This is a genomic window from Variovorax sp. GrIS 2.14, assembly GCF_046115955.1.
Classification (GTDB): domain Bacteria; phylum Pseudomonadota; class Gammaproteobacteria; order Burkholderiales; family Burkholderiaceae_C; genus Variovorax.
This window is the reverse complement of sequence record NZ_JBJXIA010000006.1, coordinates 169,588-282,851: the sequence shown is the minus strand read 5'-3', so window position 1 is coordinate 282,851 and position 113,264 is coordinate 169,588. Positions and strand designations below refer to the sequence as shown.

Below are 113,264 nucleotides of genomic sequence, written 5' to 3'. Positions count from 1 at the left end.
CAAGCTCAAGTCCAATGCGACCACGTCCGGTTCGAGCGCACGCCATTGCTCCAGCGCCTGTGCGCCATCGCCGCAGACGCGAACGTCGATCTGCCGGCGCGCGAGGGCGCGCTGCAGCGTGGTCTGCATCGTGGGATCGTCTTCGACGAGCAGCAGTTTCATGCCTCGGGGTTTGGTGTTTTCCCCAATGTGACGGACAGCCAACTGACAGCGGGGCGCCGCATGATAGCGGTGTTCAGCCTTTACTCAGCTTCTGTTCAGGTTCTATTCGGGTTCATTGTCGAAGGAGACATCAACATGCGTCGCGATACCTTTCTGAAATCCCTGGCCGCACTGGCCGCTTCCAGCGCCTTGCCGATGTCGGCCTGGGCGGCGGCAGCCAACGTCAAGATGATGATCCCGGCCAACCCGGGTGGCGGCTGGGACACCACCGGCCGCGCACTGGGCAAGGCGCTGACCGACGCCAAGGTTGCCGACACGGTGACCTACGACAACAAGGGAGGCGCCGCAGGTGCACTGGGCCTCGCGCAGTTCGTCAACGGCTCCAAGGGCGACCCGAACGCGCTGATGGTGATGGGTGCCGTCATGCTGGGCGGCATCATCACCGGCAAGCCACCGGTCAAGCTCGAATCGGCCACGCCCATCGCGCGCATCAGCAGCGAATACAACGTGTTCGTGCTACCGGCCAATTCGCCGCTCAAGACCATGAAGGACGTGGTCGACCAGCTCAAGAAAGACCCGGGCAGCGTCAAGTGGGGCGGCGGCTCGCGCGGCGCTACCGAGCACATCGCCGCGGCCATGATTGCGCAGAAGGTCGGCGCCGATCCGTCCAAGATCAACTACGTCGCGTTCCGCGGCGGCGGTGAAGCGACTGCGGCCATCCTGGGCGGCAACGTCACGGTCGGTGGAAGCGGCTACAGCGAATTCGCCGAGTACATCAACGCCGGCAAGATGAAGGCGATTGCCGTCACCTCGGCCCAGCGCCTGCCGGGCGTCAACGTGCCGACGCTGAAAGAGCAGGGCATCGATGTCGAGATCGGCAACTGGCGCGGCGTGTACGGCGCTCCAGGCATCACGCCGGACCAGAAGAAGGCGCTGACCGACATGGTGCTGGCCGCGCTCAAGTCCGCCGCTTGGGCCGAGGCCCTCAAAAAGAACGATTGGACGCCGTCCGTACTGTCGGGTGATGCGTTCGCCAAGTTCGTCGACGACGACTTCGCGAGCCTTCGGGCGATCATGGCCAAGTCCGGAATGATCTAAAGGCCTTAGCTCGCCCCCAGGTCGCTGCGCACTTCGTGTCGCGACTCCCACCCCCTGACTGGGGGCGACACCAGCAGTCCGGTAAAGCCGGTCCTGCGGTGTCTCTGGAAGGGAGCGCTTGCGCCTTTGGCGCTTTGGCGCTCTCGGTTGAAACCTTGAGACGAATATGACAACAACAGAGCCTTCGGCCTTTACTCCCCTTGATGCCGAACCGCCGCGTGGGCCGGTCGCCGTATGGCCGCAAACCTTGGTCGGTATTGGCGTTTTGTTGACCGGACTGGCGCTCGGGTTCGGGGCCATCGGCATTTCTTCGGAAGCGGGGTACGGCGGGGTCGGGCCCAACTTCTTGCCTTGGCTGGTGTCTATCGTGCTCACGATTTGCGGGGGCTGGATCTTGTGGGAGGCACGCCGTGGCGGCTTTCGTGAGCTCGATGCGCCTTCCGGTGCGGAGCACGCTTACTGGGCCGGGTTCGTCTGGGTCTCGGCGGGGTTGCTGCTCAACGCGGCGCTCATCACCACGCTGGGGTTCATCGTAAGTTGCACGCTGTGCTACGTGCTGGCAGTACAGGGCTTGCGGCGCGCCAGCGGAGTGGCTTCGAGCTCACCGCGCACCTGGGCGCTGGACGTCGTCACGGGTGTGCTCATCGCCGCGCCCGTGTTCTGGACCTTCACGCAATTCCTGGCGATCAATCTGCCGGGCCTCACTTCGACCGGGTGGCTCTGATATGGAAATCTTCAACGCCCTGATGCATGGGTTCGCGCTCGCGATCACCCCTGTCAATCTGCTCTGGTGCCTGGTCGGCTGTGCGCTCGGCACGGCGGTTGGTGTGCTGCCCGGCATCGGCCCTGCAGTCGCGGTGGCGATGCTGCTGCCCATCACGTCGAAGGTCGACGTCACCGCCTCGATGATCTTTTTCTCGGGCATCTATTACGGCGCCATGTACGGCGGCTCAACCACCTCCATCCTGCTGAACACGCCGGGCGAAACCGCCAGCATGGTGACGGCCATGGAAGGCAACAAGATGGCCAAGAGCGGCAGGGCAGGCGCAGCGCTCGCGACCTCGGCCATCGGCTCTTTCGTGGCGGGCACCATCGCGACCGTGATCGTCACGCTGTTCGCGCCGTTCGTCGCGGAGTTCGCGGTCAAGCTCGGTCCGCCCGAATATTTCCTGCTGATGTTGCTGGCCTTCACCACCGTGAGCGCGGTGCTCGGCAAGAGCACGCTGCGCGGCATGACGGCGCTCTTCATCGGGTTGGCGGCAGGTTGCGTCGGCCTCGACCAGATCTCAGGCCAGGGGCGTTACACCGGCGGTGTGCCCGAGTTGCTCGACGGCATCGAGATCGTGCTGGTCGCGGTCGGCTTGTTCGCCGTGGCAGAAGTCTTGTATGCGGCGCTGTATGAAGGCAGGGTCGTCGAAGCGCAGAACAAACTCAGCCGCGTGCACATGAGCAAGAGCGACTGGAAGCGGTCGATTCCTGCGTGGCTGCGCGGCACCGCCATCGGCGCGCCGTTCGGTTGCATTCCGGCAGGCGGCACCGAGATACCAACCTTCCTGAGCTATGCCGTCGAAAAGAAGATGGCCAAAGGCGAGGTCAGGAAGGAGTTCGGGACACGCGGTGCCATCGAAGGCGTGGCTGGTCCTGAAGCGGCCAACAACGCGACGGTGACCACCGCGCTGATCCCCTTGCTCACGCTCGGCATCCCGACCAGCAACACGACCGCCATCCTGCTCGGCGCGTTTCAAAACTACGGCATCCAGCCGGGCCCGCAACTGTTCACCACGTCGGCTGCGCTGGTCTGGGCGCTGATTGCCTCTCTCTATATCGGCAACGTGATGCTGCTGGTGCTCAACCTGCCGATGGTCGGCCTGTGGGTCAAGCTGCTGAAGATCCCCAAGCCGCAGCTCTACGCCGGCATCCTGATCTTCGCGACGGTCGGTGCTTACGGCATGCGCCAAAGCGCGTTCGACCTGTTCCTGCTCTACGCCATCGGCATCCTCGGCGTGCTGATGCGTCGCTTCGACTTCCCCACCGCGCCGGTGGTGGTCGGGATGATCCTGGGCCCGCTCGCAGAAGCGCAGTTACGCAACGCGATGTCGATCGGCGAAGGCAGTGCGGCGGTGTTCTTCCAGCGTCCGATGTCGATCGCGCTGATCGTCGTCGTGGTCGCGGTTCTGGTGTTGCCGCGCCTGGCCAAGCGCATGAGCCAGCGCAAGGCGCGGGCGCTGGCCTAACGCCGCACGTACCAGGCCAGCGCCGCGACAACGGCCACGATCGCGATCCAGAGCGACCAGCTCGACAGCACACCGCCGCCAGCGCGGTGCGACTGATAGTTCTCGAGCCGCGCTGGAAGCGTGCGCACCTCGTCGAGCGACCTGTTCGGAAGCAGCCGGTCGTCGCGGTCGATTGCGATCAGCAACGGCTCCAGCAGCAGTCGCTCGCGATCGCCGTCCAGCGACAAGTGGTCGGTGTTGCCATTGGCGGTGCGCTGCGCCAGCAACTGCCCTGCGGGCGTCAGGCCGATGTTTTCGCCAAGGATCGAAAGAGCGCCGTGCTCGATGAGCGCATCTAATCCGCGCCGAACCGCCGGCCGTTCGGCGACCGGCACGGTCAACTGCAGTCCGGTGCGCGAAGTTTTTGAGGAATGAGCTTCACCGCATCGCTCCATCACTATGCCGATCAGCACGCCCGCGAAAGCTTCGCGCTCCGTCAACATTTTTTGCATCGTGGCAGTCCTCTTCCTGAAACCCAATTGGAAAACTAGCGCGGCGTGGCGGTGCCGTCCGATGGCGCAACGATGGTGGCGCGCCCGTCGCGCGACGTGGTCGTGTCGTCGTCATTCGGTGGCGTCGAGCCGACAGGCGCTACCACCGTAGCCCGGCCGTCGGGGGTGGTGGTCGGCATATTGACCGGTGGCCCGCCGTTCGTGCGGTCCAGTTGCCGGCCCGCCATGCGCACACAGCCGTTGCGCTCCGGCGCTGGCAAGCTGCCGTCGTTGCACACCGCGAGAGCTCGTTGGTAGCGCTCTTGCGCTACGGCGTCGGTCGATTGGGCCCAGGCGCCCGACGCAGCGAGCGAGCCCAACATGACGATGCCACATAGGGCGTTGCGCAGTTGCTGGCGATTCATGGATGGCCCCGCTTCCAGTTTTCAAAAGCTGGACAGTGCACGATGATCCGCCCCAGCGGAGTGCGAAGGCGCTGCGTTCGCGAGTAGGCAAAGTGCGCGCGTTTACGCTGGATCGGGCGGGTGCCCGCGCAGGCGGCGCGCGGTTCGCTTCAGCCAATGCTCGATGTCGTCGATGTAGGTGAAAACGGCAGGCACCACGAGCAAGCTGAGCACAGTCGAGGTGATGAGGCCGCCGATCACCGCGATCGCCATGGGCGAACGAAAGCTCGAGTCGGCCGCACCGAAGCCGACTGCGATCGGCAGCATACCGGCGCCCATCGCGATGGTGGTCATGATGATCGGCCGCGCCCGCTTGTGGCATGCATCGCGCAGCGCGTCCCAGCGGCTCATGCCGGCAACGGCTGGCCGGCCGTCGCATCCGTCATGACCACGTCGCGCGACGATGGCGTACTCCACCAGCAGGATCGAGTTCTTCGTCGCCACGCCCATCAGCATGATCAAGCCGATCAACGACGGCATCGACAACGCCTTTTGCCCGATGAGCAAGCCGACGAAGGCGCCACCGAGTGCCAGCGGCAGAGCGCACAAGATCGTCACCGGATGCAGGAAGTCCTTGAACAGCAGCACCAGCACGATGTAGATGCACAGCACGCCGGTCAGCATCGCCAAGCCGAAGCTCGCGAACAACTCGGTCATGACCTCGGCGTCGCCAACTTCGGTCACGCGCACGCCGGGCGGCAAGTTGCGAATCGACGGCAGCTTCATCGTCGCTTCTTTCGCATCGCCCAGGCCGACGCCCGACAGTTCGATCTCGAAGTTGACGTTGCGTGAGCGGTCGTAGCGGTCGATGACGGCAGGGCCGCCTTCCACCGTCAGGTTGGCGACCTGGCCGAGCATCACCGGTCCGCGCGCGCTCGGCACCGACAGGCGTTCGAGCAGAGCGAGGTTCTGCCGCGCGGAATCTTCGAGCTTGACCACGATCGGCACCTGACGCTGCGCCAGGTTGAGCTTGGGCAGCGACACGTCGTAGTCGCCGAGCGTTGCCACGCGCAGCGTCTCGCCCATCGCCGCGCTGGTCACGCCGAGGTCGGCGGCGCGGGCGAAATCGGGCCGCACCGAAATCTCGGGGCGGATCAGGCTCGCCGTCGAGGTGATGTTGCCGAGGCCCGGGATGGTACGGAGGTCGCGCTCCACCGCGCGCGCTGCGGTCGTCAGCGCGGCCGGATCGTCGCCGCTCAACGCCAGGATGTACTTCTCGCCCGAGCCGCCGAGCCCGACCGTGCTGCGCACACCGGGCAGCGTTTCGAGCGCGTTGCGAATCTGGTTCTCGATGACCTGCTTGCGCGGCCGGTCGCCGCGTTCGTCGAGCTTGATCGTCAGCGTCGCCTTGCGCGTTTCGGGTGTTCCGAAGCTGGCGAACGGGTCGCCGCCCGCGCTGCCGCCACCGATGGTGGTGTAGACACTCTTCACATGCTTGATCGCCATCACGCGGCGCCGTGTTTCTTCGGCCATCACAGTGGTCGTTGCCAGCGTGGCGCCAGGAGCGAGCGAGATATACACCTGCGTCTGCGAGTTGTCGTCCGGCGGAATGAAGCCGGTCTTGAGCAGCGGAATCATCGCGATCGAGCCGAAGAAGAAGAGCGTTGCCAGCGCCATCGTCTTGAAGCGGTTCTTCATGCACCACTCGGCGGTGCGCATGTAGATCGTGAGCCAGCGCGCTTCTTTTTCTGCCGTCACGATCGGCTTGAGCAAGTAGGCCGCCATCATGGGCGTCAGTACGCGCGCGACGACCAACGATGCGAAGACGGCGAGCGATGCGGTCCACCCGAACTGCTTGAAGAACTTGCCTGCGACACCGCTCATGAAAGCGGTCGGCAAAAACACCGCGATGAGCGTGAAGGTGGTGGCGATCACGGCAAGCCCGATCTCGTCGGCCGCCTCCATTGCAGCGTCGTACGGGCTCTTGCCCATGCGCAGATGCCGCACGATGTTCTCGACCTCGACGATGGCGTCGTCGACCAGGATGCCGATCACCAGCGACAGCGCCAGCAGCGAGATCACGTTGACCGAAAAGCCCAGCAGGTGCATGCCGATGAACGCCGGAATCACCGACATCGGCAGGGCGACGGCGGACACGAAAGTGGCGCGCCAGTCGCGCAAGAAGAGCCACACCACGATCACGGCCAGGATGGCACCTTCGTACAGCAGGTGCAGCGAGCCTTCGTACTCATCCTTGACCGGCTCGACGAAGTTGAAGGCTTCGTTGAGCTGGATGTCGGGGTGTTGCGTGCGCAGCTCGGTCAGCGATTTTTGGACCTCGGCGCCGACGTCCACTTCGCTGGCGCCGCGGCTGCGCGCCACCTCGAATCCGACCACCGGCTTGCCGTCCAGCAGCGCGGCAGCGCGCGGCTCGGCGATGCCGTCGATCACGCGCGCGACCTGGTCGAGCCGGATGCGACGACCGTCGGACAGCGCGATCTGCAGGCTGCCCAGCTCGCTCGCGCTCTGCACCGTGGCCAGTGTGCGCACCGGTTGCTCGCTGCCGCCCAGGTCGGTACGGCCACCGGCGCTTTCTGTCTGCACCTGGCGCAACTGGCGCGAGATTTCGGCCGCACTGGCGCCGAGCGCCTGCAGCTTGGCAGGATCGAGGTCGACGTTGACCTGCCGCGTCACGCCGCCCACGCGATTGACCGCACCGACGCCCGGCAGGGCCAGCAACTTCTTCGTCACGTCGTTGTCGACGAACCAGCTCAATGCTTCGGGGTCGAGCTTGCTCGATGCGATCGTGAAGGCCAGCACCGGTTGCCCGGCCAGGTCGAGCTTGGTGACGACCGGATCGCGCACGTCGGCGGGCAGGTCGGCGCGCACGCGCTGCACGGCAGAGCGCACATCGTCGACGGCTTCCTGCACGGGCTTTTCAAGGCGGAACTCGACGATGAGCGTGGCCGCGCCGTCCTGCACCTTGGTCGTGATGTGCTTCAGGCCGGTGATCGTCGCGATCGAGTTTTCCAGCTTGCGCGCGACGTCGGTTTCGAGCTGCGACGGCGATGCGCCCGGCAACGCTGCCGACACGGTGACGGTCGGCAGATCGATGTCGGGAAAGTTCTGCACCTTCATCGCGTTGAAGGACAGCAGGCCGCCGAAGGTGAGCAGCACGAACAGCATCACCGCGGGAATCGGGTTGCGGATGGACCAGGCCGAAACGTTCATGGTGGTCGTTCCTTATTTGGCCGCAACCGGTGTCGCATCCACCACGCGCACCAGATCGCCGTCGTTCAAGAAACCCGCGCCCTGCACGACGACCTTGGCATCGGGCGGCAGCTTGGTCGTGATCTCGACCCGATCACCGACGCGGCGACCGGTCTCTATCTTCAGCTGCGACACCCGGTTGTCCGGCTGCAGCAGCAGCAGGTAGTTGAACCCGTCGCGCGGCACGATGGACGCCTGCGGCACGGTCGTTGCGCTGCTTTGCCCCAGCAGGAAGTCGCCGCGCGCGAACATCCCCGCCTTGATGCCGGTGTTCTGCAGCACGTTGGGGATGTCGACGTAGACCAGCGCGTTGCGCGTTTGCGGATCGACCGTCGGCGCCACCGCGCGCACCTTGCCCGGCACCTGCGCGCCGCTCGCGCTGACGACTGTGACCGGCGTGCCGACCGCGATGCGGCCCAGCTCAGCGGAAGTAACTTCGGCGCGCCACTCGAGCCGCCCTTGCCGGATCATCTTGAAGAGCTCGGCGCCGGCGGACACCACGCCGCCGACCGTTGCCGTACGCGCGGAAATCACGCCGTCGTCGGGCGCCAGCACCTGCGTGTTGCCCTTGCGAACCTGTTGCACCGCGAGCGCTGCTTCAGCCGCTTCGACCTTGGCCCTGGCGGTCTCGGCCGTGGTGCGGTACTGGTTGATCTGCTGCTGGCTGAGCGCGCCGGTTTGCTCCAGCGTGCGGGCGCGTGCGGCATTGCCGGCCGCGTCGGCGGCGGTGGCGCGCGCTTCGGCCAATGCTGCACGAGACTGCGCCACGTCGGCATTGACTGTCTCTGGCGAGAAGGTCGCCAGCACCTGGCCCTTCTTGACGATGTCGCCCACGTTCACTCGCACTTCGGCAAGCCGCAATCCGTTCGACTCGGAGCCGACGCTGGCCTCTTGCCATGCGGCGACACTGCCGTTGGCGGCCAGCGTCATCGTGAGTTCGCTCGATTCAGGCTGCGCGACCGTCACGCTCAACGACGGCTTGGGCGCAGCCGTTTTGCTCTTCGCTTCCGTGCCGGCCTTGCTACGCGTGAGCATGAAGGCGGCACCGCCAACGAGCACGAGGGCCGCGACGACGAGGGTGATGAGGGTCGAGCGTTTCATTGTTTTTCTCGTGGCGACGCCGCCGTTGCATTGGAGGGTGAAGCCGAAGTCGATGCGGCGCTTGAAATGGTTGTCGAGGCGCGCGTCCAGCCACCGCCGAGCGAGCGGTAGAGCGACACCCAGGCGTCGGTCCGCTCGCGCTGCAGAGACACGCGTGCTGTCTGCGCAGTGAACAAGGTGCGACGCGAATCTTCGAGTTCGAACAGGCTGGCCAGGCCACTGTCGTAGCGCGCCTGCGTTGCGTTGAACGAGGCCTGGTAGTTCTGCACCGCGCTGTCGGCGTCGCCGGTGCGCGCGCTGGTCGCGTCGAGGTTGACCAGTGCTTCTTCGACCTCGCGCACGGCCGTCCGCACGTTGGCGCGGTATTGCGAGACCGCCTCGGCGTAGCGCGCACGTGCGGCATCGGCATTGGCCACGCGTGCGCCACCGTCCAGCAGTGGAAAGGTGAGCGTGGCAGGGCCCAAGGTCCAGGTGTTCAAGGCTTCGCTGAAACCCGACGTGGCGTAGCGCACGCGGCCGATCGAGCCCGACAGCGTGAGTTTGGGATAACGCTCGGCCTCGGCCGAACCGACATCCGCACTCGCAGCTGCGACGGCCAGCTCCGACGCATACACGTCGGGCCGCTGCGCCAGTGCCTCGGCCGGCACGCTGGCGACCGGCTGGATCGCGGGCAGCGCGAGTTGCACCGGCGCTGCGGCCAGACGCGGTTCGAGCGCGCGCTCGTCGATGCCGCTGAGCGCTACCAACGCCTTGCGTTGCACGGCGCACGTCGCGCGTTGTTGCGTGAGCCGCGCCGAACTGTCGGACGCGCTGGCGCGGGCCAGTGCCGCATCCGCCGGCGCAGTGAAGCCTGCGCGCGCCGACAGGTCGGTGAGCCGCGCTGTTTCGCTGCGCGAGCGGGTGTCGTTCTCGGCGACCGCCAACTGCAGCCTGCAAGCGCGCTCCGCGAAATAGGCGTTGGCCGTTTCAGCCGCGACCGATACGCGTGCGTCGTGCCATTTGGCCGTCGCGCTTTCGTCGCGCTGCACCGCGGCGTCACGGTCGGCACGCAGGCGGCCGAACAGGTCGACCTCCCAGCGCGACTGCAGGCTCGCTTGCAGCGTGGTGATTGCGGGGCTCGCACCGGAAGCGCCGGGCGCGGAGCTGGTCGCCGCGCCCGTCGTCCCGGTTGTCGCCGTGCTGCCAGCGGCGCCGGTCGTGCCGACACCGCTGCTGCCGAATGCGCTGTTGCTTCGGGTGCCGGTCAGGCTGCCGTCCAGGCTCGGCAGCAACACGGCACCGGCGGCGATGCGCGTCGACCGCGCCTCTGCCACGCGTGCTCCCGCACTCGCGAGGTTGGGGCTGGCGGCCTCGGCGGCTTCGATCAGCTCGACCAGCAGCGGATCGTCGAGTTGGCGCCACCAGTCGGCGAGGGCGATGGTCGACCCGCCGTGCGGCATGGGCGCATTCCACTGCGCGGGCGTGGGAGCGGCAACTTGCGCAGGCGGGCGCATGAGGCCGCAGCCTGTCAGCGTCAGCAGCAGAGTCAGGGACAGAGCGGGCAGACCCATTGGCAGGCTTGCGGCCGCGCTACCTGGCGTATCGGGTCGAGTGTTCGGTCTCATCGGGCAGGCTGTGGTTTGAGCGCGATGCGCTTGGATGGCGTCCGCTTTTTCAAATGGGAGGGTGCTTGCGCGGGAGGGTGCGCAAGAGATTCGGCACGACGCGCATCCGTGCGTCGCTGCGTCTCGGCGTCGACCATCGCGATGGCGAAAGTGACCAGCCTGTCGGACCATGTGTCGATGTGTTGCGGCGTGTCGAGCAGCGAGGGTGCGAGCGCATCGATGATGTCCTGCATCACGAAGAGCTGCATCGCGAGGCCGCTCACCGCCAGCGCGAGCCGGTGTACGTCGTCGTCTGGCTGCGTGAGCTGCAGATGACGGCCCAGCACGCGTACCAACGCGTCATGCGGTCCCTTGATGTCGCGGTCGAACTCGGTCGGCCACTGCGTGGTCGGTTCGATCATTTCGCGCAGGTGCAGTCGCATGCACTGCCGCACGATCTCGCCGTGTTTGAGTGGTTCGACGTACGCGGTCATGAAGATGCGCAATGTCTGCTCTATCGGTAAGCCGGGCACGTCGATCAGCGTGATCAGGTCGCCAGCATTGCCACCCATCGGCTCGGTGAAGGTGGCCGAATAGAGGCCTGCCTTGTCGCCGAAGTAGTAGCTGATGGCGGCGATGTTGGCGCCGGCCGCGAGGGCGATCTCGCGGGTCGAGGTCTTGGCGAACCCCTTGGCAGCGAAGAGCGCGAGGGCCGCGTAGAGGATGCGCGCGCGGGCTTCGGCGCCGTCACTGCGCTGGACGCGGGCGGAAAGGGCTTGGTGGGTGGGGGCGCTCATGAACGCCGGGTTTTAACATATAGATCAATCGATTGATTTATCTATGTGCAAAAGGCGCGCTTGCCCGTAGCAGGCTGCTGAATGTTGTTTTCGAATCGAAACTTTGACCCAATAAAGGGTGGTCGACGCCCCGGCTGTGTCGGAAAAACGGCTTGTAGTCGGTTCCCGAGACACGGCTTTGCTCCTTCGAAGATGCAATCACGAACCGCCAGCAAAGGCCGGCAATGCCAGCGCATCGGCCGGAGAAACGATAGTGACATTAGCGGGTGCCATGTCTTGCGCCAGTACCAGCAGGTCTTTGTCGCCGGTCACCAGCCAAGCAGGCTGGGCAGCCAGTGCTGCGTGAAGAAACTTGTCGTCGTCGACATCGCGACATAAGGCCTCTGCGGCGATCTCGGGCTTGACTTTTACCCATTGCGCCACTGCGTCCAGATCGGCCAGCAAGGCGCGGCGCTGGTCCATCGAAATGTAGCGATCGAACTTCGGTCGCCACAGGCGGTCTTTGAGTTCGTCGAAAGTTGCTTCTGAAAACACCGGCTGACAGTGGCGGATGACCTTGCGAGTGATTTGAGCAGGGGCGCCCGCCAAACTGATCAGGCCACTGATCCAGACATTGGTGTCGATCACAACGCTGATGCCCGGCGTTCGCACCCCGGTTAGCTCTTGGCGGCCAGCAGTTTCGCCAGCGTTTCTGGCGTCAGCCCCGCGCGCTCCGCCGCGACGGCGGCTTCGTCCATTGTGCGCAGCAGGCGGTCGGCATAAAACGCTCGCATGGCCTCGAAATCCTGCACGCTGACCATCACGCCCACCATGCGGTCGTGCTTGAGCACACCCACAGGCGCACGCTGCGCGCGATCGAGGAATTCCCCGAATCGAGTCTTGGCTTCGTTGGCGGTAAAGGTTTGCATGGGGCGCTCTTAGCGTGACGTCGAGCAGGATAATTTAGTTGGATCGTTCGATTTGGTCAAATCATTCGATATTCGGCTTTTGATACCCGCATGAACTTCAGGCGTAGCGCAGCCACTGTCTCGCTACGATCCCGCCATGCCCGCCCCTCCAGCCCCTGCCGCTTCAGCCACGCCACCCGCGCTGCCCCTCGACGCCAACGCCATCCTCGCCCTGGCAGCCCGGTCGATGTTCCACCTCTTCTCCAGCATCAGCCAGGGCATGTTCCTGGTCGACCGGAGCGGGCGCATCGTTTGGGTGAACGAGGGCTACAAGCGCTTTCTGCCGGCGCTCGGCTTCGCGTCGGTCGACCAGTTTCTCGGGCAGATGGTCGAAGACGTCATCCCCAACACGCAGATGCGGCAGGTGTTGGAAACCGGGCAGCCCATCCTCATCGACCTCCTGACCAACAAGGCGGGCACTTTCGTCGTCAGCCGCATACCGCTGCACGAAGAGCGCGAGGGCGACGCGGGTTATGTCCTGGGCGATGTGATCGGCGCCATCGGCATCGTGCTGTTCGACCAGCCGGAGACGACGCTGCAGCCGCTCATCAGCAAGTTCGCCTTGCTGCAGCGCGACCTCGACGACGCGCGGCGCGAGCTGGCGACGCAGCGCAACCATCCGCTGTGGAAGCAGGCCGGTACCGATGGCCAGCGTCGCGCCAAGCACACGTTCGCGAGCTTCATCGGCAGCAGTCCGGCAGCTGTTGACATCAAGCGGCATGCGCGGCGCGCGGCGCAGTCGTCGAGCCCGGTGCTGCTGCTCGGCGAGACGGGCACCGGCAAGGAGTTGCTGGCGCACGCCATCCACGCGGCGTCGGCGCGGGCGCAAGGGCCGTTCGTCAGCCTCAACATCGCGGCCGTGCCCGACACGCTGCTGGAAGCGGAGTTCTTCGGCTTTGCGCCCGGCGCGTTCACCGGCGCTGACCGCAAGGGGCGCGAGGGCAAGTTCAAGCTGTCCGACGGCGGCACGCTGTTCCTCGACGAGATCGGCGATATGCCGCTCGGCCTGCAGGCCAAGCTGTTGCGCGCGCTGCAAGAAGGCGAGATCGAACCGCTGGGTTCCAACAAGCTGATCGCTTTCGATGCGCGGGTGATCGCCGCCACCTCGCGCGACCTGGCTGCGCTGGTGCGAGAGGGGCGCTTTCGCGAAGACCTTTACTACCGCCTCAACGTCTTGCCGTTGCGCGTGCCGCCGCTGCGTGACAGGCGCGCAGACATCCCGGCGCTGGTCGAAGCACTGGGCGACGACATGGCGCAGCGAAGTGGCGAGGCGCCTCCCGAACTGCTGCCCGATGCGCTGGCGCTGCTGGCCGCGCAGCACTGGCGCGGCAATATCCGCGAGCTGCGCAATGTGCTGGAACAGGTCGCTATGCGCAGCGATTCGACGCGCATCGACGCGGCCGAGATCAAGCGCGTGCTGGCCGAAACGGGTGTTGAAAAGATAGCGGCGCCTGAGGTGCCATTGCAGGCTGAAGACGATGTCGACGGCACGCGCTTGTTGCGGCCGCTGTCGGAACAGATCGCCGAACTCGAGCAACGCGCGATCGCGGCGGCGATGGCGAGCACCGGCGGCAACAAGCTGGCGGCGTCGCGGTTGCTCGGCATCTCGCGCGCCACGCTGTACGACCGCATGACGGTCATGGTCGACGTACGCTGATCGTTCGAACGCCGGGCGAGCCATGCGGCCGCCCGCTGGAAAACCCTGACTGCCGATCGGACAACTGCATGAAATGCAGGCGTTTTGGCTGTCTGTTGCACGAACGAAAGCGTCAGCTTTCAAATGAATGACCCGTGTAAACAAGCGTTTCCGCGCTGGCATGAACTGTGCAATATTCAGCCATCATTCCACGGAGACAAAAGATGAATCGTCGCAACACCGTCGCGCTCGCGGCCGCCTTTGGCGCCATCGGCACGCTCGCCATGCTGGGTCAGACGCCGGCCTTCGCGCAGTCCGGCAAGGACATCCGCATTGCCCACATCTACAGCAACACCGGCCCGCTCGAAGCCTATGGCAAGCAGACCGCGATCGGCTTCAACCTGGGCCTTGAATACGCGACCGGCGGCACGATGATGGTCAACGGCCGCAAGCTGGTCGTGATGGAAAAAGACGACCAGGGCAAGCCCGACGTCGCCAAGTCTTTGCTCGCCACGGCGTACAGCGACGACAAGGCTGACCTCGCCGTCGGCACCTCGTCGTCAGGCGCTGCGCTGGCGATGCTGCCTGTCGCGGAGGAGTACAAAAAGATTCTCGTGGTCGAGCCCGCTGTGGCCGATTCGATCACCGGCGACAAGTGGAACAAGTACATCTTTCGCACCGCGCGCAACAGCTCGCAGGACGCCATCAGCAACGCGGTCGCGCAAGACAAGGAAGGCACGTCGATCGTGCTGATGGCGCAAGACAACGCGTTCGGGCGCGATGGCCAGACAGCCTTCAAGGAAGCCATCAAGAAGGCCAAGATCGTGGGCGAGGAATACCTGCCGCCGGCGACCACCGACTTCACCGCGGCTGCGCAACGCGTGCTTGAAAAATTCAAGGGCGTGTCGGGCCGCAAGGTGGTCTACATCGTGTGGGCCGGCGCGGCCAATTCGTTCAAGGTGTCGGACCTCGGCTTGAAGAGCGCCGGCATCGAGATCGCGGGCGGCGGCAACATTCTGCCGGCGCTGGTCAACTACAAGCCGTTCCCGGGCATGGAAGGCTCGATCTACTACTACTTCGGGATCCCGAAGAACGCGACCAATGAATGGCTGGTCGCCAACCACTACAAAAAGTACAAGGCACCGCCTGACTTCTTCACCGCAGGCGGCTTCGCGGCGGCCACGGCCATCGTCACCGCGCTCAAGAAAACGGGTGGCGACACCGGCACCAACAAGCTCATCACCACCATGGAAGGCATGAGCTTCGATACGCCCAAGGGCACGATGACTTTCCGCAAGGAAGACCATCAGGCAATGCAGTCGATGTACCACTTCAAGATCAAGATCGACCCGGCATTCGCATGGGGCGTGCCGGAGCTGGTGCACGAAATCAAGCCTGAAGAGATGAACATCCCCATCAAGAACAAGCGCTGAGTCGGCTCTTGCTCGAAACGAAAAATCTGACCATCCGCTTCGGCGGTCACGTGGCGGTCAACGCGGTCTCGTGCGCTTTCGCGCCGGGCACGTTGACGGCCATCGTCGGCCCCAACGGTGCGGGCAAGACCACCTACTTCAACCTGATCTCCGGGCAGCTCAAAGCGAGCGCCGGCACGGTCTCGCTCGATGGCCGCGTGCTGTCGGGACTGTCGCCTTCCGAGCGCACGCGTGCCGGTCTCGGCAGGGCGTTTCAGTTGACCAATCTGTTTCCCAACCTGAGCGTGCTCGAAAACGTCCGGATCGCGGTGCAGGCTGCACGCGAAGGCGCGCATCGGCGCGGCTTCAATCTGTGGAGCATCTGGAGCGATCACAAGGCGCTGACCGATCGCGCCGACCAGATCTTGGCCGACGTGTCGCTCAAGGCCAAGGAATACGCGGTGGTGTCCAGCCTGCCGCACGGTGATCAGCGCAAGCTCGAAGTCGCGTTGCTGATGGCACTCGAACCCAAGGTCTTCATGTTCGACGAACCCACTGCCGGCATGAACGCGGCCGAAGCGCCGGTCATCCTGGATCTGATCCGCAAGCTCAAGCAGGACAAGCGCAAGACCATCCTGCTGGTCGAACACAAGATGGACGTGGTGCGCGAGCTGGCCGACCGCATCATCGTGCTGCACAACGGCACGCTGGTGGCGGACGGCGAACCGGCTGAAGTGATCGCATCGCCGATCGTGCAGGAGGCGTACCTTGGTGTTGCTGCAGGTTCGGCCGCCGTGAAGGAAGCCGCATGACCAATCTGCTCGAACTGAAGGGCGTGCACACGCATATCGGCGCGTACCACATCCTCCACGGCGTCGACCTCGTGGTGCCGCGCGGCCAGCTCACGATGCTGCTCGGCCGCAATGGTGCGGGCAAGACGACGACGCTGCGAACCATCATGGGACTGTGGCAGGCCTCGCAAGGTACCGTGCGCTTTGGCGCGGGGCAGGGCGATGGTCAAGACATCACGCACCTGTCGACACCTCAAATCGCCGAGCTTGGCATCGCCTACGTTCCTGAAACGATGGGCATCTTCTCGGACCTGACGGTGAAAGAAAACATGGTGCTCGCGGCACGCAGCGCAAAGCGCGCATCGGACATCGACACGGTCCGGCTCGAATGGATCTTCAAGCTGTTCCCAGCGGTCGAGAAGTTCTGGAATCACCCCGCCGGCAAGCTGTCGGGCGGCCAAAAGCAGATGCTCGCGGTATCGCGCGCCATCGTCGAGCCGCGTGAACTTCTCATCGTGGACGAGCCGAGCAAGGGACTCGCGCCGGCCATCATCAACAACATGATCGACGCCTTCGCGCAGCTCAAGGCGAGCGGCGTGACGGTGCTGCTGGTCGAGCAGAACATCCACTTCGCTCAGCGCCTGGGCGACAGCGTGGCGGTGATGGACGACGGCCGTGTGGTGCACGCGGGATCGATGGCCGAGTTCTCTGCAGACACTGCTTTGCAGCAGTCGCTGCTGGGATTGGCACTGTGAAGTCCATCGCTGTGAAATTCGAACTGGATTTCGACTGGAAGCCGCTGTTGCTCGTGCCGGTGTTGGCGCTCGTCGCCTTGCCTCTCGTCGGCACTCCATCGACATGGCTCACGCTCACCATCGCCGGCCTTGCGATGGGGATGATCATCTTCATCATCGCGTCGGGGCTCACGCTGGTGTTCGGGCTGATGGACGTGCTCAACTTCGGTCACGGCGTGTTCATCGCGCTCGGTGCCTATGTCGCGACCACCGTACTCGGCGGCATGCAGGACTGGACCAGTGTCGACTCGCTCGGCCGCAATCTCGTCGCGCTGCTGCCGGCGTTGCTGCTCGCCATGCTGGCGGCCGGTGCGCTGGGCGTGGTGTTCGAGCGCTTCATCGTGCGGCCGGTGTACGGCCAGCATCTAAAGCAGATCCTCATCACCATGGGCGGCATGATCATCGGCGAAGAGCTGATCAAGGTGATGTGGGGGCCGCAGCAGATTCCGTTGCTGCCACCCGCAGCGTTGCAGGGCACGGTGTTCTGGCTCGGCGCTTCGATCGAAAAATACCGGCTGCTGGCGGTTGCAATCGGTCTGGTCGTTTTCCTCGCGCTGGCCTGGACGCTGTCGCGCACCAAGATCGGTCTCTTGATCCGCGCCGGCGTGCAAGACCGCGAGATGGTCGAGTCGCTGGGCTACCGGATCCGGCGCCTCTTCATCGGCGTGTTCGTCGTCGGCAGCGCGCTCGCGGGCCTGGGCGGCGTGATGTGGGGCATGTTCCAGCAGAGCGTGGTTCCGCAGATCGGCGCGCAGGTCAACGTGCTCATCTTCATCGTGATCATCATCGGCGGGCTGGGCTCGACCGGTGGTGCGCTCATCGGTGCGTTGATGGTTGGGCTGATGGCCAACTACAGCGGATTTCTGGCGCCGAAGGTGGCGCTGTTCTCCAACATCCTGCTGATGGTCGGCGTGTTGTTATGGCGGCCGCAGGGCGTCTATCCGGTAGCGAATCGATGAGGCCGGCAATGTTGAAACGCCTTCTCTCCAATGACATGCCGCGCAGCCGCGTGCTGGCGGTGCTGCTGGTTGCGCTGTTGCTCGGCCTGGCCTTCGCGCCCTTCATCTTCCCCGGTGTCAAGGCGCTGAGCGTGGCGGCCAAGGTGCTTGTGTTCATCGTGTTGGTGGCGAGCTTCGACCTGCTGCTGGGCTACACCGGCATCGTGAGCTTCGCGCACACGATGTTCTTCGGCATCGGGGCGTATGGCATCTCGATCGCGGCGACGCGGCTCGGTGCCAACTGGGGCGCAGTAGCGGTCGGGCTCGGCGCTTCGCTTGCGGTGTCGCTGGTGTTGGCACTGGCCGTCGGCTTGTTTTCGCTGCGCGTCCGGGCGATCTTTTTCGCGATGATCACGCTCGCGGTGGCATCGGCTTTCCAGACGCTGGCGTCGCAGTTGTCGGACTTCACCGGCGGCGAAGACGGCCTCACGTTCAAGCTGCCCGCGCTGATCTCGCCGAGCTTCGAATTTGCCGACGAGCCGTTCTTGGGTGTCTCGCTCGACGGCCGCTTGCTCTGCTACTACCTGCTGTTCGTGGTCGCGGTCGTGCTGGTGCTGGCGTTGCTGCGCATCGTCAACTCACCGTTCGGTCGAGTGCTGCAGGCGATTCGCGAGAACGAGTTTCGGGCCGAGGCTATCGGCTACCGCGTGGTCGTGTATCGCACCACGGCTGCCGTGCTGTCGGCGCTGTTCGCGACGCTCGCGGGCGCGATGCTGGCGATTTGGCTGCGCTACAACGGGCCGGACACTTCGCTCAGTTTCGAGATCATGGTCGACGTGCTGTTGATCGTCGTCATCGGCGGCATGGGCAGCATCTACGGGGCGGTGATCGGTGCGGCGTTGTTCGTCATGGCACAGAGCTATCTGCAGGACTTGCTCAAGCTCGGCAGCGATGCGGCGAGCGGCTTGCCGTGGCTGTCCGCGCTGCTGTCGCCCGACCGCTGGCTGCTGTGGATGGGCGTGCTGTTCGTGTTGTCGGTGTATTACTTTCCGACCGGCATCGTCGGCCGTTTGCGCGCGAGGGCCTTGCGATGACCCCGCCGTCTTCCTGCTACGTCAAGATACTGGGGCGCGAAATCCACTGGATGGATTGGGGTCCGCAAGACGGACCGGTCGTCGTCGCATGGCACGGCTTGGCACGGACCGGCCGCGACATGGATGAGCTCGCTGCACACTTTGCCGCCAAGGGATTCCGGGTGGTGTGCCCCGACACCATCGGCCGTGGCCTGAGCCAGTGGAGCCCGGCGCCCGACGATGAGTACCAGCTCTCGTTCTATGCCCGGCTTGCAGAAGCGTTTTGCGATGCACTGAAGCTCGATCGCATCCACTGGGTCGGCACGTCGATGGGCGGCGCCATCGGCACCGTGTGCGCGTCGGGCCTGACCGTGCCACGCATGAAGTCGCGCATCGCGAGCCTCACGTTGAACGACAACGCCCCACAGCTTGCGCAGTCGGCCATCGACCGCATTCGCGCCTATGCCGGCAACCCGCCGGCCTTCGACACCGTCGCCGAACTCGAAGCGTTTTTTCGCACGGTTTACAAACCTTATGGATGGCTCAGCGATGCGCAGTGGCTGCGTCTGACCGAGACTTCGACGCGCCGCCTGCCCGACGGCCGAGTGACGCCGCACTACGACCCGTCGATGGTGCGGCAGTTCACGGCGCATGAAAACGACTACCTCATCTGGCCGCACTGGGATGCGATCGCGGCACCCGTGCTGTTGCTGCGTGGTGTCGACTCCGATCTGGTACGCCCCGCGGTCATCGATGAGATGCGCGGCCGTGGCCCGGGCGCCGCCGGGCGATTGCAAGTGATCGAAGTGCCCGGTTGCGGCCATGCGCCGGCGCTGAATGTGGATTCGCATCTGGCGCCGATCGAGGCCTTCGTGCGCTCAGCAGGAATCTGAGCGCGCGGTCACAATCGCGGCCCGAGTCACGAGCAAGCTGTCGCGACTCATCCCCACGCACTCAGTGCGCCAATATCGCAAAAGCGACTCCAGGAGATTCCCATGGCCCTCACGATGTATGACGCATCCGTTACCGTTTTCATGCACAACCTCAAGCAGCTGTCGCACCTGCTCGACAAGGGCGCTGCGCATGCCGAGTCCACTGGCATCGACCCGGCGACGCTGGTGCAGGCCAAGCTGGCCGAAGATATGCGCCCGCTGTCGTTCCAGATCCAGAGCGCGAGCGATGCCAGCAAGCTGGCCGTGGTGCGTTTGAGCGGCGTCGCGGCACCGAGCTTTCCCGATACCGAAACGACTTTCGACGAGCTGCGCGCACGCGTCGCCAACACACGCGACTACCTAGAGACCGTCTCGCGCCAAGCCTTCGAGGGCAGCGAGGAACGCGTCGTCACGATGAAGGCGGGCACGGTCGAGCTTGAATTCACCGGCCAGTCGTACCTGCTGCACTTTGCGCTGCCGAACTTCTTCTTCCACGTGACGACCGCGTACGACATCCTGCGTCACAACGGCGTGCCGGTCGGCAAGCGCGACTTTCTCGGTCGCCTGTAACTGGCACTGAGCTTGGGACGCTGGTCAGGCCGTCGACTCTCTGAGTCCGGGCAACGAAAAGACTTGTCACGGCGTGATTGGCAGATACCCGGATTTCTCGAAATCGACCAAGGTGCCCATCCCGGAGACGACCACACGGGCGTACGGCAACAAGTCTTGAGCCGAGTAGCCTTTCAGTCGCATGGCGACGCTACATTCGTACAGCTTTGCGCCCTGTTTGACCATCTCGTCGAGCAGGGCCCGATTCGGATTGCCTGCCGGATGCGGTGTTTTGACTTTGCTGTCGTAGGCATCGTCAGTCAATAGAAATTGCGCGCCGTCAGCCCTGAAGACCACGGCAATGTCGTAGTCCTTGCCAGGCTGCATGCCAAGCGCTGCGTAATGGTCGAACAAGTTTTTCGCTGCCAGCACCTGTTTGGCAATGCCATTGGGAACAGTGTCTGCGTAGTTAATCTGAATGACGACCTTCAGCCCGGTCTGTGCCGCGATCTGCAATGGCGGCTTGGTGTTTTCGGCGGCCGGGACTGTCGTTTGAGCCGACGCAATAGACGTTCCGCACTGCAACGACAGGGCGAGAAGAACTGTCGTGACGATTGACAATAAGTTGATTGGTTTTTTCATCTGTTTTCCTTGGTTTGTGGTCCTATGCGGATCGCGGTAGCTGGCTGCAGCGATACCTATCAAACCCCCGCCCGCCAAAGCCGGCCAGGGCGTGAACATATTCCAGGCACTCGTCATCATTGTTCCTTCGGGCAGTACAGGCGATAGAGAACCTCGAGGATCTGCAGAAGGTTCGGATCGGTCACGCTGTAGTAGATGTTCTTGCCCTCGCGGCGTGTGGCGACCACGCCCTCGTTGCGCAGCACGCCCAGTTGTTGCGACAGCGTCGGCTGGCGGATGTCGAGGTGTGTTTCCAGATCGCCCACGCACATCTCGCCTTGCGACAACTGACACAGCAACAACAGTCGCTCGACGTTGGCCAGTAACTTGAGCGCACCGACGGCCTGATCGGCAGCCCGGCGCAGCGTTTCAGTGTCGAAGGCGATGGCTGCGGATTTCATGAAGGGGAATCGATTTCAAAGGCTTGCTTTCATTATGCGTATCAATATAATATAAATCAATGTAATTTTGCTGGCAAAAGCACGCCCCGCTTTAAGTGCTGGCCTGCCATACCGCCCGACCCAGGAGAACTTCGATGATCTTTCGCCAACTGTTCGAGCCGTTGTCGAGTACCTACAGCTACTTGTTGGGTTGCCAGAACACAGGCAGGGCTATCCTGGTCGATCCGGTGATCGTCACCATGGAGCGCGATCTGGCAGAAGTCGGCCGCCTTGGCCTGACGCTGGCGTTCACCGTGGAGACGCATATCCATGCCGACCACATCACGGCCGCCCTCGAACTCAAGAACAAGGTCGGCAGCAGGATCGTGGCACCGGCATTCGATCGGCTGGCCTGCGTCGATGTCGGCATCGAAGAAGGAACGCCGTTCACGATGGGAAGCATCGAGTTGCAGCCGCTGCACACGCCGGGTCACACGGCCGGGCACTTTGCTTACCTGCTTGGCGACAGGCTGTTGACCGGCGACGCGTTGCTGATCGAAGGCTGCGGCCGTACGGACTTCCAGAATGGTGATGCCGATGCCTTGTACAAAAGCGTCACTGAAAAACTGTTTTCATTGCCGGATGACACGCTGGTTTATCCGGCCCACGACTATCAGGACCGGCGCGTTTCAACCATTGCGCAGGAAAAGAAACGCAACCCTCGCCTCGGCCAGCAGCAAACCCTGGAGCAGTTCCGGGACACGATGGCCAAGCTGAAACTGCCATATCCGAAGTTCATCGATTACGCCGTGCCCGGCAACCGGCAGTGCGGTGTCTGTCCGGACCATCTTCCCGAAAACCTGGCGCAATACTGCGACCACATGACCGAAAGCCTCCAGGGCTGATCTCATTTTCAAGGAGCCAAAGCATGACCTCGTTCACCCGCATCGACGACCAAATTTTTATGGGGCCCCAACCTACCGAACAGGATCTCGATGCTGCCAGGCAGCAAGGCATCAGAACGGTGATCGATTTCCGGTTGCCATCAGAGACTGTGGCATCCAACCAGAGTTTGACGAAGACTCACGGGATGGCCTACATCAACATTCCGGTCAACAAAGCCGCGCTGTCGGCGGACCAGATAGGGGTCTTGGACAATGCAATGAAAGAACACGAAGGCCCGTTTCTGTTGCACTGCGCCACCGGCGCGCGCGCAGCGCTGCTCCTGTCGCTGAGCAAGGCGGGACAGGAAGGTTGGAATAGCAGTCAAACATTTGCCGAAGCGAAACGATTCGGCTTCGATCTGGAAACGTCACCGGAATTTGTGAAATTTGTGAAGCAGATTCACGGTTGATAAGACGCGGACAGATCAGTCAACTCAAGTATTCAAATGTGCGTCCTTGCTGGAACGGACCGGTTCTGTCGCTTCAGAGTGCCCGCCCGGGCCACCCACCGTGTTGGTTCCCCGACCGCTGTTGAATTCGGCGTTGCGCAATTTGATCGACAACTCGCTGCGCCATGGGGGAGGCAGTGCCGGTCTTATTCGTGTGGAATGTGCGGATTCAGGGCACATGCAGTGGAGCGATTCTGGCGGCGTGGCGCCAGCGACTTCAATGGCTCCGGAAAAATCACGAGCCTAACGATTCCGCATTGCGGCAGTCCCGCGTTCTCCGGGAATCTGTGCGGCTAACCCTGCAGGGTCGGCCAGCCAGCGAGGTTGCGCTCGGTGATGTCGGCCAGCGCGGTGATCCACGCCGGGCTGTCGTTAAGGCACGGAATAAAGTGGAACTCGCCGCCGCCTTCATGCACGAAAGCCTCACGGCCTTCCATCGCGATTTCTTCCAGCGTCTCGAGGCAGTCCGCCGGAAAGCCGGGGCACATCACATCGACGCGACGGGTACCGGCTGCGCCCAGTTCCCGCAGGGTCGGCTCGGTGTAGGGCTCCAGCCACTTCGCGCGACCGAAGCGCGACTGGAAGGTCACGCGATGCTGCGCCGGCGAGAGCTGCAGTCGCGCCACCAGCAGGCGCGCGGTTTCGAGGCACTGCTCCTGGTAAGGATCACCCAGCGCGATGTTGCGTGCCGGGATGCCGTGAAAGCTCATGAGCAGCACATCGCCCCGGCCATTGAGCTGCCAGTAGCGCTCGACACCTTGGGCCAGCGCATCGATGTAGCCGGCGTCGTCGTGGTAACGGTTGACGAAGCGAAACTCCGGCATGCGGCGCTGCCGCTTGGTCCACGCCTGCACCGCATCGATTACGCTGGCCGTCGTGGTCGCCGAATACTGCGGGTAGGCCTGCATTACCAGTACGCGGGTCACGCCCTCGGCCTGCAGCGCATCGAGCTGCGAGGCGATCGACGGATTGGCATAGCGCATCGCGTCGCGCACCGTGACGCGATGGCCGCGTTCGCCGAGCCAGCCGGCCAGCATGACGGCCTGCTTTTTCGTCCACACCTTGAGCGGTGACCCTTCGGGCAGCCAGATGCTGGCGTATTTGGCAGCCGACTTGGCGGGCCGCACGCGCAGGATGATCCCGTGCAGGATCAGGCACCAGATGGCACGCGGAATTTCCACCACGCGGTAGTCATGCAGGAACTGCGAAAGGTAGCGCCGCACCGCCGGCGCGGTGGGCTCGTCGGGCGAGCCGAGGTTGCACCAGAGCACGGCGGTGCGCTCGTTGGCAGGAGATGTAGCAGGGGAGACCGGGCTCGGCGCAGGGCTGGAAGGCATGCGATATTCTCTCGCATGACCTCAGAAGCTGCAGTCCCGGTCGCTCCCGCCCCACTCGATGTAAAGCGCATTTCAGCGATTTCCCTCGACCTCGACGACACCCTCTGGCCCGTGTGGCCCGCCATCGAGCGCGCCGAGCGCGTGCTCCATGCATGGCTCGTCAAGGAGGCGCCGAAGACTGCGGAGCTGCTGGTCACACCCGGCATCCTGCGCGAGCTGCGCGAAGCCACCGCCAAGGAGCGATCGGACCTGGCGCATGACCTCAGCGCACTGCGCCGCGAGTCGATTCGCACCGCGCTACGGCGCGCCGGTGAAGACCCGGCCCTGGCCGACCCGGCCTTCGATGCCTTCTTCGCGCAGCGTCAGCGCGTGGAGCTCTACGACGATGCGCTGCCGGCCCTCAAGTGGCTGAGCGAGCGCTACCCGCTGGTCGCGATTTCGAACGGCAATGCAGACATCCACCTCACCGGCGTCGGACGCTGGTTTCGCACCGCCTTCAATGCGCGCGCGTTCGGCAGCGGCAAGCCGCATGCGCCGATCTTTCGCGCGGCTGCCGCTTCCATCGGCCTGTTGCCGCGCGACGTGCTGCATGTGGGCGACGACGCCGCGCTGGACGTGGTCGGCGCGCTCAACGCCGGCATGCAGGCGGCCTGGCTGGTTCGCGACGAGCGACCTTGGGAGCACGATGCGAGGCCGCAGCTGATCGTGCCGAACTTGCACGCGCTGTGCGTGGCGCTGGAAGCAGGCTAGCCGCGCAGTCCGAGCGACCGGCTTCAGTCGAGTGCAAATTGTTCCCGAACCGCTTCGCAAAAACTTGCCGTGCCGCTGATCGAGACGACGAAGGTGCGCCGCGCTGCGCCTTCGTCGGGTTCCTGCAGATCGAAGTCCCAGTCGGCGCCAGCGCTCAACTCGCCGCGTCCAAGGGGGAACAGGGCATTAGCCCATGCAAGCACCTGCGCGATTTCAGCCTCGACCTGAGCGGCCTCGGCTTGCGTGGTCGACGCCATCGCTTCGAAAGTGCCGATGCCTTCCGTGTCTTCCGTGAAGTCGAAGACGAGGTACTGCAGTGTCATGGCGAGGGCATTTTTTTTGCCGCTGCGGCCAGTCCGCTCATGACCGCACCTTCGAGCGTGGCGGGATAAGGGCCTTCGATGTAGTCGCCGCAAGCGTCGAGGCCGGGCGCTATCGACATCGGAGGGCGCGCGAGGCCGGGCGTGCAGGCGAAGGTCGCGCGCTTTTCGACCACGGTCAGCACGACTCTGGGATCGGCGCAACCCAGTTGCTCGCGGGCCTGGGCAACGACTTGCGACTCGAGCATCGCGCGCTCGGTCGAACTCGCGCTCACGACCATGGCCCATAAGCCGTCCGGACCACCGGTCGGTGCGCGATCGAAGACGAACTGGGCGGGTGCGTCGGCCGTCGAGCGCAGTGCCAGCATCGGCTCGGGCAGCCTATGGCCGCCTTCGAGATAGACCGTCGTGATGGCTTCGAATCGCAAGGCGCGTGCGTTGGCGGACCAGCTTCTGGCTTGCACAACGCCGCTCGATTCGACCAGCCGTGCCGCCTCGCCGGGAGGGCATGCGAGCACGACGTGATCGAACTCGCCGTTGGCATACTCGACGCCGGCCTTGCCTTTGTCGCCGTCTCCGACGATCCGCCAGCCACTCGCTGCGGGGACGATCGCCTGCACGCGGCAGCCCGGCGCGATGCGGCCGCCATGCGCTGCCACCCAGCGTGCCGCTGCTTCCGGAAACAGCGCACCCAGATCGACACGCGGCAGCAAGAGATTCGATCCGCCGCTCACCCCGAACATCGCATCACGCAGCACGCGCAAGAACACCTGGCCGCTGGCCGCGTCTGCTGCCGTGTTCAGCGCCGAGACGCACAGTGGATCGATCATCTCGGCCCGTACGCGGTGCGTGAGTTCACCGCACAAATCGGCGACCGTGCGGTCTGCCTCGCACTCGAACTTCGTGCGTTGCCATCCCGCGGCGACGCGCAGCAGCGACAGCTTGTCGCGCCACGACCAGCCGCGTGCGCTCACGATGCCTATCAGCGCGTCGAGCGGTGCCGGCAGCTTGGGAAAGCGCAAGCCCATGCCGTCAGGAAAGACCATCGTCAGCGGCGTGCGCAGAAGTGCGGTGTCGACATCGATGCCGACCTGTCGCATCAAGCGCAAGGTCTGGGTGTAGGCGCCGATGAGGATGTGCTGGCCGTTGTCGAGGGTTATGTTTTGGCCGTCGGCCAGGGTGGCCTGGACGGCGCGGGCGCGGCCGCCGAGGGTGCGGGCGGCTTCGAAGATGGTGACATCGTGGCCGGCTTGGGTGGCGGCCACTGCGGCGGAGAGGCCCGACCAACCTGCGCCGACGATGGCGACGGCAGTTGCCCTCATGGGGAGGGAGCAATGCGGCGCCGTCGCGTCATACGCGACCCAAAGCCTGGACACGCCACGCGAGCCAAAGCTTGCGCACCGGCGTCAGGCTCACGCGCTGGTTCAGCACTTGGAAGTCGTCGCTCTCGATCTCGCGCAGCAGCGTGCGGTAGATGCTCGCCATCATCAGGCCGGGCTTCTGCGTACGTCGGTCGGCAGCGGGCAGCAGCGTCAGCGCTTCGTCGTAGGCGGCATGGGCACGCGCGGCCTGAAACTTCATCAGCGCGACGAATTGCTCGGAGTGGACGCGGTTGAGCACCTCGTGCGCCTTGACGTCGAACTGCTGCAACTCGTTCACGGGCAGGTAGATGCGGCCGCGCAATGCGTCTTCGCCTACATCGCGAATGATGTTGGTGAGCTGCAGAGCGAGGCCGAGCTTGTGGGCGTACTGCGTGGTTGCGTCCTCAGTCTGTCCAAAGATGCGTGCCGCGACTTCGCCGACAACGCCGGCCACGCGGTGGCAGTAAAGGCGCAGGGCAGGGAAGTCGAGGTACCGCGTCTGGTCTAGGTCCATCTGGCAACCGTCGATGACTTCGTGCAGCTGCCGCGCCTCGATGCCGTAGGCGCCCGCATGCGGCATGAGCGCCTTCATGACCGGGTGCCGCGGTTGGCCGGCAAAAGACTGGGCGACCTCGGTGCGCCACCAGGCGAGCTTGGTGGCGGCGACGCCGGGGTCGGTCACTTCGTCGACCACGTCGTCGACCTCGCGGCAGAACGAATAGAACGCAGTGATGGCGGCGCGACGCGGCTTCGGCAGAAAGAGGAAGGCGTAATAAAAGCTGCTGCCCGATGCAGCCGCCTTGTCCTGGACGTACTGTTCGGGCGTCATCGCGGGGATGCTTCTTCTTTTTTCATCGGTTGCGATTGTCTCCGCATCCACAGGGTTCGCCAGGCCAGCAGCGGCGCATCGCTTTTGCCGATGGTCGGACGCTCTGAAAAAGTGTCGAAGCCGATGGCCTCGATCTTGTCGAGGATGCGCAGGCCGCCCTGCACGACGAGGCGCAGTTCCCAACCGGCGCGGCCGGACAGTCGGTGCACGAGCGGTGCGCCTTGCTGCATCAGCTCGCGTGCCCATGCGGTTTCTTGTGCCATCAGCGCGATGGCCTGCCGTGGTGGCTTGGCCGAAGTCATCGGCCTGAAAGAGTCGAAGCTTTCGCGCGCCAGCCCGTGCGCCGCACAATCCGCCAGGGGAAGATAGAAGCGTCCGCGCGGCAGATCGACGCTCGGGTCTTGCCAGAAATTAATGAGCTGCAGTGCGCTGCAGATGGCGTCGCTCCGGCGCAGAGATTCCGATTCGGCGATGCCGTAAAGATGCAGCAGCAGCCGGCCCACCGGATTGGCCGATCGGCGGCAGTAGTCGAGCAGCTCGGCGCGGTCGGCATAGGCGCCGCCGTCGCGCGTTTTCTCGATGTCCTGCATAAAAGCAGAGAGCAGATCGGCCAGCAGCGATTCGGGCAATTCGAACTGGGCCATGGCAGCCGCGAGCGGTCCGAACACGCCGGGCCAGCGCGACGAGGCAGCGTGCCCAGATGCAATGGCGGTCAGGTCGGCGCGGAATGCCCTCAGGTCGGCGAGCCGCTCATCGGCAGACGCATCGCCCTCGTCGGCGATGTCGTCGGCGGTGCGGGCGAACCCATAGATGGCCGCAATCGGTGGGCGCAGGCGCGGCGGGCATAACCACGACGCGACCGGAAAATTTTCGTAGTGGTCAGGCACGTCGGCGATTGTCGGCGAGTCGCCACACGTCGGTCGCAGTCTGTCCCGCCCGGCCCTATGCTCGTCGTACCGTCACGCTCGAACCACCGTATGAACTCTCCCCCCAAGACGCTGCAGGACGCGGCCAAGACGCCACCGGGCGCAGGCCTGATGATCGCCGCGCTCGGTGTGGTGTTCGGTGACATCGGTACCTCGCCGCTGTATGCGTTCAAGGAAACGTTGAACCCGGACCATGGCGTGCCTTTTTCGCCGGACGCGGTGCTCGGCATGCTGTCGCTGATCTTCTGGGGCCTGATGTTCGTGGTCACGCTCAAGTACGTGGTGTTCGTGCTGCGCGCCGACCACGATGGCGAAGGTGGCATCCTGGCCTTGCAGGCGCTGGCGCGCCGGGCAATGGAAGGTCCGGGAACGCCGGTCTGGGCCTGGCAACTGCTTGGCATGCTGGGCCTGGTCGGCGCGGCGATGTTCTACGGCGACAGCCTCATCACCCCGGCCATCTCGGTGCTGTCCGCGGTCGAGGGGCTGGAGGTGCTGCAACCAGGGCTGGAACGCTTCGTGATCCCGATCACCATCGTCATCCTGATTGGTTTGTTCATGGTGCAGCGCAAGGGCACGGCGGTGGTCGGCAAGGTCTTCGGGCCGGTCATGCTGCTGTGGTTCTTCCTTCTGGCGGTGGGTGGGGCATGGCAGATCTGGCAGCAGCCGCAGGTGCTGGCAGCGCTCGATCCGCGCCATGCTTTCAGCTTCTTGTTCACGCATCGGGCGCAGGCGCTGCCCGTACTCGGCGCTGTGTTCCTGGCGTTCACCGGTGGCGAGGCGCTGTATGCCGATATGGGGCATTTCGGCGCGCGGCCGATTCGGCTGGCGTGGGCGTTTGTCGCGCTACCCGGCCTGGTGCTCAATTACTTCGGCCAGGGCGCTTTGGTGCTTGGCAATCCGGCAGCCATCGACAACCCGTTTTTCCGACTCTTCCCGGCATGGAGCGTATTGCCGATGGTGGTGCTCGCGGCCATGGCCACGGTCATCGCTTCGCAAGCAGTGATCTCCGGCGCCTTTTCCCTGACAGCGCAGGCGATGCGCATGGGCTACCTGCCGCGCATGCGTGTGGTGCAGACCTCGCGCGATGCCATCGGGCAGATCTATGTGCCGGCAATCAACTGGATGCTGATGGTCGGCGTGCTGTTGCTGGTGCTGGGCTTTCGGAGTTCGAGCGCGCTCTCCGCCGCCTACGGCATCGCGGTGTCGATCACCATGGTCACGACGACGCTGCTGGCGGGCGTGGTGGCTTATGGGCTCTGGCGCTGGAACCGCGTTGCGGTGGTCGTCGGCGTGGTGCTCTTCGCGATCGTCGACCTGACCTTCGTTTTTGCCAACAGCCTGAAAGTGGCGCAGGGCGGCTGGCTCACGCTCGCGGTCGCCGCGGTGGTCATGGTGATATTCACCACCTGGGCGAAGGGGCGGCGCATCGGCCTCGAAGTCGCGGCCGCCGAGCGCCTGCCGCTCAAACCGTTCATCGAATCGCTCGCCATCAACCTGCCGCATCGGGTGCGTGGCACGGCGGTGTTTCCCAGCGTCGATGTCGACTCGGTGCCGTATGCGCTGCTGCACAACCTGAAGCACAACCAGGTGCTGCACGACCAGGTCATCGTGCTGCTGGTCCGGCCCTGCGACACGCCGCGTGTGGACGCGGCCCAGCGCATCGAGTCTGAGTCGCTGGGCCACGGCGTCTGGACGGTGACCGCGCGGCACGGCTTCATGGAACCGCCGGACGTGCCGAATTTCATTCGCATCTTCGCGTACCAGCAGGGTATCGGCTGCGACTCTATGACGACCTCGTACTTCACCTCGCGGGCGTCGATCTCGGCCAATTTGCCGGGCATGAACCCGCTGCGCGTGGCGCTGTTCAGTTGGATGCAGCGAAATGCGGGGCGCGCTTCGGACTACTTTCATCTGCCGGGCAACCGGCTGGTGGAGCTTGGGCAACGGACCTGACCGGCCAATTGACACGCTTTCGCGTTTACCCTAGATTACTAACCGCCCGGTCAGTAATGACTGCCGTTTCGTTTTCTCAAGGTAGGTCCTATGCCCGCGTTGCCCCTCGTTCGCGCTGTTTTTGCTCGCCGCGGTTCCCTGGTCACTTCAGCAGTCGCGGCAGCATTTGCCGCATTGGCGATTGCCGGCTGCTCGCATCCCGCCGCGCCAGAGGAGCCGTTGCGCGCGGTCAAGATCACGACGGTCGGTGTCTCCACTTTTGACACCGAGCCCGAGTTTTCCGCCGAGGTGCGGGCCCGCGTGGAATCGCGCATCGGCTTTCGGGTCGGCGGCAAGATCACCAAACGCCAGGTCGATATGGGCCAGCATGTGAATGCCGGCCAGGTGCTCGCGCAACTCGATCCGCAGGATTTCAAGCTCGCGACAGATGCGGCGCGTGCCCAGCTGGCCGCAGCGACGACCAATCGCGACATCGCAGCGAGTGACCTCAAGCGCTACCAGGGGTTGCGCGACCAGAACTTCATCAGTGGGGCCGATCTCGAGCGCCGCGAGACCACCTACAAATCGGCGCAGGCGCAGTTCGAGCAGGCACAGGCGCAGTTGTCGTCGCAGGGCAATCAGGCCAACTACACGACGCTGGTGGCCGACGTGCCGGGCATCGTCACCGCCATCGAGGCCGAGCCGGGCCAGGTGGTGACTTCCGGCACGCCGGTGGTTCGCATCGCGCAGGACGGCGCACGCGACGTGGTGTTCGCGGTGCCGGAAGACCGTGCTGCGCTCATCAAGCCGGGTGCGCCGGTGACAGTGCGCGGCTGGGCTGGCGGTGCTGAACTCGAAGGCAAGGTGCGCGAAGTCGCGGCCAGTGCGGATGCGGTGACGCGCACCTACACCGTCAAGGTCGCCATCGATGCGGCGACCGCGCCTGCGCTCGGTGCCACCGTCTATGCCCGCCCGCAGAGCCTGTCGCGCAGCGGCACCGCGGTGATCAAGTTGCCGACCAGCGCGCTGCGTCAGGAGGGCCAGGGCAGCGCTGTCTGGGTGCTCGACAAGGACACCATGACGGTGCGTTTGCAAGCCGTGCAGGTCGCGACGGCCGACGGCAACGCGGCGGTGATCTCCGGTGGCATCACGCCCGGGATGATGGTCGTTGTGGCCGGCGTGCACGTACTGCAGCCGGGCCAGAAGGTGTCGATCTATCAGGATAAGAACGCCATCGCAGCGGCGCCTTCCCCTGCGCCCGCCGCCGCTGTCGTGCCCACCGCAGCGGGTGCCAAACAATGACGTCGCCGGTCGACGCCAAGCCCGCCGGGTTCAATCTCTCCAAATGGGCGCTCGACCACGGGGCGCTCACACGCTACCTGATGCTGGTGCTCATGGTGCTGGGGTTCACTTCGTACTTTCAGCTCGGGCAGGACGAAGACCCGCCGTTCACCTTCCGGGTGATGGTCGTGCAGACGTTCTGGCCCGGGGCCACTGCGCAGCAGGTGGCCGAGCAGGTCACCGACAAGATCGAGCGCACGCTGCAAGAGGTGCCGTACGCCGACAAAATCCGCAGTTACTCGAAGCCGGGTGAGTCGCAGATCATTTTCGAGATCAAGGATTCGTCCAGGGCCAGTGAGGTACCTAACGTCTGGTACACGGTGCGCAAGAAGATCGCCGACATGCGCGGAAACTTGCCCGGCGGCATCCAGGGCCCGTTCTTCAACGACGAATTCGGCGATGTCTTCGGCGTGATCTACGCACTCGAAAGCGAAGGCTTCAGCCAGTCCGAGCTCAAGACCTTTGCCGACGATGTGCGCCAGCGCCTCTTGCGCGTCAAAGACGTTTCCAAGGTGCAGCAATTCGGTCTGCAGGACGAAAAAGTCTTCATCGAGGTTTCGCAGAAGCGCGTGGCGCAACTGGGGCTCGACTTCAACGCGGTGCTGGCGCAGATCGGCTCGCAGAACGCAGTCGAGCCTGCCGGCACGATCCAGTCGCCTTTGGATGTGGTGCAGGTGCGCGTGGCAGGGCAGTTCACCAGCGTCGAACAGTTGCGCGACATGCCCATTCGCGGCAGTTCGGGCAACCAGCTGCGCCTCGGCGACATCGCCGACATTCACCGTGGCTACGTCGATCCGCCGACCGTCAAGGTGCATTACCAGGGCAAGGAAGTGGTGGCACTCGGCATCTCGATGGCCAAGGGCGGCGACATCATCGCGTTGGGCAAGGCGCTGAAGGTCGCGACCAAAGAGATCGACAGGCAGTTGCCGGCCGGCGTCAAGCTGGCGCAGATCCAGGACCAGCCGGTGGCGGTGGCCGACTCCGTCAGCGAGTTCATCGACGTACTGGTCGAGGCCGTGGCCATCGTGCTGGCAGTGAGCTTCATCGCGCTCGGGCTTCACAAGGGCGGGCGCTTCGGCTGGTATGTCGACATCCGGCCGGGGCTGGTGGTGGCGATCACCATTCCGCTGGTGCTGGCGCTGACTTTCCTGGCGATGAACTACTTCGGCATCGGGCTGCACAAGATTTCGCTCGGCTCGCTGATCATCGCGCTCGGCCTCTTGGTCGACGACGCGATCATCGCGGTCGAGATGATGGTGCGGAAGATGGAAGAGGGCTACGACAAGGTGCGTGCCGCGACCTACGCCTACGACGTGACCGCCAAGCCGATGCTGACTGGCACCTTGATCACCGCGGCTGGCTTCCTGCCTATCGGCATCGCGAAGTCTGTGACGGGCGAGTACACCTTCGCGATCTTCGCGGTGACCGTGATCGCCCTGCTGTTGAGCTGGATCGTGTCGGTGTATTTCGTGCCGTATCTCGGCACGGTGCTGCTCAAGGTGAAGCCGCACGACCCTGACGCGCCACCGCACGAGCTGTTCGACTCGCCCTTCTACAACACGTTCCGCCGCACGGTGAACTGGTGCGTGGAGTACCGCTGGATCACCATCGGTGCGACTGTTGCGATTTTTGCGTTGGGTATCGTCGGCATGGGCAAGGTCCAGCAGCAGTTCTTTCCCGATTCGAGTCGACCTGAAATCCTGGTTGAACTGTGGTCGCCCGAAGGCACCTCGTTCGCAGCGTCTGAAGCCATTGCCCGACGTGCCGAGAAACGGTTCATGCAGGAGTCCGGCGTGGCCACGGTGGCGACCTGGATCGGCACCGGCGTGCCTCGCTTCTATCTGCCACTCGACCAGGTGTTCCCGCAAACCAACGTGTCGCAGATGATCGTGCTGACGAAAGATCTGCATCAGCGAGAGTTGCTTCGCGTGAAACTGCCGGCCATCCTGGCGCAGGAATTCCCCGAGGTGCGGGGCCGCGTCAAGCTGCTGCCCAACGGCCCGCCTGTCGCATACCCGGTGCAGTTTCGCGTGATCGGCACGGATCCGGCGACGCTGCGCATCAAGGCCGACGAGGTCAAGGCCGTGATGCGCGACAACGCCAACATGCGCGGCGTCAACGACAACTGGAACGAGTCGGTCAAGGTGATCCGGCTCGAGATCGATCAATCGAAGGCACGCGCCTTGGGCGTGACGAGCCAGGCGATCGCGCAAGCGTCCAAGACGATGTTCAGCGGCACCAACGTGGGCCAATACCGCGAAAACGACCGGCTCATCGACATTGTCTTGCGCCAGTCACCGGACGAGCGCCAGGCGATCTCGGACATCGGCAACGCCTACATCCCGACGACATCGGGCCATTCGATTCCGTTGACACAGATCGCCCGGCCGGTATTCACATGGGAGCCGGGCGTGATCTGGCGCCAGAACCGTGACTACACGATCACCGTGCAGGGCGACATCGTCGAGGGGCTGCAAGGCGCGACCGTGACCAGCCAGTTGCTGCCGAAGCTGCGCGAGATCGAGGCGAAGTGGCGGGCCGACGGGCAGGGCGCCTATCGCATCGAAGTGGCGGGCGCCGTGGAGGAGAGCAGCAAGGGTTCGTCGTCGATCGTGGTCGGCGTGCCGATCATGCTTTTCCTGGTGTTCACGTTGCTGATGCTGCAGTTGCATAGCTTCAGCCGGTCGTTGCTCGTGTTCATTACCGGGCCGCTGGGTATTGCGGGTGTGTCGGCGGCATTGCTGCTGTTGAACCGGCCGTTCGGCTTTGTCGCGTTGCTCGGCGTGATCGCGTTGATGGGCATGATCCAGCGCAACTCGGTAATCCTGATCGACCAGATCGAGAGCGATCGGGCAGCGGGCGTGCCTGCCTGGGATGCGATCGTCGAATCGGCTGTGCGGCGGCTGCGGCCGATCGTGCTGACCGCGGCGGCTGCGGTGCTGGCGATGATTCCGCTGTCGCGCAGTGTCTTCTGGGGGCCGATGGCGGTCGCCATCATGGGCGGGCTGATCGTGGCAACCGTGCTGACCCTGTTGGCCTTGCCTGCAATGTATGCCGCGGCGTTCAGGGTCAAGCGCGAACCTGTCGAAGGTTCGCAAGAGGTGCTGAAACACGTCCCCGTTAGCGTTTAAAATGCGCGGTTGACCGATTTCGACGGGTGGTCTGCTTTTCAGAGGCCGCCCGTTTTCGCATCCATTTCACCTGATCGCGCGGGTGGCGAAATTGGTAGACGCACCAGGTTTAGGTCCTGACGTTCGCAAGAACGTGCCGGTTCGAGTCCGGCCCCGCGCACCAGAAACCCCATCAAAAGGAAGAGTCCGATGACCGTGAACGTTGAAACCCTCGAAAAGCTCGAACGCAAGATCACGCTGACCTTGCCGGCCAGCACCATCCAGTCCGAAGTCGACTCGCGCCTGAAGAAGCTGGCCCGTACCGTCAAGATGGACGGCTTTCGTCCCGGCAAGGTGCCGATGAACGTCGTGGCCCAGCGCTACGGCTATTCGGTTCACTATGAAGTGATGAACGACAAGGTCGGCGAGGCTTTTTCGCAAGCCGCCAACGAAGCCAAACTCCGTGTTGCCGGCCAGCCGCGCATCACCGAGAAGGAAGAGTCGCCTGAAGGCGAACTGGCTTTCGACGCGATTTTCGAGGTGTTTCCTGAAGTCAAGATCAAGGACCTGGCCGGTGCTGAAGTCGAACGCATCACCGCCGAAGTCGGCGACGACTCGATCGACAAGACTCTCGACATCCTGCGCAAGCAGCGCCGCACCTTCGCGCAACGCGCCATCGACGCTGCAGCGCAAGACGACGACCGCGTGACAGTCGACTTCGAAGGCAAGATCGAAGGCGAGACCTTCCAGGGCGGCAAGGCCGAAGACTTCCAGTTCATCATCGGCGAAGGCCAGATGCTGAAGGAATTCGAAGACGCGGTGCGTGGTTTGAAGTCCGGCGACAGCCGCACCTTCCCGCTCTCTTTTCCGGCCGACTATCACGGCAAGGATGTGGCCGGCAAGCAGGCCGACTTCATGGTCACCGTGAAGAAGATCGAATCGACGCACCTGCCAGAAGTCAACGAACAACTCGCCAAGTCGCTCGGCATCGCCGAAGCCACCGTCGAAGGCCTCCGTGCCGATATCAAGCGCAACCTCGAACGTGAAGTGAAGTTCCGTTTGCTGGCGCGCAACAAGAACGCCGTGATGGACGCGCTGATCACCAATGCCGAACTCGACCTGCCCAACTCGAGCGTGCAGGCCGAAGTCGACCGCATGGTCGAAGGCGCCCGTGCCGAGCTCAAGCAGCGCGGTATCAAGGACGCCGACAAGGCACCGATTCCCGACGACGTGTTCCGTCCGCAAGCCGAGCGCCGCGTGCGTTTGGGCCTGGTCGTCGCCGAGCTGGTGCGTGCCAACGAACTGCAAGCCAAGCCGGAGCAGATCAAAGCCCATATCGACGAGCTGGCCGCAAGCTACGAAAAGCCGGCCGACGTGGTGCGCTGGTACTTCAGCGACAACCGCCGTCTGGCCGAAGTCGAAGCTGTCGTGATTGAGAACAACGTGACGGATTTCGTGCTCGGCAAGGCCAAGGTCGCCGACAAGTCGGTGTCGTTCGACGAGCTGATGGCGCAGCAAAACTGATAGCTGCTGGAGAGCTGCCGTCTCTGCATGAGCGGGGACGGAAATGGGGCTTGTGCTTTGCGGTACGAGCCCCATTTCACTGAGGCGTACAGTCAGTGGCAGTCAATGACGAATTACGAACGAACCCCTTATTCGGAGAGCAAATTCATGAGCGCACAAGAAATTCAAGGCCTCGGCATGGTTCCGATGGTCATCGAGCAGTCGGGCCGCGGCGAGCGGTCTTACGACATCTATTCGCGCTTGCTGAAAGAGCGCGTGATTTTCCTGGTGGGCGAGGTCAACGACCAGACCGCCAATCTGGTGGTTGCGCAGTTGCTGTTCCTCGAGAGCGAGAACCCGGACAAGGACATTTCGTTCTACATCAACTCGCCGGGCGGCAGCGTGAGCGCCGGCATGGCGATCTACGACACGATGCAGTTCATCAAGCCCGACGTGTCCACCCTGTGCATCGGCTTTGCCGCCAGCATGGGCGCGTTTTTGTTGGCAGCCGGCGAAAAGGGCAAGCGCTTCTCGTTGCCCAATTCCAAGATCATGATTCACCAGGTGCTGGGCGGCGCACGCGGTCAGGCAACCGATATCGAGATTCATGCACGCGACATCCTGAAGACGCGTGAGCAGATGAACCGCATCCTTGCGGAGCGCACCGGTCAACCGCTCGAAAAGATCCAGCGCGACACCGAACGCGACTATTTCTTGACGGCCGACGAGTCCAAGGAATATGGCTTGGTCGACCAGGTTATTTCCAAACGCGGTGTGTAACCGTTCGCGGCGCTGACGCGCCACGGCAACGAACGGCGTTTCCCACACGGGGAACGCCGTTTTTGTTTCGCTATCATTGATAAATCCCAGTTACGAGGCACCTGCATGGCCGACAAAAAAGGCTCTTCCAGCGAAAAAACGCTTTACTGCTCGTTCTGCGGAAAGAGCCAGCACGAGGTCAAGAAGCTGATCGCAGGGCCATCGGTCTTCATCTGCGACGAGTGCATCGACCTCTGCAACGAAATCATCCGCGACGAGTTGCCCGCCGGTGAAGAAGCACGCGACGCCCGCAACGATCTGCCGACACCGCTCGAGATCAAGACCAACCTCGACAACTACGTGATCGGCCAGGAGCCGGCGAAGCGCATGTTGTCGGTGGCTGTGTACAACCACTACAAACGTCTGCGTCACAAGGAAAAGTCCAAGGGCGAAGAGGTCGAACTCAGCAAGAGCAACATCCTGTTGATCGGCCCGACCGGTTCGGGCAAGACGCTGCTGGCGCAAACGCTGGCGCGCATGCTCGACGTGCCTTTCGTGATGGCCGATGCCACCACGCTGACCGAAGCCGGCTACGTCGGCGAAGACGTAGAGAACATCATCCAGAAGCTCCTGCAAAGCTGCAACTACGAAGTAGAGCGGGCGCAGCGCGGCATCGTCTACATCGATGAAATCGACAAGATCTCGCGCAAGTCGGACAACCCGTCCATCACGCGCGACGTGTCGGGCGAGGGCGTGCAGCAGGCGCTGCTGAAGCTCATCGAAGGCACGATGGCCAGCGTGCCGCCCCAAGGCGGACGCAAGCACCCGAACCAGGACTTTCTGCAGATCGACACGACCAACATCCTGTTCATCTGCGGCGGTGCTTTCTCCGGACTTGAAAAGGTCATCGAGAACCGCACCGAGGCGTCGGGCATCGGCTTCGGCGCCTCGGTGCGCAGCAAGAAGGAACGCAGCCTGACCGATGTGTTCCGCGAAGTCGAACCCGAAGACCTGATCAAGTTCGGCCTGATTCCCGAACTCGTCGGTCGCATGCCGGTGATTGCTTCGCTGGCCGAACTCAGCGAAGACGCGCTGGTACAGATCCTGACCGAACCCAAGAACGCGGTGGTCAAGCAGTTCACCAAGCTGCTGCAAATGGAAGGCGTCGACCTGGAGATTCGTCCGGCGGCGTTGAAGGCGATTGCACGCAAAGCGCTGGCACGAAAGACCGGCGCCCGCGGATTGCGCTCGATCCTTGAACAGTCGTTGATCGACACCATGTTCGAACTGCCTAACGCGATCAATGTCGACAAGGTGGTGGTCGAGGAATCGACCATCGATGAAAACAAGCCCCCGCTGCTCGTGTACCGCGAAGCAGCGAAAAAGGCCTAAAAGGATTTCCATGTCCGGTCATATCCCCTTGCCATCCGATGCCCTCGACCTGCCGCTGCTCCCGCTGCGCGATGTCGTGGTGTTTCCTCACATGGTCATCCCGCTTTTCGTGGGCCGACCCAAAAGTATCAAGGCGCTCGAACTCGCGATGGAATCCGAGCGCCGCATCATGCTGGTGGCGCAGAAGGCCGCGGCCAAGGACGAGCCTTCTGTCGAAGACATGTTCGAGGTCGGCTGCGTCTCGACCATCCTGCAGATGCTCAAGCTGCCAGACGGCACCGTGAAGGTGCTGGTGGAAGGCCAGCAACGCGCACGCGTGAACCGCATCGACGACAGCGAGACCCACTTCTCGGCCAACGTGAGCCCGATCGAAGCGGTCGAAGGCGCCGCCAAGGGCACCGAAGTCGAAGCATTGCGCCGCGCGGTCATGCAGCAGTTCGACCAGTACGTGAAGCTCAACAAGAAGATCCCGCCCGAGATCCTCACGTCGATCTCCAGCATCGACGATCCGGGTCGCCTCGCCGACACGATCGCCGCACACCTGCCGCTGAAGCTCGACAACAAGCAGGCTGTGCTCGACCTCGACGACATCAAGGCGCGCCTGGAAAACCTGTATGGTCAACTCGAGCGCGAAGTCGACATCCTGAACGTCGACAAGAAGATTCGTGGCCGCGTGAAGCGCCAGATGGAGAAGAACCAGCGCGACTTCTACCTGAACGAGCAAGTCAAGGCGATCCAGAAAGAGCTGGGCGAAGGTGAAGACGGCGCCGACATCGAGGAGATCGAGAAAAAGATCAAGCTCGCCAAGATGCCGAAAGAGGCGCTGAAAAAGGCCGAGAGCGAACTCAAGAAGCTCAAGCTGATGTCGCCGATGTCAGCCGAGGCGACAGTGGTGCGCAACTACATCGACGTGCTGGTCGGCCTGCCGTGGAGCAAGAAGACCAAGATCAAACACGACCTGGCCAATGCCGAGGCGGTGCTCAACGAAGACCACTACGGGCTCGACAAGGTCAAGGACCGCATCCTGGAATACCTCGCGGTGCAACAACGCGTGGACAAGGTAAAGGCGCCGATCCTGTGTCTGGTCGGCCCTCCAGGTGTCGGCAAGACTTCGCTCGGCCAGTCGATCGCGAAAGCGACCGGCCGCAAGTACACGCGCATGGCCCTGGGCGGCATGCGTGACGAGGCTGAGATTCGCGGGCATCGCCGCACGTACATCGGCGCGCTGCCGGGCAAGGTGCTGCAGGGCCTGAACAAGATCGGGACGCGCAATCCGCTTTTCCTGCTCGACGAAATCGACAAGCTGGGCACCGACTTCCGTGGCGACCCGTCGAGCGCTCTGCTCGAAGTGCTCGACCCCGAGCAGAACCACACCTTCGGCGACCACTATGTCGAGGTCGATTTCGATTTGTCCGACGTGATGTTCGTGGCGACTTCGAACTCAATGAACATCCCGCCGGCACTGCTCGACCGGATGGAGGTCATTCGTCTCTCGGGCTATACCGAAGACGAGAAGACTCACATCGCGCTGAAGTACCTTCTGCCCAAGCAGTTGAAGAACAACGGCGTGAAGGACGAAGAGCTCCTCATCACCGAAGAAGCGGTGCGCGACATCGTGCGCTACTACACGCGTGAAGCCGGCGTGCGCTCTCTCGAGCGGGAACTGTCGAAGATCTGTCGCAAGGTCGTCAAGGGCCTGCTGCTCAAGAAGATGACGCCGAAGGTGACCGTTGACGGCAGCAACCTGAACGACTTTCTGGGCGTGCGCAAGTACAGCTTCGGTCTGGCTGAAAAGCAGAACCAGGTCGGCCAGGTCGTCGGTCTTGCATGGACCGAAGTGGGCGGCGATCTGCTCACGATCGAAGCGGTGACGATGCCTGGCAAGGGCGTCATCACACGCACCGGTTCGCTCGGCGACGTGATGAAGGAATCGGTCGAGGCCGCACGCACGGTGGTGCGCAGCCGGGCGCGCCGCCTTGGCATCAAGGACGAGATGTTCGAGAAGCGCGACATCCACATCCACGTGCCCGATGGCGCGACGCCGAAAGACGGCCCGAGCGCCGGCGCCGCGATGACGACGGCTTTCGTATCGGCGTTGACGGGCATTCCGGTGCGTGGCGATGTCGCGATGACCGGCGAGATCACCTTGCGCGGCGAAGTGACTGCCATCGGCGGCTTGAAGGAAAAGTTGCTTGCTGCCTTGCGTGGCGGAATCAAGACGGTGCTCATCCCGGAAGAAAACGCCAAGGACTTGCAGGACATTCCCGAGAACGTGAAGAACGGGCTCGAGATCGTGCCGGTGAAGTGGATCGACAAGGTGCTCGAGATCGCTCTCGAGAGAATGCCGACGCCGCTGTCCGATGAAGAAGTCGCTGCCTCTGCTGCAGCGGTCGCCGAGTTGGCAAAGCAGCGTTCTGCGCAGCCGGCTCCAGCTCCCACGGAAGGCTCGATCAAACATTGATCGAGCCTTGCCAGAGAGCCAAAAGTTGTTGTATAATCTGAGGCTCGAAACGCGGGATTAGCTCAGTTGGTAGAGCGCAACCTTGCCAAGGTTGAGGTCGAGAGTTCGAGTCTCTTATCCCGCTCCAAGTTTTGAAAAAGGGAAGCTACATGCTTCCCTTTTTTTCGCAGGTTGTTTTCGAACAGTTCTTTTTGGCGCGATAGCAAAGCGGTTATGCAACGGATTGCAAATCCGTGTAGCCCGGTTCGACTCCGGGTCGCGCCTCCATTAGACCCTCATGAACAGTGTGTTTGTTGCTACAAAAAAAATAGCATCTACACGCTCTCTAACAGTAGCAACATTAGATTGCTACTGATTTTTCGGGGCTTGCTACCAGTTTTTGGGCAAACAGTCCGTCTATTCGAGTACGGTAAGTTTGGCCATAAGCTCAAAAATTGCATCCGGGGCTCGACTGTTGTCCGGCGCCCCCTGGGGTTTCGCCAAAGCCTCCATCTGAGACTGCGCCGCTGCTGCTCTGTACAAAACCGGCGCCCACACATTCAGCTGAACGGAAGCTGAGGCGACTACGAAGGTGAACTGTTCGACGTCGAATTTAATTCCGCCCTGAAGCATTTGGCGGGGAAGATGTCGGGGTTGCGGCGCAAGCAGCAACGGCGAAACGGCAGAGAAAGCAGGAAGCTCAAAAGCCAAAACGATCAGGGCACAATGCTCGGCCATGAACTTTAGCGCCCACGCCCAACCAGTCCAAATTGCGCCAACGCCTCCGGCAGCTCCCTCGATTGCACTTGGCACGCCCATCGTGGCATTTCCGATTGCCCCAGCTGTCCAATCAATTACTGTTGAGCTAAGGCCAGCAGAGAAAGCGAATGGCTGGCTGGACCCTGCGGCAATCATCCCCGCCTTGGCGATCGTAGGTACTCTGGTGGCGACCATGGTGCAGCTCAGCTTCGGACGCAAAAATCTTGAGCGGCAGTTGAGCGAAGCCAAGATGGCTGCCAGAGCCGAGCGAGAGCATTCATTCCAGAAGGAAGTTGAGACGCGACTCGCCGAGGCGAGAACAAAAGTTTTTACAGAGTTGATCGAGGCTTTCAAGAAGGCGCTTCTGCTGATTGGCGGCCTAGGCGCGCTAAACCCAATTAAAGAGAAGGAGTTGAGCCTGCCGATTGCTAACCTAACGGCCAGTGCAAATAAGGTTTGGCTCTTTGCTAGTACGGAGACGGTACTACAGACGCGTGAACTTTTGGCAAAAACCACGGAGACGTTCTTCGACGGGATGGCGGAGTGCATGCCCATCTATAAGAATCTAAACCTGCTCCAAAAGATTGAAGAGGCTACTTTCTCCCTTCTGCAGGATGAGAAGGACGCATTCCTTCGCTTGCAAGAGTTCAAACGCGCCGAGCACCTAAGTACAGAGGCGCCGGCGGCGTTAGCAGCGCGGGAAAAGAAGATGATTGAATCGCTCAATCGAGCAGTTGAAAGCGTTAGCAAATGCCGTGCGGATCGGCAGCTTGTCTTGGACAACAACTTCGTCCTGCTGAAGCACTACGCCGTGTGGCTGATTCCTAGGCAAGTCGATCTGATGAACTGTTTGAGCACGGTGCTCAAGCTGGCGCGCGTTGAGCTGAAGGTGCCGGGCGAGATGGAGAGAATCGACATCCAGACGGTCGATTTGCTTCGCCGCCTTCAGCAGGCAATAGAAAAGATCACGGCCCTGTAATGCGTGTACTGGGTTGAGGCTTAGTGCTGTTCCTTGACTGAACCTGATGCTGAATACTGTGCGGGGTACGCAAGGGCGAAGCGCCTGATCTGAAACGGAATGGCCCGGACGATGTGAGATTGGTCCCAGAGATGCCGGTGGGGCTATTCGCGGCGACATTTAAGGTCGCATGAGAGGTAGCATCTACGGTAGCAAAGACTGGCGGCTCTGCAAGTTGTTGATGTCGTTGAAGATTTTAGGCTGCGTACTGATTGCAAATCCGTGTAGCCCGGTTCGACTCCGGGTCGCGCCTCAAAAAAAAAACGCTGATGCAGCGAATCAAAGCCCGGAGCATTCCGGGCTTTTCTTTTTTCGCGCTTTTTCTTTGGCGTCGCTACGACCCATGTTGTCCCAGGTCAAAACCCCTGCGGCGAGGCATGCATAGCCTTGACGGTTTCAACGAAAGGAAACCGAATGGCTGCCTTGAACTGGTCGGATTCGCTTGTGCTGGACCTGCCTTTTATGGACCGTGAACACCAGGCGTTCGTGGACCTGATCGAGCGCGTGGACGTGGCCGACGATGCGCAGCTTGCATTGGCGTGGAGCGATCTCGTGGCCTGTACGACCAACCATTTCGCGCGTGAAGATCTCTGGATGCAATCCAGCGGTTTTGCTTCGAGGAAAGATCACATCGTGCAGCATCGCGTTGTGCTCGAGGTCATGCGCGAAGGTCTAGTCCATGCGCGCGAAAGACGGTTCCTGCAAGTGCGCGAGATGGCGCGACAGCTCAGGAGTTGGTACGTCAAACACGTGCAGACGATGGACGCGGCTCTGGCGCTTCATCTGCGTGGCAGGCGCTTCGATCCGGCGACTTCAGCGACTTCACCGGCTTGCGCAGCTTTCACCGTACTGGAACCGACAGGCCACTGAACGCCAGTCGGTGTCGATGCGTGCGGCCTAGCGTGCGATTGTGGAGAGCGTGGATTGGCAGACGACGCATCGAACAGCGGCCGGCTGGATCAGAAGTCGCTCACGCGCAATAACCTGTTCGCAATCCACGCAAAGGGCGTATCGGCCGATCGAGATTCGCTGCAGTGCCTGCTCGATGTCGGCCAGCGTCGGACGTCGGACCTTGACCGCCGCGCAGGCAGCGGTCTTCGCATCGTCGGCATGCGCCGCGTCGTTTTCGTGGTCCAGCTGCGCAGCCAGCTTCCTGCGGTCGTGCGCGACGGCCCATCGTCGAAGAATGTCCAGGCGTTCGACGAAGGCCCGCATGTCTTCGGGACTCATATGGCTCGTGGTGACTCCGTCTTTTGGCGTGCCCGCAAAAGGCACCGGCGCAGTATCACCAGACGGCCATGGCATCGGCTTGATCCAAATCAAGCGGCGCGGCGTCGCCGCTACAGCGTGAGTGTCACCAATCGAAAACCTGGATCATCGGCAAACCGCTTGACCGCGAAGCCGAGCCTCTTGATCAGCTTCAGCATCTCCGCGTTCTCCGCCAGCACCAGCCCTTCAATCTCTGCGAGCCCCTTGTCTCGCGCCGCATCGATGATGCTTTCCATCAACCGTGAACCGAGTCCCTTGCCGCTGAAGTCGTCGGCCACCACCAGCGAGAACTCGCAGCTCGTCTGATCCGGGTTGGTGATGTAGCGCGACACGCCGACGATGCGTTCAGTTTCGGTCGCGAGGCCGGCGGTATCGACCGTGCGTTCGCGAACCACGGCCACCAGCGCCATCTCGCGGTCGTAATCGATCAGCGTGAATCGCGACAGCATCGACGCCGGCAGTTCGCGGAAGTGCGACACGTAGCGGAACCACCGACTCTCGGGCGACAGATGCTGCACCAGGTTTTGCAGCATCTGCGCGTCGTCGGGGTGCACCGGTCGCACCGTGTAGACACCGCCGGCAACGCCACTGCTGCCACCCGCACCCCCAGGCAAGGACCACTCGCGCCGATATCGTGCCGGGTAGGGAAGGATGGCCAGGTGGTTGTAGCTGATGCCATGCGGCCCCGTCGCTTGCGAATTCATGTGACCGATGACGATACGCGCGTCGACCGCCACCGCACCCGACGCGTCCACGATGATCGGATTGATGTCCATCTCGCGCAGCTCGGGGAGCTCGCACACCATTTCGGAGACACGCAGCAAGACCTGCTCCAGCGCCTCCATGTCTGCGGCCGGCGCACCGCGCCACTCACCCAGCGTCTCGGCCACCCGCGAACGTTCGATCAGGCGCCGCGCGAGGAACTGGTTGAGTGGCGGCAGCTCCATTGCGCGGTCGTCGAGGAGCTCGATCATGGTGCCGCCGGCACCGAAGACGATGACCGGCCCGAAAGGCTCGTCGGTGACCAGGCCGATGTAGATCTCGCGCCCGCGCCGAGCCCGCGCCATCTTCTGCACGGTCACGCCGTTGATGCGTGCGTCGGGTGCGAGACGCGCCACGCGCTCCATCATGTCGGTGTACGTATCGCGCGCGCCGGCGCCGTTCATCACGTCGAGCGCCACACCCTCGACATCCGACTTGTGGCTGATGTCGGGCGAATCGATCTTGAGCGCTACCGGAAATCCGAGCTGCGTCGCGATCATCATGGCTTCGTTGGCGCTGCGTGCCAGCAGGGTGCGCGTGATCGGAATGTGGAAGGCCGACAGCAGCGTTTTCGACTCCATTTCTGTCAGCACCTTCCGCCGTTCTGCGAGCACGCTTTCGATCATCAGCCGCGCACCTTCGATGTCGGGCTTGGCCAGCGCCGACAACGGCGGTGGCGTCTGCTGGAGCATCAACTGGTTTTCATAGAACGATGCGATGTTGCCGAACGCGCCGACCGCCGCTTCGGGCGTGCGAAAGGTTGGGATCGTCGCTTCGGAAAGCACCTCACGCGCGGGCCCTACGGTGGCATCGCCCATCCAGCACGACAACAGCGGCTTGCTCATCGGCCGCGGAATGTCGGCGAGCACGCGCGCGACCGCAGCGGCATCGGCACCCGGCTTGGGCGAGAAGATGGCGAGCACGCCGTCGATCTGGCGGTCGGCGGCAGCGGCTTCGATGGCAGCCTTGTAATGCGCGGGCTCGGCCTCCTCGGAAAGGTCGATGAGGTCGGTCAATGACGCCAGTGCCGGCAGATGGGGCTGCAGCTTCTGCGCCGATTCGGCCGAAAGCTTGCCCAGTTGCAGACCGATCTCGTTGACCCAGTCGGCCGCCAGCACGCCCGGGCCGCCGCCGTTGGTGACGATGGCCAGCCGCTTGCCCACGGGCCGGTAGCGCGAGGCCAGGCACTTGGCAGCCGAGAACAGTTCGACGAAGGAGCGCACACGGACCGCGCCGGCGCGGCGCAAGGCGGCGTCGAACACATCGTCGCTGCCGACGATCGACGCACTGTGCGTCTGCGCCGCCTCGTTGCCGGCAGGCTTGCGGCCGGCCTTCAACACCACCACGGGCTTCACATGCGAGGCAGAGCGCAGCGCACTCATGAAGCGGCGCGCGTTGGAGATGCCCTCCATGTACACGATGATGCTGTGCGTGCTGCCGTCGTGCGCGAAGAAGTCGAGCACCTCGGCCAGATCGACCGAGGTGTGCGGGCCGAGCGAAACGACGTTCGAGAAGCCGACCGAGTTCTTGCGCGCCCAGTCGAGCATCGACGCGGTGAGCGCGCCGGACTGCGACACCAGTGCGAGCGGCCCGGCCTTGGCCAGCGGCCCGGCTGTGCTCGCGTTCAAATGCAGTTGCGGCCGCTGGAAGCCCAGCGAATTCGGCCCGAGAAGATGCACCCCCTCGTGCCGCGCCACCTTCGCCAGTTCCGCCGCTTGCTCGGCGCCGATGCCGGTCGACAGCACGAGCGCGGTGCGGCATCCGATGCGCGCCGCGATTTCGAGCGCCGCTCCGATCTCGCTCGGCGCCAGGGCGATGATCGCCAGGTCGGCGCGCGTCTGCGCAAGATCTTTCAGGGTGCCGCTGGTGTGGATGTCGACGAAGTGCAGCGTGCCGGTGAAGCGGTCGGCGTCGAGCGCCTGACGCAGCATCCTGGCCTGCGGCGACTGACCTTCGGCAGCGTCGGTCCGGCCCGCGAAAACGACCACCGAGCCTGGCGTGAAGAGGGGTGCGAGGTAATGCTTGTCCATGCGATCAGTCTGCACCATCGGAGCCCCGATGTGGGTGCCACTGCACTTGGCACCGCTGCATCCTGGCCTGTCAGCGAACCGTCGGCACGGTCGGCCGGATGCCCCCCAACAGCCACCGCATGAGTTCCCCGACAGGCCGGATCTCGCCCCCGAACGGCAAGCGCCCCGCGCCTCTGAAGAACAAGCCTTGATCGGTATGCCCCTTCAACGCGTGGCCCAGCGTCTTGTCGATGCAGAACTGGCCCCATGTCGCGGTGCCGTCACGCAGGCCGCAATGCGCCAGGCAATCGAAGCGCATCGTGCAATGCTCTTTCTTGTGCGCCTTGTCTTTAAGCCGCGGCTCCAGCCGCAAATACTTCTCCAGCCACGGCGTCCGCACCGCGCGCGCGGGCAGCCCGGCCGTGCTGATGAACTCCACGATGTCTTCGGGCCCTGCATCGGCCAGCACGCGCTTGAATGCGATGTTCGCGTCGCACTCGGTGGTCACGGCGAAGGCGGTGCCCAGCTGCACCGCTGAAGCGCCCAGGCCCTGCAGGCGTCGGATGTCTTCCAGGCTGCCTATGCCGCCCGCGACGATCAGCGGAATGCGGCCTTCGATGCCGGCGCTCTTGAGAAACGCCAGCACCTGCGGCAGCACCACGTCGAAGTCGAAGCGCGGATCGGTCAGGTCGGCGATCTTCGCGGCGCCGAGGTGGCCGCCCGCCAGACGCGGATGCTCGATCACGATGGCATCGGGCAAGCGGCCTTTCTTCTCCCACTTGCGCACCACGAGTTGAACGCCGCGCGCGTCGGAAAGAATCGGGATCAGCGCGACGTCGGGATGCTCGCGCGCGATCTCCGGCAGGTCGAGTGGCAGGCCGGCGCCCACCACGAGCGCATCGACGCCACAGGCCATCGCATGCCGAAGCAGGGCCTCGTAGGAGGTCAGCGCCTTCATCACGTTCACCGCGATGAGGCCGCGACCGCCGGAAATCGTGCGTGCCTTGGCGATCTCGCGGCCCAGCGCTTCCAGGTTGGCGGCGTCGATGCACGCGCCCGCATCGACCTCGGCTTCCCGGTCGACCGTGCGCGCCATCAGGTCGGGATGCAGGCGGCGCAGGTCGACGGACGAGATCGTGCCCATGCCGCCCAGCCCGGCCACGGTGCCTGCAAGGCCGCCAGCGGACACGCCGACACCCATGCCGCCCTGCACGACCGGGATGAGTTCGCGGCCCTTCAGGTGCCAATTGCGCAGGCCCGAGGCGGCGGCAAGGCTGGCGAGCATGTCGGCGCTGCACGTCGCACCGGATTCTGAAGCGGGCACATCGAGCCGGAATACCGGCGTTGTTTCCAAAAATTGGGTCATCGTCTTTTCAAAGGTGCCCGGTCGTCGTCAGATGATCCGGGAGAACCGCGCGCGCTTGCGGTCGGTTTGCAGGTAGCGGTCGAACACCATCGCCACCGCGCGCACGAAGAACCAGCCCTTGTCGGTCACGGTCAGATCGTGGTCGGTGACCTGCACCAGCCCGTCGGCCGCGAGCTGTCCGAGAGCGGCCAGCTCCGTGGCGAAGTGGTTCGGAAAATTGATGAGATGCGCAATGCCGATCGACTCGAAGTCGACATGACCCTGGCACATGATCGCCATGATCACCGCGCGCCGCAGCACGTCGTCGCGCGACAGTCCGAGGCCTCGCACGACTGGCAGACGGCCCTGGTCGAGGTGGTCGTAGTACTCCTCCAGCGTCTTCGCGTTCTGGCTGTAGGTGCCGCCCACATGTCCGATGGCGGAGACGCCCAGCGCGATGAGGTCGCAGTCGGGCTGCGTGCTGTAGCCCTGAAAGTTGCGGTGCAGCCGACCCTGGCGCTTGGCTACGGCCAGCGCATCGTCAGGGCGCGCGAAGTGGTCCATGCCGATGTAGACGTAGCCCGCTTCGGTGAGTGCGGCGATCGAGCGTGCGAGCATGTCGATCTTGACCGCGGCGTACGGCAGGTCGCTCGTCGCGATGCGGCGCTGTGGCTTGAATCGATCGGGCAGATGTGCGTAGGCATAGAGCGCGATGCGGTCGGGTTGCAACTCGCATACCTGCGCCAGCGTGCGGTCGAACGAGGCCACGCTCTGCCGCGGTAGCCCATAGATCAAGTCGACATTGATCGACTGGAACGAAAGCTGCCGTGCCGCTGCGACCAGGTCGAACACCTGTTTCGCGGGCTGAATCCGATGCACCGCCTGCTGCACGGTTGGATCGAAATCCTGCACGCCGAAGCTCAGCCGGTTGAAGCCCAGGCGCGCGAGGTGGGCAAGTCGGCCGGCGTCGACGGTGCGCGGGTCGATCTCGATCGCGTACTCGCCGGATGCCGAAAAGGAGAACGCCTCGCGCAGCATCCGCATGAGATCGGCCAGGTCTTCGTCGCTCAGAAACGTCGGCGTGCCGCCGCCCAGATGCAGCTGGCTTACAGGCGTTCCGGGGCCGAGCCGCGCCACATGCAAATCGATTTCCTTGCTCAGGTAACGCAGGTATTCGCGACCGCGCGATGCGTGGCGCGTGACGATCTTGTTGCAGGCGCAGTAGTAGCAGAGCGATGCGCAAAAAGGAATGTGCACATAGAGCGAAATGGGACTGCGTGCGCTTGCGCCCAGACGTCGCTGTCTTGCAGCCGCGCCGTAGTCATCGGCACCGAAAGCTTCGACGAAACGGTCGGCCGTCGGGTACGAGGTGTAGCGCGGGCCGGCAATGTCGAAGCGCGCCAGCATCTCGGCCGAGACGCTGTGCGCTGAAGTTTGAAGGTCCGGTGCCAGGGCGATGGAAGTCATTGCGGAAGGGCTTGAGGTTGCAAGGCGCGAAAGGAGGCGGGACTTTCAATGTGCCTCGGTCGCCTCGGGAAAATCTTGACCCTCGTCAAGCTTCGCCTCCGTGACGCCACGCCTTGATGCAGATCAACAGGTCGATCGGCACACGGCGCTAGCCTCGTCGCATGCAAGCTGTACTCCCTTCGGGCCCGATGGGCGCCGCTGTCGCCATGGCCCGAATGAACGCGGACGCAAGCGACTTGTCGGTGCTGGACGACCCGGCCGAATGGCCCGCGTTCGGCCAGTCGCTCGACGGCGCACTGTGGGAGTCGCGCGTGGTGGTGCAGGGCATGCACTGCGCGGCGTGTGCGTTCGCGGTCGAGTCGGCGTTGTCGCGCGTGAGCGGCGTGCACGAGGTGCAGGTCAACGCCGCGACCGGACGCGCGCGCATCGTCTGGTCGCCTGCGAGCGTGCTGCCATCGCACTGGTTCGAGGCCTCCGCAGCAGCCGGCTATCCGCTGGTGCCGGCCGGCGACATCGCTGCGCGTGGCGAGCGTGCACGCAGTGCCCGAAAAGCGCTCTGGCGCTGGCTGGTCGCGGGGTTTTGCATGATGCAAGTGATGATGTACGCCTACCCCGGCTACATCGCAAAAGCCGGCGACATCGCACCGGATTCGATGCAGCTTTTGCGCTGGGCCTCCTGGGTACTGTCGCTGCCCGTGCTGCTCTTTTCTTGCAGCCCGTTCTTCGCCAACGCATGGCAAGACCTGCGCTTGCGACGTGTCGGCATGGACCTGCCGGTGGCGCTCGGCATGCTGATCACCTTTGCGGTGAGCACGGCGGCCACCTTCGATGCCACCGGTCCGCTCGGGCACGAGGTCTACTTCGACTCGTTCACCATGTTCGTCTTCTTTCTGTTGACCGGCCGCTGGCTCGAGGCCCGGCTGCGCGACCGCACCGCGGGTGCGCTGGAGGCGCTGATGAACCGGCTGCCGGACAGCATCGAGCGGCGCGATGCCCACGGCGACTTCGTGCGCATCGCGGTGCGCCGTCTGGCAGTCGGCGACGTCGTGCGGGTGCTGCCCGGCGAGGCGTTTCCCGGCGATGGCATGGTGCTGGCGGGCGACACATCGGTCGATGAGGCACTGCTGACCGGCGAGTCGCGACCGATGCCGCGCGCCAGCGGTGCGCAGGTTCTGGCGGGCAGCCACAACCTGGATGCGCCGGTGCAGGTGCGCATCGACGCGCTGGGGTCGAGCACGCGCTTTGCGCAGATCGTCGCCTTGATGGAAAGCGCTTCGGTGGACAAGCCGCGGCTGGCCCGGCTCGCCGACCGGATCGCCCGACCCTTTCTGCTGCTGGTGCTGGCGGCTGCCGCCGGTGCGCTGGTTTTCTGGTGGCCCGTCGACCATGGCAAGGCGCTGATGGCTGCGGTCGCGGTGCTCATCGTTACCTGCCCCTGCGCGCTGTCGCTGGCGACGCCGGCCGCGATGCTCGCGAGTGCCGGTTCACTTGCCCGCGGCGGCGTGCTGTCGAGCCGGCTGCAGGCGCTCGAAGCGCTCGCCACCGTCGACACGGTCGTCTTCGACAAGACCGGCACGCTGACCGACGACACGCCGCGGCTCGACCGTGTCTATTGCCGGCAAGGCCTGCAGCCGGGCGACGCGGTGGAGACCGCGGCGGCACTCGGCATGCAGTCGCTGCACCCGGCTTCGCGCGCGCTGGTGGCGGCCTGGCAAGAGCGCTTTCGCATGGCGCCGGCTTGGGACATCGTGCAACTCCACGAGCACGGCGGGCAAGGGCTCGAAGCGCGCATGCGCCGCACCGACGGTCACGGTCAACCTACGCGCTCCGTGCGCTTCGGCTCGGCCGTTTTTTGCAACGTCGCTGCCTTGCATGTCGATAGCGCCCAGGTCCATCTGAGCGACGACGAAGGCTGGCTCGCCAGCTTCGTTCTGGCCGAAAACTTGCGTAGCGATGCGATCGGCGCCATCGCTACGCTGGCGGCGCAGGGCATCGCGGTGCAGTTGCTCTCCGGCGACCGCGCCACCGCGGTTCGCAGCCTGGCGGAGCGTGCCGGCATCCAGACGGCGCAGGGCGACTGCCGGCCTGAAGACAAGCTCGACGTGCTGCGCATCTTGCAGGGCCGAGGTCACCGCGTGGCCATGGTGGGGGACGGCCTCAACGATGGTCCGGTGCTGGCCCGCGCCGATGCCTCCTTCGCCTTCGGCAGGGCGGTACCACTCGCTCAGGCGCGGGCCGACTTCATCGTCATGGGCGGCGCCTTGCAGTCGATTCCCGATGCCATCGCCCAGGCGCGGCGCACGATGCGCGTGGTGCGGCAGAACCTGTGGTGGGCCGCTGGCTACAACGCGCTGTGCGTGCCGCTGGCGCTGGCCGGTTTCATGCCGGCCTGGCTGGCGGGCGTCGGCATGGCGGTCAGCTCGCTGGTAGTGGTCGGCAATGCTTCGCGCCTTGCCGCAAGGCCTGCCGGACGTCTTGCCGCACGTCCTGCGACGGCACCCAAAGTCAGCCGCTGATGGACATCCTTTTCCTGCTCATCCCGTTTTCGGTGGTGCTCGCACTGGTCATCCTCTTCGGCCTTTGGTGGGCCGTCGACAGTGGTCAATTCGACGACGTGGAGCGCGAAGGGCAGCGGATTCTTCGCGACGATTGATCTGCATCAACGTGCTTGCGGCTGCACTTGGGAACACTCGGTCAGTCCAATGAACGAGGCAGTCCGAATGCAAGCAACCCACACCCCGGAGGTGACCTACTCCGATACGGTCATCCGCCAGTTCGCCTTGATGTCAGTGGTCTGGGGCGTGGTCGGCATGCTGGTCGGCGTGATCATCGCGTCGCAGCTCGCATGGCCCGAGTTGAACCTGGGCGTGCCATGGCTCAGCTACGGCCGCCTGCGACCGCTGCACACCAACGCGGTGATCTTCGCCTTTGGCGGCTGCGCCTTGATGGCGACCAGCTTTCATGTGGTGCAGCGCACTTGTCAGGTTCGCCTCTTCGCACCGAAGCTCGCGTCGTTCGTCTTCTGGGGCTGGCAGGCGGTGATCGTCTCGGCCGCCATCAGCCTGCCGATGGGCTTCACGCGCGGCAAGGAATACGCGGAACTCGAATGGCCGATCACGATCGCCATCGCGGTCATCTGGGTCGCGTATGCCATCGTCTTCTTCGGCACCATCGGCCGCCGCAAGGTGCGCCACATCTACGTGGCCAACTGGTTCTACGGTGCCTTCATCATCGCGGTCGCGCTGCTGCACATCGTCAACGGCGCGTCGATGCCGGCGGGCTGGATGAAGAGCTATTCGGTCTACGCCGGCGTGCAGGATGCGATGGTGCAGTGGTGGTACGGCCACAACGCGGTCGGCTTTCTCCTGACCGCCGGATTCCTCGGGATGATGTATTACTACATCCCCAAGCAGGCCGAGCGCCCGGTGTACTCGTACCGCCTGTCGATCGTGCACTTCTGGGCGCTGATCTTCACCTACATGTGGGCCGGCCCGCACCACCTGCACTACACCGCCTTGCCCGACTGGACGCAGTCGCTCGGCATGGTCTTCTCGCTCATCCTGCTGGCGCCGAGCTGGGGCGGAATGATCAATGGCGTGATGACGCTGTCGGGTGCATGGCACAAGCTGCGCGACGACCCGATCCTGCGCTTCCTCATCGTGGCGCTGTCCTTCTACGGCATGGCGACTTTCGAAGGTCCGATGATGTCCGTCAAGAGCGTCAACGCGCTCAGCCACTACACCGATTGGGGCATCGCCCACGTGCACTCGGGTGCGCTCGGCTGGGTCGGCTTCATCTCGATGGGCTCGCTCTACTACCTGATCCCCCGGATGTACGGCCGCACGACGATGTACAGCGTCAACGCCATCGAGGTGCACTTCTGGACCGCCACCATCGGCGTGGTGCTCTACATCGCCGCCATGTGGATCGCCGGCGTGATGCAGGGCCTGATGTGGCGCGCCATCAACGCCGACGGCACGCTGACATACACCTTTGTCGAGAGCGTCAAGGCGACCTATCCCTTCTACGTGGTGCGCCTCATCGGCGGGCTGTTGTACCTGGGCGGCATGTTGGTGATGGCCTGGAACGTCTGGATGACGGTGGGATCGGGCCGCTCGGTTCGCGTTGCGATTCCGCCAATTGCCCTGGCGCATGCGTGAAGCACACAAAGAAAAATCATGTCTTCCAAACCCACCCTCCGGCCCGCCCTCAAAACCGGCTTCACCCATGAAAAGGTGGAGACCAACAACCTGCTGATGATCGTGCTGATCCTGGTCACCATCGCCATCGGCGGGTTGGTCGAGATCGTGCCGCTCTTCTTTCAGAAGTCGACGACGGAGCCGATCGTCGGGCTGAAGCCGTACACCGCGCTGCAACTGGCCGGCCGCGACATCTACCAGCGCGAGGGTTGCTACAACTGCCACTCGCAGATGATCCGACCCTTTCGCTCCGAGACGCTGCGCTACGGGCACTACTCTGTCGCAGGCGAGTTCGTCTACGACCATCCGTTTCAGTGGGGCAGCAAGCGCACCGGGCCCGACCTGCACCGCGTGGGCGGCAAGTACAGCGACGAGTGGCATCGCATTCATCTGAACAACCCGCGCGACCTGGTGCCGGAGTCGAACATGCCGGCCTATTCGTGGCTCGCAACCAACCAGGTCGATGCGGAGGCGATGCCTGCTCACATGCGCGCCTTGCGCCGTGTCGGCGTGCCCTACACCGACGCGGAAATCGCATCGGCCACCGCAGACACCCAGGGCAAGACGGAGCTCGAGGCAACCATCGCCTACCTCCAGTCACTGGGCCTCGCGCTCAAGTAAAGGAGCAGACCATGGACATCACCACCCTGCGCGTTTTTGCGACCGTCGCCTGCTTCGTGCTCTTCATCGGCATCGTCGTGTGGACCTATTCGAGCCGCAACAAACGCCGCTTCGAAGAGGCCGCACAGCTGCCTTTCGAGCAGGACTGAAAGACACGCCATGAACGATTTCATCAGTAGCTTCTGGGCCAACTATGTCGCCGTCGCGGCCGTCGTCAGCATCGTGGCTTGCGGTCTGCTGCTGTGGGTCACGGCACGCGGGCGCATCGCGCCGACCGACGACAACACCACCGGCCACGTCTGGGACGAAGACCTGCGCGAGGCCAACAATCCGTTGCCGATGTGGTGGGTCGGGCTGTTCGTCATCACGATCATCTTTGCCTTCGTCTATCTGGCCTTTTTTCCGGGGCTGGGCAGCTTCAACGGCAAGCTCGGATGGAGTGCCGTTGGCCAGTACGAGGCCGAGGTTGCCCAGGCCGACAAGGATCTCGTTCCCGTTTATGCGGCATTCCAGACGATGCCGGTCGAGCGGATTGCCGGCGATCCCAAGGCGATGGCCATCGGCGAGCGGCTCTTCATGAACAACTGCTCGCAGTGCCACGGGTCCGATGCACGCGGCAGCAAGGGCTTCCCGAATCTGACGGACGTCGACTGGCTGCATGGCGGCACGCCGGACAAGATCATCGAAACCGTCACCAAAGGCCGCATCGGCGAGATGCCGCCCATGGCGGCCGCGGTCGGCACGCCGGACGACGTCAAGAACGTCGCGCAGTACGTGCTCAGCCTGTCGGGCCGCTCGACCGACTCGGTGCGCGCCGGGCTGGGCAAGTCGAAGTTCACCGCCTGTGCGGCCTGTCACGGCATCGGTGGCGTCGGCAACCAGGGCATCGGAGCACCGCGCCTGAACGACGAGATATGGCTGCACGGCTTCGGCGAGAACGCCATCGTCGCGATGATCAACGGCGGCAAACACAACGTCATGCCCGGCCAGGAAGGTCGCCTGACCGAGGCGCAGATCAAGGTGGTGGCCTCGTACGTGTGGGGGCTGTCGAACAAGGCCGTTGCATTGCCTGTCGTACTGCCATGACCGTACCTGCCCCAGCCCGCAAGATCATTCCGATCGTGCCCGTGGCGGAGGAGGCCGGCGGGCTCTATGAAGCGACCAAGAAGATCTATCCGCGCAGCGTGCGCGGCAAGTTCGCGCGCTGGCGCTGGGCGATGGTGTTCGTCACCCAGCTGTTTTTCTACGCCACGCCCTGGTTGCAGTGGGGCGACCGCCAGACCCTGCTGTTCGATCTGGTCGCGCGGCGCTTCTACGTCTTCGGGCTGGTGTTGTATCCGCAAGACCTGATCTACCTGTCGGGGCTGCTGGTGCTGTCGGCGCTGTCGTTGTTTTTGTTCACCGCGGTGGCCGGGCGGCTCTGGTGCGGGTACGCGTGCCCGCAGACGGTCTACACCGAGATGTTCATGTGGATCGAGCAACGGATCGAGGGCAGCCGCATCGCCCGCATGCGGCTCGACGGCGAATCGTTCTCGGCCGAGAAGCTGGTCAAGAAGTGGTTCAAGCATTTCATCTGGCTCGGCATCGCGATGTGGACGGGCTTTACCTTCGTCGGCTACTTCACGCCCATCCGCGAGCTGGGCATGGAGTTCCTGCAGACGCGCATGGGTTCGTGGGAAGTCTTCTGGGTCTTCTTCTACGGTCTGGCCACCTACGGTAACGCCGGCTTCATGCGCGAGCAGGTCTGCAAGTACATGTGCCCGTATGCACGCTTTCAGAGCGCGATGTTCGACAAGGACACGCTGATCGTCAGCTACGACTTGCCGCGTGGTGAACCGCGTGGCGTGCACGCCAGGGCACAGGACGCACGCACCCAGGGCCTGGGCGACTGCATCGATTGCGGCCTGTGCGTGCAGGTGTGCCCGACCGGTATCGACATCCGCGAGGGTCTGCAGTACGAGTGCATCGGCTGCGGCCTGTGCGTCGACGCCTGCAACACGGTGATGGACCGCATGGCGCAGCCGCACGGGTTGATCCGCTACGCCACGCAAAACGGGCTGGCCGGTGGCTGGAGCGCGGTGCAGGTGCTGCGGCGTGTTTTTCGCCCGCGCGTGCTGATCTATGGCGCCGTGCTGTTGGCCTTGTGCGTTGGCTTGCTCGCGAGCCTGGTGGTGCGCGTGCCGCTCAAGGTCGACGTGGTGCGCGACCGTACCTCGCTTGCACGTATCGCCGATGGCGGCAAGCTCGAGAACGTCTATCGGCTGCAGATCATGAACGCGACCGAGCGCTCGCAGCGTTACCGCATCGATGCCAGCGGACTGAAGGGTCTTGCCGTGGCGACGCCCAGCCAGGCGGTCGATGTCGGGCCGGCCGAGTCGCGCTGGGTGGCGGTGCGGCTGCAAGTGCCTGCAGAAGATGCACCACCCGGATCGCACACCGTTTTCTTCAACGTGCGGTCCGCCGACGGTGCCTCGCAGGTCTCTGAAAAGGCCGTGTTCCTCATTCCCCGATAACCGACTGGAGACTTGAAAATGAGCGCGCTTCCCCCTGCTTCCAAAGGTTCCGGACCGTGGTGGAAATTCCCGCTGGTCTGGCTCGTGCTGGGCCTGCCCGCCGTGGTGGTGGTCGGCAGCCTGACGTCGGCCTGGATCGCGATCAGCACGGCAGACCCGGTGGTCGAAGAAAACTACTACCAGAAGGGCCTGGAGATCAATCGGACGCTGGCGGGCAAGTCGGCTGGGCCGGTGGCCGACAAGGCGCTGGTGCCGGCCGAAAAGGGCCGCAACCACACCACGACGCCGGTGCAGGATATGCCGTCGCCGCCGCCGCGCTAGCGCCTCACACCGTCGGGTTGATCATCCTGCGCAAAGCATCGGCGTCGAGGATCCGAACATGCCGCATGTCGACTTCGACGATGCGGTCGTCCACGAACTTGGACAAGGTGCGGCTCACCGTCTCCAGCTTGAGCCCGAGGTAACTGCCGATTTCTTCGCGCGTCATGCGCAGCATCAGCTCGGACTTCGAGAAGCCGCGCGCATGCAGGCGTTCCACGAGGTTGAGCAGAAAAGCGGCCAACCGCTCGTCGGCACGCATGCTGCCCAGCAGCAGCATCACGCCGTGCTCGCGCACGATCTCGCGGCTCATGATCTGGTGCACATGGCGCTGCAGTGAAGTGACCTCGCGCGACAGCTCCTCGATGCGGTCGAACGGCATCACGCAGACCTCGGCGTCTTCGAGTGCCACCGCGTCGCAGGTGTGATGGTCGTTCACGATGCCATCGAGTCCGATGATCTCGCCGGCCATCTGGAAGCCCGTGACCTGATCGCGACCGTCTTCCGATGCCACCCGTGTCTTGAACACGCCAGTCCGAATCGCATAGAGCGAGGTGAACCGCTCGCCATTGCGAAAGAGGGTTTCGCGGCGCTTCACCTTGCGACGCGTCGCCACCAGGTCGTCGATGCGCGCAAGCTCTTCCGGGTTGAGGCCGACCGGCATGCACAGTTCGCGCAGGTTGCAGTTGGAGCATGCGACTTTGATGGTTTGAGGTGTCATGGCGGCTGTCTCTTTGCGGCTGTCTCTTTGCGGCAGGTGGTGCGGTGAAATGTGCAGCGTGGCAAAGCAAGCGAAAGCGCCGCGCTGCTGCGCTCGATTCTCCGTTCGGCTTTTGTGTCCGCGTTGATGCAGATCAAGTGGCGTTCGAATGATCGAACGCAAAGTCGCAGCACCATGAACCGCTGTCGCCGACCATCGCTGCTCACGCTCTTTCGGCAGCGCTATTGATCATGCAAACCGCACTGGCCGCATCCGCGCTGTTGATGGGACTGGCGGGTGGTCCGCATTGCGTGGCCATGTGCGGTGCGGCGTGCGCGGGTGTCGTGCGTGGGGTGGGAGTTCGACCCGGCCATGGCGTCATCGCGATCACGCCCGCTGCTTTGCCGATGGCGCCGTTGCTGCTCCAAGCTGGCCGGATGGCGGGCTATGCGGCAGCAGGCGCACTGGCCGCTGCCACCGTGCAAAGCCTGACATGGGCCAGCGTGAATGTCTCCGCGCTTCGCGGCCTTTGGATGCTGTTCCACGTGGTCGTGATGGCCTGGGGCGCGGTGCTGGCCGTGACCGGGCGTCAGCCGCTGTGGTCGCAACGGGTCGGCCGTCTCCTCGCAGAGCGATTGCGCGCCTTGACGGGCTCTGCCGCCAGCGTGTTCGCGACCGGTCTTGCATGGGTCGCCATGCCGTGCGGCCTGCTGTATTCCGCGCTCATGCTGGCGAGCCTGGCCAACGGTCCGCTGCAGGGCGCTTTCATCATGGTGCTGTTCGCGGCCGGCAGCGGTGCGTCGTTGCTCGTCGCGCCCTGGCTGTGGCACCGCTTTGCCATCGGCTTGGGCGCATGGCGCCAGCAATGGGGAACCCGGCTCGCCGGCGTCGCTTTGCTGGTCATCTCCGTGCAGGCGGTCTGGATCGATCTTGCCCACCAGATCGATGTGTGGTGCCGCTGAAATACGTGGTGTCTCTTTCGTACCTCGACAACTCAGGAATTTGCAATGACAACCCCTAAATCGATTCTGGTTCACCTCGACAGTTCAGCCCGCACCGCCACGCGCGTCGAGCTTGCCCGCCAGCTGGCAGAGACCTTCGGCGCCCAGGTCACCGGCATGCCGTGCACGCTCTCTGCGCTGGTGCGCTACCCCTCCGCCCTCGAAGGTGCGGCCGAAGCCATGGCAATCATGCTGGCGCTCGACAAGCAGTCGCGCGACAAGGCGTACGCCACCTTCATGGCTGCCGGTGGCGACTCGCCGCACATGCATTGGGCCGAGCCGATGAGCGATGCGCCCTGGGGCTTCGGCCGCCGCGCGCTCTATGCCGACCTTTTGATACTCGGTCAGCGCGATGGCGACAACGCTTACGACGGCGAGCTGCCTGCCGAGTTCGTGTCCACCGTGCTGGTCGAAAGCGGCCGGCCCGCGCTGGTGTTGCCTTACATCACGACAGGGCCGGTCGGCCCGGTCGGGCGCAAGGTGCTGGTGGCATGGAAAGAGACTCGCGAAGCTGCCCGTGCGGTGTCTGCCGCGCTGCCCTGGCTGCAAGGCGCGGCGCGCGTGCATGCGGTCTGCTACGGCGACGAGGCAGAGTCGCAACTGCGCTCGCTGCAGGACTATCTGAATTCGCATGGCGTGACCGCGACGATGCAGGCTGGCGTGCAAGGTGAAGGCGACGCCGGTGCGCAGCTGTTGTCGCTGGCCGCGGATGTCGGTGCCGATCTGCTGGTGATGGGCTGCTACGGACACAGCCGCGCACGCGAGTGGGTGCTCGGTGGCGTCACGCGGACGATCCTGCAATCCATGACGTTGCCTGTGCTCATGTCGCATTGATTCGTCGCATTGATCGGTGCGTTCAGGAGTCCCTTCATGGAGATTTTCCGTTCTGGTTGGCGTGCGCCCGAGTATCCGCAGCCACCCCCGGGCCGCTCTTGATCTGCGTCAATGCAGGCGACGGCGCTCAGACGACGTAGTTCAGGATCGCCACGAAGTGGCAGGCGCTGCCTGCCATGACGAACAGGTGCCAGACGCCGTGGCCATGGCGCAGCCGATCGTCTGTTGCGTAGAAGGCAATGCCTACCGTGTAGCACAGGCCGCCGGCGGCCAGCCAGGCGAAGCCTGCCGGCCCCAGCGCCTGCCACAACGGATGAATGGCCACCAGCGCCAGCCAGCCCATCAGCACATACAGGACCAGAGACAGCCATCGGTGCCCGCGCGCCCACCAGATTTCCTGCGCGATGCCGAGGGCGCCAAGGCCCCAGACGGTGCCGAGCAGCGACCAGCCCCAAGGGCCCTTCAGTGAAACCAGCGCAAACGGCGTGTACGTGCCGGCGATGAGCAGGTAGATGCTGCAATGGTCGGCCTTGCGCAGTACCGTCTTGGCGCGCCCGCGCAGGCTGTGATAAAGCGTCGAGGACAGGTAAAGGGCCAGCAACATCGCCGCGTAGATGGCCGCGCCCGTGGTCTTGCGCGCGTCGCCTTCCAGGCCGGCACGCACCACGAGCCATGTGCCGCCGAGGGTCGCCAGGCCGGCACCGACCAGGTGGCTGATGCTGTTGAAACGCTCGCCTCGGTGCATCGGATCATTGTCGACAGACGGAGGCGCCTCGCATTGACCCAGCGCAAACAACCGCGCAGCGCACCGAGGCGGCGGCTGTGAAGTTCGCACTTTAGAGAGCGGGGGCTTGATCTGCATCAAGCCCCGAGCCGCGCCACGCTTCAGACTGCGATGAGCGCATGGCGGCACGGATAGCCATCCACAAGCGGCGCTCTTCAGCCAACCGATCGAGGAACCCTCCGGATGACGCCCGAACGCAATTCGATCCAGACCCACGGAGAGTCCCGCGCCCGATACCTCGGCGACCTGGCGACTCACCTTCAGCGCATCCGCGAGCAGGAGCGCGCGCTGCTCGCCCGCGAACTGCACGACGAACTGGGTGCCATCCTGACAGCAGCCAAGCTCGACGTGGCTTGCCTTAAGTCACGTCTCGACCATGCGTCGCCCGAGATCGATCGGCGCCTTCAGCATCTGGCTGAAATGCTCGGTCGCGGTATCGCATTGAAGAGCCGGGTGGTCGAGGGACTGTGTCCGTCGTCGCTGGCCAACCTGGGCCTGGCGTCGTCGTTGACCATCCTGTGTCGGGACTTCAGCCTGAGTTCGACGATTGCAGTGACGACTGCGATCGAAGAGGCCCGCGGCGACGATGCGAGTGAGCTGGCCATCTATCGTCTGGTGCAGGAGTGCTTGACCAACATCGGAAAGTACGCCTGCGCCAGTACGGTTTCGGTCACCCTGGTCGATGCGGGAAAGAACATCCTGGTCGAGGTGCTGGACAACGGCATCGGGTTCGACATCGAACAGGTGGCTTCGTCGCGCTTCGGCCTGGCCGGAATGCGCCACCGGGTTCAGGCCTGCGGCGGCCGCCTCACGGTCACGTCGGCTCAGGGGCAAGGTACGCACGTCATGGCGATGTTGCCGAAGGTGGTGGTCGAGAGCGCGAAAGTGATCGCATGACTCCGGCTCTGGCATGCCTTACGCGACGGCGCTTTGCGACCGTGGGCGCTGTGCTCCTGAACGCCTGCTCCTTCGATGGCCGTGAGGCGAGCTATGCCGATGCGGTGCGAAGCACATGGCACCGGGATGCGACCGAGGCGACCAGTGGCCGGCCGCTCTTCGAAGAACTGGTCCGCTGTGCCACGTTGGCACCGTCGAGCCACAACTCGCAATGCTGGAAGTTCGCGATACAGCCGCAGTCCATCTCGATTCTTCCGGATCTGTCGCGCAGATGCCCGGCCGTCGATCCCGACGATCACCATCTGTTCGTCTCGCTCGGCTGTGCCGCGGAGAACCTGGTGCAGGCGGCGTCGGCGCATGGCCTGCAAGCCGATGTCCTCTTCGATGCAGGCATGGAGGGCGACGCGCTGCGCGTTCGGCTCGAGCCGACCCGGGCGATCCAGTCCGACCTCTATGCGGCGATGTTCGACAGGCAGTGCACGCGCGCCGACTACGACGGCCGGGCGCTGACGGTCGACGAACTTGAATTGCTGGAACGCGCGGGCACACGCAACGGCGTTCAGATGCTGATCCTCAGCGACAAAGCCGCGACAGAAAAAATGCTGGCGTACATCGTGGACGCCAACACGCGGCAGATCGACGACCCGGCTTTCGTCGCTGAGCTCAAACAATGGCTTCGCTTCGGCGACACGGAAGCCGTCCGGTCCGGCGACGGACTGTTCTCCGGTGCGTCCGGCAATCCGACGGTGCCGCGATGGCTCGGCGAAATGCTCTTCGCCCGCTTCTTCACGCCTGCGCGCGAGAACGACAAGTACGCGAGCCAGGTGCGCAGTTCCGCCGGCATCGCCGTCTTCGTCTCCGAGAAGAACGACAAGAGGCACTGGATCGAAGCAGGGCGCTGCTACGAGCGATTTGCCTTGCAGGCGACCGCCCTGGGGATTCGTAATGCGATGCTGAATCAGCCGGTCGAGGTCGCGAGCGTGCGGCCCGGGCTCGCGCGCGCCTTTGGATGGGGCGACCGACGGCCCGACCTCGTCGTGCGCTTCGGTCGCGGACCCGCGATGCCTCGGTCCTTGCGGCGCCCGCTCGAAGCGGTGTTGGCATGACCACCGCAGTCGAGGCGCAAGTGATCCCGGCAGCGATTGCGCCCGCCGTCGCGCCAGGCAGCGATGTCGTCAAGCGCGCCGGGCTGGTCGCCGCCTTCATCGCGCTCGTTGCGATCGTCTCGCTGCCAGCCGCGACGGGCCTTCCTGCCGCGGGTCAGATGATGCTGGGCATCCTCGCCTTCGCGGTGATCGTCTGGATGACCGAGGCGCTCGACTACGCGGTGAGCGCGGTCGTCATCGGCGCGCTGATGGTGTTCTTGCTGGCCTTCACGCCGGATGCGGCCAAGCCCGTGACGGCGGCCACGGCGGCAACGGCGGCAATGGGCACGGGCGCGGCACTCAACCTCGCCTTGTCCGGCTTCTCGAACAGCGCGGTGGCACTGGTCGCTGCAGCCTGCTTCATCGCCGCGGCCATGACGGCCACGGGGCTCGATCGGCGCATCGCGCTGGTGGTGTTGTCGCGGGTGGATGCACGCACCAATCACATCGTCATCGGTGCGATGGGTGTGGGCTTTTTACTGTCTTTCATCGTGCCCAGCACCACTGCACGCGTCGCATGTCTGGTGCCGATCATGATGGGCTTCATCTTGGCCTTCAAGGTCGAGAAGCGAAGCCGCTTCGCCGGCCTGCTGGTCATTACCGCTGCGCAGACGGCGAGCATCTGGAACATCGGCATCAAGACGGCGGCCGCGCAGAACATGGTGGCGGCAGGCTTTATCCAGAAGCAGTTTCAGACCACCATCAGCTGGACCGAATGGTTTGTTGCCGGTGCACCGTTTTCGGCGCTGCTGACCATTGCGCTCTACTTCATCATGACGCGGATGATGCGGCCGGAGATGTCGGAGATCGCCGGCGGCAAGGAGACGATTCGCCGGCAGCTCGAAGCCATCGGCAAGATGACTGCGAACGAGTGGAAGCTGCTGGCCATCGTGCTGACGCTCCTCGGGTTCTGGGCGTCTGAAAAAGCGCTGCACGACTTCGATACCGCTTCCACCACCATCGCCGCCATCGCATTGATGCTGCTGCCGCGCGTGGGCGTGATGAACTGGAAGACCTCGCAGAAGGGCTTCCCGTGGGGCACCGTGGTGCTCTTCGCCATCGGCATCAGCGTGGGAACGGCACTGCTGCAAACGCGCGCCGCCGGCTGGCTCGCTAACCTGATCGTGCAGCACCTCGGCTTGCAGAACGCCAGTGCCTTCGCCATCCTGATGCTGTTGTCGTTGTTCCTCATCGTCATCCATCTCGGCTTTGCGAGCGCCACGGCGCTGGCGTCCACCATGATCCCGATCGTGATCAGCGTGCTGGGCGCGGTGCAGACGCCGGGCATCAACGTCATCGGCATGACGATGCTGCTGCAGTTCGTCGTGAGCTTCGGCTTCATCCTGCCGGTGAACGCACCGCAGAACATGATCGCCTACGGCACGGATACCTTCGAGGCACGCGACTTCATTCGCACCGGGTTGATGGTCACTCTGGCGGCTGCGGTGCTGCTGGTGACTTTCTCGCTCACCTACTGGCCTTGGATGGGGTACATGACGCTGTCGAGCCCGCAATGAGTGCGCCAAAAGCCCTTGGTCTTGGCGATCCGTCGGTACTGGCAATCGGGCAAGTGCTGCAGGCGCTCGGCGCCGACGCGACGCACGGGCTGAGCTCGCAAGAGGCGGAACGGCGGCTCGCCGAGCACGGCCCGAATGAACTGCGCGGCGTGCCGCCCGTGGCGACATGGCGTCGCGTGCTGGCGCAGTTTCAAGACCCGCTGGTCTACCTGTTGCTCGCCGCCATCACCATCGCTCTGGGTGCCTGGGCCATCGAAGGTTTCGAAGGCTGGCCGCTGGATGCGCTGGTGATCGCGGCTGTCGTGTTGGTCAACGGCTTGCTGGGCTATGCGCAGCAGGCCAGGGCGGCGGATGCGGTGGCGGCGCTGGCGCGGATGACCGCCGTGACATCGGCCGTCGTGCGTGACGGCCAGACCCTGCGCGTGCCCAGTGCCGAGCTGGTTCCCGGTGACCTGTTGGCGCTGGGTGAGGGCGATGCCGTGGGCGCGGACGCCCGTCTGTTGCAGGCGGCGTCGCTGCGGGTGCTGGAGGCGTCGCTGACCGGCGAGAGCGAAGCCGTGCTGAAAGGCGTGGCGCAGCTGGCTGGCACATCGGCGCTCGGCGATCGGCTCGACATGGTTTTCAAGGGCACGGCTGTCGCCCAGGGCACCGGCCATGCAATCGTAACCGCCACCGGCATGCAGACCGAGATGGGCGCCATCGCCGAGATGCTCGAAGCGACCGTCGAGGCCCCGACGCCGTTGAGCGTCGAGGTGGCGCGCATCGGAGGCATGCTGGGCATCGCGGTCGTGCTCATCGCCGCGGTCGTGGTGACGACGATCTTGTCGATCTCCGAGATCCGCAGCGCCGCCGATGTCATCGCCGTGCTGCTGCTCGGCGTATCGCTCGCGGTAGCGGCGGTGCCTGAAGGCCTGCCTGCGATTTTGTCGGTGGTGCTGGCAATGGGCGTGCAGCGCATGGCCCGGCAAAACGCCATCGTCAAGAACTTGTCGTCGGTCGAAACGCTGGGCGCCGCATCGGTCATCTGCACCGACAAGACCGGCACGCTCACCCGCGCGGAAATGACGATCGAGCGCGTGATGACCGCGTCCGGCAGCGCCCGCATCACCGGCGAGGGCTATGCGCCGCTGGGTCGCGTCGAGCACGAGGGCGCTGCGGTAACGGCCGGCCCGTTGCGTGACGAGCTCACCGTGGTGCTTTCTGGCGGCAGTCTTGCCGGCGACGCACGGCTGCATCAGGATGCCGGCGGCACCTGGTCGATTCATGGCGACCCCACCGAAGCGGCGTTCCTGGTGGCCGAACGCAAGATGGGGCTGACGGAGCTGCGGCGACAGCGCTTCGCGCGCATCGGCGAAATTCCGTTCACTTCCGAGCGCAAGATGATGTCGACCATCGAGCGCGACCACGCGCACGATGACCAGATCGTGGTGATCACCAAGGGCGCACCGGACGTGTTGCTCGGCCATTGCAGCCGGGCGCGAGTGGGCATGGAAGTGGTCGCGCTCGACAAGGCACTTCGCGCCGGCATCCTGGCCGACGTCGAATCGCTTTCCGACGCCGCCTTGCGCACGCTGGCGGTGGCTTACCGTCCGCTGACCGCGAAGGAAGATCCTTCGGCAACGCCGTCGCATGAACGGCTGGAGCGCGACCTCATCTACGTCGGCACGGTGGGCATCATCGATCCACCGCGCGCCGGGGCGGCAGAGGCGATCGGGCAGGCACTGCGCGCGGGCATCCGCGTGATCATGATCACCGGCGACCATCCGCGCACTGCCAGCCGGATCGCGGCGGACCTCGGCATCGTTGGGCCTGGTGCGACCGCACTCACCGGTCTCGAATTGGACGCGCTGGACGACGCCGCCTTCGCTGCAGCGTTGCGCCGCACATCGGTCTTCGCACGCGTGGCGCCGGCCCACAAGCTGCGCATCGTCGCCGCGCTGCAAGCCGATGGCAGCGTCGTCGCCATGACCGGAGACGGCGTCAACGACGCGCCCGCACTGAAGGCGGCGGATATCGGCATCGCCATGGGCGTGACCGGCACCGAGGTCACCAAAGAGGCTGCGCGGATGATCCTGGTCGACGACAACTTCGCGACCATCGTCGCGGCGGTGCGCGAAGGGCGCGGCATCTTCGACAGCATCCGCAAGGCATTGCGCTACCTGCTCTCGTCCAACATGGGCGAGGTGCTCACCGTGTTCCTGGGCGTGGTCGGTGCCGGCATGCTGGGGTTGGTTGGAAGTGGCGGCGGTGGTGCTGGTGATGGCGGCACGGTCGTGTTGCCGTTGCTGGCCACGCAGATTCTCTGGATCAACCTCATCACCGACTCGGGTCCCGCGCTGGCGATGGGCGTCGACCCGCCGACCGACGACGTCATGGCTCGCAAGCCGCGTGGCCGCGCGGAGCGCGTGATCGATGCGCGGATGTGGTCGGGCGTGGTCCAGATCGGCCTGGTGATGGCGCTGACAACCCTGCTGACCATCGACCTTTTCCTGCCCGGTGGCATGGTCGAAGGAAGCGATGACCTCGCGACCGCCCGCACCGCCGGCTTCACCGTGCTCGTGCTGGCGCAGCTCTTCAACTGCTTCAACGCGCGCTCCGACAGCAAGAGCGCCTTCTCGCATCTCTTCGTGAATCGCTGGCTGTGGGGCGCAGTCGCGCTGTCTGCCTTGTTGCAGGTGGCGGTGGTCCACCTCGGCTTTCTCAACCTGGCCTTCGGCACCGCGCCGCTCTCCTTCGACGAGTGGCTCGTGTGCATCGCGATGGCGAGCGCGGTGCTCTGGTACAGCGAGCTTCGCAAGCTGGTGGTTCGTTTCTTGGGGCGCTTCGTGCGCCGTCCGCTGCGTGCATCGATCGACGCCCCTCAACCTGTTCAACGCTGAAAGAAGAAAATGAAAATTCTCGTCGCCATCGATGGCTCCAAGCACGCGCTGCGCGCAGTGAAGTACGCCGCCAAACTGGTAGGCCTCCTGAAGGCCCACAGCGTCGTGACGCTGGTCAGCGTGCATGACGACACCGGACTGCGCCATGCCAAAGCACTGGTCGGCAGCGAGCAGGTTGCCGACTACCTGCGTGAACTGAGTGATGCCGAGTTGAAGCCCGCGAGAAGTTTGCTCGACAAGGCCGGCATCAGGCACGACGCGGTGATTCGCACGGGCTCGGTGGCGCAGGAGATCGTCGACTGCGCGAACTCCGGCAAGTTCGATCTGCTCGTGCTGGGCGCCAAGGGGCGAGGCGCCTTCGTCGACCTGCTGGTCGGTTCGGTGGCGCAGCGTGTGATGTCGCTGGCAAAGCAGCCAGTCGTCCTCGTGAAGTAGCAGCGTTGCGCACCATGCGCGTGACGCGCAGCCGCTGGCAAAGGCTCATGCCACGTCTGAAATTCGCATCACGACGCGGCCCTGGATTTCACCTGCACGCATCTGGTCCATCACCTGGTTGACGCGCTCCAGCCTGTCTTCGGTGAACACGGTGTGCACCTTGCCTTCGCCTGCGAACGCCAGCGCTTCCTGCAAGTCTTTGCGGGTGCCGACGATCGAGCCGCGCACCGTCTTGGCATTGAGAACGACGTCGAAGATCGGCAAGGCGAAGTCACCCGGCGGCAGGCCGACGAGGGCCATCGTTCCGCGCTTGTGCAGCATGCCAAGGGCTTGCGAGAAGGCACTGCGGGACACGGCAGTGACCAGCACGCCATGCACGCCGCGCAAAGCCGTCTGCAGTTCCTTGACCGGGTCTTGCAGCGCAGCGTTGATCACCATGTCGGCGCCCAATTCCTTGGCGAGCTGGAGTTGGCCTTCGTGGATGTCGACGGCCACTACATGAAACCCCATCGCCTTGGCGTACTGCACCGCAAGATGGCCGAGCCCGCCCACGCCGGAGATGGCGACCCAGTCGCCCGGCTTGCATTCGAGAACCTTCAGGCCCTTGTAGACGGTGACACCGGCGCAGAGCACCGGCGCAATTTCGCTGAAGCCCACATTGGCCGGCAATTGCCCGATGTAGCCGGGGTCGGCCAGCACGTATTCGGCATAGGCGCCGTTGACGGTGTAGCCCGTCATCTGCTGTCCGTCGCAGAGGGTCTCCCATCCGGTGATGCAGTGCTCGCAATGTCCGCAGGCGGTGTGCAGCCACGGCACGCCGACGCGGTCGCCTTCCTTGATTCCTTTGACGCCAGCACCCAGGGCCGCCACGAAGCCGACACCCTCATGGCCCGGAATGAAGGGAAGGGTGGGCTTGACCGGCCAGTCGCCATCGGCGGCATGCAGGTCGGTGTGGCAGACACCCGATGCAACCACTTTCACCAGCACCTGACCCGGCGTGACCTCGGGAATGGCGACTTCCTCGATGTACAGGGGCTTGCCGAACTCGCGGACGACAGCGGCTTTCATGGTTTGCATGGGTAGCTTTCAGAACGAATGGGTAAGAAGCCTTCACTTTAAAAAGCGGCTTGGCGAGCGGTGTTGCGCTGGATCAAAAAAGCACGCCATCGCCGCGGCCATTGATGCGCATCAACGCCGTGAGACGGTGGGTGCGTCACAGTGGCTGATGCGCCACTCCGCGACCCTGTCGAATGTTCCGGCCGACCGCGCTTCACGCGAGGTCGAACTCAAGCTCCTGTTGTCGCCCTCGGACGTCGACACGTTCCGGACGGCCGTGACCACCCGATTGGCGCCGCATAAGCCGCTGCCCGGCGTCTCCCGCCTTCACACCACCTACTTCGACACGCCCGACCTGTTCCTGCGCCGACAAGGGCTGGAACTGCGCGTTAGAAAGCAGGGCGGGCGATGGACCGAAACCATCAAGACGATCGAATCGCCCGGCCGTGGTTTCGGACTGCACGACCGCGGCGAATGGGAGGCCCACATCGACAGCGCGGAGCCCGATCTCGCGGCGTTGCGCATGCACATCGAGCCGGATGCGAGGCCGGCTCTGATCCTGGCGGAACCGGGTCTGGCGCAGCGGCTGGTGCCGGTGTTCGATGTCGTCGTGCGCCGCTCACTCTGGCAATTGTCTCCGCCGGAAGGCACTCGCATCGAACTGACGCTCGACGAAGGCGAGTTGCGCTGCGGCGCTGCGCGCGAGCCGATTTGCGAGGTCGAGTTCGAGCTGAAGGCGGGCGCGCCCGCGGAGCTGTTCGACGCGGCCCTGCTGCTGCAGGACGACGTGCCCTTGCGCATCGGTCGTCTTGGCAAAGCAGACCGGGGATATGCGCTGCTGGCGGGTCGGACCCATGGGTCGCGCGCAACGACGACGACGACGACGACGACGGCGGCGGCGACGGTTGCCGCCGCACAGCCGGTGCTGTTCGCGCGCGGCGTGACCGTCGAACAGGGCTTGCAGGCCATCATCGAAAATTGCTCCGCGCACGCATTCGGCAACGAGGCGGGCGTCATGCGAGGGACCGACCCCGAGAGCGTGCACCAGATGCGCGTGGGCATTCGGCGACTGCGTTCCGCGTTGCGCCTCTTCTCCACCATCATCCCCACTCCGGCGCTGCTCGGTGGCGAGCTGCGATGGCTTTCGGCGGCGCTGGGCGCGGCACGCGACGCCGAGGTACTCGCGGGCGAGACCCTGCCGGCACTGACCGCCGATTCGGACTTGGACTCGGATTCCGATTCCGATCGCACTGCTGCAGTGCAATGGACCTCTCTTTTGCAGACGGCTTCGCTTTCTGCCGACACGTATCGCAGCCGCGCCGCCCAAGCGCTCGCATCGCCTCGCTATGCGCGTCTGACGTTGGAGTTGGCTGCGTGGCTCGGATCCGAGTCCTGGCAGTCGTCGTCGGGCAAGCGTGCGCGCAAGGCATTGCGGCAACCGTTGCACGCGCTGGCACGGGGCGCCGTCATGCGGCTCCATCGCAAGCTGCGCGACACCGGCAAGCGCTTGGCGCGCGCCACGCCCGAGCAGCGCCACCGGGTGCGCATTGCGGCCAAGCGCCTGCGCTACGCCATCGATTCTTTTCAGTCGCTGTATCCAAGCAAAGCGACGCATCGCTATGTCAGGCGCCTAGGCAAGTTGCAGGACGCGCTCGGCCAACTCAACGATGCGCAAGTGGCCGGGCGACTGCTGCATGACTTCGTGCAAAAGGAGCAGGAGCTGGAGCACTCCGTGCAATCGGCGGTGAGGCAACTCGACCGCCGCAGCGATCTTGCGGAGCCTGAACTGCTGCGTTGCTGGAAGGCCTTCAGGCGGGCTGAACTGCCGTAGAGCGGTTCCTGATGCGCGAGTAGAAGAAGCGCTTGGCCACCTCGACTGTCACGAGATACGCCATCACCATGCCGGCCAGCCAGCCGAAGAAAACCAGCGGTGGCGGCGCCAAGTGGAAGAGTGCGCCGAGCGGCGTGAACGGCAGTGCGAGCGCCACCGCCACCGTGCCCAGCGAGGCGATCGTCAGCACACCGCTCGGACGGCTTGCCCACGGCCGGCCGCGCGTCCGAATGACGAAGATCACCAGCACCTGAGTCACCAGCGACTCGACGAACCAGCCGGTGCGAAACAGCGTTTCGTTGGCCTCCAGCACGTGGAACAGAAGCCAGAAAGTGAGCGCATCGAAGAGCGAGCTGATCGAACCGAAGAGCCACATGAAGCGCTGGATGAAGCCGATGTCCAGCGTATGCGGCTGGCGCAAATCCTCGGCATCGACCGTGTCCAGGGGAATTGCAGCCTCCGATAAGTCGTACAGGACGTTGTTCAGCAGGATCTGCGTCGGAAGCATCGGCAGGAAGGGCAGGAACAACGAAGCCACCGCCATGCTGAGCATGTTTCCAAAGTTGGAACTGGTGCCCATCATGATGTACTTCATGACGTTGCCGAAGGTGCGCCGGCCTTCGAGCACGCCTTCGTGGAGTACGGCCAGGTCGTGGTCGAGCATCACCAGGTCGGCCATTTCACGGGCCACGTCGACGGCGCTGTCGACCGTGATGCCGACGTCGGCCGAGCGCAGCGGCGGGGCATCGTTGACGCCGTCACCCAGGTAGCCGACCACGTGGCCGCGCGCCTTGAGCGCCAGCACGATGCGGTTCTTCTGCGCCGGGTTGACGCGGCAAAAGAGCGTGGTCTGGCCGGCCCTGGTTCGCAGGGTCGTCTCGTCCATCTGCGCCAGTTCGCTGCCTGTCAGGACACCACGTACCGGAAGCTTCAGGAGAGCGCACAGGTGCTGTGTGACGAGCTCGCTGTCGCCGCTGACGATCTTCACTTCGACACCGCTGCGCGCCAGCGCAGCCAGGGCTTCGGCAGCACCAGGCTTGGGTGGGTCGATGAACGCAGCGAAGCCGGCGAAGGCCATTCCGCTTTCGTCGCCGACGACCACGTGACTCTGCGTGCTCTGCATGTCGCGCGATGCGACGCCGAGCACGCGCAGGCCTTCGCGCTCCAGCGCCCGGCAATCGTCGTGGAGCCGCTCGCGTGTCGCGTCGTCCAGCACCACGCGCGCCTGGCCGCCCGAAATCTCGTAGTGACTGCAAAGCTTCAGAACGTCGTCGGGTGCGCCCTTGACCACCAGGCAGCGCTGCCCGGCACGCTCCAGCAGCACCGACACTCGCCGGCGCTCGAAGTCGAAGGGCACTTCATCCACTTTGGTCCATCCACCGTCGTCCGTGCCGCACGCCAGGACCGCATCGTCCAGCGGGCTCTTCAAGCCGCTCTCGAAGCGGCTGTTCAGGTGCGCGAGGGTCAGCACGCGACCGGTATCACGATGCTCCGCATCCACACAGTGGTCGAGCCGGATGTTGGCCTCGGTCAGCGTGCCTGTCTTGTCGGTGCACAGGACATCCATCGCGCCCAGGTTCTGGATGGCCGGTAGCCGCTTCACGATGACGCGCAGCGTCGCCATCCGCATGGCGCCGCGCGAGAGCGTCACCGAAATGACCATCGGCAGCAGCTCCGGCGTCAGCCCGACCGCCAGTGCGACGGCAAAGAGAAAGGAGTCGATGAGCGGCCGATCGAGCCACACATTGACCAGCAGCACGAACAGCACCAGCAGCAAGGTGAGCCGCATGATCATGCTGCCGAAACGCTGGGTGCCGATCTCGAACGCGGTCGGTGGCGGGTCGGCGAGGATGCTGTGCGCCACGGCACCGAGTGCGGTGCGCCGACCCGTCAGGCGCACCAGTACGCGCGCGCTGCCGCTGACCACCGTACTCCCCATGAAGACCGCATTGCCCGCTTCGTGCGCACTGTCGATGCCCGGTCGCTTTTCGACCGGGTAAGACTCGCCGGTGAGCAGCGCCTGATTGACGAAGAAGTCCCGTGCGTCGAGCAGCACGCCGTCGGCGGGCACACGGTCGCCCGCGGACAGCCGGACGATGTCGCCCGGCACGACATCGGCGACCGCGACCGCCTGCGCCTTGCCATCGCGTTCGACCTGGGTGCGCAGCGCGACCGAGTCGCGCAGCTGGTCGGCGGCGCGTCCGGCGCGGTGCTCCTGAAAGAAGTCCATTGCCACGCTCAACACGACCATCGTGATGATGATGGCGAAGTTCGACAGGTCGCCGGTCATGGCCGAAACGGCGCTGGCGACCAGCAGGATCAGGACGAGCGGATTGCGAAAGCGTGCTGCGAACTGCACCAGCAACGGCTTGGCCTGTCGGGACTCGAAGCGGTTCGCACCGTACTGTGCGAGGGCGGCTTCGGCTTGCGTTTGCGTCAGGCCGCTCGTGGCCGACGGTGCTTCGAGCCACCATTGGGCGGGCGCATCCAGAGGCTGTGCTTCGACCATGGCGCGACGGAGATCAAAGACCGGTCAGCTCCCGGCTACGTCTTGTGCCGTGCGGCTTCGACCGTTCGCTCGACGGCTTCCTTGGCCGAGCGTGCAGCGGCGCCCGTTGCGGTCACTGCCGTGTTCAGTGCGTCGCGTGTGGCTTGCGCTGCTTTTTCTGCTTCTTCTTTGCTGGTTTGCGTCGCGCGCTGCAGCGAGTCCTCGGCCTTGGCCAGCGCCGCTCTGGTGGCGGCGGTAGCTTTTTTGCTTTCTGCCTCCGTGGCCCGAGCGGCCTCCCGGGTTCCTTCTAGCGCCCGGCCTGACGAAGCGGAGGCCTTGGCCTCGAGACGAGTGGCGGCTTCGGCTGCCTTTTGCGCTGCGCGACGTACCCCTTCGGCAATCGACCTGGACACCTTGCCCGTTGTCGCCTGGCCCTGGCGTGCGGCAAGTCGCGCCGCATTGGCGGCTTCACGCGCTGCGCTTTCCGCTTCGTGCGCTGCCTTGATGGCTAAGCTTTTGGCGCTCGACGCCACGCCCGGCGGCGCGCTCGACTGGCTCGGTGCCGCAGCATCGGCGGCCATCGCGGGCGTGCTGAGCAACATCACGATGGCGGCGGCGACAGCCGCAGCAGCGACTGCGGCGGCAGTGAGCGCGATGAGTCTCGGAAGTCGTGGGGTCGGTTTCATGGTGGCGTCCTTGTTCGGTGCGGCGATTCTTCGGGTGGCGCGTCCGGCGTGGCTTGCGCCAGATCAAGGCGGGACGCTGCGGCACGTGATGAACTGAAGCATTACTGCACCCTGCGAGACAACACATTGCGATCCCCAAGCCCTAAGGAGCACCTGAACCTCATGAGCGGTGGGCCGCTCGCCGCGCCAGCACCGGCTCCCCCCGTCGGGTTGAAAGAGGCCGAAGCACGACGCCGACTGGTGCGTGACGGCGCGAACGAGTTGCCGGTTTCCCGCCCACGCAGCATGTTGCGGCTGGCGCGCGAGGTGGCGTTCGAGCCGATGTTCCTGTTGCTGGTGGCGTGCGGCGCCCTCTACCTGGCCCTGGGCGACCTGCAGGAGGCGCTGATGCTGCTGGGCTTCGTCTTCGTCGTGATGGCCATCAGCTTCGTCCAGCAGCGGCGCAGCGAACGCTCGCTCGATGCCTTGCGCGACCTGTCGAGTCCTCAGGCTCGCGTCGTCCGCGATGGAAAGGAGCGCACCGTCGCAGCCCGCGATCTGGTGGTGAGCGACATCGTGATGCTGGCCGAGGGCGATCGCGTGCCGGCCGATCTGTTGCTCATCGTTTGCGCCAATCTTGCGGTCGACGAGTCCTTGCTGACCGGGGAGTCGGTGCCTGTCGCCAAGCAGGCGGCGTCGCTCGCAGGTGCGGTGTTTGCCGGTACCCTGGTCACGCGCGGCACGGCGCAAGGCCGGGTCACTGCCACGGGCGTGCACAGCGCGCTGGGCCGCATCGGCCAGTCGCTTGCTGCGATCAAGACCGAGGCCACCCCGATCCAGCAGGAGACGCGGCGTGTGGTCACGCGCGTTGCCATCGTCGGCCTGGTGTTGGCGGCTGCACTGGCCATTGTTTTCGGCTTGCTGCGTGGCGACTGGTTGCAAGGGCTGCTCGCCGGCCTGACGCTGGCAATAGCGTTGTTGCCGGAAGAGCTGCCGATGGTGCTGACGCTGTTTCTGGGCCTCGGTGCATGGCGCCTTTCCCGCGAGAAGGTGTTGGCCCGCAGCATCCCCGCGGTCGAACTGCTCGGCGCCACGACCGTGCTGTGCGTGGACAAGACCGGCACGCTGACGGCCAACCGCATGACGGTCAGGCGCCTGTGGTCCGAAGCGGCGGTGCACGACATGGAGCGCGACACGGTACGCGACAGCGCGAAGGCGGATGCCACGCCGCTGCAGGAGGAACTCCATGGGGTGCTGGAGTACGCGGTGCTTGCCAGCCACCGTCGCGCTTTCGATCCGATGGAATCGGCCATCGGCGAGGCCGGTCAACACCTGCTGGCGCACACCGAACACCTGCACACCGACTGGACCTTGATCGACGACTACCCCCTGTCGCCCGAGATGCTGGCGATGTCGCGGGTCTGGCAATCGCCGGATCTGCGGGCGCTCCTCATCGCGGCGAAGGGCGCCCCCGAGGCCATCGTCGATCTATGCCATCTGGACGCCCGTCGCAGTGCCTCGGTCGCCGAGCAGGTCGTTGCGATGGCGGCAGACGGATTGCGCGTGCTGGGCGTGGCCCAGGCGACCTTCGCTGCCGGTGCGCTGCCCGGTCTGCAGCACGACTTCGACTTCCAGTTTCTCGGGCTGGTCGGACTCGAAGACCCGGTGCGCCCGGACGTGCCGCAGGCCATCGCCGAATGCCGGGCCGCCGGCATCCGCGTGGTGATGATGACCGGCGACCATCCGGCCACGGCGCTGTCGGTGGCCAAGCAGGCAGGCCTGGGCACCGATGCACCGGTCATCACCGGCACCGAGCTTTCCATGCTGAGCGATGCCGAACTCGATGCGCGACTGCCCGCGACGCACATCTTCTGTCGCGTGCAGCCCGAGCAGAAGCTGCGGCTCGTGCGCGCCTTTCGTGCGCGCGGCGACGTGGTCGCGATGACCGGCGACGGTGTCAACGACGCGCCTGCGCTCAAGGCGGCCGATATCGGCGTGGCCATGGGTGCGCGCGGCACCGAGGTGGCGCGCCAGGCTGCGGCGCTGGTCTTGCTGAACGACGACTTCGCATCGCTCGTGACCGCGGTTCGCTACGGTCGGCGCGTGTTCGCCAACCTGCGCAAGGCCATCGTCTTCGTGGTGGCGGTGCACGTGCCGATCATCGGCCTGTCGATCCTTCCGGTGCTGTTCGGCTGGCCGATGTTGCTGATGCCGGTGCACATCGTGTTCTTGCAACTGATCATCGACCCGGCCTGCTCGATCGTGTTCGAGGCCGAGCCGCTGGAGCCGGATGCGATGACCGTGCCGCCGCGCCGGCCCGACCAGCGCCTGTTCGACAGCGTGGTGCTGATGCGTGGTTTGTGGCAGGGCCTGGGCTTGCTGCTGCTGCTGCTGGCAACCTATGCCGGGGCCCGGCTCATGGCGCCGTCGGATGCGGGCCGGGACGACATGGCGCGGGCGCTCACCTTCGTCGTGCTGGTGCTGGCCAATCTCGCGTTGATCCACACCAACCGATCGTGGAGCCGCACTGTCTGGTGGGGCCGTGCGGTGACGGGAGGTCAGTTCGGCTGGATCGTTCTGGCAACGCTGGCCATGTTGGGGGTGGTGCTGAGCGTGCCCGTGGTTGGTCGGCTGTTCGCCTTCACGATGCCGCCGCCATTCATGCTGCTGTGTGGACTCGGCGTGGCGGCCTTGAGCCTGCTTTGGTTCGAAGGCGTGAAATGGCGCATCCGTGTGCGGAGCCACCATGTCGACTGATCGATCGGCTCAGAGACTTTGTTCCGCAGCGGTCTGGCATGCAGCGCAGCGCACGGCGGTCGGCATTGCCGTCAAACGCTGCAGCGCGATGTCGCAGCCGCAGTCGATGCACTTGCCGTAACGGCCTTCGGCGATCAGTTTTTCGGCGAACTCGATCTCGGCCAGCCGGGTCTGGTCGATCTCGATCTCTTCGACCCGAACGTTTTGCGCCTGCAGCGTTTCGGCGTCGTCGCTGAAGTTGTGAACCTCGCTTGCGCCAGCCTGCCGTGCCGTCCTGAGGTCGTCGTTGGCAAGACGTATTTCGGCTTGTGCGCTTTGTTTCATCGCATGAAGTTGCCGCGAGAGAGCCTGAATGTCCTGGGCAGTGAGTTGGGTCATGAAGCGAATCCTTGAGGAAAGGGAAGTGAAGGGCCGACGGGGTCTGCGCGACCCAGAAAGGATTCACTCTAGAAGCCTGTCGTGAAGGAGGTGTTGCGCTGGATCAAGGCGCAGCATCCGCACCTGACTGAAGATGGGCTCTCTATGCGCGTGCTGATCATCAACGGACATCCCGACCCGAAAGCTTCGCACCTTTGCGACGCGCTGGCCGATGCCTATGCCGACGGTGCGCGTGCCGCAGGTCACGAGGTCGCGCGCATCGATGTGCGTGCACTCGATTTCCCGCTGCTGCGAAGCCGGCACGAATGGGAGTCGGAGCCACTGCCGCCCTCGCTGCAGGCGGCGCAAAACGCCATCGGGCATGCACAGCATCTCATGGTCGTTTTTCCGCTGTGGCTCGGCGACATGCCGGCGCTCTTCAAGGGATTTCTGGAACAGGTGATGCGTCCCGGTTTCGCGGTCCCGAAAGCGGAGAGCTTCAAGTTGAAGCCGCTGGCGGGCCGCACCGCGCGCATTGTGGTCACCATGGGCATGCCGGCGTTTCTCTATCGCCTGTACTACCGGGCTCACAGCCTGCGGCTCCTCAGGCGCAATGTCTTCGGGCTCGTCGGCATCAAGACCGTGGGCGATGCCGTGGTCGGTTCGGTCGAGACCTTGACCGAGTCGCAGCGCGCACGCTGGCTTGCTCGCATGCACCACTGGGGGCGTCGACTGGGTTGATGCAGGTCAAGCTCGCGGGGCGACTCTGCGTCCGACAGCGGCGCCCGCGCCAAGGTAGACCGGTACACCGGCTGATCGACGCCTCAGCGTGACGAGTGATCGAGCAGGTCTCGCGCCAGTCGCGCCTTGCGGGCTTCGACCCACCAGCCAGGCGTCGTGCCCGTCAGCGTTTCGGTCACCGATGTGAATGGGTGGAAGTCTCGCAAGAAGGTCGCCACGAGATGACCGTCCCGCAGATCCACTTCCGCCGATGCGCCCAGCCAGTTCCGGGGTAACGGATGGATAGCGCGTGGGTTGTGAACCAGCAATGTGCCTTCGTTCCAGCACTCGTGCTCGGCGCCGCGCGAACCGACTTCGTAGGCAAAGCAGGTGGCGCTGCCGGCAGCTCGATGGTGCGGGCGGCAGCGGCCGTGACGCAGGATTCGCACGGCGTCGCTGTGGTGCGCGCCTTCCTGGCCCATGCGGTTGAATTTGGAAACCATGGCGCCGTCGCTGCACAGCAAGACGGCGGCGATGTTCTCGGCGCCGGGTTGTGCAAAGAAGCCGGCTGGGAACATGCAGTCGATTTCTCTGGACTGTGCGGCGGACCCATGAATCTCCAAGTGGCTCTCGAAGTCGACATAGTCGTGATGCCGCGAACCGAAAAGGAAGTGGAGCAATGCCATGGGCAGCTTGTTGCCCGAGGCTTCGCCCCTGTGCAGATCGTGGATCGCCATGACCAGCGGCTTGTCGGCAACGCTTGGCGAGCGCCATGGCGCCTGCAGCAGTTTGCGAATGAGGGCGCCACCTGACCCGATGGAAACGTCGTGCGGGATGCGTGTCGAAAGGACTCGACGACGACTGCCTGCGTCGAGTGCGGTGGTCGCCTCCACAGCGACAACGATGCCGTCACGGCGCAGCAAGAAGTTAGGGCTGTGACGGCTCACGTCGACGGTGTGGCCGGCGTCGCGAAACATGGCGAGCAGGTAGATGTCACACATCGCAGTGTCGAATCCGCTGGTCTGGAAGTAATCCTGAAAGTCGCGACTCTCCTGGTGACACAGCACATGCAGATCGCGGAGCATGTCGCGCGCAGGCGCGAGTAAGGGCGAGTCGCGAAGCGCCAGAAACTGGGGGTGCAACTGCGCGTCGGGCCTCCCGGTCGCAGCGAACAGGTCGGTTTCGATATCGTTCATCGGAGGTCGCTCCTGGCCGCACGCTCGGGCAGCCGAACCGGTATGTAGGCAAGCCCCTTGTCGCGCCGCACCAGCAAGGCGGCAGTGCGCCCGGCCGGCAGGCGCGAGAGGATGTGGACGTAGGCATCGACCCGATCGACGGCGGTCTCGTTGATGGCGACGATGACATCGCCGGTCCGAACCCCTTCACTGCGCGCAGCGCCGGCCGCTTCGCGTACCAGCAATCCGTTCACCTCGCCGAGTCGGATCCGTTGCGCAGGCGACAGCTCGACGAGCCGCAGTCCGAGCCCGTCGTTCCACGCCGGTGGCGTCAACGCTGCCGCGTCCTTGCCGGCGATCCCGTTACCCGCCGTGGGCTCCTCCGCCAGCGTGACCCCGACGGTCATCGAGCGACCGCCGCGCCACAGTTCGAGCCGCACTCTAGAGCCAGGCGGGCGTTGCGCGAGATTGCGGCGCAGGTCGGTGTAGTGCGGCATGCGCATACCGTCGACTGCGCGCACGATATCGCCACGCAACAGGCCTGCGGTGGCCGCTGGGCCGGTGGCCTCGACCCGAATCACCACCGCGCCCGCCGCTTCTTCGAGGCCGAAAGAACCGGCTAACCCCGAAGTGACTTCCTGAAAATCCGCGCCCATCCGGGCGCGCCGTACCGAGCCGTGGTCGCGCAATTGCACCGCCACTTCGAGCGCCAGGTTGATGGGCACTGCAAAAGACAAGCCCATGTAGCCGCCGCTGTCGCTCAGGATCATCGAGTTGATGGCGACGACTTCACCCCGCGCGTTGAACAACGGGCTGCCTGAACTGCCTGGGTTGATGGCGACATCTGTCTGCACGAAAGGCAGATCGTTCGCACCCGGCAGGTAGCGCCCGGTGGCGCTCACCACCCCCGCGGTCACCGTGTTGTGAAAGCCGAAAGGCGAGCCGATGGCGGCGACCCAGTCGCCCACGGCCAGTGCCGACGAATCGCCGAACACTGCGACGGGCAGGTCGGTGGCGTCGATGCGCAGCAAGCCGGTGTCGGTGGCCTTGTCGACGCCGAGCACGCGCCCGACGAAGCGGCGGCCGTCGCTCAGGTAGACCTGTACTTCATCGATGCCGGTGATGACGTGCGCACTGGTCAGGATCAGGCCATTGCGGTCCATCACGACACCTGTTGCGGTGTCTCGAAAGCCACCGGCAGGCAAGCTCGCAGGAAGTGGCCTGGGCAGGCGGTCGGCAAATTCGCTGCCGGGTTCGACTTCGAGTTCGCCGTCGTCGGTGGCCGAGTTACTGGCAAAGCTCAGCGTTGTGATGTCGACCACCGCTGCGCTTCGCGTTGCGAAGACTGCGGCGAATGAGGGTGGCGAGCCGGCAACGGGACTTGCCGCGACAGGTGGCGCCATCGGCTGCGCGCCGATGGCGATGCACGCACTCGACATTGCAATGCAGGTCAAAGCCTGTATCGCGTGGCGAGCGGTTGCAGCAAGCCGCGACTTAGGGAGAGCGGAGCGGAACATCGTTTTGTGCGTTTTGCAGACCTGACGGGAAGCCCAAGGCTAGAGGAGCTTGGGCACCCGGGACTTGCGCCAGATCAAGTGCTTCTTCGTGCATTCAGAGGATGCTGTGCGCTTCAGGAGCTGCTCCTCAACCGGCGATGTCTTGGGGCACCGCACTCAATAAAAAGGCAAATCCATGTCGCTTTTTCATGCCGTCGTCTGGGTCGACCATCACACCGCGCAAGTCCTGCAGTTCGACGCTGCGCAAGTGCTCGAAAAGCAGGTCAAGGCTCACGAGCACTACACGCGCCAGCATGGCAGCGAGGTCCGTAGCGAGCATGAGTTCTTCGGTGCCGTGTGCGATGCGATGCAGGGCATCACCGAGGTGCTGATCGCCGGCTCCCACACCGCGCAGGCGGACTTCCGCCACTACGTCGAAAAGCACCGCCCCGAGGTGGCGCATCACATCGTCGGATGGGAGACAACCGGCAACTTGACCACCCACGAACTCGTCGCCCTCGCACGGCGCTACTTCACGACGCATGCGGGAATGGCCAAGCCAATGAAGTCTTGATGGGCGCGCTGGGCTCGCGCCCGCTGTCTGCCGGCGTTTCCGTGCAGGCCCTGCGCGCCTGGCTGGCCGATGCCACCGGTCAAAACGTCGACATGGTGGAGACGCACATCTCGTGGGTTCTGCTGACGCCCCGGCTGGCTTTCAAGCTAAAGAAGCCGGTGCGGCTGTCGTTCGTCGACTTCAGTACGCTGCAGGCACGAAAGCACTTTTGCGACGAGGAGCTGCGGCTCAACAAGCGCCTGGCGCCCTCCTTGTATCTGCGGGTTCTCTCGGTTCGCGGCACGCCTTCACAACCTCGTATCGGAGGCGGAGGAGAGCCGATCGATCACGTCGTGTGCATGCGGCGCTTTCCTGATTCGGCGCTGCTGCGCGATCTCGTGGTGAACGATGTCGTGGTCGGAGCTGCGGGAATGCTCGACAGCTTCGCCCGACGACTCGCGTCGTTCCACGCCCGTGCCGAGCGCGCTTCAGCGGACTCTGCCTTCGGCGAGCCTGCGCAGATCATGCGAGCCATGCACGAGGTCCTAAGCGCATTGCCGACCGATGCTGAAGGCGCAATCGCAGCTCGGCTTGCAAAGCTCCGAGCCTGGACGCAGGACCGCGCGCAGGCGTTGCAGCCGGCGTGGCAAGCGCGCCGACTCGCCGGTGCCGTACGCGAATGCCATGGCGACCTTCATCTGGCCAACATCGTGCGGCTCGACGGCGCGCTCACCGCGTTCGATTGCATCGAGTTCGATCCGGCCCTGCGCTGGATCGACGTGATGAGCGACGTGGCCTTCCTGACGATGGACCTGGCAGCGCACCATCGGCCGCGGCTTGCCTTCCGCTTCCTGGACGCATGGCTGCAGCACAGTGGCGACTACGCCGGCATGGCCGTGTTTCGTTTCTACGAGGTGTATCGGTCGCTGGTACGGGCGCTCGCGTCTTCGCCCGCTGCAGGGCATGGCGGCATGCAAGATGTGCCCGACTACATCGCCACGGCGGAACGCTTGACGCAATCCGCGCAGGGTGGCCCACGCCTGCTCATCACTTATGGCTTCTCGGGCTCCGGCAAGTCGAGCGTCGCCTTGCGCTTGTTGCAGGGAGCGGGCGCCATACGCATCCGGTCCGACGTCGAACGCAAGCGCCTGTTCGGCCTGGATGCGCTCGCGCGTTCGTCCAGGCACGGCATCGACCTCTACGCCGACGAAGTGACGCGCCGCACCTTCGACCATCTGCAGTCGAGTGCCGCGGCGGTGCTGCGAGCGGGGTACCCGGTGATCGTCGATGCGGCATTTCTCGGGGGCGAACAGAGGCGTGCGTTTCGTGCGCTGGCCTCGTCGCTCGGCGTGCCATTCGCGATCCTGCATTGCCGCGCGGCTGAAGCGACATTGCGGCAGCGCGTCGCACGCCGGACCGCACTGGACAACGATGCGTCCGATGCAGACCTCGACGTGCTGGAGCGCCAGCTCGCGACCCACGAGCCGCTGAGTGCCGAAGAACGTGCACTGACGTTCGATGTTTGCACCGACATCGACATCGACATCGACATCGACATCGACGCCGATATCGCAGCCCTCTGCGCGCGCTGGCAAGACCAACATTCGCCGGCGGATCAATGGTCGTCCGTGAGGAAGTAGCCAGAAAACCGCGTTCGCTTGATCTTGCGCAATCGTCCGATGGACCTCGGAAGTTTGAATGTGATCTCCGCCGGGTGTCCGGCGCAGCCGGAACTTTCAATGAAGCTGCCCTCAACTCTGCGCGACATGCTCGATGGCCTCGGTGAGCGTGCGGCGACATCGTTCGCCGTGCGGCTGCCAGACGGCACCGCCTTCCATGTCGGTGGCGCCAACCCTGCGTTCACGGTCGTCTTCCATACCGACGCCGCACTCTTCTCGACAGCCACCCGTGGCCACATGGGGCTGATGGAAGCGTACTTCGATCAGACGGTCGACGTGGAGGGTGATTTCGGTGCGGCGTTGGCCGCCGGCATGGCATCCGGTTTCGACCGGAAGTCCGGTGCGGTCAACGGCATGGAGAACGAACTGCTCGAATTGCGTCATTCGAACCGCGACCCGTCCAAAGCCAAGCGCAATGCACGCGCGCACTACGGACTCGGGATCGACTTCTACCGGCTCTGGCTGGATGAGCCGTTGCTGATGTACACCTGCGGCTACTGGCCCGCAGGTACGGAGACGCTGGAGCAGGCACAGCGCAACAAGATCGATCATGTCTGCCGAAAGATCCGTCTGCAGCGCGACGACAGCTTCGTCGACATCGGCTGCGGATTCGGCGGTTTCATGTTTCGCGCGCACGAAACGACCGGCGCGTCGGGCGTGGGCGTGAACACGACCACCGAGCAAGTGGTGTGGCTGCGCGACGAGATCACCCGGCGCGGCCTGGCCGACGCGCTGAGCGTGCGCGAAGCGGACTTTCGGGAGGTCGACCAGCAGTACGACAAGGTGGTCTCCATCGGCACGCTCGAGCACGCAGGGCGCGACCAGTTGCCCGAGGTCATTCGCGCGCACGCCGCCTTTCTGAAGCCCGGCGGGATCGGCATCCTTCACTTCATCGGGCATGTGGGGCACTACGAAACCGAGCTGTTCATTCGCAAGCATGTCTTCCCGGGTGGCTGGATTCCAAGTCTTGCGGACGTGATCGTCGAGATGGAGCGCAACGGACTCGAGGTGCTCGACATAGAGAATCTGCGGCGTCACTATGCGCCCACGCTCGATGCCTGGGCCGAACGTTTCGAGCAGCGCTGGCCCGCTGTCCATGAGCTCGACCCGGATCGGTTCGATGAACGATTCCGACGTGTCTGGCGCACGTATCTCACTGGCTGCGCGGAGATGTTTCGCTCACCCGGCGGATACACCCACCTCTTTCAGATTGTCTTCAGCAAGGGCAACGTGACAGCCAACAGCTATCCGATGGGTAGGGAGCATGTGTATGAGCGCTGAAGCGGCGAGCTATGGCGAACGTCGGCAACGGCTGCTCAGGGAATTGCACAGCGATCCCGTGCCGGAAGGCGCTCGCATCGGTCTGAGCAAGCAGACCTCCAATCTTTTCCGGACTCGCCGGGAAGGTGCCAAACATCGCTTGGACCTCAGTGGCTTCAATCATGTCCTGGGCGTCGACCGCATGGCAGGCACGGTGCAGGTCGAAGGCCTGGCGACCTACGAAGACATCGTCGCAGGCACATTGCCCTATGGCGCAATGCCTGCCGTGGTGCCGCAGCTCAAGACGATCACGGCAGGCGGCGCTGTGGCGGGCGTTGGCATCGAAGCGACATCGTTCAGGCAGGGGCTGGTTCATCACACGCTGGTCGAGTTCGACGTGTTGTTGCCGGGTGGCGAGATCGTCACGTGCACGCCCACCAATGCGTACCAGGATCTGTTCTTCGGCTTTCCGAACTCCTATGGATCGCTGGGCTACGCACTGCGCCTCGTACTTCGAATCCTGCCGGTTAAACCGTGCGTGAGGGTGGAGCACATTCCGTTTGAATCCGCGACTGGCTTCTTCGCCGCGCTCTCCGAGGCGTGCGAGGGAGACGCGGATTTCGTCGATGGCGTGGTGTTCAGTCCGTCGACATTCGTGCTGAACGTCGCACGATTCGAAGAGGTCGGAGGACCACTCAGCCGTTATGACTTCGAGAAGATCTATTACCGGTCCCTGCTCGAAAAGCCGGTCGATCATCTGAGTGTTCAGGACTATCTCTGGCGCTGGGACACTGACTGGTTCTGGTGCTCCAAGAACTTTGGCGCACAGAACCCGGTAGTGCGCCGCCTGTTCGGCCGGTCGCACCTGAATTCAAAGACCTACGCGCGCCTGATGCGGATGGGTGCACGGGTGGGATTGACCCAGCGCCTCGCGCGTTTGAGAGGCATGTTTGCCGAGTCCGTGATTCAGGATGTCGATATCCCCATTGCATCGGCGGGTGACTTTCTGGACTTCCTGCAGCGCGAGATCGGTATTCATCCCGTATGGATTTGCCCGGTGCATGCGCCCGACCCCAGCGCAAGCTTCTCGCTGTATCCGCTTCGGGCCGGGCAGCTGTATGTCAACTTTGGGTTTTGGGATGTGGTGAAAACACGCCAGGTGCACGAGCCCGGGTATTTCAACCGCCTGATCGAGCAGGAAGTGCTGCGGCTCGGCGGCATCAAGTCTCTGTACTCCGATTGCTACTTCACCCGTGACGAATTCGGGCACGCCTACGGCATGCCGCGGTACGAGGCGCTGAAGCAGCGATACGACCCAAAGCGTCTGGCGCCGCATCTGTACGACAAATGCGTGATGGGTCGTTGACGTTCAACGAGTTGATCGACCGCAATTTCGCTTATTGCCATTTGCACGAGGCTATTCGAATGAAAAACGTTTCTTCAAAAGTCGCTGTAAGGCGACTGCGCTTCGCCGGATTCCTGGTTGTCGGCGTGCTGTCCTTGTACGAGGTTGCAGCGAGTCAGCCACGCGGCGAGTTGCTTTATTCGACCAATTGCATCGCGTGTCACAGCACTCAAGTGCATTGGCGCGACAAGAAGCTGGCGACCGATTGGGGCTCACTGCGAGAACAGGTGCGACGTTGGCAGGACGTCGCATCGCTCGGCTGGCGCGACGACGACATCATCGAAGTGACGCGCTATTTAAATGACCTGTACTACAACTATCCGGCGTCGAACGCGGTCGGCAGCCGACCGCCAGAGTCATCGACCGCCAGCAGTTCGCATTGAGTTTTGTCGCTCACCAACAGGCAGAACATTTGATCTGCGACAAACGCCTCGTCCGCTGAACGAGTGATCCTTTCGGCTTGCAACGAAAGAAGCGCATGCCACATCTCGCCGCCCGAATCATTCGCCAGGAACACGCAGCACTTGCTGCCATGTTGCGCTCTGCGGTCATGCTGCTGGCGCAGCACCGCCGCAAGGGCACGCTGCCCGACTTTGCAGTGCTGCGCGCGATGCTGTTCTACGTCGACGAGTTTCCAGAGCAGCGCCATCACCGCAAGGAGACGGAGTTGCTGTTTCCCAGATTACGCGCCAGGACGCCGATGTCGCGCGAATTGCTGGACCGGCTCGACGACGACCACGCGCGTGGCGAAAGAAAGATCCGCAACGTGGAGCATGCATTGCTCGGCTTCGAGATGATGGGCGAGTCGCGCCGGATGGACTTCGAGTCCGCGCTGGAGCGGTATACCGATTTCTATCTGGAACACATGGCACTCGAAGAGCGCGAGATCCTGCCGTTGGCCGAAAGGGTGCTCACGCCGGAAGACTGGCGCGAGCTCGACGCGGCCTTCAGCGCCAATCGCGATCCGCTCACCGGTTGCACGCCCGACGCACCGTACCAGGCGCTCTTCACTCGCATCGTCAACATGGTGCCGGCGCCGATCGGCCTTGGGGCGGAGGTGTGAGCGGAGGGCTTAGCGGCCGTGCTTGAATCCGGAGCGGTTTTTGTTTCGGGTATCGTCGGCGGCAACCCGTTGCCCGGATGGTGAAACTGGTAGACACATCGGACTTAAAATCCGCCGACTGTAAAAAGTCATACCGGTTCGATTCCGGTTCCGGGCACCAACTTTCCCCCATGAAGACCTCACGCGACACGGCGTAAATGCGAAGCGTCCTGCAGACTGTGGAGGTTGGGGTCGTTGGGGCTGACGTGGGGAATTTCTACAAGCCCCGGACCCTTGGGCGTGTTGACGCCGGCTCATATCTGACCCGGATGCCGACATTGGGCTGACCCATACCGTCACCTCCAACCCAATGCTGGCAATGATTATCGATGCCGGCCCATGGGTCAGCGAAATGCCCGGTATGTGGTTCAATTTTCGAACGGCCGCAACACCGCACGCCGTGAAAAGGCTCATGCCCTCACCTCTTGGCTGTTAGGGCCGTCATTTCCATCGTCCGAATCGTCGAATTCCTCGTCTTCGCTCTACATCGGCGGTAGCAGGGTGGCGTCAACAGTTCTCGATGTCTGTTTCGGTATTGGTATTTCCGGTGTGTCTGTTCGACATCGCTTGCGCCCAGTGCGCCGCCCGAGCCGTTGGCGGTGATAGCTGCCCGCGTCGGCCTATTTGTTCGGTGGCGCGGTCGTTTACTCGCTCCATGCCGGCAAGGGTTTGCTTGGTCTGACCGCCGACGACATGGTCGGCCGGCCGTGTTTGTCTGGCGGTGGTCGGAGCTTCAGTGGCGCTGGAGACCGTGATGACCAGCGAGACAGATCGTGCGATGAACATGGACCTGTTCGCGCGGCATCTGCTTGTGTTGTTCGAGCACACGTCGCACGCCGTTTAAGCGACCGGCTCCCACCGCGGAAAACTCACTCGATCGGGCACCAGCGTTTCACGGCTTCGGCCGTGTCGAACGGCCCGGTGTTGAAACAGAGGCGTGCCTGTGGCGCGCCTTCGTGCACCACGTTGAGCATTTTCTCGAACAGCAGAAAGTTCTGGCCGATGGTACCAACGCCGGCACCGATCACCACGCAGTCATAGCGCTTCTCCTGCAGGCTCGTGCGGATCATGGCCTCGGCGGTCGCGCCGAAATCGGTGAGGCACAACTTCGCGTCATAGCCCAACGCCGTCAAAGTGGCGATGTCCTTGTCGAGACCGCCCTGTACTTTCTCGGCGGTCATGCCGGGAAAGGCCGCGTAGGCCGGATCCGCATAGTCGATGAGGGTGGGCTGAAGACCGATGGAGAGGACTGATTTTTTTGCGTTCATTGTGATTCCCTGATGGCTGATAAAAATTTGAAAGTGGCGCTATGAAGACGGAATAAACCTGAATTGCAGAGGCGCCTGTCAGGCTGTGCGCGCAGCCTTGAATTGCCGCTCTGGAACAAAGTACAAGAGGGGTATGGCGGCGTAGATGAGGTAGGCGATGTACACCGACACGAAGCTCAGCGCGGCAGCACTCAGGTAGACGAGCACCACGGCGATGTCGCCATGCCACTTCGGCGGTCGGCCACTGGCTTGGCCGGCCCTGCTTTGACGCCAGGCCTCCCATGTCAGGCCGGGGAAGGCCAGCGAACAGGCGGCGAGGTTCAATCCATACAGGCACGCCGCGAGTGACGACTCATGGTTTTCGCCCACCAGACTGGTCGTGAACGGGATGAGCGACATCCAGAACAACAGATGAAGATTCATCCACAGAGTGCGCCCATTCACGCGGCGCAGCGTGTGCACGATGTGGTGGTGATTGACCCACATCACCGCGACCACCAAAAAGCTCAGCACATAGCTCAGCATGACGGGCGCAAGCCCGATCAGGCCAGGCCACGTCAGCGGATGCGGTGCCTTGAGCTCCAGCACCATGATCGTGATGATGACGGCAATGACGCCGTCGCTGAAAGCCTCCAGGCGTCCCGGTCCCATGATGCCCGGGCCATGCTCCTCCGGCGCGCTATCCATGGCGACCCCGCTCGCGCGACGAGATCGGTAACCAGCCGACGGGCGGACGCCAGTCCGACGCACCGGCAGAGGTGTTCAGCCCGGCCGGGACGGACCAGGGCTCGATCACTTCACCGGCCAGCACCAACGGCACCGCATGGCATCGTTGGCCGCACGCCATCGCCAGGGCGTTGGCCAGCGCCGGCGCAATGACGCAGGCAATCGTCTCGCTGGCGCCGCTCGGCGGTTGATCCGACTGGACGATGTGCGACTCCACGGACGGCATCGTGTGCATGCGCGTCACGTGATAGTCGGAGAAGAACTGCTGGTCGACCTCGCCATCGGTGAAGGTGATCTGGCCGAAGCGCGCCAAAGACAAGCCGAACGCAACCGAGCCTTCGATCTGCGAGACGACGTTGTCAGGGTTGATGACCAGGCCGCAATCGAGCGCCGCGACGACGCGGTCGACGGAATACGACTTGCCATCGGCAGCCACCGTGACTTCGACGACAACGGCGCCGTACGAGCGGTGGCCGAAGGTCACGGCCACGCCACGCCCGCAACGGCCGCTGCCGGCCGCGGCCGCCATGGGCTCGAACCACCGCGCCTTGTCGGCGACACGATCGATACAGCCGCGCTCGCGCGATTCCGCCGGCAGGGCCCCGCGCCGGAACTCGATCGGATCCTTGTCCGCGGCAAGCGCGAGCATGTCCATCATGGATTCGATGGCAAAGGCGTTATGGAACACACCGGAGGTGCGAAGCCATGAGGGTGTGATCGGGTAGCTCGGGCTGTGCAGCTCGATGCGCAGGTTCGGTATGTCGTAGGGCTGATCGATGCCACCTTCCACCGAAAACATGTCTACACCGTCGTGCACCATGCCGCCTTCCATCAGCGTGCCGGTGGCGATCGACTGCCCAGCGAGCCGATGCCGCCACGCCACCAGGCGACCCTTTGCGTCGAGCCCGGCGTCGATGCGGTGCACGAAGGCCGGCCTGTAGGCGTTGTGCGGTCCGGCCATGTCGTCGGCCCGGTCGTACATGAGCTTGAGTGGGATGGTGATGCCCAGCGCCCGCACGATGCTCAAGGCTTCGATGCCTGGAACGCTGTGCGCGGTGGCGCGGCGCCCGAAGCTGCCACCCGTCATCTGCATATGGAAGGTGACCTTGTCGGGCGTCACGCCGGCCGCCTGCGCCAGCTGGAACTGGTCGATCGACACCATTTGCATTCCGCCCCAGACCTGCAGCGCACCATCGCCCAGCTGGACCACGATGTTCATCGTCTCCATGGGCGCGTGTGCCTGGTAAGGCACCTGGAAGCGGCTGTGCAACTGTGTGACCGCGCCGGTGAGTGCGGCCGCCACATCGCCTTGCGCGGCCGCCACGGTGCCGGTGTCCGAGTCGACCATCGCGCCGAGCTCGGCGTAGATGTCGGCAGACGACTTGCGAAAAGCCTGCGACAGATCCCATTCGATCTGCAGCAGATTGCGTGCCTGCAAGGCCGTCCAGAAATCGTCGGCCACCACGGCGACGCCGGCGGGCACTTGGACGACGTGACGCACGCCAGGAAATGCGAGTGCCCGGGCGGCGTCGAAGCGGGCCACGACTGCACCCGCACGGCTTGGGCGTGCAATCACCGCGGTCAACATGGCGGGCAGCTTCAGGTCCTGCGTGAAGCGGGTCTGCCCGCGAATCTTGTCCACCGCATCGAGCCGCGCAAACGGCTTGCCGATGTAGATGAAACGCGACGCGTCCTTGACCGCGACGTCGACCGGCACCGGTTGTGCCATGGCGTCGTGCGCGAGTTCGCCGAAGCGCGCGCTGCGCGTGCCGTCACGCTCGCGAACGACACCCTGTTCGATCACCAGCGAGTCGAGCTCGACCGACCAGCGCGAGGCCGCAGCGGACAGGATCATGCTGCGCATCGCCGCGCCTGCCTGCCGCATGACCATGTAGCCGGCTTGCACCGACGTCTGGCCGCCGGTGCCCTGGCCGCCACCCATCAGCACGTTGCCGTAGGCCTGGCCGATGGGCGCAGCGACCACGCGCATCTGGTCATGGCGGGCATCGAGTTCTTCTGCCACCAGGGTGGCGAGGCCGGTGTAGATGCCTTGGCCCATTTCCATGCTTTTGGAAACAACCGTCACCGTGTCGTCGGCATCGAGCCGGATGAACGAGAGCGGGTCGGCTGTCGCCGGAAAAAGCAGGGTCGTGCCGCGTGGCGGCGCCATGTGGGCTTCTTCGCTCATGCGACCTCCAGTGCGGCGGTGCGCAGAACACCGGCCGCGCGATGCACGGCCTGCCGAATGCGGGCATAGGTGCCGCAGCGACACAGGTTGTGCTTCAACGCTTCGTCGATATCGTCGTCGGTGGGGTCGATGTTGCGCGCCAGCAGGATCGACGCGCTCATGATCTGCGCCGGCTGACAAAAGCCGCACTGCGACACGTCGATGGCTTCCCACGCCGAAAACAGCGCCTCGGCGACCGGGCCATGAAGACCCTCGATGGTGGTCACCGACTTGCCCGCAAGATCGCCACAGGTCACCTGGCACGCGTGCTCTTGCGCACCGTCGATAGAGACCATGCAGCCACCACAAACGCCGTGCCCACAGCCGAATTTGGTTCCGGTCAGGTCAAGGCGATCACGAAGAACCCACAGCAAAGGCATTTCTGCCGGCGCGCGAACTTCGTGAACTGTTCCGTTCACATTTATTTTCATATCACTCCCTGTTGCGTGCAGCATATGGGCGTGGAGCCCGCGCAGCACCCCGCATTGTGAGCACCTGCGAGCCCGTTCAGCCCGAAGTGCCGACGCGCGTTCAGGAAAATAATTTTTGCCTGCGAGGGCCGATATCCTCCTAGACAAGGACCTCGTTGGCGAAGCGGCGAAAACTCATCCAAATTATCTGCAAGGGCCGGTCCGCTCGGACGAGACGAGTGGTAGCTACGTGTTTTCGTTGCCTCAGGATAGCCAGAGGCAGGTCTCGTTGGCGCCGCTGGCGTTTGACTTGGGCGTCAAGTTGTAGACGTCCCTGCCGGCGATAACGCCGTTGGGATTTCGTGGGGACTTAACGCCAAATTTCGTCCGAATCCGATGGTTGCTAACGGCAAATCAAGCTTTCAAAGAGGCGAATCCCCCTGTGAAACCAGTCTTCCGGGCGGTGCGATACTTAGGGGTTAACGGGGCCCATCGAACTTAAAATCCGCCGCTTCCTGAATAAGGAGCATGCCGGTTCGATTCCGGCTCCGGGCACCAACCAGACACAAGGGAGCACTTCATGCCTCGCTACAACGCTCCGTTCGAAATTCATGTGCACGGCGATGTACCGTTGCGCGCCGATGTGACCTTTGCGCAGATCCAGGAGGCGCTGACGCCGCTCTGGCAATACGCAGGTGCCAAGTCGCTCGCCGACGGCGCCACCAGCGTTTATGAAGAAGAGCCCGGCATCCGGTTCGAGCAAAAGGAGCATGTGCTCCAGCTGTGCTGGACCGTCGCCGGCGATGAAGATTTCCGCCAGGCGCTCGACGAGATGGCCATGGCGCTCAACGAACTCTCCGACCGCGGCGCTGCCATCGAAATCACCTTCTACGACACCGAGTTCGACGAAGAAGAAGACGGCGACCCTGAAGACGAATCGCGCGACGACTTCATCATGCTGTTCGTGGGCCCCAATCCGGCCGCGATCATGCAGGTGCAGCGCGACCTGCTGGTCGAAGACGTGGTGAACCTGATGGAACGCCACTTCGACGGTGCCGAATTGAGCGGCGTGGTCGCAGAAATAGACAAGCTCTTCGGCGAGCGTTTCGACGCACTCGTCAATTCGCTGGAAATCGGCAAGCGCCCGCGTGGCGCGGGTGGCAGCGGTGGTTCGGGTGGTGGCGGACACGGCGGTGGCCGCCGGCCGCGCCACCTTCATTGAGTCGTCCTCCCCAGCGCGTCAGTATCCCGCGCTGATTTCCGATGCGCGGTACGCCGTGCCATCGAAGCGCAGCGTTTTCGAGCCGAACTTCGTCGGCCGTTCCTGCGTCGTGCATTCGTCTCCCTGCGCGACTGACCGCGTTCCCGACCGCGTTTGATGCAGCACGAGATCGGCATAACCATTGCTGATCGTCCGCGCGATCGACAGGCTGCCCTGCACCGTCTCGAAGTTGCCGTTGCAGTTGGTGTCCCATTCGCCGCGCTCTAGCGTCGTCTCCAGCTTGTCCAGCACCTTCAGCAGCTTGAGGCCGTGCGGCACGTAGAGGGTCAGCGTTTCGTTCGAGAACGGATTGGTGCGTGAGCTGCCCTGACGGACGATGCGCAACCCGAACGCGCGCGTTTCCGGCGCGAGCGTGTAGCGCGCGGTGTCGACCTTGATGTCGGCGATGCGCACCGCGTCTTCCGAGAGCGCCGATTCTTCGAACATCCGGCTGACGACCTTGGCCCGCTCGGTATTGCCGTTGTCGGCCTGCTGCACGACCATGACGTCGAGGTCGAAATCGGCCATGTCCGCTTCAGAGCCTGCCCGGACCAGTGGCAGCACGACGATGAAACGCCCCGGTACGCCGCGCCACGGCTGGCAGACGGCCCGCTCGTGGTCGAGCTGTCGCTTGGGATGCAGTTTCTCGTGCATCCGCTCTGCGAGGCCGCTGTCGCAGGATGCGTGGCCTGCGATGCCGTAGCCGGCCAGGACGGCGGCCACGAGCGGCAGTCGCAGGCGGCTGATCATGTGGATCCAATGCGTCGTGTGGGTCACGTATTTCGTGCAGGGCGGGCGCAGCACGTCGATCACCTCGATCAGGCCGCTGCCATAGCCGCGGCTGAAAACACGGCGGCCGGCGCCGCCGATCGCAGCAACCACCGGCTCGCTGCCGCGTCGAGTTGCGACGAGTGACCGCTGGTCAAGAGCAAGGTCGTGCGGGTTCTATCGCGTGTCGTACCGGTTGCGTCGGCCGTATCTTCTTGTCGGGTCGCGCTCACGGCAAGCTGCTGTGACGCAGCGAGCAACCGCCGTGTCTGCTGCGCCACGGGTGCACCCGTGTCGATGTAGTGCACCTCGGCGCCGGTGCTTGCTCGAAGCTGCTCCGCGACGAACGGATAGTGCGTGCAGCCGAGGACCAGCGTATCGACCTTGCCGGCCGCGATGCCGAACGTGCCCGCAGCCGCGGCGTACCTGGCGCACAGCGACGCGATGCCGGCCGCGTCGTTCGCTTCGATGGCTGCCGCGAGCCCGTCGCATGGCACCAGACTGAAGTCGGCTTGCGCAGCGAGCGATGCAAGCAAGGCGTTGAACTTGGCACTCGCCAGGGTGCCGCGCGTCGCGAGCACGGCGATGCGGCGCGTGCGGCTGATCGCCACCGCCGGCTTCAAGGCAGGCTCGACGCCCACGAGGGGCAGTGCAGCATGGTCGACCCGCAACAAGTGGATCGCGGCGGCCGTGGCGGTGTTGCATGCGACCACCATCGCCTTGATGTCGTGCGCGTCGACCAAGTGGCGCGTTACCGCGCGGGTGCGTGCAGCCACGTAGTCGTCGCCGCGCTCGCCGTACGGCGCGTGGGCGGTGTCGGCGAAGTAGACGAAGCGCTCGTTGGGCAGCTCGGCCTGCAGCGCGTTGAGCACGCTGAAGCCACCGATGCCGCTGTCGAACACACCAACGGGTCGATCGCTCAAATCGCTTCCAGCGCGATCGTCTTGAGCGCGCCGGACGCGATGCGCTTTTGCCACTCGGCCGGGCCGGTGATGTGAACGCTGGTGCCGCCCGCATCGACCGCCACCGTCACCGGCATGTCGACCACGTCGAACTCGTAGATCGCCTCCATTCCGAGGTCAGCGAAGCCGACGACCTTCGCCGTCTTGATCGCCTTGCTCACCAGATAGGCCGCACCCCCGACCGCCATCAGGTAGGCGCTCTTGTGCTTCTTGATCGCCTCGATCGCGACCGGGCCGCGCTCGGCCTTGCCGATCATCGCGATCAGGCCGGTTTGCGCGAGCATCATTTCGGTGAAGCCGTCCATCCGCGTGGCGGTGGTCGGGCCGGCCGGGCCGACGGCTTCACCCTTCATCGGATCGACCGGGCCGACGTAGTAGATGACGCGGTTGGTGAAGTCGACCGGAAGCTTCTCGCCCTTTGCAAGCATGTCGGCGATGCGCTTGTGCGCCGCATCGCGGCCCGTGAGCATCTTGCCGTTGAGCAGCAGCGTATCGCCCGGCTTCCAGCTCGCCACTTCGGCGGGCGTCAACGTGTCGAGGTCGACGCGTTTGCTCTTCTTGTAGTCGGGCGCCCAGTCGACATCGGGCCACAGGTCGAGCGAGGGCGGCGTGAGATACACCGCGCCGCTGCCGTCCATCACGAAATGGGCGTGCCGCGTGGCCGCGCAGTTGGGGATCATCGCGACCGGCTTGCTGGCCGCATGCGTCGGGTACATCTTGATCTTGATGTCGAGCACCGTCGACAGGCCGCCCAGGCCCTGCGCCCCGATGCCGAGCGCGTTGACCTTTTCGTACAGCTCGATGCGCAGTGCCTCGACCTTGGTCAACTCGGCGCCCGATGCCTTCTTGGCCTGCAGCTCGTGCATGTCCAGGTCGTCCATCAGGCTTTCCTTGGCCATCAGCGCGGCTTTCTCTGCCGTGCCGCCGATGCCGATGCCGAGCATGCCGGGCGGGCACCAGCCCGCGCCCATCGTCGGAACCGTCTTGAGCACCCAGTCGACCACGCTGTCGCCGGGGTTCAGCATCACCAGCTTGCTCTTGTTCTCGCTGCCGCCGCCCTTGGCCGCGACCGTCACTTCAAGTGTGTTGCCGGGCACGATCTCGGTAAAGATTACCGCCGGCGTGTTGTCCTTGGTGTTCTTGCGGTCGAACTCCGGGTCGGCCACGACCGACGCGCGCAACGTGTTGTCGGGATGGTTGTAGCCCTGGCGCACGCCCTCGTTGATGGCGTCGTCCAGCGAGCCGGTGAAGCCACCCCAGCGCACGTCCATGCCGACCTTCAGAAACACGTTGACGATGCCGGTGTCCTGGCAGATCGGCCGGTGGCCGGTCGCGCTCATCTTGCTGTTGGTCAGGATCTGTGCGATCGCGTCCTTGGCGGCTGGGCTCTGTTCGCGGTCGTACGCTTTGGCCAGATGCGCGATGTAGTCGGTCGGGTGGTAATAGCTGATGTATTGCAGCGCGGCGGCGACCGATTCGATCAGGTCGGCCTGCTGGATGGTGGTGGTCATCGTGCGGTCTTTTTGTGCGGTGGGGAGCCGAAATTATCCCCCACCGCCCCGCGATGTACCTTGCGTCAGGCCGGCGGCCGCTTCATCTGGCAGGACGTTGGCTGCGCGCTCACATACGAATCCCACACCACTTCGGAACGGAAGCCGTAGCCCGTGTTGTCGGCGTCGTGTTTCACGCCGGGGCTGCCCTGCTTGGCCCACACGCCGAGGTAGATCGGGGCGAGCATCTGGTGATCGACCTTGCGCATCTCGACTTCGCCGACCGGGCTCTCGTACTTCATGCCTTCCAGGGCGAATGCGACCTTCTTCGGGTCGGTCGATTTGGCCTGCCGCATGGCAGCGCGCAGCATGTTCATGGTGTACCAGTGCGACGCGTAGATGAAGTCGTCTTCCGGCGATTTCTTCTTGTATGCCATGGCGATCTTTTCGAGCGCGGGCGTCGGTGCGTTGCTGCCCCAGTTCCACATCACGTTGACTTTCTCGACGCCCCACGAACCCATCTGCGCCGGGATGCCCGGATTGTTGGCGTTGAAGGTGTAGAAATTGATGTTGAGGTTGTAGTCCTTGGCGGCCTTGAAGAGGAGGCCGAGGTCGGTGCCCCAGTTGGAGGTGATGACCGTGTCGGCGCCCGACGCGGCGATCTTGGCGACGTAGGGCGCGAAGTCCCGCACCGTGGCGATCGGCACGTAGTCCTCGCCGACGATCTGGATGTCGGGCCGCTTTCTGGCCAGGTAGGCGCGTGAGGCCTTTGCGACCTGCTGGCCGTGCGTGTAGTTCTGGTTGAACAGGAACACCTTTTTCACGTCCGGCTTCTTTTGCAGATAGGTCGTCAGGCCTTCGATCTGCATCTCGCTAGAGGGATAGAAACGGAAGTGCCAGAAGCTGCATTTGTCGTTGGTCAGCCCCGGGTCCATCGCCGAATAGTTGAGGTAGACCATCGCGTTGTTCGGGTCGCGATCGGCCTGCTTGTTGATGGCGTCGACCAGCGCAAACGCCACGCCCGAGCCACCGCCCTGGGTCGCGTAACGGATGCCCTGGTCGGAAGCAGCCTTCAGCGCCACGGTGCTTTCCTGCGGTGAACCCTTGCCGTCGAACGGCACGATTTCAAGTTTCGGGTCGGTCGGCGTGGCATTCGCGTTGAGTTGCGCGACGACTTCTCGCAGTTGGTTGAGCGAGCTCTGGCCTGTGAATGCGAAGGCGCCGGAGAGCACCTCGATGAAGGCGATTTTGACCGTCTCTGCTGCCGACGCGATGCCGCATGCGGCGAGCGCTGCAACGCACAGCAACGACCGGACCGGGCGGATGAAACCTGAGCGCTGCATGCGTGTCTCCAATGGGTTTTGTTATGGAGAAGGACAGTAGGGCGCGCGTCGCGGCGCCGACGTCGCCCACGCGACATTTCTGCGCAGGGACTATCCCTTAGATGCCTCTGACCGCGGGCGCTTTTGAAATCCCTGCCAGTGAGAACCCTTCTTGTTCGGCCCATACTGGCAGTTCGTTTCATCACTGCGACCACAGCTTCTCCTCATGACCACACGCACCGAGCGCGACACTTTCGGCCCCATCGACGTTGCGTCGGACAAGCTCTGGGGCGCCCAAACGCAGCGCTCGCTACAGAACTTCGACATCTCGGGCGAGCGCCAGCCGCGTGAAATCATCACGGCGCTGGCGCAGGTCAAGCGGGCGTCGGCGGTGGTCAACCACGCGCTCGGCCTGCAGGACGAAAAGAAGACTAAGGCCATCGTCGCCGCGGCCGATGAAGTCATCGCCGGGAAGCACCCGGACGAGTTCCCGCTGGTGGTGTGGCAGACCGGCTCCGGTACGCAGACCAACATGAACGTGAACGAGGTGCTGGCCAACCGAGCGAGCGAGTTGCTCGGCGGAGAGCGTGGCGAAGGGCGGCTGGTGCATCCGAACGACGACGTCAACCGCAGCCAGTCGAGCAACGACGTGTTCCCGACTGCCATGCATGTGGCTGCCGTAGAGGCGCTCACCCACAAGCTGCTGCCTGCCATCGCCAAGCTGCGTGGCACGCTGGAGCAGAAGTCGCTCGACTTCATTGACATCGTGAAGATCGGGCGCACACACCTGCAGGACGCGACGCCGCTCACGCTGGGCCAGGAATTTTCGGGCTACGCGGCGCAGCTGAAACACGGTGAAGCGCATGTGCGCGCAGCGCTGCCGCACCTGTGCGAGCTGGCCCTCGGCGGCACGGCGGTCGGCACCGGGCTCAATGCGCCCAAGGGCTATGCCGAGCAGGTGGCGGCCGAACTGGCGCGCCTCACGGGGCTGCCCTTCATCACCGCGCCGAACAAGTTCGAGTCGATGGCTTCGGTCGATGCGCTGGTGCATGCGCACGGCGCGCTCAAGACATTGGCCGCCAGCATGAACAAGATCGCCAACGACGTGCGCTGGCTGGCGAGCGGCCCGCGCAGCGGCATCGGCGAACTGAGCATCCCCGAGAACGAACCTGGCTCTTCGATCATGCCGGGCAAGGTCAACCCAACGCAGAGTGAGGCGGTCACCATGCTGGCCGCGCAGGTGATGGGCAACGACGTCGCCATCAACATCGGCGGTGCGTCGGGCAACTTCGAGCTCAACGTGTTCCGCCCGATGGTGGCGCACAACTTCCTGCAGAGCGTGCGATTGCTGGCCGATGGCATGGTGAGCTTCAACGACCATTGCGCTGTCGGCATCGAGCCGAACCGCGAGCGCATCGCCGAGTTAGTCCAGCGCTCGCTGATGCTGGTGACGGCGCTGAACACGCACATCGGCTACGACAAGGCGGCCTACATCGCCAAGAAGGCGCACAAGGAAGGCAGCAGCCTGCGCGAGGCGGCCGTGGCTTCAGGGCACCTCACAGGTGAGCAATTCGATGCCTGGGTCATTCCTGAAAACATGACCGGCCGCTGAGAGCTGTCAAGCCGGGGCGCCCGGCGGAGCGCCCGGAATTTGCGTTGAGTCAGTGCTCGCCCGGCGCGCGCGCCATCAGCTTGTCGGTGTACGCAATCGCCATCGCAGACATCAGGAAGGTGATGTGGATCACCGTCTGCGCGATCAGCACCCGGTCGGTGTAGTTGTCGGCGTTGATGAAGGTCTTGAGCAGATGAATCGAGCTGATGCCGATGATGGCGGTGGCCAGCTTCACCTTCAGCACAGAGGCGTTCACGTGGCTCAGCCACTCGGGCTGGTCGCGGTGGCCTTCGAGGTCCATCCGGCTCACGAAAGTTTCGTAGCCGCCCACGATCACCATGATGAGCAGGTTGCTGATCATGACCACGTCGATCAGCGCCAGCACCACCAGCATGATGACCGTCTCGTTGAGCGTGACGATCGGCGCCGCGGTCTTGTAGCCGATGCTGCTGATCAGTGCCTGCAGCGCCGTCTGGCTGCCGAACGCCGCCTCGACCAGATGCAGCAGTTCGACCAGGAAGTGCACCACGTACACGCCCTGCGCGACGATCAGCCCGAGGTACAGCGGCAACTGCAGCCAGCGGCTCGCGAAGATCAACTTGGGCAGGGGGCGCAACGGCGAAACCTTGCCTTGCGTGGGAAATTGCGGGTCGGGAATGGACATCGGGCGTGGAGGGTGGAAAAGGCAATTTTAGGGGGCGGAAATGGGTTGCTACGCCGTCGCGTGTGGCTAATATGGACCCGTCAGTAGCCCGTAAGTGCGCCCGTCGACATTACCGCCCACAGGCGTTCCCGTCATTACAAGCAGGTTCAGGAGACAACCATGAGCAGCGCATCTACGATCGAATCGGTTCTTGTCGAGAACCGTGTTTTTCCTCCTGACGAACGCGCCCAAAACGGCGCGCGCATTGCCAGCATGGCGGCGTATGACGCGCTGTGCAAGGAAGCCCAGAGCGATCCGGAGGGCTTCTGGACGCGCCTCGCCAAAGAGAACCTGACCTGGACGACACCCTTTACGCGCACGCTCGACGAGTCGAACGCGCCGTTTTATCAATGGTTCGGCGACGGCGAACTCAACGCCAGCGCCAACTGCCTCGACAAGCACATGGGCACGCCTGTCGAGAACAAGACGGCGATCATCTTCGAAGCCGACGACGGCACGGTCACCCACGTCACCTACAAGGAACTGCTGGCGCGCGTGAGCCAGTTTGCCAACGGGCTGAAGGCAGCAGGTATTCAGAAGGGCGACCGCGTCATCGTCTACATGCCGATGACGGTCGAGGGTGTCATCGCGATGCAGGCCTGCGCCCGCATCGGTGCAACGCACAGCGTCGTGTTCGGCGGCTTTTCGGCCAAGGCGCTGCAGGAACGCATCATCGACGCCGGTGCCGTGGCGGTGATCACTTCCAACTACCAGATGCGCGGCGGCAAGGAACTGCCGCTGAAGGCGATCGTCGACGACGGCATCGCGCTCGGCGGCTGCGAGTCGATCAAGAACGTGCTGGTGTACGAGCGCACCAAAACCGCCTGCAACATGATCGCGGGCCGCGACAAGACCTTCGACGGGTTGATGCACGGCCAAAGCACCGACTGCCCGGCCACGCCGGTCAATGCAGAGCATCCGCTCTTCATCCTCTACACCTCCGGTTCGACCGGCAAACCCAAGGGTGTCCAGCACGCCACCGGCGGCTATCTGCTGTGGGCCAAGCTCACGATGGACTGGACCTTCGACATTCGTCCCGAAGACGTCTTCTGGTGCACCGCCGACATCGGCTGGATCACCGGCCACACCTACGTCGCCTACGGTCCGCTGGCGGCCGGCGCCACGCAAGTGGTGTTCGAAGGCGTGCCGACGTTCCCGCACGCCGGTCGCTTCTGGCAAATGATCGAGAAGCACAAGGTCTCGATTTTCTACACTGCGCCGACGGCCATCCGCTCGCTGATCAAAGCGGCCGAATCCGACGAAAAGGTGCATCCTAAGAACTGGGATCTGTCGAGCCTGCGCATCCTCGGTTCGGTCGGTGAGCCCATCAATCCTGAAGCCTGGATGTGGTACCACCGGAATATCGGCCACGAGAAATGTCCGATCGTCGACACCTTCTGGCAGACCGAAACGGGCGGCCACGTCATTACGCCGCTGCCGGGCGCCACGCCGCTGGTGCCGGGTTCGTGCACCTTGCCGCTGCCGGGAATCATGGCCGCCATCGTCGATGAAACCGGCAAGGATTTGCCCAACGGCGCCGGCGGCATGCTGGTCATCAAACGGCCGTGGCCTTCGATGATCCGCACCATCTGGAACGACCCGGAGCGCTTCAAGAAGAGCTACTTTCCGGAAGAGATGGGCGGCACGATTTATCTGGCGGGCGACGGCGCCGTGCGCAGCACCGATCGCGGCTACTTTCGCATCACCGGACGCATCGACGACGTACTCAACGTGTCGGGTCACCGGCTCGGCACGATGGAAATCGAATCGGCGCTGGTCTCCAAGACCGACATCGTGGCCGAGGCTGCCGTGGTCGGCCGTCCGGACGATGTGACGGGCGAGGCCGTGTGCGCCTTCGTCGTCCTCAAGCGCGGTCGACCGACCGGCGACGAGGCCAAGCAGATCGCCAACGAACTGCGCGCGTGGGTGGCGAAAGAAATCGGTCCCATCGCCAAGCCCAAGGACATTCGATTTGCCGACAACCTGCCCAAGACGCGCAGCGGCAAGATCATGCGGCGCCTGTTGCGCAGTATCGCCAAGGGCGAAGCCATCACGCAGGACACCTCGACGCTGGAAAATCCCGCGATCCTCGAACAACTCGGTCAAGCATACTGACGGGTCGTTTATCGGGAGTGAATCATGGGTGTCAGAACCGGAGCGTTGGTGTTGGTAGTGGTGTTGATCGCGGCATTGGCTGCGCTCAACTGGGGCGGGCTGTCTGCGCCGACGATCATGTCGATCGGCGTGATGCAGGTGACGGCGCCGCTCGGGCTCATCATGCTGGGGCTGACCGCCTTGCTCGGGCTGATGTTCCTGATCTACGTGTTCTATCTGCAGAGCACGTTGATGCTCGACACGCGTCGCCACACCAAAGAGCTGCAGGCGCAGCGTGAATTGGCCGACAAGGCCGAGGCCTCGCGCTTTACCGAGTTGCGGGCCTTCATCGAGGCGCAGGAGCAGAAACAGGCGACACGTGCCGCCGACATGGAGCGCGCTGTGCTGGCCCGGGTAGATCAGTCGGACAACACGATGGCTGCACACATCGGGCAACTGGAAGACCGGCTGGACCGCCGCTCGGCGACCATCATCACGCCACCGCCGGGCGCCTGACTCGGCGCACCGTCAGCGCTGTCGGTTACTTGGTCGAAAGCACCCAGGCAGCCAGCTTCCGGGCGTCGGCGTCGCTGACTTGCGTGTTGGCCGGCATTGGCACCGGCCCCCAAACACCGGAGCCGCCCTTCTTGATCTTGGTCGCCAGCATGTCGACCGCGCCCTTGTCGTCCTTGTATTTGGCGGCCACGTCCTTGAACGACGGTCCCAGCACCTTGCGCTCGACCGCGTGGCAGCTCATGCAGTTCTTCGATGTCGCCAACACCAAATCAGCCGGATCGGCTATGGCGGTGCCCGTCACCAAGAGGCCGAAAACGACGGAGAACAGTACTTTTTTCATGGATCGTGCTTCGAAGGGCAGGTTACATTCTGGTAACAGGCATTGTAGGTAGCCCGTGTTCCGGCGCCCAATGCCTGATCGATTCCCCCTGAAAGATGCGCCATGTTGTTTCTGCTGATAGGTGTGCTGGGCGCGGTGTTGAAGTACCTCGAGGTCGGCTTCATCGCTCAATGGAGCTGGTGGATCGTGCTGATTCCATTCGCGCTCGCGGTGGCATGGTGGGCTTACGCCGATGCGTCGGGCTACACCAAGCGCCGAGTTATCGAAAAAGAAAACCTGCGCAAGCAAAACCGCATCGACCGCCAGCGCAGCGCGCTGGGCATGTTGAACAGCCGGTCTGCGCAGAAGCGGCGCAAGTAAGCGCAGGGCGATCGAGCGACCGCCTGGCGTCGATCAGTACTTGTCCAGCACCGCACCCGAACTCGCGCTCGACGCATTGAACGCGAACTTGGCCTGCACGCCGCGCGTGTAGCGCGGCGCCGGCGCCTTCCACGCTTTGCGGCGCTTGTCGATCTCGGCTTCGGGCACGTTCAATTCGAGCACCAGCTTGTGCGCGTCGATGGTGATCGAGTCGCCTTCTTCGACGAACGCGATGGTGCCGCCGGCATAGGCTTCCGGAGCGACGTGGCCCACGACCATGCCCCAGGTGCCGCCGGAAAAGCGGCCGTCGGTGATCAGGCCGACAGTTTCACCCAGGCCGGCACCGATCAGCGCGCCGGTAGGGGCCAACATCTCCGGCATGCCCGGTCCGCCCTTGGGGCCGAGGTAGCGCAGCACCATCACGTCGCCAGCGACAATCTTGCCGGCAAGGATGGCGGTCAAGGCCGATTGTTCGTCGTCGAACACGCGCGCCGGGCCGGTGATGACAGGGTTCTTCAGACCGGTGATCTTGGCAACCGCGCCCTCTGGGGACAGGTTGCCCTTGAGGATGGCGAGGTGACCCTGGGCGTACATCGGCTTGTCGATCGGGCGGATCACGTCCTGGTCGGCGCGCGGGACGTCAGGCACGTCTTTCAGCACTTCGGCAATCGTCTGGCCGGTGATGGTGATGCAGTCGCCATGCAACAGGCCGGCCTTCAGCAGCACCTTCATGACTTGCGGAATGCCGCCGGCCTGGTGCAGGTCGACCGCGAGGTACTTGCCGGAGGGCTTGAGGTCACACAGCACCGGCACTTTCTTGCGCATGCGCTCGAAGTCGTCGATGGTCCATTCGACGTCGGCCGTGTGTGCGATCGCCAGGAAGTGCAGCACCGCGTTGGTCGAGCCACCGGTCGCCATGATCACCGCCACCGCGTTCTCGATCGCCTTCTTGGTCACGATGTCGCGCGGCTTCAGGTCCTTCTTGATCGCCTCGATCAGCACCTTGGCCGACTCCTTGGCCGAGTTCTGCTTTTCGTCGTGCGGATTGGCCATGGTCGACGAGTAGGGCAGCGACATGCCGAGTGCCTCGAACGCGCTCGACATCGTGTTCGCGGTGTACATGCCGCCGCACGAGCCGGGACCGGGAATGGCGCGCATCTCGATCTCGCGCAGGTCTTCGTCGCTCATGTTGCCGGCGGCGTTCTGGCCGACCGCTTCGAACACGCTGACGATGTTCAGGTCTTGCCCCTTGTAGCGGCCCGGCAGGATGGTGCCGCCGTAGACGTAGATCGCCGGCACGTTGGCGCGCAGCATGCCCATCATGCCGCCCGGCATGTTCTTGTCGCAGCCGCCGACCACCAGCACGCCGTCCATCCACTGACCACCAACGCAGGTCTCGATGCAGTCGCTGATGACTTCACGGCTGACCAGCGAGTACTTCATGCCTTCGGTGCCCATCGCCATGCCGTCGCTGATGGTCGGTGTGCCAAACACCTGCGCATTGCCGCCGGCTTCCTCGATGCCTTCGATGGCCGCGTCGGCCAGTTTCTGCAGGCCCGAGTTGCACGGTGTGATGGTGCTGTGGCCGTTGGCCACGCCGACCATCGGCTTCTTGAAGTCGGCCTCCTCGTAGCCCATGGCATAGAACATCGAACGGTTGGGCGCGCGCGCTTTGCCTTCGACGATGTTGGCGCTGCGGCGGTTGATCTGGAGGGGTTCGTTGGCCATGGTGTCTCTCGTTGGGTGATCTTGTGGGACACCCAGTATCGGCCGAACGATTGATTGCTTCCAATCCTATTTTTGGAGGCATTGATATGCTGCGCGTATGAAAGAAGCCATCGTGGATCTGCGTGCCTGGCGGCAGTTCGTCGCTGTCGCAGAAGAACTGCACTTTGGGCGCGCGGCAGTGCGACTGCACATGACGCAGCCGCCGGTGACGCAGGCGATCGCGCAGCTCGAGAAGACGCTCGGCGTGATGCTGTTCGACCGAACGCGACGCCGCGTTGCGCTGACTCCGGCCGGCGAAACGTTGTTGCCGGACGTGCGCGAACTGCTGGCGCGAGCACAGGCGCTGCCCGCCCGTGCTCGGGCTGCTGCCGCAGGTGAAGTGGGCCGTGTGCGGCTCGCGTTCGTTTCGACCATCGGCTTCGAGACACTGCCGGCCTGGGTGCGTGAATTCAGGGCGCTGTGCCCCGAGGTCGCGCTCGAACTCGTAGAAGCAACCGGCGATGCGCAGCTCGAAGCCTTTGCGCGTGGCGACATCGACGCCGGCCTCATGCTGCATTCGCCAGGCTTCGCGCCGCCGGGGCTGGAGCGCCTGCCGGTGTCCGAAGAGCCGCTGGTGCTCGCGTTGCCGGCGCGGCATCCGCTGGCCCGCGTAAATCGACCGTCGCTGAGCGACGTGCTGGCGCAACCGCTCGTGATCTTTCCGCGGCGCATCCTGCCTTCCCTGCACGATGCCATCGTCGGTCTGTATCACGCGGCCGGTTTGGCACCTGCCATAGCGCAAGAGGCGATCCAGATGCAGACCATCGTCAACCTCGTCTGGGGCGCCATCGGCGTGGCGTGGGTGCCGCAGAGCGTGACGCAATTCCGTCGTGCCGGCGTGGTTTATAGGAAAGCAGAGGAGCTGGCATCGGCCACGCGGCGCAAGTCGTCACCTGTGTTGCCGGGCTGCGAGACGAGTCTGGTGTGGCCTGCGCAAAATGCCAACGCGGCGCTGGCACGCTTCGTGGCGTTCGTGCGGCAGCGGGGCGGCGGCTGAGTTCGACCGCAGCGACACGCCCGACGCCGACTCGAACATGGCGGCAGGGCGCGGCACAATGTCCGCATGCTCATGTATCCGCAGATCAACCCCGTTGCCCTCCAGCTCGGACCGATCGCCATCCACTGGTATGGCCTGACCTATCTGGCCGCATTCGCGCTTTTCTTTTTTCTGGCGACGCGGCGCCTGCGCCACGAGCCGTACCGGTCGCTCGATAGCGCAGCGGCATGGGCGCGCAAAGACATCGAGGACATGCTGTTCCTCGGCGTGATGGGTGTCATCGTCGGCGGCCGGCTGGGCTATTGCCTCTTCTACAAACCCGGCTACTACCTGACGCATCCGCTCGAAATCTTCTTCGTTTGGCAGGGCGGCATGAGCTTTCACGGCGGCATGCTCGGCGTCATCGCTTCCATGATCTGGTATTCCCATTCGCGGGCGCGGCCGTTCTGGCAGGTGATGGACTTCATCGCGCCGTGCGTGCCGTTGGGGCTGGCGGCGGGGCGCGTCGGCAACTTCATCAACGGCGAGCTGTGGGGCCGCTTCAGCAGTCCCGATCTGCCGTGGGGCATGGTGTTTCCGCAAAGCGGCTCGATGCTGCCGCGGCATCCGTCGCAGGTGTATCAGTTCCTGCTCGAAGGCATTCTGCTGTTCGTGCTGCTGTGGCTCTATGCGCGCAAGGAACGCAAGCAAGGCCAGGTGGCGGCGATGTTCCTGATCGGCTATGGCATCTTCCGTTTCATCGCCGAGTTCTTTCGCGAGCCGGACGACTTTCTCGGGCTGCGGGCGCTCAACCTGAGCCAGGGTCAATGGCTCTGCGTGCCGATGGTGCTGTTCGGCATCGGCCTCTGGTTGTGGGCCGCGCGGCGCCCGGTGCCGGCACGGGTCACGACGTCATAGGAGAGGAACGTGGACATGGCGACCACCGTGAAGCCGGCGCGCAATCATCACCAGTCGGCTGTCGGCACACCCGACGAAGGGCAGGCCGAAATGCGACTGCGCCGCGCGCTGGTGTCGCTCATCGAGAAGCTGATTCGCTACGAGGCGGTGCACGACATCAAGGGCTGGCCCGACGTCAAGAACCGGCTGGACGACAGCGACCGCCGCTGCTACGGATTTTTTCATCCGCGCCTGCCGAACGAGCCGCTGATCTTTGTCGAGGTGGCGATGGTCGACCGCATCAGCGAAGGCATCACGCCACTGCTCGACGAGACCGCGGCCGCCGTGCCGGCTGCCAAGGCAACGACCGCGATCTGGCTCGGCAAGAACGCAACCTTGCTGCTCGGCAAGCTGGACGAGCCGCCGCCATCGGGCAGCTCGTCGGTTCGTTGCCGCCGACGGCCGATCGCGTGCTGGCGGCGCTGGATGCGGCGCAACCTTCGAAGGCTGACGACGCCGCCACGCGCATCGTGCATGGCTGGCCGATGGAAAAGTGGCGGTGTCGGGCGACATCGACGGACTCTTCTTCAAGGGCTGACCCAATCCGCAAACGGCAGAGGACTTTCCGGATGACAGACCCTTTTTCAGTGCTTCCCCGGCGCGACGTATTGCGCCTTGCCGCCGCGAGTGCCGCGGTTCTCAGCGGCGCAGTGCGTGCACAACCCGCCTGGCCCGCCAGGCCCGTCACCATGATCGTGCCGTTCCCCGCGGGCGGCGGCACCGACGCTTTCGCCCGGCCGCTGTCGGGCCAGTTCACCAAACAGACGGGCCAGACGCTGGTCGTCGACAACCGCGGTGGCGCGGGTGGCACGCTCGGCGCGAGCATCGCATCCAAGGGCGCGTCCGATGGCTACCTGCTCTTCATGGGCGCCGTACACCACGCCATCGCGCCGTCGGTGTACCCCAAGCTCGACTACGACATCGAGCGCGATTTCGTGCCGTTGCTGCTGCTCGCCAACGTGCCGCAGGTCGTCGTGGTCAACCCGAAGCGGGTGTCGGCCAACACGATCCAGGAGTTCATCGCAGAGGCCAAGCGCACCCCGGGCAAGCTGAACTACGCATCGGCCGGTGCGGACACGTCGCATCACCTGGCCGGCGAGCTGTTCAAGCTGCAGACCGGCACCTTCATCACGCACATCCCTTACCGCGGTGCCGGGCCGGCGCTGGCCGACCTGATCTCCGGCAACGTCGACGTTATGTTCGATGGCCTCGGCTCGTCTGCGCAGCACATCAAGAGCGGCCACATCAAGGCGCTGATGGTCTCCGGCGCGCAACGCAATCCGGCCTTTCCCAATGTGCCGTGCGCCCGCGAAGCCGGTTTGCCCGACTACACCGTGACCACCTGGTACGGCCTGTGGGCTCCCAAGGGCACGCCTGCCGCGGTGCAGACGCGCATCGTCGACGAGATGAAAAAGGCGATGACCGCCGACGAGTCGAAGACGATCTGGGCCAACAATGGATCGGAGATTCCGAACCTGGTCGGGCCGCAATACGGCGCTTTCGTCAACAGCGAAATCAAGCGCTGGGCTGGCGTCGTGAAAGCCTCGGGGGCCAAGCTCGAATGACGGTTGCGGTGAGCGCCTCGGTCTCTCTGCAGCGCGAGGGCCGCGTCGCATGGGTCACGCTCGCGAACGCATCCAGGCTGAATGCGATGACGCGTGCCATGTGGCGCGAACTGCGTGACGTGTTCGCCGTTGCCGGCAACGACGAAGGCTTGCGGTGCATCGTCGTGCGCGGTGCCGGCAGCGCCTTTTGCGCGGGTGGCGACATCTCGGAGTACCCGTCGTTTCGATTCGACACCGAGCGGCTCCGCGCTTTCCACGAGGACGAGGTGTGGGCCGCGCTACAGGCGATGCTCGACTGCCGCGTGCCATTGGTCGCGCAGATCGAAGGCGCTTGTATGGGCGCCGGCCTGGAGATCGCGAGCTGCTGCGACATCCGCATCGCCGGAGTTTCCGCGAAGTTCGGCGCACCGATCGCCAAGCTGGGCTTCCCGATGGCGCCGCGCGAAGCCGCGTTGGTGCACGGTGCGATTGGTGACGTGCTCGCGCGCGACATGCTGCTGGCGGCCGGCGTGCACAGCGCCGCTCGCTTGTACGACGCGGGCTTTTTGCTGCATGTACTACCCGACGCCGAGGTGCCCGTCGCCGCGCGCGATCACGCGCTGCGAATCGCGGCGCTGGCACCACAAGCCGCGCTATTCAACAAGCGCACTTTTACTGCCTTGAACGAGGCGGTATCGAGCGTGGTTCAAGGCCTGCTGCGGGGCGCCTACGACTATGCCGATTCTCCCGAGCACCGCGAAGGCATTGCCGCCTTTCTCGCCAAACGCTCTCCTGATTTTTGACGCATGACGAAGCCCACCGAAAACGCCAACCTGTTCAGCGCCTTGCGCGCCAACTTTCCGGTCGACCTCGACGCCATCGCAGTAGAGACCGACAACGGCTTGTTCTATTCGTGGCGTGATCTCGAACGCGCCAGCGCCATGATCGCCAACCTGCTCGATGCGCTCGATCTGGAGCCCGGTGCGCGTATCGCAGTGCAGGTCGAAAAATCGGTCGAGGCGATGTTGCTTTACCTGGCGACGCTGCGCGCGGGCTATGTGTTCCTGCCACTCAATACCGCCTACCAAAGCGCGGAGATCCAGTACTTCATCGGCAACGCCGCGCCCGCGGTGGTGGTGTGCACCAGCGGCAATGCGAGCTGGGTCGGGCCCATCGCCAGCTCTGCAGGCACCCAGCACGTGTTCACTCTCGACGACGACCGCACCGGGACGTTGCTCGAAGTAGCGGCGCTGTGCAGCGACCGTCATACCGTTGCGCAAAAAGCCGAAGACGACCTGGCCGCGATCCTCTACACCAGCGGTACCACCGGCCGCAGCAAGGGCGCGATGCTGACGCACCGCAACCTGCTGTCGAACGCGGAACTGCTGAAAGATTATTGGGGCTGGCGCAGCGCTGAAGAGGGTGGCGACGTGCTGATCCATGCCTTGCCGATATTTCACGTGCACGGGCTTTTCGTCGCGATGGATGGCGCGCTGCTCAATGGCAGCAAGATGCTGTGGTTCGGCAAGTTCGACCCGAAGCGCATCGTTGCCCGACTGCCCGAGGCGACGGTGTTCATGGGCGTGCCGACACTTTATGTTCGCCTGCTCGCCGAGCCCGGCCTCACCAAAGAAGCGGTGCGCAACATGCGCCTCTTTATCGCCGGATCGGCGCCGCTGCTGATCGAGACGTTCAACGAGTTTCGCAAGCGCACCGGGCACACCATTCTCGAGCGCTACGGCATGAGTGAAACGGCGATGCTGACCTCCAACCCTTACCGCCCGGTGCAGGGTGAGCGGCGTGGTGGCACGGTCGGGTTCGCGCTGCCGGGTGTGCAGTTGCGCGTGATGTCGAGCGAAGAGGGTGAAAGCGAAGGACAAGGAGGTTTGGGTCGCGAGTGCACCACCGACGAGATAGGCAACATCGAGGTCAGCGGCCCCAACGTGTTCGCCGGTTACTGGCGCATGCCGGAGAAGACCAAAGAAGAGTTCACCGTCGACGGCTATTTCAAGACCGGCGACGTTGGCAAGATCGACGGGCTCGGCTACATCACCATCGTAGGGCGCAGCAAGGACCTGATCATCAGCGGCGGCTACAACGTGTACCCGGCGGAGATCGAGGGTTACCTCAACGAGATGCCCGGCGTCGCGGAAAGTGCGGTGGTCGGCGTGCCGCACGCCGACTTCGGCGAGGTGGGCGTGGCCATCGTCATCGCCAAAGGCGGCGCCACACTCGACGCTGATGCGATGCTGGCCGCCCTGAAATCGATGCTGGCCAATTTCAAGATACCCAAGCGCTGCTTCGTCGTTGCCGAACTGCCGCGAAACGCCATGGGCAAGGTTCAGAAGGCGCGGCTGCGAGAGCAGCACAAGGCGTTGTTCTCGCGCTAACCTCGAGAACAAACCCGCACCCAAAAAAACGGCCCCGGGATCCTAAGGATCTCGGGGCCGTTGTTTCGAATAGGTGTCTGCGAATGGAGCCGAACCCGCATCCTGAACCAGGGTTCAGGTGGGCGAGGGCAGCAGGGCTTCGGGTTCATCTAACGCGAGATGATCACGCCTACCTAGCGATGTACCAAGCCCGGCTCCGGAGAGCATTGGAACAAGGAAATATTAAGTTCGACAACACCGCAGACAAGGACGAGTCTACGCCAGCCCCACGCTCGCTGTGTAGGCCATCAGAGCAAATGTCCATCGCCCGCGAGGGCATTGTCGAGGCGCTGCAAAAGCTGCGGCAGGCGAGGGTCGTCCACGTCGGCGTGATTCGCTGTATCTGAGGGCGTGGCCATCGGCAAGAGCGGTGCGACCGGGCTCCCGGCTGCGGCGACGGGCGGGGGCGCGACCGCCACTTCGGCAGCAGATGCGGCCTGCGCCTGAATCAAATCGAACGCGATATTCAGCGAGGCCAGCACGGCGATGCGGTCGCGCGCCTTCACCTTGCCGGCATCGCGAATCTTGCACATGGCAGCGTCGACGTGGTCGACCGCGCTGCGCAATTGCGACTCGCCGTCTGCTGGGCAGCCGAGCAAATAGCTCTGGCCCATGATCTGTACTTCTATCTGCTTCATGCTGCGGAATCTTCAGGAGAGGGTGGGTCGGCCGGCAGCCTTTCGAGCAGCGCGTCGATGCGCGTTCGAGCGGCCGCGAGCCGCGATTTGAGCGCGTCGCGCTCCCGCGTCAGCGCATCGACCTGTTCCTGCAACAGCGCATTGGTGCGTTGCACCTCTTCGTGGCGAACCAGGAGGCGCTCGACTCGGTCGGCGATCTGGTCAATGGGACTGGCGGCGGACATGGGTCTGGATTGTAGGTTCCCGCGATTGCAAGTTCTTTCAATTTAGAATCCGCCCCGTTGGTGCTCGCGCCGTGGTTCACGCGGCGCAGTTCAACGGGAAGCAGGAGTCGCGGTCTTCACCATAACGAAAACCGAAGCCACCTGCGCTGCCCCCGCAACGGTCAAACAGACGATGCCGGCGTTCATGCGCCGACATCACTTTCCCCAGCAGCCACTGGGCGCCCTGAAACAGGCGCCTGGGAAGGCGGGTCGAGCACTCTGTCAGCCCGGATACCGGCCAACGAAGCGGCAAGCCGCGCGCGTCACCGTTGGGTGGTGCGCGCAGCCGGCCATTACGCTCAATTACCGGCGGGGAAGCCGGTGACGGGCATTGCTATCCGGTCCTTTCAAATGAAAACCAGTGTTCCCCTGCTTGCCGCCTTGCTGCAAGTGCCACTCCTTGCGCTCGCACAAAGCCCGTCATCGCTCAGCGAAACGGTGGTCACCGCGACCCGCGTGCCCCAGCCCCGGTCTGAATTGGTCGCTGATGTGTCGATCGTCGACCGTGAAACGATCGAGCGCAGCGGCGCCGTCGGCGTTGCTGATGTGTTGGCACGTCTACCTGGCGTCGAAATCACGCGCAACGGTGGTGTCGGCAACACAACCAGCGTGTTCCTTCGCGGCGCCGACACGCGTTTCACGGCTGTGTATGTCGATGGCGTGCGTGTCGATTCGCAGTCGACCGGCGGTGCTACATGGGAAAGCATTCCGCTGGCGCAGATCGACCGCATTGAAGTGCTGCGAGGCCCGGCCGCTGCGGTCTACGGCTCCGACGCCATTGGCGGCGTCATCCAGCTCTTCACGCGGCGCGGCGAAGGGGCTGCCACTCCGTACGTCGGCTTCGGTTTCGGCAGCAAAGGCTTGCGTACATCGCAGGCCGGTGTCAGTGGTTCGGCCGGCGCTTTCGACTATTCGATCGGCGCGGCGTACCAGGAAAACGCTGGGTTCGACGTACGCACGCCATCGGTCGCCAACCATGATCCGGACAAGGACTACTACCATGCGAGCTCGGCTAATGTGCGACTCGGCTACCAGATCAACGCGCAGCACCGGATCGACGCCACGGTGCTCGAGAGCGAAACCAATTCGGGCTACGACAACTATGGCTACAACCCGAAGCAGCCGGTGAACGACCGCAATCTCTACCATTTGCGAACCGCCGGCCTGAGTTGGTCGGCGCAGTGGACAGAGGCCTACAGCACCAAGCTTTCGGTGACCGACTCAAACTCGCGATACGAAACGACGCCGTCGGCTTACATCACGCAAACGCAGCTGCGCAATTACCTGTTCCAGAACGAGTACCGCCTCGGCGCCAGCCTGTTCACCGCGGCTTTAGAGCGTCGTGAGGACAAGCTCTTCAACCCGGCACTGGACAGCTTCAGCACCACCATCTTCAGGAAGCGCTCACAAGACGCGCTGGCGCTCGGTTACGGTTTCAATCAGGGCGCCCATTCGCTGCAACTGAACGTGCGTCATGACAACGACAGCGAGTTCGGTGGCAAGACCACCGGCAGCGCAGCCTATGGCTATTCGTTTGCGCAGAACTGGCGTGCGACCGCTTCGGCTGGCACGGCATTCCGCGCACCCACCCTGTACCAGCGCTTCAGCGAATACGGCAACGCGGCCCTGCAGCCCGAGACCTCGCTCAACGCCGAGATCGGATTGCGATTCGCCGATGCCGCGACAGCAGGCAGTATCGTGGCCTACCGCAATCGCGTGCGAAATCTCATCACTTTCGACAATGACTCGACCGCGTGCAGCTCCGGCTTCGGTTGCTACGCGAACACCGCCCGCGCCGTGCTGCGGGGCGTTACCCTCGCGGGCAGCCATCACATCGGCGACGTGACGTTGCGCGGTTCGCTCGACTTCCAGGACCCGAAGGACGCCGAGACAGACAAGCTGCTGGCCTTGCGCTCGCGTAGGCATGCCACGCTGGGTGCTGACTGGCGTGTTGCCGGATGGACCTTGGGTGCCGAAGTTCAGGCCTCGGGCTTTCGCTATGCGGAAGCGGCCAACAAAAAGACGCTTGGTGGTTACACGCTGTTCAATCTCAGTGCGAGCACCGAGATTGTTCGCGACGTCACGCTTTTGGCGCGCGTCGACAACTTGGGTGACAAAAACTACCAGCTGGTCGATGGCTACGCAACTCCGGGCCGTGCTGTCTATGTCGGTGTCAAGTGGCAGCCACACTGAACGCCATCACGACGGCCTGCGCAATGGCCCGCCGCTGACGATGCCGCATTCCGCGTACCCCGATAAACGCGCGGCTGACCGGTCGCGCGAGTTCATCCTCGGCGGCCAGAGGAGCGGCAAGTCGCGACTCGCCGAGCAGCGGGCGGTCGACTGGCTCGCTGCGTCATCCGATCACCGCGCGGTGATGGTGGCGACGGCGCAGGCGCACGACGACGAGATGCGCGCGCGCATCCTGCGACACCGGCAGGACCGCGCTCTTCGCTTGCCAGCGATGTCAACTGTCGAAGAGTCTTCCGCACTGGCCGAGGCCATCGTTGCGCATTCCGCTGCCGATACGATGGTGGTGGTCGACTGTCTTACGCTGTGGCTTACCCACCTGCTGATGCCTCACACGCCCCACACGCCCCACACGCCCCACATGCCGTATGCGTCGGACGGTCCGGCGACGGACATGGACTTACCTCTCGACGCGACCCAGCGTATTGCAATGCTCGTCGCTGCCTTACGCGGCGCGCGCGGCCCGATCGTGCTGGTCGGCAACGAGATCGGCCTCGGCGTCATCCCATTGGGCGGTGAAACGCGTGCTTTCGTCGATGCGTTGGGCCGGCTCAACCAGGAAGTGGCCACGGCATGCGATCGCGTCACGCTGATGGTGGCCGGCTTGCCGCTGACGTTGAAGGCACCGGCGCCGCCGGTTTGACGGACATGAACAAGATCATCACGGCGCTCTGGACCATCTGCGTGCCGATGGCGCTGATGTTTGTGGCAGCGCTGCCG

103 protein-coding genes, 4 tRNA genes, 1 pseudogene and 1 riboswitch (2 of these 109 only partly in view) are annotated in these 113,264 nt (G+C 64.1%); of the genes and pseudogenes, 65 read left to right on the top strand and 43 right to left on the bottom strand.

The window, feature by feature from the left end; genetic code table 11:
- On the bottom strand, positions 1-162 hold the 5' portion of the coding sequence (locus tag RCH10_RS12940; protein ID WP_409052657.1) for a response regulator. Its footprint begins 516 nt before the window's first position; 162 of the gene's 678 nt are visible here — the first part of the coding sequence; it begins with the start codon at positions 160-162; its stop codon lies off the left edge, out of view.
- 135 nt (positions 163-297) lie between these two features.
- On the opposite strand from RCH10_RS12940, the gene RCH10_RS12935 reads away from it, so the two are divergent.
- From RCH10_RS12935 to RCH10_RS12925, 3 genes are all read left to right on the top strand, one after another.
- Positions 298-1,260, top strand: a complete 963-nt coding sequence (locus RCH10_RS12935; protein WP_409052656.1) for a Bug family tripartite tricarboxylate transporter substrate binding protein — start codon at positions 298-300, stop codon at positions 1,258-1,260.
- A 166-nt stretch (positions 1,261-1,426) separates the two neighbouring features.
- Positions 1,427-1,984, top strand: a complete 558-nt coding sequence (locus RCH10_RS12930) for a tripartite tricarboxylate transporter TctB family protein (RefSeq protein WP_323496941.1) — start codon at positions 1,427-1,429, stop codon at positions 1,982-1,984.
- Between the two features lies 1 nt (position 1,985).
- Entirely contained in the window at positions 1,986-3,494 is a 1,509-nt protein-coding gene (locus RCH10_RS12925) for a tripartite tricarboxylate transporter permease (protein WP_409052655.1), read from the top strand.
- On the opposite strand, the gene RCH10_RS12920 is transcribed toward RCH10_RS12925, so the two are convergent.
- From RCH10_RS12920 to RCH10_RS12885, 8 genes are all read right to left on the bottom strand, one after another.
- Positions 3,491-3,985, bottom strand: coding sequence for a hypothetical protein (locus RCH10_RS12920; RefSeq protein ID WP_323496943.1), 495 nt, complete (start codon positions 3,983-3,985; stop codon positions 3,491-3,493). The genes RCH10_RS12925 and RCH10_RS12920 overlap by 4 nt on opposite strands.
- 35 nt (positions 3,986-4,020) lie before the next feature.
- Positions 4,021-4,389, bottom strand: a complete 369-nt coding sequence (locus RCH10_RS12915; RefSeq protein WP_409052654.1) for a hypothetical protein — start codon at positions 4,387-4,389, stop codon at positions 4,021-4,023.
- 102 nt (positions 4,390-4,491) lie between these two features.
- Entirely contained in the window at positions 4,492-7,599 is a 3,108-nt protein-coding gene (locus tag RCH10_RS12910; RefSeq protein WP_409052653.1) for an efflux RND transporter permease subunit, read from the bottom strand.
- A 12-nt stretch (positions 7,600-7,611) separates the two neighbouring features.
- The gene (locus RCH10_RS12905) at positions 7,612-8,739 is read right to left on the bottom strand and encodes an efflux RND transporter periplasmic adaptor subunit (RefSeq protein ID WP_409052652.1); all 1,128 of its coding nucleotides are present in this window, start codon (positions 8,737-8,739) and stop codon (positions 7,612-7,614) included.
- On the bottom strand, positions 8,736-10,289 hold the full coding sequence (locus RCH10_RS12900) for an efflux transporter outer membrane subunit (RefSeq protein WP_409052651.1): 1,554 nt from the start codon (positions 10,287-10,289) through the stop codon (positions 8,736-8,738). The genes RCH10_RS12905 and RCH10_RS12900 overlap by 4 nt, the downstream gene beginning before the upstream one ends.
- A gap of 50 nt (positions 10,290-10,339) precedes the next feature.
- Positions 10,340-11,119, bottom strand: a complete 780-nt coding sequence (locus RCH10_RS12895; protein WP_409052650.1) for a CerR family C-terminal domain-containing protein — start codon at positions 11,117-11,119, stop codon at positions 10,340-10,342.
- 198 nt (positions 11,120-11,317) lie between these two features.
- Complete coding sequence (locus tag RCH10_RS12890) at positions 11,318-11,770, bottom strand: putative toxin-antitoxin system toxin component, PIN family (RefSeq protein WP_409052649.1); 453 nt, start codon at positions 11,768-11,770, stop codon at positions 11,318-11,320.
- A 5-nt stretch (positions 11,771-11,775) separates the two neighbouring features.
- Complete coding sequence (locus RCH10_RS12885) at positions 11,776-12,027, bottom strand: type II toxin-antitoxin system Phd/YefM family antitoxin (protein ID WP_323496950.1); 252 nt, start codon at positions 12,025-12,027, stop codon at positions 11,776-11,778.
- Between the two features lie 136 nt (positions 12,028-12,163).
- On the opposite strand from RCH10_RS12885, the gene RCH10_RS12880 reads away from it, so the two are divergent.
- From RCH10_RS12880 to RCH10_RS12845, 8 genes are all read left to right on the top strand, one after another.
- Positions 12,164-13,723, top strand: coding sequence for a sigma-54 interaction domain-containing protein (locus RCH10_RS12880; protein ID WP_409052648.1), 1,560 nt, complete (start codon positions 12,164-12,166; stop codon positions 13,721-13,723).
- Between the two features lie 203 nt (positions 13,724-13,926).
- The gene (locus RCH10_RS12875) at positions 13,927-15,135 is read left to right on the top strand and encodes a substrate-binding domain-containing protein (protein WP_323496952.1); all 1,209 of its coding nucleotides are present in this window, start codon (positions 13,927-13,929) and stop codon (positions 15,133-15,135) included.
- An 8-nt stretch (positions 15,136-15,143) separates the two neighbouring features.
- Entirely contained in the window at positions 15,144-15,926 is a 783-nt protein-coding gene (locus RCH10_RS12870) for an ABC transporter ATP-binding protein (protein WP_409052647.1), read from the top strand.
- Entirely contained in the window at positions 15,923-16,660 is a 738-nt protein-coding gene (locus RCH10_RS12865; protein ID WP_409052646.1) for an ABC transporter ATP-binding protein, read from the top strand. Before RCH10_RS12870 ends, RCH10_RS12865 begins: the two co-directional genes overlap by 4 nt.
- A gap of 5 nt (positions 16,661-16,665) precedes the next feature.
- Entirely contained in the window at positions 16,666-17,658 is a 993-nt protein-coding gene (locus RCH10_RS12860) for a branched-chain amino acid ABC transporter permease (RefSeq protein ID WP_409052678.1), read from the top strand.
- Between the two features lie 8 nt (positions 17,659-17,666).
- Positions 17,667-18,731 (top strand): branched-chain amino acid ABC transporter permease, encoded by a 1,065-nt coding sequence (locus RCH10_RS12855; RefSeq protein ID WP_409052645.1) that lies wholly within the window; start codon positions 17,667-17,669, stop codon positions 18,729-18,731.
- Positions 18,728-19,603, top strand: coding sequence for an alpha/beta fold hydrolase (locus RCH10_RS12850; protein ID WP_409052644.1), 876 nt, complete (start codon positions 18,728-18,730; stop codon positions 19,601-19,603). Before RCH10_RS12855 ends, RCH10_RS12850 begins: the two co-directional genes overlap by 4 nt.
- A gap of 102 nt (positions 19,604-19,705) precedes the next feature.
- Complete coding sequence (locus RCH10_RS12845) at positions 19,706-20,212, top strand: DUF1993 family protein (protein WP_409052643.1); 507 nt, start codon at positions 19,706-19,708, stop codon at positions 20,210-20,212.
- Positions 20,213-20,278: 66 nt separating this feature from the next.
- Here RCH10_RS12845 and RCH10_RS12840 read toward each other — a convergent pair whose 3' ends face one another.
- Together RCH10_RS12840 and RCH10_RS12835 are read right to left on the bottom strand one after the other, a co-directional pair.
- Positions 20,279-20,833: a DsrE family protein gene (locus RCH10_RS12840; RefSeq protein WP_409052642.1), complete on the bottom strand. Its 555-nt coding sequence runs from the start codon at positions 20,831-20,833 to the stop codon at positions 20,279-20,281.
- A gap of 116 nt (positions 20,834-20,949) precedes the next feature.
- Complete coding sequence (locus tag RCH10_RS12835; RefSeq protein WP_409052641.1) at positions 20,950-21,273, bottom strand: ArsR/SmtB family transcription factor; 324 nt, start codon at positions 21,271-21,273, stop codon at positions 20,950-20,952.
- Between the two features lie 134 nt (positions 21,274-21,407).
- Here RCH10_RS12835 and RCH10_RS12830 point away from each other — a divergent pair, with 134 nt between their 5' ends.
- On the top strand, positions 21,408-22,157 hold the full coding sequence (locus RCH10_RS12830; protein ID WP_409052640.1) for an MBL fold metallo-hydrolase: 750 nt from the start codon (positions 21,408-21,410) through the stop codon (positions 22,155-22,157).
- A 23-nt stretch (positions 22,158-22,180) separates the two neighbouring features.
- Positions 22,181-22,606 carry a beta-lactamase hydrolase domain-containing protein gene (locus RCH10_RS12825; RefSeq protein ID WP_409052639.1) on the top strand — a complete coding sequence of 142 codons (426 nt, stop codon included), beginning with the start codon at positions 22,181-22,183 and terminating at the stop codon, positions 22,604-22,606.
- Positions 22,607-22,938: 332 nt separating this feature from the next.
- On the opposite strand, the gene hemH is transcribed toward RCH10_RS12825, so the two are convergent.
- On the bottom strand, positions 22,939-23,982 hold the full coding sequence (gene hemH / locus RCH10_RS12820) for a ferrochelatase (RefSeq protein ID WP_323501947.1): 1,044 nt from the start codon (positions 23,980-23,982) through the stop codon (positions 22,939-22,941).
- Positions 23,983-23,997: 15 nt separating this feature from the next.
- On the opposite strand from hemH, the gene RCH10_RS12815 reads away from it, so the two are divergent.
- Entirely contained in the window at positions 23,998-24,732 is a 735-nt protein-coding gene (locus RCH10_RS12815; protein ID WP_409052638.1) for an HAD family hydrolase, read from the top strand.
- Positions 24,733-24,755: 23 nt separating this feature from the next.
- Here the strand turns inward: RCH10_RS12815 and RCH10_RS12810 are convergent, their stop codons facing one another.
- Genes RCH10_RS12810 through hpnC form a run of 4 tightly spaced genes read right to left on the bottom strand, consistent with a single transcriptional unit; the run spans position 24,756 to position 28,168 of the window.
- A complete protein-coding gene (locus RCH10_RS12810; protein WP_409052637.1) occupies positions 24,756-25,055 on the bottom strand; it encodes a hypothetical protein in 300 nt (99 codons plus the stop codon).
- Positions 25,052-26,374 (bottom strand): hydroxysqualene dehydroxylase HpnE, encoded by a 1,323-nt coding sequence (gene hpnE / locus RCH10_RS12805; protein ID WP_409052636.1) that lies wholly within the window; start codon positions 26,372-26,374, stop codon positions 25,052-25,054. The genes RCH10_RS12810 and hpnE overlap by 4 nt, the downstream gene beginning before the upstream one ends.
- Positions 26,375-26,402: 28 nt before the next feature.
- A complete protein-coding gene (hpnD, locus tag RCH10_RS12800; RefSeq protein WP_409052635.1) occupies positions 26,403-27,242 on the bottom strand; it encodes a presqualene diphosphate synthase HpnD in 840 nt (279 codons plus the stop codon).
- A complete protein-coding gene (gene hpnC, locus RCH10_RS12795) occupies positions 27,239-28,168 on the bottom strand; it encodes a squalene synthase HpnC (RefSeq protein WP_409052677.1) in 930 nt (309 codons plus the stop codon). Before hpnC ends, hpnD begins: the two co-directional genes overlap by 4 nt.
- 51 nt (positions 28,169-28,219) lie before the next feature.
- Here hpnC and RCH10_RS12790 point away from each other — a divergent pair, with 51 nt between their 5' ends.
- From RCH10_RS12790 to RCH10_RS12745, 10 genes are all read left to right on the top strand, one after another.
- Positions 28,220-30,121, top strand: a complete 1,902-nt coding sequence (locus RCH10_RS12790; protein ID WP_409052634.1) for a potassium transporter Kup — start codon at positions 28,220-28,222, stop codon at positions 30,119-30,121.
- Between the two features lie 90 nt (positions 30,122-30,211).
- A complete protein-coding gene (locus tag RCH10_RS12785; protein ID WP_409052633.1) occupies positions 30,212-31,402 on the top strand; it encodes an efflux RND transporter periplasmic adaptor subunit in 1,191 nt (396 codons plus the stop codon).
- Entirely contained in the window at positions 31,399-34,572 is a 3,174-nt protein-coding gene (locus RCH10_RS12780; protein WP_409052632.1) for an efflux RND transporter permease subunit, read from the top strand. The genes RCH10_RS12785 and RCH10_RS12780 overlap by 4 nt, the downstream gene beginning before the upstream one ends.
- Before the next feature lie 76 nt (positions 34,573-34,648).
- Positions 34,649-34,735: transfer RNA gene (locus RCH10_RS12775), tRNA-Leu, on the top strand.
- Between the two features lie 26 nt (positions 34,736-34,761).
- A complete protein-coding gene (gene tig, locus RCH10_RS12770; protein ID WP_323496971.1) occupies positions 34,762-36,075 on the top strand; it encodes a trigger factor in 1,314 nt (437 codons plus the stop codon).
- A 147-nt stretch (positions 36,076-36,222) separates the two neighbouring features.
- Complete coding sequence (gene clpP, locus RCH10_RS12765; protein WP_187052311.1) at positions 36,223-36,834, top strand: ATP-dependent Clp endopeptidase proteolytic subunit ClpP; 612 nt, start codon at positions 36,223-36,225, stop codon at positions 36,832-36,834.
- Between the two features lie 105 nt (positions 36,835-36,939).
- Positions 36,940-38,205: an ATP-dependent Clp protease ATP-binding subunit ClpX gene (clpX, locus tag RCH10_RS12760; protein WP_187052310.1), complete on the top strand. Its 1,266-nt coding sequence runs from the start codon at positions 36,940-36,942 to the stop codon at positions 38,203-38,205.
- Between the two features lie 10 nt (positions 38,206-38,215).
- A complete protein-coding gene (gene lon, locus RCH10_RS12755; protein ID WP_323496972.1) occupies positions 38,216-40,666 on the top strand; it encodes an endopeptidase La in 2,451 nt (816 codons plus the stop codon).
- A 51-nt stretch (positions 40,667-40,717) separates the two neighbouring features.
- Positions 40,718-40,793: transfer RNA gene (locus RCH10_RS12750), tRNA-Gly, on the top strand.
- Positions 40,794-40,859: 66 nt separating this feature from the next.
- Positions 40,860-40,933: transfer RNA gene (locus tag RCH10_RS12745), tRNA-Cys, on the top strand.
- Positions 40,934-41,062: 129 nt separating this feature from the next.
- Here RCH10_RS12745 and RCH10_RS12740 read toward each other — a convergent pair.
- Positions 41,063-41,464 (bottom strand): hypothetical protein, encoded by a 402-nt coding sequence (locus RCH10_RS12740; RefSeq protein ID WP_409052631.1) that lies wholly within the window; start codon positions 41,462-41,464, stop codon positions 41,063-41,065.
- Between the two features lies 1 nt (position 41,465).
- Between RCH10_RS12740 and RCH10_RS12735 the strand changes: the two genes are divergently transcribed.
- Both RCH10_RS12735 and RCH10_RS12730 read left to right on the top strand, forming a co-directional pair.
- On the top strand, positions 41,466-42,383 hold the full coding sequence (locus tag RCH10_RS12735) for a hypothetical protein (protein WP_409052630.1): 918 nt from the start codon (positions 41,466-41,468) through the stop codon (positions 42,381-42,383).
- A gap of 453 nt (positions 42,384-42,836) precedes the next feature.
- Positions 42,837-43,292: a bacteriohemerythrin gene (locus RCH10_RS12730; RefSeq protein ID WP_409052629.1), complete on the top strand. Its 456-nt coding sequence runs from the start codon at positions 42,837-42,839 to the stop codon at positions 43,290-43,292.
- A 27-nt stretch (positions 43,293-43,319) separates the two neighbouring features.
- Here the strand turns inward: RCH10_RS12730 and RCH10_RS12725 are convergent, their stop codons facing one another.
- The 4 genes from RCH10_RS12725 to hemN form a co-directional block, all read right to left on the bottom strand.
- Positions 43,320-43,637 carry a TraR/DksA family transcriptional regulator gene (locus RCH10_RS12725; RefSeq protein ID WP_409052628.1) on the bottom strand — a complete coding sequence of 106 codons (318 nt, stop codon included), beginning with the start codon at positions 43,635-43,637 and terminating at the stop codon, positions 43,320-43,322.
- A 125-nt stretch (positions 43,638-43,762) separates the two neighbouring features.
- Entirely contained in the window at positions 43,763-46,483 is a 2,721-nt protein-coding gene (locus RCH10_RS12720) for a GNAT family N-acetyltransferase (protein ID WP_409052676.1), read from the bottom strand.
- 70 nt (positions 46,484-46,553) lie between these two features.
- On the bottom strand, positions 46,554-47,747 hold the full coding sequence (locus tag RCH10_RS12715; protein WP_409052675.1) for an NAD(P)H-dependent flavin oxidoreductase: 1,194 nt from the start codon (positions 47,745-47,747) through the stop codon (positions 46,554-46,556).
- Between the two features lie 108 nt (positions 47,748-47,855).
- Positions 47,856-49,274 carry an oxygen-independent coproporphyrinogen III oxidase gene (hemN, locus tag RCH10_RS12710; RefSeq protein ID WP_409052627.1) on the bottom strand — a complete coding sequence of 473 codons (1,419 nt, stop codon included), beginning with the start codon at positions 49,272-49,274 and terminating at the stop codon, positions 47,856-47,858.
- Between the two features lie 161 nt (positions 49,275-49,435).
- On the opposite strand from hemN, the gene RCH10_RS12705 reads away from it, so the two are divergent.
- From RCH10_RS12705 to RCH10_RS12670, 8 genes are all read left to right on the top strand, one after another.
- Entirely contained in the window at positions 49,436-51,790 is a 2,355-nt protein-coding gene (locus tag RCH10_RS12705; protein WP_409052626.1) for a heavy metal translocating P-type ATPase, read from the top strand.
- Entirely contained in the window at positions 51,790-51,927 is a 138-nt protein-coding gene (gene ccoS / locus RCH10_RS12700) for a cbb3-type cytochrome oxidase assembly protein CcoS (protein WP_323496977.1), read from the top strand. The genes RCH10_RS12705 and ccoS overlap by 1 nt, the downstream gene beginning before the upstream one ends.
- Positions 51,928-51,994: 67 nt before the next feature.
- Complete coding sequence (gene ccoN / locus RCH10_RS12695) at positions 51,995-53,434, top strand: cytochrome-c oxidase, cbb3-type subunit I (protein ID WP_409052625.1); 1,440 nt, start codon at positions 51,995-51,997, stop codon at positions 53,432-53,434.
- 18 nt (positions 53,435-53,452) lie between these two features.
- Entirely contained in the window at positions 53,453-54,094 is a 642-nt protein-coding gene (gene ccoO / locus RCH10_RS12690; RefSeq protein ID WP_323496979.1) for a cytochrome-c oxidase, cbb3-type subunit II, read from the top strand.
- Between the two features lie 11 nt (positions 54,095-54,105).
- On the top strand, positions 54,106-54,243 hold the full coding sequence (locus RCH10_RS12685) for a cbb3-type cytochrome c oxidase subunit 3 (RefSeq protein ID WP_323501470.1): 138 nt from the start codon (positions 54,106-54,108) through the stop codon (positions 54,241-54,243).
- A gap of 10 nt (positions 54,244-54,253) precedes the next feature.
- Positions 54,254-55,180, top strand: coding sequence for a cytochrome-c oxidase, cbb3-type subunit III (ccoP, locus tag RCH10_RS12680; RefSeq protein ID WP_409052624.1), 927 nt, complete (start codon positions 54,254-54,256; stop codon positions 55,178-55,180).
- Positions 55,177-56,607, top strand: coding sequence for a cytochrome c oxidase accessory protein CcoG (ccoG, locus tag RCH10_RS12675; RefSeq protein ID WP_409052623.1), 1,431 nt, complete (start codon positions 55,177-55,179; stop codon positions 56,605-56,607). The genes ccoP and ccoG overlap by 4 nt, the downstream gene beginning before the upstream one ends.
- An 18-nt stretch (positions 56,608-56,625) precedes the next feature.
- Positions 56,626-56,928: a FixH family protein gene (locus RCH10_RS12670; RefSeq protein WP_323496983.1), complete on the top strand. Its 303-nt coding sequence runs from the start codon at positions 56,626-56,628 to the stop codon at positions 56,926-56,928.
- A gap of 4 nt (positions 56,929-56,932) precedes the next feature.
- Here RCH10_RS12670 and fnr read toward each other — a convergent pair whose 3' ends face one another.
- The gene (gene fnr, locus RCH10_RS12665) at positions 56,933-57,646 is read right to left on the bottom strand and encodes a fumarate/nitrate reduction transcriptional regulator Fnr (RefSeq protein ID WP_323501468.1); all 714 of its coding nucleotides are present in this window, start codon (positions 57,644-57,646) and stop codon (positions 56,933-56,935) included.
- Positions 57,647-57,876: 230 nt separating this feature from the next.
- Here fnr and RCH10_RS12660 point away from each other — a divergent pair, with 230 nt between their 5' ends.
- Positions 57,877-58,587 (top strand): sulfite exporter TauE/SafE family protein, encoded by a 711-nt coding sequence (locus RCH10_RS12660; RefSeq protein ID WP_323496985.1) that lies wholly within the window; start codon positions 57,877-57,879, stop codon positions 58,585-58,587.
- Between the two features lie 45 nt (positions 58,588-58,632).
- Positions 58,633-59,460: a universal stress protein gene (locus RCH10_RS12655; protein ID WP_409052622.1), complete on the top strand. Its 828-nt coding sequence runs from the start codon at positions 58,633-58,635 to the stop codon at positions 59,458-59,460.
- A 127-nt stretch (positions 59,461-59,587) separates the two neighbouring features.
- Here the strand turns inward: RCH10_RS12655 and trhA are convergent, their stop codons facing one another.
- Complete coding sequence (gene trhA / locus RCH10_RS12650; protein WP_409052621.1) at positions 59,588-60,205, bottom strand: PAQR family membrane homeostasis protein TrhA; 618 nt, start codon at positions 60,203-60,205, stop codon at positions 59,588-59,590.
- Between the two features lie 222 nt (positions 60,206-60,427).
- Here trhA and RCH10_RS12645 point away from each other — a divergent pair, with 222 nt between their 5' ends.
- Genes RCH10_RS12645 through RCH10_RS12625 form a run of 5 tightly spaced genes read left to right on the top strand, consistent with a single transcriptional unit; the run spans position 60,428 to position 67,117 of the window.
- Entirely contained in the window at positions 60,428-61,141 is a 714-nt protein-coding gene (locus RCH10_RS12645; protein ID WP_323501466.1) for a sensor histidine kinase, read from the top strand.
- Entirely contained in the window at positions 61,138-62,247 is a 1,110-nt protein-coding gene (locus tag RCH10_RS12640; RefSeq protein WP_409052620.1) for an Acg family FMN-binding oxidoreductase, read from the top strand. Before RCH10_RS12645 ends, RCH10_RS12640 begins: the two co-directional genes overlap by 4 nt.
- Positions 62,244-63,803, top strand: a complete 1,560-nt coding sequence (locus RCH10_RS12635; RefSeq protein ID WP_409052619.1) for an SLC13 family permease — start codon at positions 62,244-62,246, stop codon at positions 63,801-63,803. The genes RCH10_RS12640 and RCH10_RS12635 overlap by 4 nt, the downstream gene beginning before the upstream one ends.
- Positions 63,800-66,682 (top strand): cation-translocating P-type ATPase, encoded by a 2,883-nt coding sequence (locus tag RCH10_RS12630; protein WP_409052618.1) that lies wholly within the window; start codon positions 63,800-63,802, stop codon positions 66,680-66,682. The genes RCH10_RS12635 and RCH10_RS12630 overlap by 4 nt, the downstream gene beginning before the upstream one ends.
- 9 nt (positions 66,683-66,691) lie before the next feature.
- Positions 66,692-67,117 carry a universal stress protein gene (locus tag RCH10_RS12625; RefSeq protein WP_409052617.1) on the top strand — a complete coding sequence of 142 codons (426 nt, stop codon included), beginning with the start codon at positions 66,692-66,694 and terminating at the stop codon, positions 67,115-67,117.
- A gap of 45 nt (positions 67,118-67,162) precedes the next feature.
- Here RCH10_RS12625 and adhP read toward each other — a convergent pair whose 3' ends face one another.
- Positions 67,163-68,194: an alcohol dehydrogenase AdhP gene (gene adhP, locus RCH10_RS12620; RefSeq protein WP_409052616.1), complete on the bottom strand. Its 1,032-nt coding sequence runs from the start codon at positions 68,192-68,194 to the stop codon at positions 67,163-67,165.
- Between the two features lie 148 nt (positions 68,195-68,342).
- On the opposite strand from adhP, the gene RCH10_RS12615 reads away from it, so the two are divergent.
- Entirely contained in the window at positions 68,343-70,004 is a 1,662-nt protein-coding gene (locus RCH10_RS12615; RefSeq protein WP_409052615.1) for a CHAD domain-containing protein, read from the top strand.
- Here RCH10_RS12615 and mgtA read toward each other — a convergent pair.
- Positions 69,982-72,513 (bottom strand): magnesium-translocating P-type ATPase, encoded by a 2,532-nt coding sequence (gene mgtA / locus RCH10_RS12610; protein WP_409052614.1) that lies wholly within the window; start codon positions 72,511-72,513, stop codon positions 69,982-69,984. The genes RCH10_RS12615 and mgtA overlap by 23 nt on opposite strands.
- 35 nt (positions 72,514-72,548) lie before the next feature.
- The gene (locus RCH10_RS12605) at positions 72,549-73,178 is read right to left on the bottom strand and encodes a hypothetical protein (RefSeq protein WP_409052613.1); all 630 of its coding nucleotides are present in this window, start codon (positions 73,176-73,178) and stop codon (positions 72,549-72,551) included.
- 162 nt (positions 73,179-73,340) lie between these two features.
- Between RCH10_RS12605 and RCH10_RS12600 the strand changes: the two genes are divergently transcribed.
- The gene (locus RCH10_RS12600; RefSeq protein ID WP_409052674.1) at positions 73,341-75,914 is read left to right on the top strand and encodes a cation-translocating P-type ATPase; all 2,574 of its coding nucleotides are present in this window, start codon (positions 73,341-73,343) and stop codon (positions 75,912-75,914) included.
- 9 nt (positions 75,915-75,923) lie between these two features.
- On the opposite strand, the gene RCH10_RS12595 is transcribed toward RCH10_RS12600, so the two are convergent.
- Positions 75,924-76,292 (bottom strand): TraR/DksA C4-type zinc finger protein, encoded by a 369-nt coding sequence (locus RCH10_RS12595; RefSeq protein WP_323501459.1) that lies wholly within the window; start codon positions 76,290-76,292, stop codon positions 75,924-75,926.
- Between the two features lie 81 nt (positions 76,293-76,373).
- On the opposite strand from RCH10_RS12595, the gene RCH10_RS12590 reads away from it, so the two are divergent.
- Positions 76,374-77,012 (top strand): NAD(P)H-dependent oxidoreductase, encoded by a 639-nt coding sequence (locus RCH10_RS12590; RefSeq protein WP_409052612.1) that lies wholly within the window; start codon positions 76,374-76,376, stop codon positions 77,010-77,012.
- An 83-nt stretch (positions 77,013-77,095) separates the two neighbouring features.
- Here RCH10_RS12590 and RCH10_RS12585 read toward each other — a convergent pair whose 3' ends face one another.
- Together RCH10_RS12585 and RCH10_RS12580 are read right to left on the bottom strand one after the other, a co-directional pair.
- Positions 77,096-78,187, bottom strand: a complete 1,092-nt coding sequence (locus tag RCH10_RS12585; RefSeq protein WP_409052611.1) for a hypothetical protein — start codon at positions 78,185-78,187, stop codon at positions 77,096-77,098.
- Complete coding sequence (locus RCH10_RS12580; protein ID WP_409052610.1) at positions 78,184-79,620, bottom strand: trypsin-like peptidase domain-containing protein; 1,437 nt, start codon at positions 79,618-79,620, stop codon at positions 78,184-78,186. Before RCH10_RS12580 ends, RCH10_RS12585 begins: the two co-directional genes overlap by 4 nt.
- Positions 79,621-79,858: 238 nt before the next feature.
- Here RCH10_RS12580 and RCH10_RS12575 point away from each other — a divergent pair, with 238 nt between their 5' ends.
- From RCH10_RS12575 to RCH10_RS12545, 7 genes are all read left to right on the top strand, one after another.
- Positions 79,859-80,236 (top strand): hypothetical protein, encoded by a 378-nt coding sequence (locus RCH10_RS12575; protein ID WP_409052609.1) that lies wholly within the window; start codon positions 79,859-79,861, stop codon positions 80,234-80,236.
- On the top strand, positions 80,236-81,855 hold the full coding sequence (locus RCH10_RS12570) for an AAA family ATPase (RefSeq protein WP_409052608.1): 1,620 nt from the start codon (positions 80,236-80,238) through the stop codon (positions 81,853-81,855). Before RCH10_RS12575 ends, RCH10_RS12570 begins: the two co-directional genes overlap by 1 nt.
- 99 nt (positions 81,856-81,954) lie before the next feature.
- On the top strand, positions 81,955-83,175 hold the full coding sequence (locus tag RCH10_RS12565) for a class I SAM-dependent methyltransferase (protein WP_409052607.1): 1,221 nt from the start codon (positions 81,955-81,957) through the stop codon (positions 83,173-83,175).
- Positions 83,165-84,520, top strand: coding sequence for an FAD-binding protein (locus tag RCH10_RS12560; RefSeq protein ID WP_409052606.1), 1,356 nt, complete (start codon positions 83,165-83,167; stop codon positions 84,518-84,520). Before RCH10_RS12565 ends, RCH10_RS12560 begins: the two co-directional genes overlap by 11 nt.
- Positions 84,521-84,579: 59 nt before the next feature.
- Complete coding sequence (locus RCH10_RS12555) at positions 84,580-84,942, top strand: cytochrome C (RefSeq protein ID WP_409052605.1); 363 nt, start codon at positions 84,580-84,582, stop codon at positions 84,940-84,942.
- 95 nt (positions 84,943-85,037) lie between these two features.
- A complete protein-coding gene (locus RCH10_RS12550; protein WP_323497005.1) occupies positions 85,038-85,622 on the top strand; it encodes a hemerythrin domain-containing protein in 585 nt (194 codons plus the stop codon).
- Between the two features lie 71 nt (positions 85,623-85,693).
- Positions 85,694-85,782, top strand: a tRNA-Leu gene (locus RCH10_RS12545).
- 386 nt (positions 85,783-86,168) lie between these two features.
- Here RCH10_RS12545 and RCH10_RS12540 read toward each other — a convergent pair.
- From RCH10_RS12540 to RCH10_RS12520, 5 genes are all read right to left on the bottom strand, one after another.
- Positions 86,169-86,447, bottom strand: coding sequence for a hypothetical protein (locus RCH10_RS12540; RefSeq protein ID WP_409052604.1), 279 nt, complete (start codon positions 86,445-86,447; stop codon positions 86,169-86,171).
- Between the two features lie 83 nt (positions 86,448-86,530).
- Positions 86,531-86,929, bottom strand: coding sequence for a hypothetical protein (locus RCH10_RS12535; RefSeq protein WP_409052603.1), 399 nt, complete (start codon positions 86,927-86,929; stop codon positions 86,531-86,533).
- Between the two features lie 78 nt (positions 86,930-87,007).
- Complete coding sequence (locus tag RCH10_RS12530) at positions 87,008-87,616, bottom strand: TMEM175 family protein (RefSeq protein ID WP_409052602.1); 609 nt, start codon at positions 87,614-87,616, stop codon at positions 87,008-87,010.
- Positions 87,609-89,843 carry a molybdopterin cofactor-binding domain-containing protein gene (locus RCH10_RS12525; protein WP_409052601.1) on the bottom strand — a complete coding sequence of 745 codons (2,235 nt, stop codon included), beginning with the start codon at positions 89,841-89,843 and terminating at the stop codon, positions 87,609-87,611. The genes RCH10_RS12530 and RCH10_RS12525 overlap by 8 nt, the downstream gene beginning before the upstream one ends.
- Positions 89,840-90,337, bottom strand: coding sequence for a (2Fe-2S)-binding protein (locus RCH10_RS12520; protein ID WP_409052600.1), 498 nt, complete (start codon positions 90,335-90,337; stop codon positions 89,840-89,842). Before RCH10_RS12520 ends, RCH10_RS12525 begins: the two co-directional genes overlap by 4 nt.
- Before the next feature lie 535 nt (positions 90,338-90,872).
- On the opposite strand from RCH10_RS12520, the gene RCH10_RS12515 reads away from it, so the two are divergent.
- Positions 90,873-91,514, top strand: coding sequence for a DUF6806 family protein (locus RCH10_RS12515; protein ID WP_323497006.1), 642 nt, complete (start codon positions 90,873-90,875; stop codon positions 91,512-91,514).
- Between the two features lie 18 nt (positions 91,515-91,532).
- On the opposite strand, the gene RCH10_RS12510 is transcribed toward RCH10_RS12515, so the two are convergent.
- The 4 genes from RCH10_RS12510 to RCH10_RS12495 all read right to left on the bottom strand — a co-directional run bounded on the left by RCH10_RS12510 (position 91,533) and on the right by RCH10_RS12495 (position 96,116).
- Complete coding sequence (locus RCH10_RS12510; RefSeq protein WP_409052599.1) at positions 91,533-92,366, bottom strand: hypothetical protein; 834 nt, start codon at positions 92,364-92,366, stop codon at positions 91,533-91,535.
- Positions 92,367-92,371: 5 nt separating this feature from the next.
- Positions 92,372-93,244 carry a glutamate racemase gene (gene murI, locus RCH10_RS12505; RefSeq protein WP_409052598.1) on the bottom strand — a complete coding sequence of 291 codons (873 nt, stop codon included), beginning with the start codon at positions 93,242-93,244 and terminating at the stop codon, positions 92,372-92,374.
- Entirely contained in the window at positions 93,241-94,794 is a 1,554-nt protein-coding gene (locus tag RCH10_RS12500) for a fumarate hydratase (RefSeq protein WP_323497009.1), read from the bottom strand. The genes murI and RCH10_RS12500 overlap by 4 nt, the downstream gene beginning before the upstream one ends.
- Before the next feature lie 65 nt (positions 94,795-94,859).
- Positions 94,860-96,116 carry a branched-chain amino acid ABC transporter substrate-binding protein gene (locus RCH10_RS12495; protein ID WP_409052597.1) on the bottom strand — a complete coding sequence of 419 codons (1,257 nt, stop codon included), beginning with the start codon at positions 96,114-96,116 and terminating at the stop codon, positions 94,860-94,862.
- Positions 96,117-96,321: 205 nt separating this feature from the next.
- Here RCH10_RS12495 and fumC point away from each other — a divergent pair, with 205 nt between their 5' ends.
- A complete protein-coding gene (fumC, locus tag RCH10_RS12490) occupies positions 96,322-97,707 on the top strand; it encodes a class II fumarate hydratase (RefSeq protein ID WP_409052596.1) in 1,386 nt (461 codons plus the stop codon).
- A gap of 49 nt (positions 97,708-97,756) precedes the next feature.
- On the opposite strand, the gene RCH10_RS12485 is transcribed toward fumC, so the two are convergent.
- Positions 97,757-98,371 carry a YqhA family protein gene (locus RCH10_RS12485; RefSeq protein ID WP_187052266.1) on the bottom strand — a complete coding sequence of 205 codons (615 nt, stop codon included), beginning with the start codon at positions 98,369-98,371 and terminating at the stop codon, positions 97,757-97,759.
- 159 nt (positions 98,372-98,530) lie between these two features.
- Here RCH10_RS12485 and acs point away from each other — a divergent pair, with 159 nt between their 5' ends.
- Positions 98,531-100,525, top strand: coding sequence for an acetate--CoA ligase (acs, locus tag RCH10_RS12480; RefSeq protein WP_409052595.1), 1,995 nt, complete (start codon positions 98,531-98,533; stop codon positions 100,523-100,525).
- A 24-nt stretch (positions 100,526-100,549) separates the two neighbouring features.
- Entirely contained in the window at positions 100,550-101,020 is a 471-nt protein-coding gene (locus RCH10_RS12475; protein WP_323497013.1) for a LapA family protein, read from the top strand.
- Between the two features lie 25 nt (positions 101,021-101,045).
- On the opposite strand, the gene RCH10_RS12470 is transcribed toward RCH10_RS12475, so the two are convergent.
- The gene (locus RCH10_RS12470; RefSeq protein ID WP_323497014.1) at positions 101,046-101,360 is read right to left on the bottom strand and encodes a c-type cytochrome; all 315 of its coding nucleotides are present in this window, start codon (positions 101,358-101,360) and stop codon (positions 101,046-101,048) included.
- A gap of 102 nt (positions 101,361-101,462) precedes the next feature.
- Here RCH10_RS12470 and RCH10_RS12465 point away from each other — a divergent pair, with 102 nt between their 5' ends.
- Entirely contained in the window at positions 101,463-101,720 is a 258-nt protein-coding gene (locus tag RCH10_RS12465) for a TIGR04438 family Trp-rich protein (RefSeq protein ID WP_409052594.1), read from the top strand.
- Between the two features lie 33 nt (positions 101,721-101,753).
- On the opposite strand, the gene ilvD is transcribed toward RCH10_RS12465, so the two are convergent.
- A complete protein-coding gene (gene ilvD / locus RCH10_RS12460) occupies positions 101,754-103,448 on the bottom strand; it encodes a dihydroxy-acid dehydratase (protein ID WP_409052593.1) in 1,695 nt (564 codons plus the stop codon).
- A 97-nt stretch (positions 103,449-103,545) separates the two neighbouring features.
- Here ilvD and RCH10_RS12455 point away from each other — a divergent pair, with 97 nt between their 5' ends.
- The 6 genes and pseudogenes from RCH10_RS12455 to RCH10_RS12430 all read left to right on the top strand — a co-directional run bounded on the left by RCH10_RS12455 (position 103,546) and on the right by RCH10_RS12430 (position 109,354).
- Positions 103,546-104,484, top strand: a complete 939-nt coding sequence (locus tag RCH10_RS12455; RefSeq protein WP_409052592.1) for a LysR family transcriptional regulator — start codon at positions 103,546-103,548, stop codon at positions 104,482-104,484.
- A 66-nt stretch (positions 104,485-104,550) separates the two neighbouring features.
- Positions 104,551-105,381, top strand: coding sequence for a prolipoprotein diacylglyceryl transferase (lgt, locus tag RCH10_RS12450; RefSeq protein WP_187052259.1), 831 nt, complete (start codon positions 104,551-104,553; stop codon positions 105,379-105,381).
- Positions 105,382-105,399: 18 nt separating this feature from the next.
- A pseudogene (locus RCH10_RS12445) lies at positions 105,400-105,738 on the top strand (malonyl-CoA decarboxylase domain-containing protein); the annotation flags it as partial.
- A gap of 251 nt (positions 105,739-105,989) precedes the next feature.
- Positions 105,990-106,985, top strand: coding sequence for a Bug family tripartite tricarboxylate transporter substrate binding protein (locus RCH10_RS12440; RefSeq protein WP_409052591.1), 996 nt, complete (start codon positions 105,990-105,992; stop codon positions 106,983-106,985).
- A complete protein-coding gene (locus RCH10_RS12435) occupies positions 106,982-107,767 on the top strand; it encodes an enoyl-CoA hydratase/isomerase family protein (protein WP_409052590.1) in 786 nt (261 codons plus the stop codon). The genes RCH10_RS12440 and RCH10_RS12435 overlap by 4 nt, the downstream gene beginning before the upstream one ends.
- A gap of 3 nt (positions 107,768-107,770) precedes the next feature.
- The gene (locus tag RCH10_RS12430; protein WP_409052589.1) at positions 107,771-109,354 is read left to right on the top strand and encodes a malonate--CoA ligase; all 1,584 of its coding nucleotides are present in this window, start codon (positions 107,771-107,773) and stop codon (positions 109,352-109,354) included.
- Positions 109,355-109,641: 287 nt separating this feature from the next.
- Here RCH10_RS12430 and RCH10_RS12425 read toward each other — a convergent pair whose 3' ends face one another.
- Together RCH10_RS12425 and RCH10_RS12420 are read right to left on the bottom strand one after the other, a co-directional pair.
- Positions 109,642-110,031, bottom strand: coding sequence for a cell division protein ZapA (locus RCH10_RS12425; RefSeq protein ID WP_409052588.1), 390 nt, complete (start codon positions 110,029-110,031; stop codon positions 109,642-109,644).
- Positions 110,028-110,255: a DUF904 domain-containing protein gene (locus RCH10_RS12420; protein WP_323497021.1), complete on the bottom strand. Its 228-nt coding sequence runs from the start codon at positions 110,253-110,255 to the stop codon at positions 110,028-110,030. The genes RCH10_RS12425 and RCH10_RS12420 overlap by 4 nt, the downstream gene beginning before the upstream one ends.
- Positions 110,256-110,296: 41 nt before the next feature.
- A riboswitch (cobalamin riboswitch) is annotated at positions 110,297-110,552 on the top strand.
- Positions 110,553-110,645: 93 nt separating this feature from the next.
- Between RCH10_RS12420 and RCH10_RS12415 the strand changes: the two genes are divergently transcribed.
- The 3 genes in view from RCH10_RS12415 to RCH10_RS12405 are tightly spaced (at most 47 nt apart) and all read left to right on the top strand, a layout consistent with a single transcriptional unit that may run on beyond the window.
- Positions 110,646-112,487, top strand: a complete 1,842-nt coding sequence (locus RCH10_RS12415; RefSeq protein WP_409052587.1) for a TonB-dependent receptor domain-containing protein — start codon at positions 110,646-110,648, stop codon at positions 112,485-112,487.
- Positions 112,488-112,527: 40 nt separating this feature from the next.
- Positions 112,528-113,187 carry a bifunctional adenosylcobinamide kinase/adenosylcobinamide-phosphate guanylyltransferase gene (locus RCH10_RS12410; protein ID WP_409052673.1) on the top strand — a complete coding sequence of 220 codons (660 nt, stop codon included), beginning with the start codon at positions 112,528-112,530 and terminating at the stop codon, positions 113,185-113,187.
- 47 nt (positions 113,188-113,234) lie between these two features.
- Positions 113,235-113,264, top strand: partial view of an ABC transporter substrate-binding protein gene (locus tag RCH10_RS12405; RefSeq protein WP_409052672.1) — the start only. The gene runs 807 nt beyond the window's last position; only the first 30 of its 837 coding nucleotides appear in the window; the start codon lies at positions 113,235-113,237; its stop codon lies beyond the right edge, outside the window.

Coding starts and splice junctions, on each gene's coding strand:
- RCH10_RS12935 (WP_409052656.1), top strand. CDS start 298: ATGCGTCGCGATACCTTTCTGAAATCCCTGGCCGCACTGGCCGCTTCC.
- RCH10_RS12930 (WP_323496941.1), top strand. CDS start 1,427: ATGACAACAACAGAGCCTTCGGCCTTTACTCCCCTTGATGCCGAACCG.
- RCH10_RS12925 (WP_409052655.1), top strand. CDS start 1,986: ATGGAAATCTTCAACGCCCTGATGCATGGGTTCGCGCTCGCGATCACC.
- RCH10_RS12920 (WP_323496943.1), bottom strand. CDS start 3,985: ATGCAAAAAATGTTGACGGAGCGCGAAGCTTTCGCGGGCGTGCTGATC.
- RCH10_RS12915 (WP_409052654.1), bottom strand. CDS start 4,389: ATGAATCGCCAGCAACTGCGCAACGCCCTATGTGGCATCGTCATGTTG.
- RCH10_RS12910 (WP_409052653.1), bottom strand. CDS start 7,599: ATGAACGTTTCGGCCTGGTCCATCCGCAACCCGATTCCCGCGGTGATG.
- RCH10_RS12905 (WP_409052652.1), bottom strand. CDS start 8,739: ATGAAACGCTCGACCCTCATCACCCTCGTCGTCGCGGCCCTCGTGCTC.
- RCH10_RS12900 (WP_409052651.1), bottom strand. CDS start 10,289: ATGGGTCTGCCCGCTCTGTCCCTGACTCTGCTGCTGACGCTGACAGGC.
- RCH10_RS12895 (WP_409052650.1), bottom strand. CDS start 11,119: ATGAGCGCCCCCACCCACCAAGCCCTTTCCGCCCGCGTCCAGCGCAGT.
- RCH10_RS12885 (WP_323496950.1), bottom strand. CDS start 12,027: ATGCAAACCTTTACCGCCAACGAAGCCAAGACTCGATTCGGGGAATTC.
- RCH10_RS12880 (WP_409052648.1), top strand. CDS start 12,164: ATGCCCGCCCCTCCAGCCCCTGCCGCTTCAGCCACGCCACCCGCGCTG.
- RCH10_RS12875 (WP_323496952.1), top strand. CDS start 13,927: ATGAATCGTCGCAACACCGTCGCGCTCGCGGCCGCCTTTGGCGCCATC.
- RCH10_RS12865 (WP_409052646.1), top strand. CDS start 15,923: ATGACCAATCTGCTCGAACTGAAGGGCGTGCACACGCATATCGGCGCG.
- RCH10_RS12855 (WP_409052645.1), top strand. CDS start 17,667: ATGTTGAAACGCCTTCTCTCCAATGACATGCCGCGCAGCCGCGTGCTG.
- RCH10_RS12850 (WP_409052644.1), top strand. CDS start 18,728: ATGACCCCGCCGTCTTCCTGCTACGTCAAGATACTGGGGCGCGAAATC.
- RCH10_RS12845 (WP_409052643.1), top strand. CDS start 19,706: ATGGCCCTCACGATGTATGACGCATCCGTTACCGTTTTCATGCACAAC.
- RCH10_RS12840 (WP_409052642.1), bottom strand. CDS start 20,833: ATGAAAAAACCAATCAACTTATTGTCAATCGTCACGACAGTTCTTCTC.
- RCH10_RS12835 (WP_409052641.1), bottom strand. CDS start 21,273: ATGAAATCCGCAGCCATCGCCTTCGACACTGAAACGCTGCGCCGGGCT.
- RCH10_RS12830 (WP_409052640.1), top strand. CDS start 21,408: ATGATCTTTCGCCAACTGTTCGAGCCGTTGTCGAGTACCTACAGCTAC.
- RCH10_RS12825 (WP_409052639.1), top strand. CDS start 22,181: ATGACCTCGTTCACCCGCATCGACGACCAAATTTTTATGGGGCCCCAA.
- hemH (WP_323501947.1), bottom strand. CDS start 23,982: ATGCCTTCCAGCCCTGCGCCGAGCCCGGTCTCCCCTGCTACATCTCCT.
- RCH10_RS12815 (WP_409052638.1), top strand. CDS start 23,998: ATGACCTCAGAAGCTGCAGTCCCGGTCGCTCCCGCCCCACTCGATGTA.
- RCH10_RS12810 (WP_409052637.1), bottom strand. CDS start 25,055: ATGACACTGCAGTACCTCGTCTTCGACTTCACGGAAGACACGGAAGGC.
- hpnE (WP_409052636.1), bottom strand. CDS start 26,374: ATGAGGGCAACTGCCGTCGCCATCGTCGGCGCAGGTTGGTCGGGCCTC.
- hpnD (WP_409052635.1), bottom strand. CDS start 27,242: ATGACGCCCGAACAGTACGTCCAGGACAAGGCGGCTGCATCGGGCAGC.
- RCH10_RS12790 (WP_409052634.1), top strand. CDS start 28,220: ATGAACTCTCCCCCCAAGACGCTGCAGGACGCGGCCAAGACGCCACCG.
- RCH10_RS12785 (WP_409052633.1), top strand. CDS start 30,212: ATGCCCGCGTTGCCCCTCGTTCGCGCTGTTTTTGCTCGCCGCGGTTCC.
- RCH10_RS12780 (WP_409052632.1), top strand. CDS start 31,399: ATGACGTCGCCGGTCGACGCCAAGCCCGCCGGGTTCAATCTCTCCAAA.
- tig (WP_323496971.1), top strand. CDS start 34,762: ATGACCGTGAACGTTGAAACCCTCGAAAAGCTCGAACGCAAGATCACG.
- clpP (WP_187052311.1), top strand. CDS start 36,223: ATGAGCGCACAAGAAATTCAAGGCCTCGGCATGGTTCCGATGGTCATC.
- clpX (WP_187052310.1), top strand. CDS start 36,940: ATGGCCGACAAAAAAGGCTCTTCCAGCGAAAAAACGCTTTACTGCTCG.
- lon (WP_323496972.1), top strand. CDS start 38,216: ATGTCCGGTCATATCCCCTTGCCATCCGATGCCCTCGACCTGCCGCTG.
- RCH10_RS12740 (WP_409052631.1), bottom strand. CDS start 41,464: ATGGGCGTGCCAAGTGCAATCGAGGGAGCTGCCGGAGGCGTTGGCGCA.
- RCH10_RS12730 (WP_409052629.1), top strand. CDS start 42,837: ATGGCTGCCTTGAACTGGTCGGATTCGCTTGTGCTGGACCTGCCTTTT.
- RCH10_RS12725 (WP_409052628.1), bottom strand. CDS start 43,637: ATGCGGGCCTTCGTCGAACGCCTGGACATTCTTCGACGATGGGCCGTC.
- RCH10_RS12720 (WP_409052676.1), bottom strand. CDS start 46,483: ATGGACAAGCATTACCTCGCACCCCTCTTCACGCCAGGCTCGGTGGTC.
- RCH10_RS12715 (WP_409052675.1), bottom strand. CDS start 47,747: ATGCTCGCCAGCCTTGCCGCCGCCTCGGGCCTGCGCAATTGGCACCTG.
- hemN (WP_409052627.1), bottom strand. CDS start 49,274: ATGACTTCCATCGCCCTGGCACCGGACCTTCAAACTTCAGCGCACAGC.
- RCH10_RS12705 (WP_409052626.1), top strand. CDS start 49,436: ATGCAAGCTGTACTCCCTTCGGGCCCGATGGGCGCCGCTGTCGCCATG.
- ccoS (WP_323496977.1), top strand. CDS start 51,790: ATGGACATCCTTTTCCTGCTCATCCCGTTTTCGGTGGTGCTCGCACTG.
- ccoN (WP_409052625.1), top strand. CDS start 51,995: ATGCAAGCAACCCACACCCCGGAGGTGACCTACTCCGATACGGTCATC.
- ccoO (WP_323496979.1), top strand. CDS start 53,453: ATGTCTTCCAAACCCACCCTCCGGCCCGCCCTCAAAACCGGCTTCACC.
- RCH10_RS12685 (WP_323501470.1), top strand. CDS start 54,106: ATGGACATCACCACCCTGCGCGTTTTTGCGACCGTCGCCTGCTTCGTG.
- ccoP (WP_409052624.1), top strand. CDS start 54,254: ATGAACGATTTCATCAGTAGCTTCTGGGCCAACTATGTCGCCGTCGCG.
- ccoG (WP_409052623.1), top strand. CDS start 55,177: ATGACCGTACCTGCCCCAGCCCGCAAGATCATTCCGATCGTGCCCGTG.
- RCH10_RS12670 (WP_323496983.1), top strand. CDS start 56,626: ATGAGCGCGCTTCCCCCTGCTTCCAAAGGTTCCGGACCGTGGTGGAAA.
- fnr (WP_323501468.1), bottom strand. CDS start 57,646: ATGACACCTCAAACCATCAAAGTCGCATGCTCCAACTGCAACCTGCGC.
- RCH10_RS12660 (WP_323496985.1), top strand. CDS start 57,877: ATGCAAACCGCACTGGCCGCATCCGCGCTGTTGATGGGACTGGCGGGT.
- RCH10_RS12655 (WP_409052622.1), top strand. CDS start 58,633: ATGACAACCCCTAAATCGATTCTGGTTCACCTCGACAGTTCAGCCCGC.
- trhA (WP_409052621.1), bottom strand. CDS start 60,205: ATGCACCGAGGCGAGCGTTTCAACAGCATCAGCCACCTGGTCGGTGCC.
- RCH10_RS12645 (WP_323501466.1), top strand. CDS start 60,428: ATGACGCCCGAACGCAATTCGATCCAGACCCACGGAGAGTCCCGCGCC.
- RCH10_RS12640 (WP_409052620.1), top strand. CDS start 61,138: ATGACTCCGGCTCTGGCATGCCTTACGCGACGGCGCTTTGCGACCGTG.
- RCH10_RS12635 (WP_409052619.1), top strand. CDS start 62,244: ATGACCACCGCAGTCGAGGCGCAAGTGATCCCGGCAGCGATTGCGCCC.
- RCH10_RS12630 (WP_409052618.1), top strand. CDS start 63,800: ATGAGTGCGCCAAAAGCCCTTGGTCTTGGCGATCCGTCGGTACTGGCA.
- RCH10_RS12625 (WP_409052617.1), top strand. CDS start 66,692: ATGAAAATTCTCGTCGCCATCGATGGCTCCAAGCACGCGCTGCGCGCA.
- adhP (WP_409052616.1), bottom strand. CDS start 68,194: ATGCAAACCATGAAAGCCGCTGTCGTCCGCGAGTTCGGCAAGCCCCTG.
- RCH10_RS12615 (WP_409052615.1), top strand. CDS start 68,343: ATGCGCCACTCCGCGACCCTGTCGAATGTTCCGGCCGACCGCGCTTCA.
- mgtA (WP_409052614.1), bottom strand. CDS start 72,513: ATGGTCGAAGCACAGCCTCTGGATGCGCCCGCCCAATGGTGGCTCGAA.
- RCH10_RS12605 (WP_409052613.1), bottom strand. CDS start 73,178: ATGAAACCGACCCCACGACTTCCGAGACTCATCGCGCTCACTGCCGCC.
- RCH10_RS12600 (WP_409052674.1), top strand. CDS start 73,341: ATGAGCGGTGGGCCGCTCGCCGCGCCAGCACCGGCTCCCCCCGTCGGG.
- RCH10_RS12595 (WP_323501459.1), bottom strand. CDS start 76,292: ATGACCCAACTCACTGCCCAGGACATTCAGGCTCTCTCGCGGCAACTT.
- RCH10_RS12585 (WP_409052611.1), bottom strand. CDS start 78,187: ATGAACGATATCGAAACCGACCTGTTCGCTGCGACCGGGAGGCCCGAC.
- RCH10_RS12575 (WP_409052609.1), top strand. CDS start 79,859: ATGTCGCTTTTTCATGCCGTCGTCTGGGTCGACCATCACACCGCGCAA.
- RCH10_RS12570 (WP_409052608.1), top strand. CDS start 80,236: ATGGGCGCGCTGGGCTCGCGCCCGCTGTCTGCCGGCGTTTCCGTGCAG.
- RCH10_RS12565 (WP_409052607.1), top strand. CDS start 81,955: ATGAAGCTGCCCTCAACTCTGCGCGACATGCTCGATGGCCTCGGTGAG.
- RCH10_RS12560 (WP_409052606.1), top strand. CDS start 83,165: ATGAGCGCTGAAGCGGCGAGCTATGGCGAACGTCGGCAACGGCTGCTC.
- RCH10_RS12555 (WP_409052605.1), top strand. CDS start 84,580: ATGAAAAACGTTTCTTCAAAAGTCGCTGTAAGGCGACTGCGCTTCGCC.
- RCH10_RS12550 (WP_323497005.1), top strand. CDS start 85,038: ATGCCACATCTCGCCGCCCGAATCATTCGCCAGGAACACGCAGCACTT.
- RCH10_RS12540 (WP_409052604.1), bottom strand. CDS start 86,447: ATGTTCATCGCACGATCTGTCTCGCTGGTCATCACGGTCTCCAGCGCC.
- RCH10_RS12535 (WP_409052603.1), bottom strand. CDS start 86,929: ATGAACGCAAAAAAATCAGTCCTCTCCATCGGTCTTCAGCCCACCCTC.
- RCH10_RS12530 (WP_409052602.1), bottom strand. CDS start 87,616: ATGGATAGCGCGCCGGAGGAGCATGGCCCGGGCATCATGGGACCGGGA.
- RCH10_RS12525 (WP_409052601.1), bottom strand. CDS start 89,843: ATGAGCGAAGAAGCCCACATGGCGCCGCCACGCGGCACGACCCTGCTT.
- RCH10_RS12520 (WP_409052600.1), bottom strand. CDS start 90,337: ATGCTGCACGCAACAGGGAGTGATATGAAAATAAATGTGAACGGAACA.
- RCH10_RS12515 (WP_323497006.1), top strand. CDS start 90,873: ATGCCTCGCTACAACGCTCCGTTCGAAATTCATGTGCACGGCGATGTA.
- RCH10_RS12500 (WP_323497009.1), bottom strand. CDS start 94,794: ATGACCACCACCATCCAGCAGGCCGACCTGATCGAATCGGTCGCCGCC.
- RCH10_RS12495 (WP_409052597.1), bottom strand. CDS start 96,116: ATGCAGCGCTCAGGTTTCATCCGCCCGGTCCGGTCGTTGCTGTGCGTT.
- fumC (WP_409052596.1), top strand. CDS start 96,322: ATGACCACACGCACCGAGCGCGACACTTTCGGCCCCATCGACGTTGCG.
- RCH10_RS12485 (WP_187052266.1), bottom strand. CDS start 98,371: ATGTCCATTCCCGACCCGCAATTTCCCACGCAAGGCAAGGTTTCGCCG.
- acs (WP_409052595.1), top strand. CDS start 98,531: ATGAGCAGCGCATCTACGATCGAATCGGTTCTTGTCGAGAACCGTGTT.
- RCH10_RS12475 (WP_323497013.1), top strand. CDS start 100,550: ATGGGTGTCAGAACCGGAGCGTTGGTGTTGGTAGTGGTGTTGATCGCG.
- RCH10_RS12470 (WP_323497014.1), bottom strand. CDS start 101,360: ATGAAAAAAGTACTGTTCTCCGTCGTTTTCGGCCTCTTGGTGACGGGC.
- RCH10_RS12465 (WP_409052594.1), top strand. CDS start 101,463: ATGTTGTTTCTGCTGATAGGTGTGCTGGGCGCGGTGTTGAAGTACCTC.
- ilvD (WP_409052593.1), bottom strand. CDS start 103,448: ATGGCCAACGAACCCCTCCAGATCAACCGCCGCAGCGCCAACATCGTC.
- RCH10_RS12455 (WP_409052592.1), top strand. CDS start 103,546: ATGAAAGAAGCCATCGTGGATCTGCGTGCCTGGCGGCAGTTCGTCGCT.
- lgt (WP_187052259.1), top strand. CDS start 104,551: ATGCTCATGTATCCGCAGATCAACCCCGTTGCCCTCCAGCTCGGACCG.
- RCH10_RS12440 (WP_409052591.1), top strand. CDS start 105,990: ATGACAGACCCTTTTTCAGTGCTTCCCCGGCGCGACGTATTGCGCCTT.
- RCH10_RS12435 (WP_409052590.1), top strand. CDS start 106,982: ATGACGGTTGCGGTGAGCGCCTCGGTCTCTCTGCAGCGCGAGGGCCGC.
- RCH10_RS12430 (WP_409052589.1), top strand. CDS start 107,771: ATGACGAAGCCCACCGAAAACGCCAACCTGTTCAGCGCCTTGCGCGCC.
- RCH10_RS12425 (WP_409052588.1), bottom strand. CDS start 110,031: ATGAAGCAGATAGAAGTACAGATCATGGGCCAGAGCTATTTGCTCGGC.
- RCH10_RS12420 (WP_323497021.1), bottom strand. CDS start 110,255: ATGTCCGCCGCCAGTCCCATTGACCAGATCGCCGACCGAGTCGAGCGC.
- RCH10_RS12415 (WP_409052587.1), top strand. CDS start 110,646: ATGAAAACCAGTGTTCCCCTGCTTGCCGCCTTGCTGCAAGTGCCACTC.
- RCH10_RS12410 (WP_409052673.1), top strand. CDS start 112,528: ATGCCGCATTCCGCGTACCCCGATAAACGCGCGGCTGACCGGTCGCGC.